At 46.6% G+C, this 81,581-nt stretch carries 80 protein-coding genes; 45 read left to right on the top strand and 35 right to left on the bottom strand.

The window, feature by feature from the left end:
• Positions 1–43 precede the first annotated feature (43 nt).
• From hemG to MTF70_RS22210, 3 genes are read right to left on the bottom strand one after another with little or no spacing between them, the layout of a single operon-like run.
• Positions 44–571: a menaquinone-dependent protoporphyrinogen IX dehydrogenase gene (gene hemG, locus MTF70_RS22220; RefSeq protein WP_054866462.1), complete on the bottom strand. Its 528-nt coding sequence runs from the start codon at positions 569–571 to the stop codon at positions 44–46.
• Positions 572–580: 9 nt separating this feature from the next.
• On the bottom strand, positions 581–2,038 hold the full coding sequence (locus tag MTF70_RS22215; protein ID WP_005378893.1) for a TrkH family potassium uptake protein: 1,458 nt from the start codon (positions 2,036–2,038) through the stop codon (positions 581–583).
• A 46-nt stretch (positions 2,039–2,084) separates the two neighbouring features.
• A complete protein-coding gene (locus tag MTF70_RS22210; RefSeq protein WP_005378891.1) occupies positions 2,085–2,708 on the bottom strand; it encodes a YigZ family protein in 624 nt (207 codons plus the stop codon).
• A gap of 261 nt (positions 2,709–2,969) precedes the next feature.
• On the opposite strand from MTF70_RS22210, the gene fadB reads away from it, so the two are divergent.
• The 3 genes from fadB to MTF70_RS22195 all read left to right on the top strand — a co-directional run bounded on the left by fadB (position 2,970) and on the right by MTF70_RS22195 (position 7,564).
• Positions 2,970–5,141, top strand: coding sequence for a fatty acid oxidation complex subunit alpha FadB (gene fadB, locus MTF70_RS22205; RefSeq protein WP_054579435.1), 2,172 nt, complete (start codon positions 2,970–2,972; stop codon positions 5,139–5,141).
• A 14-nt stretch (positions 5,142–5,155) separates the two neighbouring features.
• Complete coding sequence (gene fadA, locus MTF70_RS22200) at positions 5,156–6,331, top strand: acetyl-CoA C-acyltransferase FadA (protein ID WP_186584583.1); 1,176 nt, start codon at positions 5,156–5,158, stop codon at positions 6,329–6,331.
• 252 nt (positions 6,332–6,583) lie between these two features.
• Positions 6,584–7,564, top strand: coding sequence for an MDR family oxidoreductase (locus MTF70_RS22195; RefSeq protein WP_042523906.1), 981 nt, complete (start codon positions 6,584–6,586; stop codon positions 7,562–7,564).
• 52 nt (positions 7,565–7,616) lie between these two features.
• On the opposite strand, the gene MTF70_RS22190 is transcribed toward MTF70_RS22195, so the two are convergent.
• Both MTF70_RS22190 and MTF70_RS22185 read right to left on the bottom strand, forming a co-directional pair.
• Entirely contained in the window at positions 7,617–8,561 is a 945-nt protein-coding gene (locus MTF70_RS22190) for a LysR substrate-binding domain-containing protein (protein WP_005378881.1), read from the bottom strand.
• A gap of 168 nt (positions 8,562–8,729) precedes the next feature.
• A complete protein-coding gene (locus MTF70_RS22185) occupies positions 8,730–8,912 on the bottom strand; it encodes a hypothetical protein (protein WP_005378880.1) in 183 nt (60 codons plus the stop codon).
• 133 nt (positions 8,913–9,045) lie between these two features.
• Between MTF70_RS22185 and tusA the strand changes: the two genes are divergently transcribed.
• Entirely contained in the window at positions 9,046–9,294 is a 249-nt protein-coding gene (gene tusA, locus MTF70_RS22180; protein ID WP_005378879.1) for a sulfurtransferase TusA, read from the top strand.
• Positions 9,295–9,338: 44 nt separating this feature from the next.
• Here the strand turns inward: tusA and MTF70_RS22175 are convergent, their stop codons facing one another.
• Complete coding sequence (locus MTF70_RS22175; protein ID WP_005378878.1) at positions 9,339–9,599, bottom strand: hypothetical protein; 261 nt, start codon at positions 9,597–9,599, stop codon at positions 9,339–9,341.
• Between the two features lie 160 nt (positions 9,600–9,759).
• Complete coding sequence (locus MTF70_RS22170) at positions 9,760–10,314, bottom strand: TMEM165/GDT1 family protein (RefSeq protein ID WP_005378877.1); 555 nt, start codon at positions 10,312–10,314, stop codon at positions 9,760–9,762.
• 484 nt (positions 10,315–10,798) lie between these two features.
• Between MTF70_RS22170 and glyQ the strand changes: the two genes are divergently transcribed.
• The 4 genes from glyQ to MTF70_RS22150 all read left to right on the top strand — a co-directional run bounded on the left by glyQ (position 10,799) and on the right by MTF70_RS22150 (position 17,581).
• Positions 10,799–11,716, top strand: a complete 918-nt coding sequence (gene glyQ / locus MTF70_RS22165) for a glycine--tRNA ligase subunit alpha (RefSeq protein ID WP_005451074.1) — start codon at positions 10,799–10,801, stop codon at positions 11,714–11,716.
• 13 nt (positions 11,717–11,729) lie between these two features.
• Positions 11,730–13,796 carry a glycine--tRNA ligase subunit beta gene (glyS, locus tag MTF70_RS22160; RefSeq protein ID WP_005378875.1) on the top strand — a complete coding sequence of 689 codons (2,067 nt, stop codon included), beginning with the start codon at positions 11,730–11,732 and terminating at the stop codon, positions 13,794–13,796.
• A 217-nt stretch (positions 13,797–14,013) separates the two neighbouring features.
• Complete coding sequence (locus MTF70_RS22155) at positions 14,014–16,098, top strand: alpha-amylase (RefSeq protein ID WP_205461591.1); 2,085 nt, start codon at positions 14,014–14,016, stop codon at positions 16,096–16,098.
• Positions 16,099–16,327: 229 nt separating this feature from the next.
• Positions 16,328–17,581 carry a valine--pyruvate transaminase gene (locus tag MTF70_RS22150; RefSeq protein WP_042523899.1) on the top strand — a complete coding sequence of 418 codons (1,254 nt, stop codon included), beginning with the start codon at positions 16,328–16,330 and terminating at the stop codon, positions 17,579–17,581.
• Between the two features lie 126 nt (positions 17,582–17,707).
• Here the strand turns inward: MTF70_RS22150 and MTF70_RS22145 are convergent, their stop codons facing one another.
• The 6 genes from MTF70_RS22145 to dnaA all read right to left on the bottom strand — a co-directional run bounded on the left by MTF70_RS22145 (position 17,708) and on the right by dnaA (position 25,529).
• Complete coding sequence (locus tag MTF70_RS22145; RefSeq protein ID WP_005378857.1) at positions 17,708–18,145, bottom strand: Hsp20 family protein; 438 nt, start codon at positions 18,143–18,145, stop codon at positions 17,708–17,710.
• 533 nt (positions 18,146–18,678) lie between these two features.
• A complete protein-coding gene (locus MTF70_RS22140) occupies positions 18,679–19,095 on the bottom strand; it encodes a GreA/GreB family elongation factor (protein ID WP_017821918.1) in 417 nt (138 codons plus the stop codon).
• 343 nt (positions 19,096–19,438) lie between these two features.
• Positions 19,439–21,856 (bottom strand): DNA topoisomerase (ATP-hydrolyzing) subunit B, encoded by a 2,418-nt coding sequence (gyrB, locus tag MTF70_RS22135; protein WP_042523897.1) that lies wholly within the window; start codon positions 21,854–21,856, stop codon positions 19,439–19,441.
• 13 nt (positions 21,857–21,869) lie between these two features.
• Positions 21,870–22,949 (bottom strand): DNA replication/repair protein RecF, encoded by a 1,080-nt coding sequence (gene recF / locus MTF70_RS22130; protein WP_005378839.1) that lies wholly within the window; start codon positions 22,947–22,949, stop codon positions 21,870–21,872.
• Between the two features lie 9 nt (positions 22,950–22,958).
• Positions 22,959–24,059, bottom strand: coding sequence for a DNA polymerase III subunit beta (dnaN, locus tag MTF70_RS22125; RefSeq protein ID WP_005394106.1), 1,101 nt, complete (start codon positions 24,057–24,059; stop codon positions 22,959–22,961).
• Between the two features lie 63 nt (positions 24,060–24,122).
• Positions 24,123–25,529, bottom strand: a complete 1,407-nt coding sequence (dnaA, locus tag MTF70_RS22120) for a chromosomal replication initiator protein DnaA (protein ID WP_005378835.1) — start codon at positions 25,527–25,529, stop codon at positions 24,123–24,125.
• 412 nt (positions 25,530–25,941) lie between these two features.
• Here dnaA and MTF70_RS22115 point away from each other — a divergent pair, with 412 nt between their 5' ends.
• From MTF70_RS22115 to glmU, 23 genes are all read left to right on the top strand, one after another.
• Positions 25,942–26,688, top strand: coding sequence for an amino acid ABC transporter substrate-binding protein (locus tag MTF70_RS22115; RefSeq protein WP_005378831.1), 747 nt, complete (start codon positions 25,942–25,944; stop codon positions 26,686–26,688).
• Between the two features lie 114 nt (positions 26,689–26,802).
• Entirely contained in the window at positions 26,803–27,474 is a 672-nt protein-coding gene (locus tag MTF70_RS22110; protein ID WP_005378829.1) for an amino acid ABC transporter permease, read from the top strand.
• Positions 27,471–28,208 (top strand): amino acid ABC transporter ATP-binding protein, encoded by a 738-nt coding sequence (locus MTF70_RS22105; RefSeq protein WP_005378827.1) that lies wholly within the window; start codon positions 27,471–27,473, stop codon positions 28,206–28,208. Before MTF70_RS22110 ends, MTF70_RS22105 begins: the two co-directional genes overlap by 4 nt.
• A gap of 242 nt (positions 28,209–28,450) precedes the next feature.
• Entirely contained in the window at positions 28,451–28,585 is a 135-nt protein-coding gene (gene rpmH / locus MTF70_RS22100; protein WP_005378825.1) for a 50S ribosomal protein L34, read from the top strand.
• Positions 28,586–28,631: 46 nt separating this feature from the next.
• On the top strand, positions 28,632–28,955 hold the full coding sequence (gene rnpA / locus MTF70_RS22095; protein ID WP_005394102.1) for a ribonuclease P protein component: 324 nt from the start codon (positions 28,632–28,634) through the stop codon (positions 28,953–28,955).
• Entirely contained in the window at positions 28,922–29,179 is a 258-nt protein-coding gene (gene yidD / locus MTF70_RS22090) for a membrane protein insertion efficiency factor YidD (RefSeq protein ID WP_005378822.1), read from the top strand. The genes rnpA and yidD overlap by 34 nt, the downstream gene beginning before the upstream one ends.
• A 2-nt stretch (positions 29,180–29,181) precedes the next feature.
• Positions 29,182–30,804, top strand: coding sequence for a membrane protein insertase YidC (yidC, locus tag MTF70_RS22085; RefSeq protein ID WP_005383834.1), 1,623 nt, complete (start codon positions 29,182–29,184; stop codon positions 30,802–30,804).
• Between the two features lie 130 nt (positions 30,805–30,934).
• Positions 30,935–32,296, top strand: a complete 1,362-nt coding sequence (mnmE, locus tag MTF70_RS22080) for a tRNA uridine-5-carboxymethylaminomethyl(34) synthesis GTPase MnmE (protein WP_005383836.1) — start codon at positions 30,935–30,937, stop codon at positions 32,294–32,296.
• Between the two features lie 100 nt (positions 32,297–32,396).
• Positions 32,397–32,831: an FMN-binding protein MioC gene (gene mioC, locus MTF70_RS22075; RefSeq protein ID WP_005378900.1), complete on the top strand. Its 435-nt coding sequence runs from the start codon at positions 32,397–32,399 to the stop codon at positions 32,829–32,831.
• A gap of 477 nt (positions 32,832–33,308) precedes the next feature.
• Positions 33,309–35,204, top strand: coding sequence for a tRNA uridine-5-carboxymethylaminomethyl(34) synthesis enzyme MnmG (mnmG, locus tag MTF70_RS22070; protein WP_005378901.1), 1,896 nt, complete (start codon positions 33,309–33,311; stop codon positions 35,202–35,204).
• A complete protein-coding gene (gene rsmG, locus MTF70_RS22065; RefSeq protein ID WP_005378902.1) occupies positions 35,204–35,839 on the top strand; it encodes a 16S rRNA (guanine(527)-N(7))-methyltransferase RsmG in 636 nt (211 codons plus the stop codon). Before mnmG ends, rsmG begins: the two co-directional genes overlap by 1 nt.
• A 10-nt stretch (positions 35,840–35,849) precedes the next feature.
• Positions 35,850–36,623, top strand: a complete 774-nt coding sequence (locus MTF70_RS22060; RefSeq protein ID WP_005383838.1) for a ParA family protein — start codon at positions 35,850–35,852, stop codon at positions 36,621–36,623.
• 24 nt (positions 36,624–36,647) lie between these two features.
• On the top strand, positions 36,648–37,529 hold the full coding sequence (locus MTF70_RS22055; protein ID WP_005383840.1) for a ParB/RepB/Spo0J family partition protein: 882 nt from the start codon (positions 36,648–36,650) through the stop codon (positions 37,527–37,529).
• Positions 37,530–37,718: 189 nt separating this feature from the next.
• Positions 37,719–38,108, top strand: a complete 390-nt coding sequence (locus MTF70_RS22050; RefSeq protein WP_005378921.1) for a F0F1 ATP synthase subunit I — start codon at positions 37,719–37,721, stop codon at positions 38,106–38,108.
• 8 nt (positions 38,109–38,116) lie between these two features.
• A complete protein-coding gene (gene atpB / locus MTF70_RS22045; RefSeq protein ID WP_005378922.1) occupies positions 38,117–38,929 on the top strand; it encodes a F0F1 ATP synthase subunit A in 813 nt (270 codons plus the stop codon).
• 57 nt (positions 38,930–38,986) lie between these two features.
• The gene (gene atpE / locus MTF70_RS22040) at positions 38,987–39,241 is read left to right on the top strand and encodes a F0F1 ATP synthase subunit C (protein ID WP_002540812.1); all 255 of its coding nucleotides are present in this window, start codon (positions 38,987–38,989) and stop codon (positions 39,239–39,241) included.
• A 74-nt stretch (positions 39,242–39,315) separates the two neighbouring features.
• Positions 39,316–39,786, top strand: coding sequence for a F0F1 ATP synthase subunit B (atpF, locus tag MTF70_RS22035; RefSeq protein WP_005378929.1), 471 nt, complete (start codon positions 39,316–39,318; stop codon positions 39,784–39,786).
• Between the two features lie 14 nt (positions 39,787–39,800).
• Positions 39,801–40,334, top strand: a complete 534-nt coding sequence (atpH, locus tag MTF70_RS22030) for a F0F1 ATP synthase subunit delta (RefSeq protein WP_017635596.1) — start codon at positions 39,801–39,803, stop codon at positions 40,332–40,334.
• 13 nt (positions 40,335–40,347) lie between these two features.
• Positions 40,348–41,889, top strand: coding sequence for a F0F1 ATP synthase subunit alpha (atpA, locus tag MTF70_RS22025; RefSeq protein ID WP_005378931.1), 1,542 nt, complete (start codon positions 40,348–40,350; stop codon positions 41,887–41,889).
• Between the two features lie 44 nt (positions 41,890–41,933).
• Positions 41,934–42,800, top strand: coding sequence for a F0F1 ATP synthase subunit gamma (gene atpG, locus MTF70_RS22020; RefSeq protein ID WP_005378932.1), 867 nt, complete (start codon positions 41,934–41,936; stop codon positions 42,798–42,800).
• A gap of 35 nt (positions 42,801–42,835) precedes the next feature.
• Entirely contained in the window at positions 42,836–44,239 is a 1,404-nt protein-coding gene (atpD, locus tag MTF70_RS22015) for a F0F1 ATP synthase subunit beta (RefSeq protein WP_005383849.1), read from the top strand.
• Positions 44,240–44,257: 18 nt separating this feature from the next.
• Positions 44,258–44,680: a F0F1 ATP synthase subunit epsilon gene (locus tag MTF70_RS22010; RefSeq protein ID WP_005378937.1), complete on the top strand. Its 423-nt coding sequence runs from the start codon at positions 44,258–44,260 to the stop codon at positions 44,678–44,680.
• Between the two features lie 149 nt (positions 44,681–44,829).
• Positions 44,830–46,191: a bifunctional UDP-N-acetylglucosamine diphosphorylase/glucosamine-1-phosphate N-acetyltransferase GlmU gene (gene glmU / locus MTF70_RS22005; protein ID WP_025768924.1), complete on the top strand. Its 1,362-nt coding sequence runs from the start codon at positions 44,830–44,832 to the stop codon at positions 46,189–46,191.
• A gap of 84 nt (positions 46,192–46,275) precedes the next feature.
• On the opposite strand, the gene MTF70_RS22000 is transcribed toward glmU, so the two are convergent.
• Positions 46,276–47,016, bottom strand: a complete 741-nt coding sequence (locus tag MTF70_RS22000; protein ID WP_005383852.1) for an amino acid ABC transporter permease — start codon at positions 47,014–47,016, stop codon at positions 46,276–46,278.
• A 115-nt stretch (positions 47,017–47,131) separates the two neighbouring features.
• Here MTF70_RS22000 and MTF70_RS21995 point away from each other — a divergent pair, with 115 nt between their 5' ends.
• On the top strand, positions 47,132–47,908 hold the full coding sequence (locus tag MTF70_RS21995) for a transporter substrate-binding domain-containing protein (protein ID WP_017821564.1): 777 nt from the start codon (positions 47,132–47,134) through the stop codon (positions 47,906–47,908).
• A gap of 44 nt (positions 47,909–47,952) precedes the next feature.
• Here the strand turns inward: MTF70_RS21995 and punC are convergent, their stop codons facing one another.
• Positions 47,953–49,158 (bottom strand): purine nucleoside transporter PunC, encoded by a 1,206-nt coding sequence (punC, locus tag MTF70_RS21990; RefSeq protein ID WP_005378946.1) that lies wholly within the window; start codon positions 49,156–49,158, stop codon positions 47,953–47,955.
• 152 nt (positions 49,159–49,310) lie between these two features.
• Between punC and punR the strand changes: the two genes are divergently transcribed.
• Positions 49,311–50,213: a DNA-binding transcriptional activator PunR gene (gene punR, locus MTF70_RS21985; protein WP_017821565.1), complete on the top strand. Its 903-nt coding sequence runs from the start codon at positions 49,311–49,313 to the stop codon at positions 50,211–50,213.
• A gap of 54 nt (positions 50,214–50,267) precedes the next feature.
• Here the strand turns inward: punR and ilvA are convergent, their stop codons facing one another.
• Genes ilvA through ilvG form a run of 5 tightly spaced genes read right to left on the bottom strand, consistent with a single transcriptional unit; the run spans position 50,268 to position 56,566 of the window.
• Positions 50,268–51,815, bottom strand: coding sequence for a threonine ammonia-lyase, biosynthetic (gene ilvA / locus MTF70_RS21980; protein ID WP_042523890.1), 1,548 nt, complete (start codon positions 51,813–51,815; stop codon positions 50,268–50,270).
• Between the two features lie 2 nt (positions 51,816–51,817).
• The gene (gene ilvD, locus MTF70_RS21975) at positions 51,818–53,659 is read right to left on the bottom strand and encodes a dihydroxy-acid dehydratase (protein WP_005383859.1); all 1,842 of its coding nucleotides are present in this window, start codon (positions 53,657–53,659) and stop codon (positions 51,818–51,820) included.
• Between the two features lie 13 nt (positions 53,660–53,672).
• Positions 53,673–54,611, bottom strand: coding sequence for a branched-chain-amino-acid transaminase (gene ilvE / locus MTF70_RS21970; RefSeq protein ID WP_005378953.1), 939 nt, complete (start codon positions 54,609–54,611; stop codon positions 53,673–53,675).
• A gap of 12 nt (positions 54,612–54,623) precedes the next feature.
• Complete coding sequence (gene ilvM, locus MTF70_RS21965) at positions 54,624–54,908, bottom strand: acetolactate synthase 2 small subunit (protein WP_005378958.1); 285 nt, start codon at positions 54,906–54,908, stop codon at positions 54,624–54,626.
• A gap of 11 nt (positions 54,909–54,919) precedes the next feature.
• A complete protein-coding gene (gene ilvG, locus MTF70_RS21960) occupies positions 54,920–56,566 on the bottom strand; it encodes an acetolactate synthase 2 catalytic subunit (RefSeq protein ID WP_005378960.1) in 1,647 nt (548 codons plus the stop codon).
• Between the two features lie 465 nt (positions 56,567–57,031).
• On the opposite strand from ilvG, the gene MTF70_RS21955 reads away from it, so the two are divergent.
• Complete coding sequence (locus tag MTF70_RS21955; RefSeq protein ID WP_005383862.1) at positions 57,032–58,555, top strand: YifB family Mg chelatase-like AAA ATPase; 1,524 nt, start codon at positions 57,032–57,034, stop codon at positions 58,553–58,555.
• 55 nt (positions 58,556–58,610) lie between these two features.
• On the opposite strand, the gene MTF70_RS21950 is transcribed toward MTF70_RS21955, so the two are convergent.
• Positions 58,611–59,567: a DUF2860 domain-containing protein gene (locus MTF70_RS21950; protein ID WP_005379034.1), complete on the bottom strand. Its 957-nt coding sequence runs from the start codon at positions 59,565–59,567 to the stop codon at positions 58,611–58,613.
• Positions 59,568–59,716: 149 nt separating this feature from the next.
• Between MTF70_RS21950 and MTF70_RS21945 the strand changes: the two genes are divergently transcribed.
• Positions 59,717–60,595: an acyltransferase gene (locus tag MTF70_RS21945; RefSeq protein ID WP_064376860.1), complete on the top strand. Its 879-nt coding sequence runs from the start codon at positions 59,717–59,719 to the stop codon at positions 60,593–60,595.
• Between the two features lie 46 nt (positions 60,596–60,641).
• Here MTF70_RS21945 and MTF70_RS21940 read toward each other — a convergent pair whose 3' ends face one another.
• The 5 genes from MTF70_RS21940 to MTF70_RS21920 all read right to left on the bottom strand — a co-directional run bounded on the left by MTF70_RS21940 (position 60,642) and on the right by MTF70_RS21920 (position 64,644).
• On the bottom strand, positions 60,642–61,244 hold the full coding sequence (locus MTF70_RS21940; RefSeq protein ID WP_005379036.1) for a thiol:disulfide interchange protein DsbA/DsbL: 603 nt from the start codon (positions 61,242–61,244) through the stop codon (positions 60,642–60,644).
• 34 nt (positions 61,245–61,278) lie between these two features.
• Positions 61,279–62,265 carry a serine/threonine protein kinase gene (locus tag MTF70_RS21935; protein ID WP_005379037.1) on the bottom strand — a complete coding sequence of 329 codons (987 nt, stop codon included), beginning with the start codon at positions 62,263–62,265 and terminating at the stop codon, positions 61,279–61,281.
• Between the two features lie 48 nt (positions 62,266–62,313).
• Positions 62,314–63,735: a cytochrome c oxidase accessory protein CcoG gene (ccoG, locus tag MTF70_RS21930; protein ID WP_064376861.1), complete on the bottom strand. Its 1,422-nt coding sequence runs from the start codon at positions 63,733–63,735 to the stop codon at positions 62,314–62,316.
• Between the two features lie 308 nt (positions 63,736–64,043).
• Positions 64,044–64,310, bottom strand: a complete 267-nt coding sequence (locus MTF70_RS21925; RefSeq protein WP_005379040.1) for a DUF1040 family protein — start codon at positions 64,308–64,310, stop codon at positions 64,044–64,046.
• A 166-nt stretch (positions 64,311–64,476) separates the two neighbouring features.
• Positions 64,477–64,644, bottom strand: coding sequence for a hypothetical protein (locus MTF70_RS21920; protein ID WP_005379043.1), 168 nt, complete (start codon positions 64,642–64,644; stop codon positions 64,477–64,479).
• 296 nt (positions 64,645–64,940) lie between these two features.
• On the opposite strand from MTF70_RS21920, the gene MTF70_RS21915 reads away from it, so the two are divergent.
• Both MTF70_RS21915 and MTF70_RS21910 read left to right on the top strand, forming a co-directional pair.
• Positions 64,941–65,747: a sporulation protein gene (locus MTF70_RS21915; RefSeq protein WP_064376862.1), complete on the top strand. Its 807-nt coding sequence runs from the start codon at positions 64,941–64,943 to the stop codon at positions 65,745–65,747.
• A 70-nt stretch (positions 65,748–65,817) separates the two neighbouring features.
• Positions 65,818–66,471, top strand: coding sequence for a hemolysin III family protein (locus tag MTF70_RS21910; RefSeq protein ID WP_005386658.1), 654 nt, complete (start codon positions 65,818–65,820; stop codon positions 66,469–66,471).
• A gap of 33 nt (positions 66,472–66,504) precedes the next feature.
• Here MTF70_RS21910 and MTF70_RS21905 read toward each other — a convergent pair whose 3' ends face one another.
• From MTF70_RS21905 to def, 6 genes are all read right to left on the bottom strand, one after another.
• The gene (locus MTF70_RS21905; protein WP_054575337.1) at positions 66,505–67,089 is read right to left on the bottom strand and encodes a DUF3157 family protein; all 585 of its coding nucleotides are present in this window, start codon (positions 67,087–67,089) and stop codon (positions 66,505–66,507) included.
• A 26-nt stretch (positions 67,090–67,115) separates the two neighbouring features.
• The gene (locus MTF70_RS21900; RefSeq protein WP_005386656.1) at positions 67,116–68,561 is read right to left on the bottom strand and encodes a TrkH family potassium uptake protein; all 1,446 of its coding nucleotides are present in this window, start codon (positions 68,559–68,561) and stop codon (positions 67,116–67,118) included.
• A gap of 9 nt (positions 68,562–68,570) precedes the next feature.
• Entirely contained in the window at positions 68,571–69,947 is a 1,377-nt protein-coding gene (gene trkA / locus MTF70_RS21895) for a Trk system potassium transporter TrkA (protein ID WP_005379062.1), read from the bottom strand.
• Between the two features lie 63 nt (positions 69,948–70,010).
• Positions 70,011–71,294 (bottom strand): 16S rRNA (cytosine(967)-C(5))-methyltransferase RsmB, encoded by a 1,284-nt coding sequence (rsmB, locus tag MTF70_RS21890; protein ID WP_064376863.1) that lies wholly within the window; start codon positions 71,292–71,294, stop codon positions 70,011–70,013.
• A gap of 80 nt (positions 71,295–71,374) precedes the next feature.
• The gene (gene fmt / locus MTF70_RS21885; protein WP_005379066.1) at positions 71,375–72,322 is read right to left on the bottom strand and encodes a methionyl-tRNA formyltransferase; all 948 of its coding nucleotides are present in this window, start codon (positions 72,320–72,322) and stop codon (positions 71,375–71,377) included.
• A gap of 33 nt (positions 72,323–72,355) precedes the next feature.
• Complete coding sequence (def, locus tag MTF70_RS21880) at positions 72,356–72,874, bottom strand: peptide deformylase (protein WP_005379068.1); 519 nt, start codon at positions 72,872–72,874, stop codon at positions 72,356–72,358.
• 138 nt (positions 72,875–73,012) lie between these two features.
• Here def and MTF70_RS21875 point away from each other — a divergent pair, with 138 nt between their 5' ends.
• From MTF70_RS21875 to MTF70_RS21860, 4 genes are all read left to right on the top strand, one after another.
• Entirely contained in the window at positions 73,013–74,107 is a 1,095-nt protein-coding gene (locus MTF70_RS21875) for a LysM peptidoglycan-binding domain-containing protein (RefSeq protein ID WP_033906576.1), read from the top strand.
• Entirely contained in the window at positions 74,091–75,200 is a 1,110-nt protein-coding gene (dprA, locus tag MTF70_RS21870) for a DNA-processing protein DprA (RefSeq protein WP_064376864.1), read from the top strand. The genes MTF70_RS21875 and dprA overlap by 17 nt, the downstream gene beginning before the upstream one ends.
• A 2-nt stretch (positions 75,201–75,202) precedes the next feature.
• Positions 75,203–75,682 (top strand): DUF494 family protein, encoded by a 480-nt coding sequence (locus MTF70_RS21865; protein WP_033906575.1) that lies wholly within the window; start codon positions 75,203–75,205, stop codon positions 75,680–75,682.
• Between the two features lie 76 nt (positions 75,683–75,758).
• A complete protein-coding gene (locus MTF70_RS21860; RefSeq protein ID WP_064376865.1) occupies positions 75,759–76,328 on the top strand; it encodes a topoisomerase DNA-binding C4 zinc finger domain-containing protein in 570 nt (189 codons plus the stop codon).
• A gap of 65 nt (positions 76,329–76,393) precedes the next feature.
• On the opposite strand, the gene MTF70_RS21855 is transcribed toward MTF70_RS21860, so the two are convergent.
• Positions 76,394–77,527, bottom strand: coding sequence for a 5-(carboxyamino)imidazole ribonucleotide synthase (locus tag MTF70_RS21855; protein ID WP_064376866.1), 1,134 nt, complete (start codon positions 77,525–77,527; stop codon positions 76,394–76,396).
• A gap of 4 nt (positions 77,528–77,531) precedes the next feature.
• Positions 77,532–78,017 (bottom strand): 5-(carboxyamino)imidazole ribonucleotide mutase, encoded by a 486-nt coding sequence (gene purE / locus MTF70_RS21850; protein ID WP_017635614.1) that lies wholly within the window; start codon positions 78,015–78,017, stop codon positions 77,532–77,534.
• A gap of 199 nt (positions 78,018–78,216) precedes the next feature.
• On the opposite strand from purE, the gene MTF70_RS21845 reads away from it, so the two are divergent.
• The 4 genes from MTF70_RS21845 (at position 78,217) to MTF70_RS21830 (ending at position 80,941) form a co-directional block, all read left to right on the top strand.
• Positions 78,217–78,774 (top strand): L-threonylcarbamoyladenylate synthase, encoded by a 558-nt coding sequence (locus MTF70_RS21845; RefSeq protein ID WP_005379084.1) that lies wholly within the window; start codon positions 78,217–78,219, stop codon positions 78,772–78,774.
• Positions 78,775–78,821: 47 nt separating this feature from the next.
• Positions 78,822–79,739 (top strand): oxygen-dependent coproporphyrinogen oxidase, encoded by a 918-nt coding sequence (gene hemF / locus MTF70_RS21840; RefSeq protein ID WP_005379086.1) that lies wholly within the window; start codon positions 78,822–78,824, stop codon positions 79,737–79,739.
• Positions 79,740–79,840: 101 nt separating this feature from the next.
• The gene (gene aroE, locus MTF70_RS21835) at positions 79,841–80,674 is read left to right on the top strand and encodes a shikimate dehydrogenase (protein ID WP_017821584.1); all 834 of its coding nucleotides are present in this window, start codon (positions 79,841–79,843) and stop codon (positions 80,672–80,674) included.
• Positions 80,675–80,677: 3 nt separating this feature from the next.
• Positions 80,678–80,941 (top strand): DUF1488 domain-containing protein, encoded by a 264-nt coding sequence (locus MTF70_RS21830; RefSeq protein WP_064376867.1) that lies wholly within the window; start codon positions 80,678–80,680, stop codon positions 80,939–80,941.
• A 7-nt stretch (positions 80,942–80,948) separates the two neighbouring features.
• Here the strand turns inward: MTF70_RS21830 and MTF70_RS21825 are convergent, their stop codons facing one another.
• Positions 80,949–81,497: a gamma carbonic anhydrase family protein gene (locus tag MTF70_RS21825; protein ID WP_005379096.1), complete on the bottom strand. Its 549-nt coding sequence runs from the start codon at positions 81,495–81,497 to the stop codon at positions 80,949–80,951.
• Positions 81,498–81,581 lie beyond the last annotated feature (84 nt).

Genomic DNA, 81,581 nt, shown 5'->3' with positions numbered 1-81,581 from the left:
CGGATAAATTTGCATCAAAAGCGGTCAAAAGAGCACGTTATTTCTACAGTTTTCTAAATTTATCTGCGAAAAGAGCCACTTTTTCCCAATTGGTGTACTCCACCTCTTTGGTCGTATCGGTTTCGCCACCCGTCATCGACATAATGAACCTAATCATAGTTCTGTCGAACCAGCTATAACGTGGGTAATAAAGTGCACCAGCAAAAACACCGATTAGCGTTGGTTTCCAAGGCGACTTAATTAGGAACTTGCGAATGTAGGCACTACCTTCAGGTGTATCCTTTCCTTGGTCCTCTTTACGAGCGGTTAGGTTTACGCAGAAAAATGCCACTTTATTTTGCTCCAATTGATTGAGGTTTCGCTCAATAAACTGGTATAGCTTTTTATTAAGATGGCCATAGCGAATAGAGGCGCCTATCAATACTCTGTCGTATTGGCTGAAGTCAATCGTCTCGACATTATGTAAATCCACCAGCTCACAATCGAAATCTGGAAGTTGTTCATCTATATAGTGGAGAATTTTTTTAGTCTGCCCTTCGCGGGAAGAGTATAGAAATAATGCTTTTGCCACGATTTCCCCTTAGCTACGCCAAAACGTCGGCGTAAGTAGAATAAGTAAGGTAAAGATTTCCAAACGACCAAACAGCATAGAAACTATTAATACCCATTTTGCTTTGTCGTTAACATCACCAAAGTGAAGCGCCACTTCTCCCAAGCCAGGACCGAGGTTGTTCAGAGTCGCAGCCACCGCCGAGAACGCACTGAGCTCATCCATTCCTGTTGCAATCAACCCCAACATACAAACCACAAATACCAATGCGTATGCGGAGAAGAAACCCCAAACCGCATCGACAACACGTTGCGGTAGGGCACTGCCACCTACTTTGATGGTGTAAACCGCGCGTGGATGGACTAAACGTTTTAGTTCACGCGCACCTTGTAAGGTAAGAAGCAGGATACGGATCACTTTCATGCCGCCGCCTGTTGAACCAGCACAACCACCTATAAAGGAAGAGAACAATAACAGCACAGGTAAGAAGAGCGGCCAATCCGCAAAACCTGTTGTCGTAAAGCCCGCTGTTGTGGATATTGATACGGTTTGGAACAGAGCCTGATCGAAAGCATCGTATGTCGATGTGTAAGAGTGATGTTTCAGTAATAATAGAAAGCAAATGATAAATAGCAGCACTTGAATAAACAAGAAGGCGCGAAACTCAGGATCTTTCCAGTAATACTTGGGATGTACGCCACCTGATGCAAATGCAGCAAAGTGCAGTGTGTAATTACATGCAGATATAAGCAGAAAAACTACCGTAATCAGGTTAATCGCGTAACTATCAAAGTATCCGATGCTGGCATCGTGGGTAGAGAAGCCACCAATGGCAATGGTGGAAAAGCTGTGACTGATGGCATCAAATGGCGTCATACCAGCTAACCAAAAAGCCGAAGCACAGGCGATAGTCAGGCTCAAATAGATGTACCAAAGCGCCTTAGCAGTTTCTGCTATGCGCGGCGTCACTTTAGTATCCTTGACTGGACCTGGGATCTCGGCGCGGTAAAGCTGCATACCACCGATGCCAAGTACTGGCAAAATCGCCACCGCTAATACGATGATTCCCATACCGCCGAACCACTGCAGTAACTGTCGATAGAATAGAATCGCTTTAGGTAACTCATCCAAACCAACAATAACGGTCGCCCCGGTCGTCGTGAGAGCAGAAAACGATTCAAAAAACGCATCTGTCACTGAGACGTTCGGATTGTCAGCAATGAGAAAGGGGATCGAGCCTGCACTGCCAAGTACTGTCCAGAATAAGACGACAATAAGAAAGCCATCTCGAGCTTTAAGCTCGTGCTTATACCTGCGGTTTGGGTACCAACAAACGGCCCCACAAAACAGCAGAACAAAAAATGTCGTGACAAAAGGCACACCAGCACCATCTCGATAGATCAGCGCAACGAGTGCTGGCGCAAGCATAGTGACACTAAAGAGTGCGAGCAGTAGCCCGACGATTCGAATAATTGAACGAAATTGCATGGATAAATTGACTAGCGAAGCTGTCCCTGTTGCTTCCTGTTTTTCATTATTGTCCGTCTAGCGGAGTGACAATTGCCTTTGCCCCGCTTTTATTGATGATTGCTTGGGTAAACGCGCTCACTTCTCGAAGCTCAATTTCCACCACTAATACGACCTGATCGCTGTATTCAGCCTCGACTTCTATCGCACCAAATTGCGGCATGATTGATTGTGCGATAGGCATAAACCCATAGTCTAACGTTAGTCTGAGCTTTGTGGTTATTTTTTTCTCAATAGTTTGAAGCAGCTTGAGCGCTTGTTGAACCCCACCCCCATACGCTTTAACCAAGCCGCCTGTACCTAACTTGATTCCACCAGAGTATCGCGTGACCACAGCCGTGATCTCCCCCACCCCAGATCCAGACAGCTGCGCCAGGATTGGTTTGCCTGCCGTCCCTGAAGGTTCTCCATCATCACTAAAGCCCCACTTCATCGAATCTTCTGGTCGACCAGCAACAAAGCCCCAACAGTTATGTCTAGCATCAGCGTGTTTAGCTTTGATTTGATCAACAAATGCTTTTGCAGCTTCGATACTTGGCGTGTGTGCCAAATAAGTAATGAAGACGCTCTTTTTAATTTCTTCTTCAAATTGAGCGGGCTCTGCTGGAATCAGATAAGGCTTGTCATTCATAGGATTATGGATTCATGTCTATTTGCCTGAAGTCTATCACGAGTGTGATTTACCCGTCGCATAAGATCTGCCACAGCGCACAATGTTAAACACTTGTTTAAAAAATGTATTGAAATTAAACAATCCACGATCCAAACTAACCTTACTGGTCAAACCAGAACAAAAATAAAACGACTTCCTCGATACCTATTTGCCGAGGTACACGGCGTCGTTGAAATAGGTATACAGACAATCCACGATTGTATGTCATGGAGATAGACAATGATTTACCAAGCCGAAACCCTACAGGTAAAGGAAATACAAGATGGTATTGCAGAGCTAAGCTTCTGCTCTCCAAAATCCGTCAACAAACTCGACCTAGCGACATTAGAATCGCTAGATAAAGCTCTTGATGCGCTCATTGCCCATCAAGGCCTCAAGGGGTTGTTGCTCACTTCAGATAAAGACGCATTCATTGTAGGCGCAGACATTACCGAGTTTTTAGGTCTGTTTGCTAAAACGGATGCCGAGCTCGACCAATGGCTGCAATTTGCTAATAGCATCTTTAACAAATTAGAAGACTTACCCGTTCCGACCATCTCAGTGATCAAAGGCCACGCTCTTGGTGGCGGTTGTGAATGTGTGCTAGCAACAGACATGCGTATTGGTGACAAAACCACCAGCATCGGCCTACCAGAAACGAAACTGGGAATCATGCCGGGCTTTGGTGGTTGTGTACGCTTACCTCGCGTTATTGGCGCAGACAGCGCAATGGAAATCATCACCCAAGGTAAAGCATGCCGAGCTGATGAAGCATTGAAAATTGGCTTACTCGATGCTGTTGTAGAGACTGATGCTTTATACGAATCAGCACTACAAACTCTTAACTCTGCAATTAATGAGAAACTTGACTGGCAAGCACGCCGAGCACAGAAAACATCGCCTCTAACGCTGAGTAAGCTTGAATCAATGATGAGCTTCACCATGGCGAAGGGTCTGGTGGCACAAAAAGCAGGTCCTCACTACCCTGCCCCAATGACAGCCGTTATCACGATTGAAGAAGGTGCTCGCTTTGCACGTAATGAAGCGTTAGACATTGAACGTAAGCACTTCGTGAAATTGGCTAAATCGGAAGAAGCAAAATCACTCGTTGGCCTATTCCTTAATGATCAATACATCAAAGGCATTGCGAAAAAAGCAGCGAAGTCAGCAAGTAAAGACACGCAACGTGCAGCCGTATTAGGTGCAGGTATCATGGGTGGCGGCATTGCTTACCAATCAGCGCTAAAAGGTGTGCCAGTCTTAATGAAAGACATCGCGCAAGCATCGCTCGACCTAGGCATGACTGAAGCATCTAAGCTGCTGAATAAACGCTTATCTCGCGGTCGCATTGATGGCTTTAAGATGGCGGGTATTTTAGCGTCAATCACACCGAGCTTACATTACGCAGGTATTGAAAACTCTGATGTGATTGTTGAAGCTGTCGTTGAAAACCCGAAAGTAAAAGCAGCAGTTTTGAGTGAAGTTGAGTCCCATGTCGGTGACGACACCGTTATCACCTCAAACACCTCGACGATTCCTATCAACCTATTGGCAAAATCACTAAAACGCCCAGAAAACTTCTGTGGTATGCACTTCTTCAACCCAGTGCATCGTATGCCTCTTGTTGAGATCATCCGTGGTGAGCACACCTCTGATGAAACCATCAATCGTGTTGTGGCGTATGCTGCGAAAATGGGCAAATCACCAATTGTCGTTAATGACTGCCCAGGGTTCTTCGTTAACCGCGTATTGTTCCCATACTTTGGCGGCTTCAGCATGCTACTTCGTGATGGTGCTGACTTTACGAAAATCGACAAAGTCATGGAGCGTAAGTTTGGCTGGCCGATGGGACCGGCGTACTTGCTTGACGTAGTCGGCATTGATACCGCGCACCACGCACAAGCTGTGATGGCTGACGGTTTCCCTGAGCGTATGGGTAAACAAGGTCGTGATGCGATTGATGCACTGTTCGAAGCAGACAAATATGGTCAGAAAAATGGTAATGGCTTCTACAGCTACACCATAGATAAAAAAGGTAAGCCGAAGAAAACCTTCTCCGAAGCGATCTTACCGGTACTTGCTGACGTTTGTGCCGATAAGCAGGACTTTGACGATCAGACCATCATTCAACGTATGATGATTCCAATGATCAACGAAGTGGTGCTGTGCCTACAAGAAGGCATCATCGCGACTCCGCAGGAAGCAGATATGGCGTTGGTTTATGGTCTTGGTTTCCCTCCATTCCGCGGTGGCGTATTCCGCTATCTAGACAGCGTGGGTATTGCTGAATACGTTGAAATGGCAAAACAACACGCCGAGCTAGGTGCGATGTACCAAGTACCGCAAATGCTGATTGATATGGCGGCGAAAGGTGAAAGCTTTTACGGTGCACAACAGCAAGGTTCTATCTAAGGAGGGATTCTAAAATGACTAATCAAACAAGAAATGTTGTCGTAGTCGATTGTCTACGTACTCCAATGGGTCGCTCTAAAGGTGGTGCTTTCCGTCATACACGAGCAGAAGATCTATCTGCGCGCCTAATGAAAGGCATTCTTGCGCGTAACCCACAAGTGAACCCAAGCGAGATTGAAGACATCTACTGGGGCTGTGTACAGCAAACACTAGAGCAAGGCTTTAACGTTGCACGTAATGCCGCGCTACTCGCGGGCCTGCCGATTGAAATTGGCGCCGTGACGGTGAACCGCTTGTGTGGTTCATCCATGCAAGCGCTTCACGATGGTACACGTGCCATCATGACTGGCGATGCTGAAATCTGCCTAATTGGTGGTGTTGAGCACATGGGGCATGTGCCAATGAACCACGGTGTAGACTTTCACCCAGGTATGTCAAAGAACGTAGCAAAAGCTGCGGGCATGATGGGCTTAACGGCTGAAATGCTTGGTAAATTACATGGTATTAGCCGTGAGCAACAAGACGATTTTGCCGCTCGCTCTCACGCTCGTGCGCACGCAGCAACCGTAGAGGGTCGTTTTAAAAATGAAATTCTACCAATTGAAGGCCACGCAGCAGACGGCACACTGTTCACTCTGGATTACGACGAAGTGATTCGCCCTGAAACATCCGTTGAAGGTCTATCTCAACTTCGCCCAGTGTTCGACCCAGCAAACGGTACAGTAACAGCCGGTACATCATCGGCTCTGTCCGATGGTGCATCAGCGATGTTGATCATGAGTGAAGAGAAAGCCAATGAGCTTGGTTTGAAGATTCGTGCACGTATTAAAGGCATGGCCATTGCGGGCTGCGATCCTTCTATTATGGGTTACGGTCCTGTACCTGCGACGAAAAAAGCGCTCAAGCGTGCTGGTCTTTCAATTGAAGACATGGATGTGGTTGAGCTAAACGAAGCATTTGCCGCGCAGTCTCTGCCGTGTGCTAAAGACTTAGGCCTGCTTGATGTTATGGATGAGAAAGTCAACCTTAACGGTGGTGCGATAGCATTGGGTCATCCACTAGGCTGTTCTGGTTCACGTATCTCAACAACGTTGATCAACCTAATGGAAGCGAAAGACGCGAAATATGGTCTGGCCACCATGTGTATCGGTTTGGGTCAGGGCATTGCGACAGTATTTGAACGACCATAACAGTTCAAGACGTTGTTGTAGTGATCGAGCCAACAATCATAAGCAAATGAACTAATAATAAAATTTTTAGTATTACACTTAAGGGCGACAATTGATGTCGCCCTTTTTGTTTTACATCAAACATGCATGAAGAGCATACATTAAATGCTCAAGTTTCATTTTATTCATAGACAAAGAAGACATACACTTAGACCAGTTGATATCTTGCTGCATGTGACCCAGAGTCATGCTACCGCACAATCGGAGAACCTTATGTTTAATGCTCTAGTTCTAAATCAAGAAGACAAACGTACTATCGCTAACATCGAGCAAATCGATGAAACACAACTGCCTGAAGGCGACGTTCTGATTGACGTTGATTACTCATCGTTAAACTACAAAGACGGTCTTGCGATCACAGGTAAAGGTAAAATCATCCGTAACTTCCCGATGGTGCCAGGTATTGACCTAGCAGGTACGGTAGTAAGCTCAGAAGACGACCGCTACCAAGCTGGTGACAAAGTTGTCCTTACTGGCTGGGGCGTGGGTGAAAACCACTGGGGTGGTATGTCTCAGCGTGCTCGTCTAAAAGCGGATTGGCTAGTACCACTACCAAAAGGTCTAGACAGCAAGAAAGCAATGATGGTTGGTACTGCTGGCTTCACTGGTATGCTGTGTGTTCAAGCACTGCTTGATGCAGGCATCAAACCTGAAAATGGCGAAATCCTAGTAACTGGCGCAAGTGGCGGTGTAGGCTCAGTCGCAGTAACGCTTCTAGCACAGCTTGGCTACAAAGTTGCTGCAGTGACAGGTCGTGTAGAAAAAAATGGCCCGCTACTTGAAAAACTAGGTGCTAGCCGCATCATCGACCGTACTGAATTTGAAGAACTAGCACGTCCACTTGAAAAGCAAGTATGGGCAGGTGCGGTTGATACTGTAGGCAGCAAAGTACTGGCTAAAGTATTGGCGCAAATGGATTACAACAGTGCAGTTGCAGCTTGTGGTCTTGCTGGTGGTTTTGATCTACCAACCACAGTGATGCCGTTCATCCTACGTAATGTTCGCCTACAAGGTGTGGACTCAGTAATGTGCCCAACAGAGAAACGTATCGCTGCATGGGAAAAGCTGGTCGAGCTACTACCAGACAGCTACTTCGAGCAAGCGTGTACTGAAGTTGCTCTTGCTGAAGCACCGAAATATGCAGAAGACATCACCAACGGTCAAGTAACGGGTCGTGTGGTTATCAAGCTATAAACACTGACTCAGTGTAAACAGACGAAGAGCCGGCTTTGCTGGCTCTTTTTTGTTAGCAGTTCAGTCCCATATCTTCGATACGTTTAGCTATCAGACGGCTACACTCTTCACGCACAATCGTTCTTAACCATTCTTGAGCGGGAGAATGCTCGCAACGCGCATGCCAAATCATCGAGTATTCAAACGGCGTGAATTGGAATGGTAACGGTTTCACCACTAAGTCATAACGCTCGGCAACCAGATACGCCAAGTCCGCTGGCACTGTGATGATAATTGGCAAGGTATCCATGATCGCCAATGCGGCTTCTAAATGATAAGCCCGCAGAACCATTTTACGCTTAGGTTTCTCCATCAAAGCTTGTTCGATCAGTGCCTTAACACCATCACTGATGGCGATCATGGCATGTGGATGACTCAGATAATCATCCAAGCTCATTTCTTTATCCGCTAATGGATGCTGTTTTGAAAGCATACACAGCACCCCCACTCGCCCCAACACTTCACTGCGTAGAGGCTCCACCGGGCCTGTCGGGCGACAAATCGCTAAGTCTGCACCTTCATAAGTGAGCTGATCTGATAAACGGTCGTGTTGCAGTGGTAAGAAGTTGAAAGACACGTTTGGCGCTTCTTGGTAAATTCTCGGCAAAGCGAACGGTAAGATTGTTTGCATGGCATAGTCGGTGGTCACGATGTTGAAAGTCTGCACGCATTGCAATGGGTCAAACTCAACCGGAGATAACAACTGACGTAAAGACTCTAATGGTTCGCCCAATGAGCGATCGATCTCTAACGCTTTCTGAGTTGGGATCAAATGCTGTCCCTGACGAGTAAACAGCGGGTCTCCCAACAAGTCACGTAGACGACCAAGCACACGACTCATTGCCGATTGACTCAAGTTCAGACGTGTTGCCGCCTTACTGACACTGTTTTCTTCTATCAGTACTCGCAACGCAACCAGTAAATTTAAATCTCGGCGATAGATGTCTTCCAGTTCCACGAATTAGCCACTTATTTTGTATGTGTTTGGGTAAATTGTACTCTTTAGGCAAAAAAAATCCCGCCTTTCAGCGGGGAAGCCCAAGAAAAATGGGGATAGTGTCGGAATGAAGTGTCGGTAAAAAATAGGTGAGCGTTATTAAAAGCATTCTGATCCAAGCAAGAAGCGCTAATTTTCTTGCTCAGATGCGCCAGACCATCTGCGCATCTCGATCCAAATCCCAATAATAGTGGCAACCATGCCTACTAGAGGCGTCAAAGAGGTGTCAGCTGGCGTCCTGAGTACCAATGCACAAAACGAGATAAAACACAGCACTGAGTAAATCGTAAGTCTGTCTAACGCTGTTAACATTGCCTCTCCCTTGCCAGTTGTTACCAAATTGTTAATTTAAGGTAAAACAAAAAATTCGGTTTGCCAAGTGGTTATTGAATATTTTTTCAACGAAAGTAAAATTCAACGCTCAGTTAGTTACGAGAATCACACTATGAGCTTTAATCCTGAACTGGCAAACAAGACATTAGAGGCGGAAGGACTGCGCTGCCCAGAGCCAGTGATGATGGTCAGGAAGACAATTCGCAACATGCAAGATGGTGAGATTTTGCTGGTCAAAGCAGACGATCCATCCACAACTCGAGACATTCCGAGTTTCTGCCGCTTTATGGACCACCAATTAGTTGCGGCACAAACGGAGCAAGTTCCGTATCAGTACCTGATCAAGAAAGGATTGGAATAATCTGGTCGAACTAAAAACGGCAGCCAATATTGGCTGCCGTTTGTTTATTCATCGTATTCGAGTGTGCGAACTTCTGATTGGAGCTTGTTAAGTTGTTTCTTCATTGCCCGCATCTCTTCATGCATAGGAATGATGTGAGCGACACGAATCCACGCTTCTACTGTCAATCCAGTAAGAACGAACGATCCTGCTACAATCGGTAACCACATATCAGTTAGCACCATCGCTAGTAAACACAGCGCTAAACCAAAAGTGAATAAATAACTCTGACTCTTCGGGGACATCCCCATGTAACGTGTAAGCATAAACTTGCCCTCTCGCTATCATTCACACCATTAAACTACCATGACAAGTATGACACTTATATGTCATCCGTCACGCAACGGAACGATTTAGAGTCAGAGTTTGAACTCGCGCAGCACGCCACTAATGATTGATAACTCACATCATTTCACGTGCAAAAAATCAGAACAGTGCAGCCCCTATTGCCAGAGCAATAAACAAAAATGCGGTGATTTTACGGATCAGCCCTAAAGGCATCTTGTCGGCCGACAATTTACCAATCAGGACCACAGGAACATTCGCCAGCAGCATACCGATTGTGGTACCGATAATCACCAAACTTAACGCATCCGCGTATTGCGCCCCTAAGATGGAAGTGGCGATCTGAGTTTTATCGCCTATCTCCGCAACGAAGAACGCGATAAAGCTGGCAATAAATGGGCCTCGATTAGAAATCTGTTCGTCATCATCCAGTTTGTCCGGGATCAGAACCCAAGCCGCCATCGCGACAAAACTGACCACCAGCACCCACTTTAAAATCTCAGGTGATAGATAGTCTGCGACAACCACACCTAACCATGCAGCCAAAGCGTGGTTGGCAATAGTTGCCAAAAAGATTGCTGCAATAATTGGGATTGGTTTTCGGTAACGACTTGCGAGTAATAGAGATAGCAATTGGGTCTTATCGCCAATTTCTGCTAACGCTACAGTAGTAATTGAAATAGCTAAAACGCTCACGACATGCTCATTGGGGCAGGGATTATTATTTTTAACCGAAGACAAACCTCACGCCCCTACCCCGGTTCGTGATGATTTGTCTAAGGTCTTGCTAAACTTGAAAGGCTTCAAGTCTCGAACGCCATGGTGATTTTGCACCAATTATGTTGACGGACGAACCAGATGAAACAGAAACTTCATCAGGTAAGCTACTCCCCAAAGACAGGCGCAATTCTAGCCACCTTTGTTGCGCTTCTCAAGAGCCAAAGCAGGCAAAAACTCCCTTTTAGGAAAAATACAGCAGATAACGCGGTAAAAATTCATTAAAGGAGAAAATCGCCCACGAATTAATCAAGATTAGCTCTACTCCCATGCTCAATATCTGGTTATACTAGATTGTTAATTTATTCAACCGTAATTACTCTTTATCGCCGTTGTTAGAGTTGAAAAACTCGGCATAGATGACGAATTAACGAGTAACAAGAGAATCGCGCGAACCTGACTTATGCAAAAATACGATATCAAAACCTTCCAGGGAATGATCCTCGCGCTGCAGGATTATTGGGCTCAAAATGGTTGTACCATTGTTCAACCGCTAGATATGGAAGTGGGTGCGGGTACCTCTCACCCAATGACCTGTCTACGAGCGCTTGGCCCAGAGCCAATGTCGACAGCTTACGTACAACCTTCACGTCGTCCTACTGATGGCCGTTACGGTGAAAACCCTAACCGTCTTCAGCACTACTACCAATTCCAAGTAGCGCTAAAACCATCGCCTGACAATATTCAAGAGTTGTACCTTGGCTCCCTTGAAGTTCTTGGTATTGACCCTCTTGTACACGACATCCGTTTCGTAGAAGACAACTGGGAAAACCCAACACTAGGCGCATGGGGTCTGGGCTGGGAAGTTTGGCTAAACGGCATGGAAGTGACTCAGTTTACTTACTTCCAGCAAGTTGGTGGTCTTGAGTGTAAGCCAGTAACTGGTGAGATCACTTACGGTATCGAACGTCTAGCAATGTACATCCAAGAAGTAGACTCTGTTTACGACCTAGTTTGGAACATCGCGCCAGACGGCAGCAAAGTGACTTACGGTGACATCTTCCACCAAAACGAAGTAGAGCAATCAACTTACAACTTCGAGCACGCAGACGTTGATTTCCTATTTGGTTTCTTCGAACAGTGTGAGAAAGAGTGTAAAGAGCTGCTTGAGCTTGAAAAGCCACTGCCACTACCTGCTTACGAGCGCATCCTAAAAGCTGGTCACGCATTCAACCTACTAGACGCGCGTAAAGCGATCTCAGTAACTGAACGCCAACGTTACATCCTACGCATCCGCAACCTGACGAAAGCAGTTGCAGAAGCATACTACGCATCGCGTGAAGCTCTTGGCTTCCCAATGTGTAAGAAAGAACAAGCGTAAGGGGTAGAGTAACATGGCAAAAGAATTTCTAATCGAGCTAGGTACAGAAGAGCTACCACCAACGCAACTTCGCACTCTAGCTGAAGCATTCGCAGCAAACTTCGAAGCAGAACTAAAAGGCGCTGAGCTTGCTCACGAAGGCGTGAAATGGTTCGCGGCGCCTCGTCGTCTTGCACTTAAAGTCGCTGCACTAGCAGACAGCCAGTCTGACAAAGTTGTTGAAAAACGTGGTCCTGCGGTTTCTGCAGCATTTGACGCAGAAGGCAACCCAACAAAAGCGGCTCAAGGCTGGGCACGCGGTTGTGGCATCACGGTTGACCAAGCAGAGCGCATGGTTACAGACAAAGGTGAATGGCTACTGTTCAAACAAGAAGTGAAAGGTCAGCCAACGTCTGAGATCGTCGTTGAACTTGCAGCGAAAGCACTAGCAAACCTACCTATCGCAAAACCAATGCGCTGGGGTAACAAAACGACTCAATTTATCCGTCCAGTTAAGACGCTAACCATGCTAATGGGCAGCGACCTAATCGAAGGCGAGATCCTTGGTGTTGCTTCAGACCGCACTATCCGTGGTCACCGCTTCATGGGTGAGCAAGAGTTTACTATCGATTCTGCTGAGCAATACCCTGCGATCCTAGAAGAGCGCGGTAAAGTAATGGCAGATTACGAAGCGCGTAAAGCAATCATCCTAGCTGACGCACAAAAAGCGGCAGCAGCAGTTGGCGGTATCGCTGACCTAGAAGATGACTTAGTAGAAGAAGTAACGTCTCTGGTTGAATGGCCAGTGGTACTAACAGCGAAGTTTGAAGAAGAGTTCCTAAAAGTACCTTCTGAAGCATTGGTTTACACCATGAAAGGTGACCAAAAATACTTCCCTGTTTACGACGAAAACAAGAAGCTACTACCTAACTTCATCTTCGTATCGAACATCGAATCAAAAGAGCCTCGTTACGTAATCGAAGGTAACGAGAAAGTGGTTCGTCCTCGTCTTGCTGACGCAGAGTTCTTCTTCAACACAGACCGTAAGCGTCCGCTTATCGACCGTCTGCCTGAACTAGAGCAAGCGATCTTCCAAAAGCAACTGGGGACGATCAAAGACAAAACAGACCGCATCACAGAACTTGCTGGCTACATTGCTGAGCAAATCGGTGCTGACGTTGAGAAATCAAAGCGTGCTGGTCTACTAGCAAAATGTGACCTAATGACCTCAATGGTATTCGAATTCACGGATACTCAAGGTGTTATGGGTATGCACTATGCTCGCCACGACGGTGAAGCAGAAGAAGTTGCAGTCGCACTGAACGAGCAATACATGCCTCGTTTCGCAGGTGATGAACTGCCATCAAACGGCGTTTCAACTGCAGTTGCAATGGCAGACAAGCTAGACACTATCGTAGGTATCTTCGGTATTGGTCAAGCGCCTAAAGGCAGCGACCCATTCGCACTACGCCGCGCATCTCTAGGTGTACTACGTATCATCGTTGAATACGGCTACAACCTAGATCTTGTTGACCTAGTAGCGAAAGCGAAGTCACTATTTGGCGATCGCCTAACCAACGACAACGTTGAGCAAGACGTTATCGAGTTCATGCTTGGTCGTTTCCGTGCTTGGTACCAAGACGAAGGCTTCAGCGTAGACATCATTCAAGCGGTTCTAGCGCGTCGTCCTACAAAACCAGCAGACTTCGACCAACGAGTTAAAGCGGTTTCTCACTTCCGTGAGCTAGAAGCGGCAGAGTCTCTAGCAGCAGCGAACAAACGTGTAGGTAACATCCTAGCGAAATTCGACGGCGAACTAGCAGCAGACATCGACCTAGCACTTCTACAAGAAGACGCAGAGAAAGCACTAGCAGAAAGCGTTGAAGTAATGACAGAAGCGCTAGAGCCAGCATTTGCTACTGGTAACTACCAAGAAGCCCTAAGCAAGCTAGCTGACCTACGTGAACCAGTTGATGCGTTTTTCGATAACGTAATGGTAATGGCAGACGACGAAGCACTTAAGAAGAACCGTCTGACACTTCTGAACAACCTGCGTAACCTGTTCCTACAGATCGCAGATATTTCTTTGCTTCAAAAGTAATTCATTGCTCTTCGAAGTGATTAAGAAATAAGTAAAAGGGAAGCAGATGCTTCCCTTTTTTGTTGCCTTCAAACCGATGAAGGTGATGCTTATTATTCATTTTGTGAACAAGACTAAAATTTGTAGGGTGAGACGCGTTTAACTTGTTGGTGTAGAGCTCGGATTGTAGAGGCACAGTTTTGCTATAACTGGACTGTTTATTCGGGGGAAGGACACAATGAAAAAAACAATTCTCGCACTCTCTATCGGTCTACTGAGCGCCTGCAGCCAGATTCCAGAAAATGCCATCGTATTAAGCGTTGGTGATGACACCGCTGTTTTTGAGGAAAACTCACAGGGCTTACTTGTCGCCGAGCAAAAACTCGAAAAAGGCAGTTATAGCTTTACCATTGCTGACAGCAATCAAAGCTGTGGCAGTAGCTTTGCCCTAGCAGAAGAAGATCGCATCAAATTCAATCGTCCATTAAAAATGGATAACTGCGCCACTGATGCACAAATGCCGCTGCGCATCTTCAAAGCCAATACCTATCAATTTACGCTCAACCCAACCACCAACGAGCTAACGGTAAAAATCAAACCAAAACAGAGTCAGGACATCACCTACTCTTGCCCTGTCGCAACTGACACGCCAAAAACCATCAACGTTGCCCAAACCTTTAATGATGGCACTGTCGTTCGTGATGCCTTAACCGGACAAGAAACCACTGTCGCCAATGGCAGCGTCACCATGCAACCGGGTCCTATGAGCCAAGGTCTATTGCTGCTAGAAGAAGTTGAACAGCAAGCCGACAAACCGTTCAGTTGGGACAATGCGACGGTGTACTTCGTCATGACCGACCGCTTCTACAATGGCAACCCAGACAACGACAACAGCTACGGTCGCAGCAAAGACGGAAAATATGAGATTGGTACCTTCCACGGTGGTGACTTAGCGGGTCTAACGAAAAAACTCGATTACATCGAATCACTTGGTGTCAATGCTATCTGGATAACCTCACCACTGGAACAAATCCACGGCTGGGTTGGCGGCGGCGATAAAGGCGACTTTAAGCACTACGGCTACCACGGCTACTATCACCAAGATTGGACCAAGCTTGATGCCAACATGGGTACCGAAGATGAACTCAGAACCTTCGTCGATACTGCCCATAAGAAAGGTATCCGCGTGATTTGGGATGTGGTCATGAACCACACAGGTTATGCGACATTAGCAGACATGCAGGAATTCGGATTTGGTCAGCTTTACCTTGATGACCAAGAAGCCAAAGAAGTCCTTGGTGAAAAATGGACCGACTGGCAGCCAAAATCAGGACAAAGCTGGCACAGCTTCAACGACTACATCAAATACGGTGATAGCGAAGCGTGGGATAAATGGTGGGGCAAAGATTGGATCCGCACCGATATTGGCGACTACGATGCTCCGGGCTACAACGACATCACCATGTCTTTGAACTACCTACCGGATCTCAAAACCGAATCAACTCAGAAAACCGGATTACCAAACTTCTTCCGCAATAAAGACACCAATGCGCAAGATGAGCTGCAAACCCCACGTGAACACATGATTACCTGGTTATCCGATTGGGTGCGCGACTATGGCATTGACGGCTTCCGTGTCGACACCGCTAAACACGTTGAAATGGAAGCGTGGGCAGAGTTGAAAGCCAGCACCACCCAAGCGCTTGCTCAATGGAAACAAAACAACCCGGACAAAGCCTTGGATGACCTACCTTTCTGGATGACAGGTGAAGTGTGGGCACACAGCGTAGTGAAGAGCCCGTATTTCGATAACGGCTTCGATTCCATCATCAACTTCGAGTTCCAATCTGATGTGGCACCAAAAGCGCTGAAGTGTTTCGCTCAACTTGATAATGATTACCGCCGCTATGCAGAGCGCATCAATACCGATCCTGAGTTCAATGTGTTGAGCTACCTGTCTTCACACGATACACAACTGTTTTGGTCAGCTCGCAGCCGCAGCTTTGATGACCAAGCACGTGCGGCAAATGCTCTGATGCTGGCTCCGGGTGCAGTACAGATCTATTACGGTGATGAGATAGCTCGTGATTTTGGCATTACTGGTTCAGACGCCCACCAAGGCACACGCTCAGATATGCCATGGGATAAGATTCATGGCGAGCGAGAAGATCTACTGAAACATTGGCAAAAGTTGGGTGAATTCCGTAAACGCCACCCAGCAGTTGCTCAAGGTAAGCACATCACTCGCAACCAAGAAGGTTATTACGCGTTTGAACGCCAATACCAAGACGACAAGGTGTTGATTGTTTACACCGGTGAGTAAATCACACTCTCTCCACCAGCAAGGGAAGCATAAGCTTCCCTTTTTTATTGTTCTTTTTGCCCTTTTGTCTCGTTCCTCTGGTCTGATGACGCACTTTTTTCTTTTTCGGCTTAATTCACACTTTGCGTTAATTACACATTGAGGTAAGGTCAAGGATTACTCGATAAGCCGATAAAACATCGGCATAAACATACACAAAGCAATCACAATGAATTAGGTATAAGTCAGCATGCAGTTCTCAAAGTTTGGTGAAAAATTTAATCAGTATTCAGGTATTACGCAGTTAATGGACGATTTGAATGATGGTCTGCGCACACCAGGTGCCATCATGCTCGGTGGAGGTAATCCTGCCGCCATTCCTGCCATGCTCGATTACTTTCACCAAGCCAGTGAGGAAATGCTCGCCAGTGGGGAGCTCGTCGCCGCCCTCGCCAACTACGATGGCCCGCAGGGTAAAGACGCGTTCGTCAAAGCGCTAGCTCAGTTATTCCGTGAAACTTACGGCTGGGATATTTCCGAAAAGAACATCAGCCTAACTAACGGTAGCCAGAGTGGCTTCTTCTACTTGTTCAACTTGTTGGCAGGTAAACAGCCAGACGGTTCGCACAAGAAAGTGCTACTGCCTATCGCACCTGAATACATCGGTTATGGTGATGCTGGCATTGATGAAGATATCTTTATCTCTTACCACCCAGAAATCGAGCTGTTAGATAACGGTCTGTTTAAATACCACGTCGATTTTGAGCAGCTAACCGTCGACGACTCTGTTGCGGCAATCTGTGCATCTCGTCCAACCAACCCAACGGGTAATGTACTGACAGACGAAGAAGTACGTAAGCTGGACAAGCTAGCACGTGAGAACAACATCCCGCTGATCATCGATAACGCCTACGGTCTACCTTTCCCGAACATCATCTTTGAAGATGTCGAACCGTTCTGGAATGAAAACACCATCCTATGCATGAGCCTATCTAAGCTTGGTTTACCGGGCGTGCGTTGTGGCATTGTGATTGCGAGTGAAGAAATCACGCAAGCATTAACCAATATGAACGGCATCATCAGCCTAGCGCCGGGCAGTGTTGGTCCAGCGCTGGCAAACCATATAATTGGCAAAGGTGATCTGCTTAAACTGAGTTCAGAGGTGATTAAGCCGTTCTACAAGCAAAAATCACAACGAGCGGTTGAACTGCTCCAACAAGCAGTTACCGATGAGCGATTCCGCATCCACAAGCCGGAAGGCGCTATCTTCTTGTGGTTATGGTTTGATGAACTGCCAATCACAACAATGGAACTGTACCAACGCTTGAAAGCGCGTGGCGTATTGATTGTCCCTGGTGAATATTTCTTTATTGGTCAGCAAGACGAGTGGGATCACGCGCACCAATGCCTGCGTATGAACTACGTTCAAGATGATGAGATGATGCAAAAAGGCATTGCGATTATCGCTGAAGAAGTGGAAAAGGCTTACCGCGAAGGTAAATAGACGGATTGAACTCAGCCGTTCTTCTCTTTGAAATTACAGCTTTAAAATAGCGGATTTGAAAACCCCAAACTAAAAAGAGCGCCCATATGGCGCTCTTTCTCATTCTATAACCGGGTGGTTAACTGATTAGTTGTTCTCAATCAGGTTGTTGCCACCGATAGCAATCTTACGTGGTTGCATGGCTTCAGGGATTTCACGAACTAAATCGATATGAAGCAGACCGTTTTCCATTGATGCACCCACGACTTTTACGTAATCCGCTAGCTGGAATTTACGTTCAAAATCACGTTCTGCAATACCTTGGTAAACGTAGTTTTTGCCTTCTTCTGCTTTACGTTCGCCCTTCACAATCAACATGTTTTCGTTTTGAGTCAGATCGAGCTGTTCTTCAGCAAAGCCAGCAACGGCCATAGTAATACGGTAGTTGTGCTCGTCTTTTTGCTCAATGTTGTATGGAGGGTAACCGCCAGAAGTATTTTTCGCTGTATTCGCTTCCATCAGGTTTAGCAGACGATCAAAGCCAATTGCATTACGGTATAGTGGTGAGAAATCTACATTACGCATAAATCTATCCTCTTAATTAAGCAATAGTCTTAGTTCAGATGAGTTCAATCCTACTGGCGTGTTTATGCAAAAACCAACGCCGAACTAAGAGATTCTTATCATTCCACTGGCCTTGGTTTGGCTCGGAGACATGATATTGAATCTAAAGGTTTAAGTTGTGTGCTAAAACGCCATATCCTCTTCTGAGCGATCTCGTTTTAGCGATTTCAGAGGGCTGGTCTTCTAGTCTCTAGCAAGCCAGTCACCCTCTTCATAACTAGATATAAGGTCGTCAAAAATGACTTTCAAGGGAAAAAACAAAAAATTTTTAAAGCATCCACTATCCCCTTGAACAGCTTAGTTCCTCATCACTTCGCGATCAGTGATAAAAAGCCCGCCGTTCTGGAGGGCTCAATCTACACTTTACTTGCGGGAGGATTTACGCGCTTTTACAACGCCCTTTTCTGCCGCCTTTTCCTGCTTTAGTTTGCGCTTTTCTTTTAGACTCAACTGCGGTTGTTTCTTTTCTTTCTTACTCATGACTTCACCTCTATTTATTGGCACAACAGACAACCACACAGCATTTTCTGAGCTGGTGGTTGCGATTGATGAACAATTTCAGTAATCACAAAGCAGCGTCGCTGATTAAAAATTTCCACTTCGAGCGCATCATTTTTAGCTCGACCTAATAGTCGAGACCCCAAATAAGAATCGACCGCGAGCATACCTGTCATGGGTTGCCCCTTGCGCGAGCTGACCAATGTCATGCGATATTGATAGGCGCGTTCAACATCCACTAAGCGAACCGTGTCCCCAACCGCAATACGAGTTCGGTTACGGCAATGGGCTTGTTGCTCGCAGGTTTCAAATAGCGATAACAACCTTAGTGGTGATTGATAGGTTAAAAAGCGACTGGTTAACCACCAAGTTCGCAGCGCCAAGCAGTACGCTGAGAACCAGCGTTCAAACATGATTATTTCCTTCTTAATGCCTTGTCTTACAAATAAATTCAGTGCATTGAACCGGAAGTGCATCACTTCCGGCTTAGTTCAGGAAAGTCATCACCATTTTCTTAGTCTCCTTATTCATCAGCTCTTCAGCACTATAGCGAGCAGAAAAAAGAAAGCAAAAACGCTCAAGCGAACAAAATGGCGAGAAAAAAAGAAAACAGAAATAAAATGGCAGGCTTGATCGGGTTGTTGGCAGTTAGTACCAGAAAAACATCCGCTTTAGCAGAAAGTGGCGATTTTAGCTGGTGGTACAACAAAAAAAGCAGCGATTTCTCGCTGCTTTTTACTATCACGAACAGTGTCGTTATACGTCTAGGTTCGCTACTTTCAGTGCGTTCTCTTCGATGAAGTTACGACGAGGTTCTACTTGGTCACCCATTAGCGTAGTGAACAGTTGATCTGCGCCTACCGCATCTTCAATCGTTACCTGCATCATACGACGAGTTTCTGGGTCCATGGTGGTTTCCCAAAGTTGGTCTGGGTTCATCTCACCTAGACCTTTGTAGCGCTGACGGCTTAAGCCACGCATTGACTCTTTCACTAACCAGTCAAGCGCTTCTGCAAAGTTTGCCACTGGCATAGTACGCTCACCACGTTTGATGTACGCGCCTTCTTCCAGAAGTCCATCAAGTGCTTCTGATAGATCGGCCAACTTGCGGTACTCTTTCGAGTTTAGGAAGTCGATGCTAATTGCATGTTCGTGCGTCACGCCGTGAGTACGAACCACAATCTTAGGCAAGTTTAAGCCTAGCTCTTCGTGCTGCTCAACTTCGTAGCTGTACTGGCTTGCACCCACTTCTTTCGCATTCAGCTGTTCAATAAGCTGCTTCGTCCAAGCTTCCACAACTGATGCGTCATGGCATTGCTCTGGCGTTAGGCGAGGAGTGTAAATCAACTCGTTTACCAAAGCACTTGGGTAACGACGGCTCATACGTTCCGCCAGTTTAATACCCGCATTGTACTGTTGAACAAGCTTCTCTAGTGCTTCACCTGCCAATGCTGGTGCTTCTGCGTTTACGTGTAGCGATGCGTTGTCCAGAGCCAATGATACTTGGTATTGGTTCATCGCTTCTTCATCTTTGATGTACTGCTCTTGTTTGCCTTTTTTCACTTTGTATAGTGGTGGCTGAGCGATGTACACATAGCCACGCTCGATAAGCTCTGGCATTTGACGGTAGAAGAAGGTCAACAGTAGCGTACGGATGTGCGAACCATCGACATCGGCATCGGTCATGATGATGATGTTGTGGTAACGAAGCTTGTCCGGGTTGTACTCGTCACGACCGATACCACAACCAAGTGCAGTGATCAGCGTTGCTACTTCTTGCGAAGACAGCATCTTGTCGAAACGCGCTTTTTCTACGTTAAGAATCTTACCTTTTAGCGGTAGGATTGCTTGGTTCTTACGGTTACGGCCTTGTTTTGCGGAGCCGCCTGCCGAATCACCCTCCACTATGTATAGTTCAGAGAGTGCCGGATCTTTTTCCTGACAGTCTGCAAGTTTACCTGGAAGGCCAGCTAGGTCTAGTGCACCTTTACGGCGCGTCATTTCACGAGCTTTACGCGCTGCTTCACGAGCACGTGCTGCATCGATGATTTTCGAACAAACCATCTTCGCTTCTGTCGGGTTCTCAATCAGAAACTCAGACAGTTTTTCACCCATTGCAGACTCAACAGCTGATTTCACTTCAGAAGAAACCAGTTTGTCTTTTGTTTGGCTTGAGAACTTAGGATCAGGCACTTTCACCGAAACAACCGCAGTTAGACCTTCACGCGCATCGTCGCCTGAAGTCGCTGTTTTCGCTTTCTTCGAGAAACCTTCTTTATCCATAAAGCTGTTCAATGTACGTGTTAGCGCAGCACGGAAACCAGCAAGGTGAGTACCACCATCACGCTGTGGGATATTGTTGGTAAAGCAGAAGATGTTCTCTTGGAAACCATCGTTCCATTGCATCGCCACTTCAACTGAAATGCCGTCTTCACGCTCAGAGTTAAAGTGGAAGATTTTTTCGATGATTGGCGTTTTGTTGGTGTTTAGGTGATCAACGAACGCTTGAATACCACCTTCATACATGAAGTGATCATGTTTGTCCGCTTCACGTTCATCAACCAATTTGATCGACACACCAGAGTTCAGGAATGACAGTTCACGCAGGCGTTTCGCCAGAATGTCATAGTGGAACTCAGTGTTAGAGAACGTTTCGGCACTTGGCCAGAAACGAATTTGTGTACCGGTTTTATCCGTATCACCCACAACAGCTAGTGGCGCTTGAGGCTCACCATGGCGGTAGGTTTGCGTATGGATATGGCCACCACGATGAATCGTTAGCTCAACTTTCTCTGATAGTGCGTTTACTACTGAAACACCTACCCCGTGAAGACCACCCGATACTTTGTATGAGTTATCGTCGAACTTACCACCCGCGTGAAGAACCGTCATGATTACTTCTGCTGCAGAGACATTTTCCTCTGAGTGGATTTCTGTTGGAATGCCACGACCATCATCGCTAACGGAAACCGAGTTATCCTCATGAATTGTCACAACGATGTCTTTACAGTGACCTGCCAACGCTTCATCAATTGAGTTATCCACCACCTCGAAAACCATGTGGTGAAGGCCGGTGCCGTCGTCCGTATCGCCGATGTACATTCCTGGACGCTTACGTACCGCATCCAGACCCTTCAGTACCTTAATACTCGATGAATCGTAATTTTCAGACATGAGTTTCTCTCTTCTAGTTTGACTCTATCCTGCCATGTTCCACATGAAACAATTTACCGTTATCGTCCAACATATCGGCGATTTGGCTTTCAGTGATAGAGCTTACAAATACTTGTGCGCCCGTCTCTTTTAAGCAGTCAGCAAGACGCTTGCGACGTTGGCTATCTAATTCCGACGCGAAGTCATCAATTAGGTAAATGCATTGTTTACCGGCCATCTCTGTCAGGTGTTGCCCTTGCGCTACACGCAATGCACACACCATGAGTTTTAATTGACCGCGTGACAGAACATCTTCAACGGGCGTTCCGTTCACTTTAATGCGCAAATCAGCTTTGTTTGGGCCACTAAAGGTGTATCCCAATGCCTGATCACGCTCAAAATTCTTTTCTAGTATCTCGTGGTATGGAGTGTCTTTATCCCAGCCACGATAATACTTCAATTGGATCTCAAATTCTGGCAAAAATGTCTGACAGATAGTTTCTGCGACAGTTTTCATCTGCTCGATGTAACTTGCTCGCCATTGGCTGATGTTTTCAGCCAATCCTGCCATTTCCTGATCCCAATAACTGAGCTCACGATAACTATTGGCGGTTTTCAACAACGCGTTGCGCTGCTTGTTCAGGCGCTTGAACCTTCCCCATGCTTGATAAAAAGCGGGCTCGGTATGAAACACGCCCCAATCAATAAACGCACGACGATGTTTAGGGCCATCTGTCAGTAAATCAAACCCTTCTGGGTGTATCAACTGCAGAGGCAGAACTTGTGCCAACTGCGCTAATTTTTGTCCAGATTGACCGCCTATTTTAACCTCTGTTGAGCCATCACGCTGCTTATTAATGCCGATAGGTAGCTCAAATTGATCCGAGTTCAAAAAACGACCATGAACAAACAGTTCGTCACACTCATTTTGTATCACTCGTCCGGTGAGAGAGCTCTTGAATGAGCGGCCATGCCCGAGCAGATAAACCGCTTCTAAGACACTGGTTTTACCGCTGCCGTTCGGCCCGATAAGAAAGTTAAAGCCTGCTGATAACTCAATATCACAGGCTTTAATGTTTCGAAACTGCTGAATGATGAGACGAGAAAGAGGCATTCAGTTGGCTTATAGACGAATTGGCATCACCACGTACATGGCACTGTCATCGTCGGCATTTTCAATCAACGCGCTAGCGTTAGCATCCGACATCGACACACGTACATTTTCACAACGCAACGTGTTCAGAACATCAAGCACATAGCTTACGTTAAAGCCGATTTCGATGGCGTCACCTTCAAAGGTTACATCAAGCATCTCTTCCGCTTCTTCTTGTTCTGGGTTATTCGCGGTTATGCGCATTTCAGTATCAGCCAGATTCACACGCACGCCACGGAATTTTTCGTTGGAAAGAATAGCAGCACGAGAGAAGGCTTGGCGCAACTCGTCACAACTTGCTATTAGTGTCTTATTGGTGCTCTGAGGCAATACACGGCGGTAGTCAGGGAAACGACCATCAACCAACTTAGAGGTAAAAGTAAAGTTATTCACCTCAGCACGAACATTGGAGCTACCGATCTGAAGTACTACGGGCTGCTCTGGCGCATCCATCAACTTTACTAATTCTTGCACACCTTTGCGTGGCACGATGATTTGCTTCTGCGCAAAGTCCGCACCTAGCTGAGTTTGCGATACCGCCATACGGTGGCCGTCCGTCGCTACGCTGCGTAGCGTGGTGCCGTCAATTTCAAACAACATGCCGTTGAGGTAGTAACGAACGTCTTGATTCGCCATCGAGAACTGAGTTTTGTCGATCAGCGTACGTAAATCAGCTTGGCTCAGTGATACTTCCACTTCACTTTGCCAGTCTTCAATATTAGGGAAATCGTTTGCAGGAAGCGTTGCCAACGAGAAACGGCTGCGACCAGAGCGAACTTGTACGCGATCACCTTCTAATACAAATGTGATGATCGCATCGTCCGGTAAACCACGACAGATATCGAGAAACTTACGCGAAGGAACGGTAATGCTGCCCGCTTCAAAATCACCTTCTAGCGTCACTTTGCTTACTAACTCTACTTCAAGATCGGTTGCCGTCATCGACAATACGTTCTCTTCTACTTTAAGAAGTAGGTTACCCAGGATTGGCAGAGTTGGTCGGCCACCTAAAGCGCCCGAAACCTGCTGTAGCGGTTTGATTAAATGACTACGTTCAATGGTAAATTTCATGCTTGGCTCTTTACGCTGTCAGCTCAATAAATGATTTGCTTAGAATACCGTTATTCTAACCGATTACGAAGACAGGGTGCGAATCAAGTTAGAGTAATCTTCTTTAATGTCGTGGCTCTCTTCACGCAGCTGCTCAATCTTGCGACACGCATGAAGTACGGTCGTATGATCGCGGCCCCCAAACGCATCGCCAATTTCAGGCAAGCTATGGTTGGTTAGTTCTTTTGCTAACGCCATGGCCAGCTGACGAGGACGCGCTACAGAACGAGAACGACGCTTAGACAGCAAGTCCGCCACTTTAATCTTGTAGTATTCCGCCACGGTCTTTTGAATGTTATCGATCGTCACCAGCTTCTCTTGTAGAGCAAGCAGATCGCGCAGCGCTTCACGAACAAAATCAATCGTAATTGGACGACCAGTAAAGTTCGCGTTCGCGATAACACGGTTCAGTGCACCTTCGAGCTCACGAACGTTCGAACGCAGACGCTTGGCAATGAAGAATGCCACTTCATCAGCAAGGTGGATTTGGTGATCTTCGGCTTTTTTCATCAAGATCGCCACACGCGTTTCAAGCTCAGGTGGCTCGATCGCAACAGTAAGACCCCAACCAAAGCGAGATTTAAGACGATCTTCAACGCCATTAATTTCTTTAGGATAACGGTCAGACGTTAGAATGATCTGCTGATTACCTTCCAATAGTGCGTTGAAGGTATGGAAGAATTCTTCTTGTGAACGTTCTTTATTAGCAAAGAATTGGATGTCATCGATAAGGAGCGCATCCACGCTGCGGTAGTAGCGTTTGAATTCTTCAATCGCATTGTTTTGCAGCGCTTTCACCATGTCTTGCACAAAACGTTCTGAGTGCATGTAGACCACTTTTGCGTTCGGGTTGTTATCCACAATCGCGTTACCCACCGCATGCAATAAGTGGGTTTTACCCAAACCCGTGCCGCCGTATAGGAATAGTGGGTTGTAAGCTGCACCTGGGTTATCCGATACCTGACGCGCCGCAGCCAAACCCAGTTGGTTCGACTTACCTTCAACAAAGTTGTCGAATTTGTGTTTTGGGTTCATGTTTGAGCGGTGATTGATAGCCGCAATCGCTTGAGCGTCGTCATCCCAGGTTTTGTGTACTGGCTTACGCGCCTGTAATTGCGCAGGTGCAGATGACTCCGCAGCCACATCTGCAGGCGTACGTGTCGGCGCTGGTTTTGGTGCAGAGACAGGTCGGCTCCCCACTTCAAAACGTAAGTTAGGAATATCGCCACCGCAGTATTCCTGCAGTAAGCGAGTAATATTGTTCAGATACTTATCACGCACCCAGTCCAACACAAAGCGGTTTGGCGCGAATAGAGTGAGAGTATTGTCATTGAGCTCCGCTTGTAGCGGACGAACCCACATGCTGAATTCTGTAGCTGGTAGCTCTTCTTGAAGCTGCTGCAAACATTGCAGCCAAAGCGAAGATGACACGGTGCCCCCACTGAGTAATTGAATTATCGGAAAAGACTGGCAATTTTACCTGTTGATAACCAAGATCGCCAGCGATTGATCGACGATCCAGTGAATAAGATCCAAGTTATTCACAATTATTTCTGCAAACTTGATGAGATCAACACACCTTGCCCCAAATTTGCCCACACAACGATCCACAATTGGGCAAAATTCACAAGATCGAGCGATTGGTGATAAGTCTGTGTATTATTTTATTCCCAATGCTGATTTTGTCGATCATTTCGCTAGGTTCAGTTCGCATTTTCGTCACATTTAACATTCTTCTTCTATTATCTAATAACTCACAGGTCTAGGTTATTGCTCTTGGTTATTTATTTAATTGAGCTAACTAACAGTAGTATTTCCAACCATAAAATTATGGAGATGTATTATGAAAAACTGGATTAAGGTTGCCGTTGCAGCCATTGCACTGTCGGCAGCAACCGTACAAGCCGCTACTGAAGTCAAAGTTGGTATGTCAGGTCGCTACTTCCCGTTTACTTTTGTAAAGCAAGACAAGCTACAAGGCTTTGAAGTCGACATGTGGGATGAAATCGGTAAACGTAACGATTACAAAATCGAATACGTAACAGCCAACTTCTCTGGTTTATTTGGTCTTTTAGAAACTGGTCGTATCGATACGATCTCCAACCAAATCACCATGACTGATGAGCGTAAAGCTAAATACCTATTTGCTGACCCTTACGTTGTAGATGGCGCACAAATTACCGTGCGTAAAGGCAACGACAGCATCAAAGGTGTTGACGATCTTGCGGGCAAAACCGTTGCGGTGAACCTAGGCTCTAACTTTGAGCAACTGCTGCGTCAATACGACAAAGACGGCAAGATCAATATTAAAACGTACGACACAGGTATCGAACATGACGTGGCGCTCGGTCGTGCAGATGCATTTGTAATGGATCGTCTTTCTGCTTTAGAACTGATTAAGAAAACTGGTCTTCCTTTGGAATTGGCAGGCGAACCGTTTGAGACCATTCAAAACGCATGGCCTTTCGTGGACAACGAGAAAGGTCGTAAGCTGCAAGAAGAAGTAAACAAAGCACTGGCTGAGATGCGCGCAGATGGTACAGTAGAGAAAATTTCCGTGAAGTGGTTTGGCGCTGACATCACGAAATAAGAACTCTTTGTACTTTAGGCCGCAAAGTGGTATCACTCTCGGACTAAAATAAACTTACGTAAAGGTGGAACTTGTTTTCCACCTTTTCTTTTCTCTAGCCTTTAGGTAAGCCGTATGGGATTTGACTTTAATTACATGTTGGAACTGCTGCCGATATTGCTGAAATATCTTGGCACAACCATGGAAATGGCGACATGGGGATTGGTGTTTTCGCTGATTTTATCCGTCATTTTAGCCAATATTCGCGTATTTAAACTGCCAGTTCTGGATCAATTAAGCCAACTGTACATCAGCTTCTTCCGTGGCACCCCACTGTTGGTTCAGCTTTTCCTGCTTTATTACGGCTTACCGCAAATTTTTCCATTGATGGTCGGTATCGACGCCTTTTCAGCAGCGGTTATCGGTTTAACGCTGCACTTTGCCGCTTATATGGCGGAAAGTATTCGTGCCGCCATTATTGGCATTGATCGCAGCCAAATGGAAGCGAGCTTATCGGTCGGTATGACGACATCCCAAGCAATGCGCCGAGTGATTTTACCTCAAGCAACGCGTGTCGCACTGCCTTCATTGATGAACTATTTCATCGATATGATCAAGTCAACGTCTCTCGCTTTCACGCTTGGTGTGGCCGAAATCATGGCGAAAGCACAGATGGAAGCCTCATCAAGTTTCCGTTTCTTTGAAGCTTTCCTTGCGGTTGCTCTTATTTACTGGGGCGTGGTGGTGATTCTGACTCGCGTACAAATCTGGGCAGAAGCAAAACTGAATAAGGCGTACGTACGATGATTAAGTTAGAAAATATTCACAAACGTTTTGGTGAGACTGAAGTGCTGAAAGGCATCGACCTCGATATTAAGCAAGGTGAGATCATCGTGATTATCGGCTCAAGTGGTACGGGTAAATCAACCTTGCTGCGTACGGTGAACTTTCTAGAACAAGCAGATGAAGGTCGTATCACGATAGATGACATCTCCGTTGATACTCAAAAACACACTAAAGCCGAAGTATTAGCGCTGCGTCGTCGAACTGGCTTTGTGTTCCAAAACTATGCCCTGTTTGCCCACATGAATGCGCGCCAGAACATTGCCGAAGGTCTAGTGACCGTTCGAGGTTGGAAAAAAGCCGATGCTCTCAAACGAGCGCAACAAATTCTGGATGACATCGGCCTTGGGGATAAAGGCGATAGTTATCCAGCGGCATTATCTGGCGGCCAACAACAACGCGTGGGTATCGGCCGAGCGATGGCGCTGCAACCAGAACTGCTGTTGTTTGACGAACCAACTTCTGCGCTGGATCCTGAATGGGTCGGTGAAGTTCTCTCATTAATGAAGAAGTTAGCTAATCAGCATCAAACCATGCTGGTGGTGACGCACGAGATGCAATTCGCGAAAGAAGTCGCTGATAGAGTGATCTTCATGGCGGAAGGCAATATCGTTGAGCAAGGTTCTCCACAGGATATCTTCGATAATCCACAAGATCCTCGTTTGAAAAAATTCCTTAACCAAGTAGGAATAGAGTAACGATCAAGCATCAGGATCGATTGATCCTTGAGATTTTACTCACACTACGTATAATCGCCCGGCCGGAATTTCGTACTCATTGAGTCATTGACACATTATGTGAGTGTGATTACAATTCCGCCTCTTTGTTGAGAGGCGTCGGTTGTCCTTCTCTATATAAAGAGCTTCTTTATATAAGAAAGCAAATACCCACGCCGGGTTTAACAAGAACCTAAAACTACTGATCAGTAAAGGTAATTATCATGAAACGCACTTTTCAACCTACAGTTCTAAAGCGCAAGCGTACTCACGGCTTCCGTGCTCGCATGGCAACTAAGAACGGTCGTAAAGTTATCAACGCACGTCGTGCAAAAGGCCGTGCGCGCCTATCAAAATAATCGCTAGTTTATTTTGAACACGTACGCGTTTAATCGGGAGTTACGTTTGTTAACTCCCGAGCATTATCAAAACGTCTTCCAGCAAGCTCATCGAGCTGGCTCGCCTCATTTCACCATCATTGCTCGCAATAACAAACTTTCTCACCCACGATTAGGTTTAGCGGTTCCCAAAAAGCAAATCAAAACGGCTGTCGGTCGTAACCGATTTAAGCGTTTGGCTCGTGAAAGCTTTCGTAACAATCAACATCAGCTTCCAAACAAAGATTTTGTTGTGATTGCAAAGAAAAGCGCGCAAGATTTAAGCAATGAGGAAATTTTTAAGTTGTTTGATAAGCTATGGCAACGCCTGTCTCGCCCTTCACGTGGATAGCCATTGGGCTCGTTTATCTGTATCGCTGGTTTATCAGCCCTTTGATTGGTCCTCGTTGCCGGTTCACACCAACCTGTTCCACTTACGCGCTAGAAGCTTTGAGAGCTCACGGTTTTGTAAAAGGATGTTGGTTATCAGGCAAACGTCTATTAAAATGCCACCCTTTGAATGAAGGGGGGTATGACCCCGTTCCACCAGTCCAAAAACAAGACAGAGATAACTAACGATGGATTCTCAACGTAATATCCTGCTCATCGGTTTGGCCCTGGTTTCTTTTTTGCTGTTTCAACAATGGCAAGTTGCAAAGAATCCAGAACCTCAAGCAGTTGAACAGGCTCAATCAAGCAGCACTCTACCTGCACCATCTTTTGCTGATGAACTTGACCCAGTTCCTGGTCAACAGCAAGCTTCTGCAAAAACTATCACAGTAACGACTGATGTTTTAACTCTGTCGATCGACACCGTTGGTGGCGATGTGGTACATGCCAACCTTAACGAATACTCTGCTGAGTTAGATTCATCAGATTCCTTTGTTCTGCTTAAAGACGCTCAAGGTCACCAATTTATCGCTCAAAGCGGTCTAGTGGGTCCTCAAGGTATCGACTTGAGCAGCACAAATCGCCCTCACTACAACGTAAGTGCAGACAGCTTCACAATGGCTGACGGTCAAGATGAACTTCGCGTTCCGATGACATTCACTGCAAACGGTATCGAATACACCAAAACTTACATCTTTAAACGCGGCAGCTACGCGCTTAATGTTGAATACGATGTAGTGAACAACTCAGGCAACAACGCAACATTTGGTATGTACGCTCACCTACGTCAAAACCTAATGGACGATGGTGGTAGCATCACAATGCCTACTTACCGTGGTGGCGCATACTCAACAGAAGATACGCGTTACAAGAAGTACAGCTTTGATGATATGCAGGATCGCAACCTGTCTCTTAACCTAGCCGATGGCCAAGGTTGGGCAGCAATGATTCAGCACTACTTTGCCGCAGCTTGGATCCCACGTAACGAACCAGGTACTAACCTATACACTCGTGTAATTGGCAACCTAGGCGACATCGGCGTTCGTATGCCGAACAAAACTATCGCAACAGGCGATCAGGCTAAGTTTGAAGCAACACTTTGGGTTGGTCCAAAACTGCAAGATGAAATGGCAGAAGTGGCACCTAACCTAGACCTAGTAGTGGACTACGGCTGGTTATGGTTCATTGCGAAGCCTCTTCATATGTTGCTTTCATTCATCCAGAGCTTTGTTGGTAACTGGGGTGTGGCAATCATCTGCCTGACCTTCATCGTTCGTGGTGCAATGTACCCACTAACAAAAGCGCAATACACGTCTATGGCGAAAATGCGTATGCTTCAGCCTAAGCTGCAAGCAATGCGTGAGCGTATCGGTGATGACCGTCAGCGCATGAGCCAAGAAATGATGGAACTGTACAAGAAAGAGAAAGTGAACCCACTAGGTGGTTGTTTACCTCTTATCCTACAGATGCCTATCTTCATCGCGCTTTACTGGGCACTAATGGAATCGGTTGAGCTACGTCACTCTCCATTCTTCGGTTGGATTCATGACCTTTCAGCGCAGGACCCTTACTACATCCTGCCTCTACTGATGGGTGCGTCAATGTTCCTAATCCAGAAGATGAGCCCGACAACGGTAACGGATCCAATGCAGCAGAAGATCATGACCTTTATGCCGGTTATGTTTACCTTCTTCTTCTTGTTCTTCCCATCAGGTCTCGTTCTGTACTGGTTGGTGTCAAACATCGTAACGCTTATCCAGCAAACTCTGATCTACAAAGGATTAGAGAAAAAAGGCTTACACAGCAAGTAACCTTTTAGGAAATGATTGAGAAAGGCGGCCAAAAGGTCGCCTTTTTGTTTTTGGCTGATTACAATTCAGCTAATTAATTGTAATGGCTCCCTAGGTATCTTCCCTATAGCCCAGCTCAAAAGGCAAAATTATGACTACAGATACGATTGTCGCTCAAGCGACCGCGCCTGGTCGTGGCGGTGTCGGTATTATTCGTGTTTCTGGCCCTAAAGCCAACCAAGTGGCGTTAGAAGTCACTGGCAAAACACTAAAGCCCCGCTACGCAGAGTACCTGCCGTTTAAGTCAGAAGATGGCACTGTGCTTGATCAGGGCATCGCACTGTACTTCCCTAACCCACACTCATTTACAGGTGAAGACGTACTTGAGCTGCAAGGCCATGGCGGCCCTGTCGTGATGGATATGCTGATAAAACGCATTCTAGGTATAGATGGTATTCGAGCTGCTCGCCCTGGTGAGTTCTCTGAACGCGCATTTCTGAACGATAAACTCGACCTCGCTCAAGCCGAGGCGATCGCAGACCTCATTGATGCCAGTTCTGAAGAAGCAGCAAAATCGGCACTGCAATCCTTACAGGGCGCATTTTCAGGCCGCATTAATACCTTAGTTGAGTCGCTGATTCATTTGCGTATCTATGTTGAAGCAGCCATCGACTTCCCTGAAGAAGAGATCGACTTTTTGGCCGACGGTAAAGTGGCTGGTGACCTACAAGCCATCATCGACAACCTAGATGCGGTGCGCAAAGAAGCTAACCAAGGCGCTATTATGCGTGAGGGGATGAAAGTCGTGATTGCGGGTCGTCCAAATGCGGGCAAATCAAGCCTACTGAACGCGCTATCGGGTAAAGAATCTGCAATCGTAACCGACATCGCAGGAACCACGCGTGATGTACTGCGTGAGCATATCCATATTGATGGCATGCCACTACACATCATTGATACAGCAGGTTTGCGTGATGCTTCCGATGAAGTAGAGAAAATCGGTATCGAACGCGCGTGGGATGAAATAGCCCAAGCAGACCGCGTGTTGTTCATGGTGGATGGCACGACAACCGATGCCACCGATCCGAAAGATATCTGGCCAGATTTTGTGGATCGCCTACCAGACAACATTGGCATAACTGTGATCCGTAATAAAGCGGATCAAACGGGTGAAGATATGGGGATCTGCCACGTCAATAACCCTACTCTTATCCGTTTGTCAGCGAAGACTGGTGCAGGGGTTGAAGCTCTGCGCGATCATCTCAAGGAGTGTATGGGCTTCTCTGGCAACAGTGAAGGTGGGTTTATGGCTCGTCGTCGTCATCTCGATGCATTAGAACGTGCCGCACAGCACCTTCAAATAGGCCAGGAGCAGCTTGAAGGCTATATGGCAGGTGAAATATTGGCTGAAGAGCTACGCATCACCCAACAACATCTCAATGAGATTACCGGTGAGTTCAGTTCTGACGACTTACTGGGACGAATCTTCTCTTCATTCTGTATCGGGAAGTAAATAATCGAACGCGCGGTGCTGAGCTTAACTCACACCGCGTTTCTTTTTGTACGGCAAGCCATCCATGAGCTTTAGCCGTCGCATTCAATAAGGAAGAAGTATGATCCACATTATTACAGGCAGCACGTTAGGTGGCGCAGAATACGTAGGGGATCACCTGAGTGATCTACTCAACGAGAATGGATTTGAAACAACGATCCACAACCAGCCTTCCCTCAGTGATATCGAAAATCAAGGTACGTGGTTGGTGATCACCTCTACACATGGAGCTGGTGAGTATCCTGATAATATCCAACCTTTTATCGCAGCATTACAAAATACACCGCCAAAAATGACTGATGTAAAATTTGCGGTGATTGCGATTGGTGACTCTAGCTACGATACGTTCTGTGCCGCTGGTCAACACGCTTATGATTTATTAGAGGATATTGGTGCAACCCCTCTCGCAGATTGCTTTAAAATCGATGTACTGAGCCATGATGTGCCAGAAGACGCCGCAGAAATGTGGTTAAAAGAGAATATCGAACGTTTTTAAACTCACGACTTTCCCTTCAACAGAGTCGAAATTCGGCTCTGTTTTCTCCCATGTGAATAACTCCCACCAAATTATTTTGTTTAACCGCTCAAAAACCAACCAAACAGACTGTGGATAACTACAATAAGATCCAGTGATTTTCCTTTAGTTATCCCAATAACAACTTTGATCAATTTTACCCCCTGTGTATAACCACCACTTTTGATCCCAGGTAATCCTCGATCTGATCCAATCATGATCACAAGATATGATCCAAAGAAGATCCATGATCTTGTTGATCATTTTTAGGTTATCCACAGAAACGGTCGATCCTAATAGTAGATCTAATAAAAGATCATATATATAGATCTTATATATATTTATCTTGAAGCTTAAAACGGATAAAACGAGAAAACGTTTTTCTCTCTGGCATAAAGCAGGTAAAATACGACTCCTTTATCTGTCCATTAAATCCCTTTGAATACCTGAGGTCAGTTCATGCTTTATCACGAAAACTTTGACGTCATTGTTGTCGGTGGCGGACACGCAGGAACGGAAGCCGCGCTCGCATCTGCACGCACAGGACAAAAAACGCTTCTCCTTACCCATAACATCGATACATTAGGCCAGATGTCTTGTAATCCGGCGATCGGTGGTATTGGTAAAGGTCACTTAGTAAAAGAAGTAGATGCTATGGGCGGTTTGATGGCTGAAGCCATCGACCATGCAGGTATTCAGTTTCGTACACTAAATGCCTCCAAAGGTCCTGCAGTACGAGCAACTCGAGCTCAAGCCGATCGCGCTCTGTACAAAGCGTACGTTCGTAATGCATTAGAAAATGCGCCTAACTTAACGTTGTTCCAGCAATCAGTTGATGATCTGATTGTTGAACAAGATCGCGCAGTTGGTGTGGTAACTCAAATGGGACTTCGCTTCCATGCGAAAGCCGTTGTGCTAACCGTGGGTACCTTCCTTGGTGGTAAGATCCACATAGGTATGGAAAGCTCGTCTGGTGGTCGTGCCGGGGATCCACCATCGATCGCATTAGCGGATCGACTGCGTGAACTGCCGTTCCGTGTGGATCGTTTAAAAACAGGTACTCCACCGCGCATTGATGCTCGTACTGTTGATTTTTCAGTGCTAGAAGCTCAGCACGGTGATAACCCAACGCCTGTATTCTCGTTCATGGGCAAACGTGAACAGCATCCGCGTCAGATTCCATGTTTCATCACCCACACCAATGAACAAACTCACGATGTGATCCGTAGTAACTTGGATCGCAGTCCAATGTACGCAGGTGTGATTGAAGGTATTGGTCCGCGTTACTGTCCGTCTATTGAAGACAAAGTGATGCGTTTCGCTGACAAAAACAGCCACCAAATCTTCATTGAGCCAGAAGGCCTAACCACGCACGAGTTATACCCTAATGGTATCTCGACCAGCTTGCCATTTGATGTGCAAGTACAAATCGTGCGCTCAATGAAAGGGTTTGAAAATGCACACATCGTTCGCCCAGGTTATGCGATTGAATACGATTTCTTCGATCCACGTGATTTGAAGCAAACGTACGAGACGAAGTTCATCCATGGTTTGTTCTTTGCTGGCCAGATTAATGGTACGACTGGCTACGAAGAAGCCGCAGCGCAAGGCTTGATGGCCGGTCTAAACGCAAGCTTGTTTAGCCAAGACAAAGAAGGCTGGAGCCCACGTCGTGACCAAGCTTACATGGGCGTGTTGATTGATGACTTATCGACCATGGGTACCAAAGAGCCGTACCGAATGTTCACTTCTCGTGCGGAATACCGCCTGCTACTTCGTGAAGATAACGCCGATTTACGTTTAACGGAAAAAGCGCGCGAGCTAGGCTTGATTGATGATGTTCGTTGGGCTCGCTTTAACGAGAAAATCAACAATATGGAAACGGAGCGTCAGCGTTTGAAAGCAACGTGGATGAATCCGAAGTCAGAGGGTGTTGATGAGCTGAACAAGCTGCTGAAAACCCCAATGGCCCGTGAAGCGAGTGGTGAGGATCTTCTGCGTCGTCCAGAGATCACTTATTCGCAACTGACGCAACTTGAAGCGTTTGCTCCTGCACTTGAAGATCAGCAAGCGGCTGAGCAAGTTGAAATTCAAGTGAAATACGATGGTTACATCAAGCGTCAGCAGGAAGAGATCGAAAAATCACTGCGTCACGAAAATACCAAGTTACCTGCTGATTTGGATTACCGCGATGTAAAAGGTTTATCAAACGAAGTCGTTGCTAAACTGAGCGAGGCCAAACCAGAGAGCATCGGTATTGCATCACGCATTTCTGGTATTACGCCTGCTGCAATTTCTATTCTACTTGTTCACTTGAAAAAGCATGGTTTGCTGAAGAAAGGTGAGGAAGAATAATGAGCGCATTGCGAACAAAGCTGGATTCACTGATCGCGAAAACCGATTTGGAAGTGTCAGAACAGCAACGAGAGCAGTTAGTTGGTTATGTCGAACTGCTCGACAAATGGAACAAAGCGTACAATTTAACATCGGTACGTGATCCGCTTGATATGTTAGTGAAACATATTCTTGATAGTATCGTTGTAAGCGCACACCTGCCCGGTGAGCGCTTCATTGATGTTGGTACTGGTCCGGGGTTACCGGGCATCCCTTTGGCAATAATGAACCCTGAGAAAACCTTCTTTTTGCTCGACAGTCTTGGCAAACGCATTCGTTTTATCAAGCAAGTCGTGCACACATTAGGGCTGAAAAACGTGACACCAATTCAAAGTCGCGTCGAAGAATTCCAACCTGAAGAAAAATTTGATGGCGTTTTGAGTCGAGCTTTTGCTTCAATGACAGACATGGTGGAATGGTGCCACCATTTGCCGAAACAAGAGCACGGGGTGTTTCTAGCGCTGAAAGGACAGCACCCTAAAGATGAAATGGATCAGCTTCCTGAATGGTGCAGTGTGACAGAGATCATATCTTTGGCTGTTCCTGAGTTGGAAGGTGATCGTCATCTAGTAATCTTATCGCGCAAGGAAAATTAGCGAGGTAATCGTGGGTAAAATTGTAGCAATCGCCAACCAGAAAGGTGGGGTCGGCAAAACAACAACGTGCATTAACTTAGCGGCTTCGATGGCGGCAACAAAGCGCAAGGTTTTGGTGATCGATCTCGACCCGCAAGGCAATGCTACGATGGCCAGTGGCGTGGATAAGTATATGGTCGACGCCACCGCATACGATCTTTTGGTCGAAGATACACCGTTCGATCAAGTCGTTTGTACCCAAACAACAGGGAAGTATGATTTGATCGCGGCGAACGGAGACGTAACCGCGGCAGAAATCAAATTGATGGAAGTTTTCGCTCGTGAAGTGCGTCTAAAAAATGCATTGTCGTCAGTTCGCGATAACTATGATTTCATCTTTATTGATTGTCCTCCTTCTCTAAACCTTCTTACAATCAATGCGATGGCGGCAGCTGACTCTGTGTTGGTGCCGATGCAATGTGAATACTTTGCGTTAGAAGGTTTAACTGCTCTTATGGATACAATCAGCAAGTTAGCGGCTGTTGTGAATGAAAACCTCAAAATCGAAGGTTTATTGCGTACCATGTACGACCCACGCAACCGCTTATCGAATGAAGTATCCGATCAACTTAAGAAACACTTTGGGAATAAAGTTTACCGTACTGTCATTCCGCGTAATGTTCGTTTGGCTGAAGCACCAAGTCACGGTAAGCCTGCAATGTACTACGATAAGTACTCCGCAGGTGCCAAAGCGTATCTTGCTCTAGCGGGCGAAATGCTCCGCCGCGAAGAAATCCCAGTTTAACTCTAACCTAAGGAATTCAATCCCATGTCTAAGCGTGGTCTCGGAAAAGGACTGGATGCGTTATTGTCGACCAGTTCGTTTGCTCGTGAAAAACAGCATATTGCATCGCATAGCCAAGAATTATCGGCAGACGGTGAGTTAACCGATTTAGCGATTGGTCAATTGCAGCCGGGCGTATACCAACCGCGTAAAGATATGGCGCCTGAAGCGCTAGAAGAACTAGCGGCTTCGATTCAATCACAAGGCATTATTCAACCAATCGTGGTTCGCCAGGTCGAAAATGGTCAGTTTGAGATCATCGCAGGTGAACGCCGCTGGCGTGCTGCAAGGCAGGCGGGTTTAAAACGCGTGCCGTGTTTGGTGAAAAAAGTTGAAGATCGTGCCGCCATCGCCATGGCGTTGATTGAAAACATTCAACGTGAAGACTTGAATGTGATTGAGGAAGCCCAAGCGCTTGAGCGTCTACAAGATGAATTCACGCTGACACATCAGCAAGTGGCCGATGTGATTGGTAAATCAAGAACGACGGTGAGCAACCTATTACGTCTGAATCAGTTGGAAGTTGATGTAAAAGGTCTGGTTGCAGATAAAAAATTGGAAATGGGTCATGCTCGAGCTCTGTTAGCGTTAGAAGGCGAACAGCAAGTCGAAGTAGCTCAACAAGTGGCTAAGAAGCAAATGACTGTTCGCCAAACCGAACAGTTAGTAAAAAAGTGCTTAGCCCCACAAAATGAGCAAAAAGGGCAACAAGAGGATACCGAAGCCGAGCAAATGTCGCATAAATTGAGTCAGCTGCTTGATGCAAAAGTTTCTCTTACCCGTTCTGCAAACGGAAAAGCGAAATTGACGATAAGTCTTGATGAGCCTCACAAATTGGACCAACTAATTGCCAAGCTTGAGGCCTAGATGAGATAATTGATTTAGGTCAATTAATCTAATTAATCGAATTTTGTGCGAAAGTTGTCGTTTTGTAAACAAAACTGTAAGTTTTTGATGCAATCGAATTGCTTTACGTTGAACTGAACGTATAATTTTCGCCAATTTCCCAGCACAGAGAGTTAAGTGCGAAGTGGATATTACTAGAGGTACGAATACATGGTAGCTGCGTTAGCTAGACCAGGACGAGAGCTCGCAAGGCAATTGTTAATGATCCAGTCTGGCGCGGTTATTTTTGTGGCAGCAGGAATGGCGGTAGCCATAAATCCTGACTGGGGATTTTCAGCGCTGATTGGCGGAGGCATTTTTGTTGTTGCCAATGCAGTATTCGCGCTGTGTGCTTTCATGTTTAGTGGAGCTCGCGCTGCCAAGCGCATCGCTGCTTCCTTCTATACGGGTGAAGTACTGAAAATTCTCATCACGGTTGCACTGTTCTATGTTGCCTACATGTATATGCAGGTGGAACTTGTTCCCCTCAAACTAACCTATTTGCTGGTACTAGGTATTAATATCTGTGCACCAGTGCTATTCATTAACAACAAAAAATAGGATGAGTTATGGCTGCGCCAGGTGAAGCGCTAACATCGTCCGGTTACATTGCCCACCACCTTTCTAACCTATCGCTATACAAGTTGGGTTTAGTAGGGTCGGAGACAAGTTTCTGGAACGTACATATCGATAGCCTGTTTTTTTCTTGGTTTACTGGTTTAATCTTCCTCGGAATTTTTTACAAAGTAGCAAAGAGAACAACAGCGGGTGTACCGGGTAAGCTTCAGTGTGCTGTAGAAATGATCGTTGAATTTGTCGCCGATAACGTCAAAGACACGTTCCATGGACGCAACCCACTGATCGCGCCTTTAGCACTGACTATCTTTTGTTGGGTATTTTTGATGAACGTGATGGACTTAGTTCCTATCGACTTCTTACCATACCCAGCAGAGCATTGGCTAGGTATTCCTTACCTTAAGGTTGTACCGTCTGCTGATGTGAATATCACCATGGCTATGGCTCTAGGCGTTTTTGCATTGATGATTTACTACAGCATCAAAGTAAAAGGTCTAGGTGGATTCGCAAAAGAACTTGCACTACATCCATTCAATCACCCACTGATGATTCCGTTTAACCTACTAATTGAAGTGGTATCGCTATTAGCGAAACCTCTATCACTTGGTATGCGTCTATTCGGTAACATGTTCGCGGGTGAGGTTGTATTCATTCTTTGTGCGGCAATGCTACCATGGTACTTACAATGGATGGGTTCACTACCGTGGGCAATCTTCCATATCTTGGTTATTACGATTCAAGCCTTCGTATTCATGATGTTGACAATTGTTTACCTGTCAATGGCACACGAAGATCCTGATCATTAATTTTTTTAAAGCTTTTTATTTGGGCACTAAGCCAACAACTATAAATTGGAGATAGTAATGGAAACTTTACTGAGCTTTTCTGCAATCGCCGTAGGTATTATCGTCGGTCTTGCTTCTCTTGGTACAGCGATTGGTTTCGCACTGCTAGGTGGTAAATTCCTAGAAGGTGCTGCACGTCAACCAGAAATGGCTCCTATGCTACAAGTTAAGATGTTCATCATCGCGGGTCTACTTGATGCGGTTCCAATGATCGGTATCGTAATCGCGCTACTATTCACTTTCGCAAACCCATTCGTTGGTCAACTAGGTTAATCACCTTTAACTCGGGACGGGCGATTATCGCTTGTCACTGATTAACACTAAGTCCAAATAGAGGGGTAGCTGTTGTGAACATAAACGCAACTCTGCTAGGTCAAGCAATCTCGTTCGCACTATTTGTGTGGTTCTGCATGAAGTATGTATGGCCACCATTGATGCAAGCGATCGAAGAGCGTCAGAAGAAAATTGCTGATGGTCTTCAAGCAGCAGAACGTGCTGCGAAAGACTTGGATCTAGCACAAGCCAACGCTTCTGATCAATTGAAAGAAGCGAAGCGCACAGCAACTGAGATCATCGAACAAGCGAACAAGCGTAAGTCTCAAATTCTTGATGAAGCTCGCGAGGAAGCTCAGGCAGAACGCCAGAAAATCCTAGCGCAAGCAGAAGCAGAACTTGAAGCTGAACGCAATCGTGCACGCGATGAGCTGCGCAAACAAGTTGCTACTCTGGCTGTAGCTGGTGCTGAGAAAATCCTTGAGCGTTCTATCGATAAAGATGCGCAAAAAGATATTCTCGACAACATTACTGCAAAACTTTAAGTCTGGGGGCGCATATGTCTGATTTGACTACTATCGCACGCCCCTATGCTAAAGCAGCCTTCGACTTTGCTTTAGAGAAAGACCAGTTGGACCAATGGGGCCAAATGTTATCTTTTGCTGCTGAAGTGGCCAAAAACGAACAAATGAACGAACTACTAACGGGTTCGGTTTCTGCTGACAAAATGGCAGAAATTTTTGTTGCAGTTTGCGGCGAACAAGTTGATGCGCACGGTCAAAACCTTTTGAAGGTAATGGCTGAGAATGGTCGTTTAGCGGCCCTTCCTGATGTTTGCACGGAGTTTTTTACTCTGAAAAAAGAACATGAGAAAGAAATTGATGTTGAAGTAATTTCAGCAACAGAGCTTTCTGATGAACAACTTGCAAACATTGGCAGCAAACTTGAAAAGCGTCTTGAACGCAAAGTGAAGCTGAATTGCAGTGTAGATGAGACCCTACTTGGTGGGGTTATTATTCGAGCCGGAGACCTAGTCATCGATGACTCAGCGCGTGGTCGTTTGAACCGCCTGAGCGATGCATTGCAGTCTTAATGGGGATTGGAGCATGCAACTTAATTCCACGGAAATTAGCGATCTGATCAAACAACGTATCGAATCTTTCGAAGTTGTTAGTGAAGCTCGCAACGAGGGTACTATCGTATCGGTAAGCGATGGTATCATCCGCATCCACGGCCTAGCGGACGTGATGCAAGGTGAAATGATTGAATTACCGGGTGGCCGTTATGCACTGGCACTTAACCTTGAGCGTGACTCGGTTGGTGCGGTTGTAATGGGCCCATATGCTGACCTTAAGGAAGGCATGAAAGTTACAGGTACTGGCCGCATTCTTGAAGTGCCAGTTGGTCCAGAACTACTAGGCCGCGTAGTAAACACGCTGGGTGAGCCTATCGATGGTAAAGGTCCAATCGAAGCGAAAATGACTTCGCCTGTAGAAGTGATCGCACCAGGTGTAATCGACCGTAAATCGGTAGACCAACCTGTGCAAACTGGTTATAAGTCAGTTGACTCAATGATCCCAATCGGTCGTGGTCAGCGTGAGCTTATCATCGGTGACCGTCAGATTGGTAAAACAGCACTGGCGATCGACGCGATCATCAACCAGAAAGACTCTGGTATTTTCTCTATCTACGTAGCAATCGGTCAGAAAGCATCGACTATCGCTAACGTTGTTCGCAAACTAGAAGAGCACGGCGCACTACAAAATACTATCGTTGTAGTTGCATCAGCTTCTGAATCTGCAGCGCTTCAATACCTAGCGCCTTACGCAGGTTGTGCGATGGGTGAATACTTCCGCGATCGCGGTGAAGACGCACTGATTGTTTACGATGATCTATCTAAGCAAGCGGTAGCTTACCGTCAGATCTCTCTACTACTTAAACGTCCACCAGGCCGTGAGGCATTCCCAGGTGACGTATTCTACTTACACTCGCGTCTACTAGAGCGTGCAGCTCGTGTAAACGAAGAGTACGTAGAGCGTTTCACTAACGGTGAAGTGAAAGGTAAGACTGGTTCTTTGACTGCTCTTCCTATCATCGAAACTCAAGCAGGTGACGTTTCAGCATTCGTACCGACTAACGTAATCTCGATTACCGATGGTCAGATCTTCCTACAAACTGAGCTATTCAACGCTGGTGTTCGTCCTGCTGTTGACCCTGGTATCTCAGTATCTCGTGTAGGTGGTTCAGCTCAGACGAAAATCATCAAGAAACTATCAGGTGGTATCCGTACAGCACTAGCTGCATACCGTGAACTGGCGGCATTTGCTCAGTTCTCTTCTGACCTTGATGACGCAACGAAGAAACAGCTAGACCATGGTCAAAAAGTTACAGAACTAATGAAGCAGAAGCAGTACGCTCCAATGTCTGTATTTGACCAAGCTCTAACTATCTTCGCGGCAGAGCGCGGTTACCTTGATGATGTAGAACTTAACAAAGTTCTAGATTTCGAGGCGGCTCTACTATCGTACGCTCGCGGTCAATACGCTGAACTAGCAGCTGAGATCGACAAGTCTGGCGCTTACAACGATGAAATCGAAGCTCAGTTGAAGAAACTGACTGACGACTTCAAAGCAACCCAAACTTGGTAATTAGGTCGGTGGCAGTTTCTGCCACCAACTAACGGAGAGTAACGATGGCCGGCGCAAAAGAGATACGTAATAAAATCGGTAGTGTTAAAAGCACTCAGAAAATTACGAAAGCGATGGAAATGGTAGCAGCTTCAAAAATGCGTCGTTCTCAAGATGCAATGGAAGCTTCTCGTCCATACGCTGAAACAATGCGTAAAGTGATCGGTCATGTGGCTAACGCAAACCTAGAGTACCGTCATCCGTACCTAGAAGAGCGTGAAGCTAAACGTGTTGGTTACATCATCGTTTCGACAGACCGTGGTCTGTGTGGTGGTTTGAACATTAACGTGTTCAAAAAAGCCGTTACAGACATGCAAGCATGGAGAGAGAAAGGTGCTGAGATTGAGCTAGCCGTTGTTGGCTCAAAAGCAACAGCTTTCTTTAAACATGGTGGCGCAAAAGTTGCGGCACAGGTTTCTGGTCTTGGAGATAATCCAAGCCTACAAGACCTAATCGGCTCTGTTGGCGTAATGCTGAAGAAATACGATGAAGGTGAACTGGACCGTCTATATGTAGTATTCAACAAGTTTGTAAATACTATGGTTCAGCAACCAACGATCGATCAATTGCTACCTTTGCCTAAATCGGACAGCGAAGAGATGCAGCGTGAGCATTCATGGGACTACATCTATGAGCCTGAACCAAAACCTCTACTGGATACGCTATTAGTGCGTTACGTAGAGTCTCAGGTATACCAAGGTGTGGTTGAGAACCTTGCTTGTGAGCAAGCGGCTCGAATGATTGCGATGAAGGCTGCAACGGATAACGCAACCAGTTTGATTGACGATTTGGAACTTGTGTACAACAAAGCCCGTCAGGCTGCGATTACACAAGAACTATCAGAAATCGTTGGTGGTGCAGCTGCGGTTTAAGCTTAGGTAAAACGAAATAGTTTAGAGGATTAACGATGGCTACAGGTAAGATCGTACAGATCATCGGTGCGGTAGTCGACGTAGAGTTCCCACAGAGCAATGTACCTAGTGTATATGACGCTCTAAACGTAACGGACTCAAAAGAGCGTCTAGTTCTTGAAGTTCAACAACAGCTAGGCGGTGGCGTAGTTCGTTGTATCGTAATGGGTAGCTCTGATGGTTTACGTCGTGGAGTAGAAGTGGTTAACACTGGCGCTCCAATTTCAGTACCAGTAGGTACTAAAACTCTAGGTCGTATCATGAACGTCCTAGGTGACGCGATTGACGAGCGTGGTGAAGTGGGTGCGGAAGAGGTTTACTCTATCCACCGTAGTGCACCAAGCTACGAAGAGCAATCAAACGAAATTGCACTTCTAGAAACGGGCGTTAAAGTAATCGACCTAATTTGTCCATTCGCTAAGGGTGGTAAAATCGGTCTATTCGGTGGTGCAGGTGTAGGTAAGACCGTTAACATGATGGAACTTATCAACAACATCGCACTACAGCACTCAGGTCTATCAGTATTTGCTGGTGTTGGTGAGCGTACTCGTGAAGGTAACGATTTCTACTACGAGATGCAGGAAGCGGGCGTTGTAAACGTTGAGAAGCCTGAAGAATCAAAAGTAGCGATGGTTTACGGTCAGATGAACGAGCCACCAGGTAACCGTCTACGTGTTGCACTGACTGGTCTAACAATGGCAGAGCGTTTCCGTGACGAAGGTCGTGACGTACTACTGTTCATTGATAACATCTACCGTTACACACTTGCAGGTACAGAGGTATCAGCACTACTAGGTCGTATGCCTTCTGCGGTAGGTTACCAGCCAACTCTTGCAGAAGAGATGGGTGTACTCCAGGAGCGTATCACGTCAACGAAATCAGGTTCTATCACGTCTGTACAGGCGGTATACGTACCAGCGGATGACTTGACTGACCCGTCTCCAGCAACAACGTTCGCGCACTTGGATGCAACGGTTGTACTTAACCGTAACATCGCTGCAATGGGTCTATACCCTGCGATCGACCCGCTAGATTCAACATCTCGTATGCTTGATCCACTAGTCGTTGGTCAAGATCACTACGAAGTTGCTCGTGGTGTTCAGCAGACTCTTCAGCGCTACAAAGAGCTGAAAGATATCATTGCTATCCTAGGTATGGACGAGCTATCTGAAGAAGATAAGCAAGTTGTATCTCGTGCACGTAAGATTGAGCGTTTCCTAACTCAGCCTTACCACGTAGCAGAAGTATTTACAGGTGACCCTGGTATTTACGTACCTCTAAAAGAGACTCTACGTGGCTTTAAAGGCCTACTAGCTGGTGAATACGACGACATTCCTGAGCAGGCATTTATGTACTGCGGTAGCATCGACGATGCTATTGAGAATGCGAAGAAGCTATAAGGCTAACTAGGAGGCGATATGGCAGCAATAACCTTTCACCTAGACGTAGTAAGCGCTGAGAAGAAAATCTTCTCTGGTCGTGTTGAAACGTTTCAGGTGACCGGTAGCGAAGGTGAACTTGGTATTTTCCATGGTCACACACCGCTGCTGACCGCTATCAAGCCTGGTATGGTGCGTATTGTGAAACAGCACGGCCACGAAGAAATTATTTATGTTTCTGGTGGTATGGTAGAGATTCAGCCTGGTACAGCGACTGTACTAGCTGATACAGCTATCCGTGGTGAAGAGCTAGACGCAGCGAAGGCAGAAGAAGCCAAACGCCGCGCTGAGGAGCAAATCCAGAATCAGCATGGTGACATGGACTTCGCACAAGCGGCCAGTGAACTGGCTAAAGCCATTGCTCAGCTACGAGTTATCGAGCTGACAAAAAAGCGTCGCTAAGCTCAATTAGCAACGTTGCATGAAAAAAGGCGGCCAATTGGTCGCCTTTTTGATTAATTTTAGTTGGAAATTTACATCCCACCATTAACTAATCCTTCCAAGGTGTTTAAAATAACGCCCAATTAAAATAGAACGTCAATAGGTTATTAATGAAATTCAGTGCTGTGATCCTTGCTGCGGGTAAAGGTACCCGTATGTATTCAAACATGCCTAAAGTGCTACACACTTTGGCAGGGAAGCCAATGGCAAAACATGTGATTGATACATGTACAGGTCTTGGCGCACAAAACATCCACTTAGTATATGGTCACGGTGGTGATCAAATGCAGCAAACGCTAGCAGAAGAGCCTGTAAACTGGGTACTGCAAGCGGAGCAACTAGGTACAGGTCATGCGGTTGATCAAGCGTCTCCGAAGTTTGAAGACGATGAAAAAGTACTGGTGCTTTACGGTGATGTTCCACTGATTTCAGCTGAAACGATTGAAAACCTATTAGATGCACAGCCAACAGGCGGTATTGCGCTACTAACAGTGATTCTAGATAACCCGACAGGCTACGGTCGTATTATCCGTAAGAATGGTCCTGTTGTTGCGATCGTTGAACAAAAAGATGCAACAGAAGAACAAAAACAAATTAAAGAGATCAACACTGGCGTGATGGTTGCGACTGGTGGGGATCTTAAGCGTTGGTTGTCTGGCTTAAACAACAACAACGCACAAGGCGAATACTACCTAACTGACGTTATTGCAGCTGCACACGATGAAGGTCGTGCCGTTGAGGCAGTACACCCAGTCAATGCCATTGAGGTGGAAGGGGTCAATGACCGCGCACAGCTTGCTCGTCTAGAGCGTGCTTTCCAGTCAATGCAAGCTCAGAAACTACTAGAGCAAGGTGTCATGCTACGCGATCCAGCACGCTTTGATTTGCGTGGTGAGTTACAGTGCGGTATGGACTGTGAAATCGACGTGAATGTTATCATCGAAGGTAAAGTTTCACTGGGTGATAACGTGGTTATCGGTGCGGGTTGTGTACTGAAAGATTGTGAAATCGACGACAACACCATCATTCGCCCTTACAGTGTGATTGAAGGTGCAACGGTTGGTGAAGAATGTACGGTTGGTCCATTTACTCGCCTTCGTCCTGGTGCTGAAATGCGTAACGATTCCCATGTGGGTAACTTCGTTGAAGTGAAAAATGCGCGCATCGGAGAAGGTTCAAAAGCGAACCACCTAACTTACTTAGGTGATGCAGAGATCGGCCAACGTACTAACATCGGTGCAGGTACTATCACTTGTAACTACGATGGTGCGAACAAGTTTAAAACCATCATCGGTAATGATGTTTTTGTTGGTTCTGATAGCCAGCTGGTGGCGCCTGTCACTATCGCTGATGGCGCAACCATCGGTGCAGGCACGACACTAACAAAAGATGTTGAAGAAGGTGAGTTAGTAATTACTCGCGTCAAAGAGCGCAAAATTACTGGCTGGCAGCGTCCTGTAAAACAGAAATAAACATTACCTGCACTCACTCTATCGCTATACTGTCAAAGCCGCTCAACAAGAGCGGCTTTGTTGTTTCTAGCTCTGGCTTCATCGTTAGTAGCTAGGAATAGCAATACGTTTTTCGAGCCAACGAACGGCTTGAGATACAAATAGGATGAGCAACAAGTACTCCAAAACGAGGAAGGTATAAATTTCTAGGGGTAAGTACTCATTCACCACCAGCTCATTAGCACGGCGAGTGAGATCGCTTAAACCAATCACGCTGACTAAAGAACTCATCTTGAGAATGTAGACAAATTGATTGCCCAGTGGTGGGAGAATTTGCCGAAACGCTTGGGGAAGAATTACCAAGCGCATCTTTTGCCAATAGCTTAAGCCCAAAGACTCAGCTGCTTCATGCTGGCCACGGCTGATAGCTTGTATCCCACCGCGAAACACTTCCGCCATAAACGCACTCTCAGCGATAGTCAGTGCAATAACACCCGCCCAAAAGTGATTGAGTGAGACATCCAATAGCGTAGGCATGCCGTAATACACCCAAAGTAGTAAGACTAAAACTGGCACTGAACGGATCACCTCGACATAAATACGGTTTATCCACTTCAGAGAGGCAGAGTCCGACAGAGCGGGTAACGCAACGATCAGGCCCAAGCTCATCGCAAATAACATACTGAGGAGTGATACCTGAATGGTGTCATTAAACCCAGCGATTAAAAACTTTAGATTGGTGAGCCCTTGATCCGTCGAAGGGTCAAGTACATACCAGCCCCATTGATAATCTGAACAACCAGTGAGTAATAGCAATGAAAATAGCCATAGAGTTCGAAACGTCACATTTACTCCCTGAATTAACTAAAAAACTTCCTTTGTTGCTGCTATGTTATCAGTAGAGCTCTAATAAAGGTTAATTATTAAACCGTATAAGGTCATTATTTTTAAGGGAATAAAAATGAGAAAGATTTTACTAGTGCTAGGAATGTGTTTGCTTGCTGTGACTCAAGTCGCTCACGCTGAAAGCCGTCTTCAATCCATTTTAGACAATGGCGTACTCCGAGTTGGAACGACGGGAGATTGGAATCCGATGACGATGAAAGACCCCGCGACAAACAGTTATCGTGGCTTCGATATCGATGTAACAACAGAACTTGCTAAAGATCTCGGTGTAAAAGTGGAGTATGTGCCCACGGATTGGAAGACGCTAGTTAATGGCATTACCGCCAACAAATACGATATTACTGGCAGCGCATCTCTGAACATGTCGCGCGCGAAAGTAGCTGGATACAGCCAGCCGTATTTCTACCTTGCCTTTGTACCTGTGGTGCAAAAGAAAGATCTCGCCAAATTTTCTGATTGGGCGGATTTTAATAAACCAGAAGTAAAAGTCGCAGCGACGTTAGGTACGGTACAAGAAAAAATGGTGAAAGAGTTCTTCCCGTCTGCTCAGCATATTGTTATTGAAGCGCCAGCGCGCGACTTCCAAGAACTACTAGCTCGCAGGGCCGATGTATCCGTGACGTCCAATGTGGAAGCAGCGACGTTGGTGGATAAGTTTAAACAGTTGGCGATAGTGCCAGTGACCGCACCGCGTAAACCAACCCCAATTGCTATGTTGTTGCCGCAAGACGATCAAGTATGGATTAATTACATCAATCACTGGGTAGAGTTGAAAAAGACTCAAGGCTTTTTTAAGCAGACTGCCAAGAAATGGGGGTTGAAAAGCTTATAAACAGAAAGAGCCGCATTGCGCGGCTCTTTTTATTATCTGAACGATTAAAGTTCGTCTTCACTCACGACTCGGGCGTTGTCAGGAGTCGTAAAGTGCTTGGATAATTCGCGATTCGACAGAATGTATCCCATCCACAGCCCACCCATACAGATGATGATTGCGATGCCAGTAACCATCTGAGCTTGGCTTGCCATTGCGGCTACCAATGCACTTGAGAAGCTACTTACACAGATTTGCAGGCTGTTTTGCAAACCTGCTGCTGTTGCAGGGCTCTGTTGTGCGCTGGCCAGTGCACGGTTTACCACGATTGGGTACAGTGCGCCGTTAGCAACGGCAATCAAACAGAATGGCGCAAGAATAGGCCAAATCGATGACAGCTCCCACTGTGAAGCAATGAAAATCATTAATGCCGCGACACTAAATAGGCCAATCAGTTGGCGCAGAACCTTTTCATCACCAAATTTTCGAACGCCTACTTTACCTAAGTAGCCACCAGCCATAAACGCGATGGTTTGTGGGATAAAGCTCAAACCAATATCTTTTGCTTCGTAGCCCAGTTGCGCCATGATTTCTGGCATCCCAGTTAGGTAAGCAAAGAATGCAGCTGAAGCCGTCGCAAACATAAACACGTTGCCAAGGTATTTTTTAGAACTCAGCAGCGCTTTGATGTCGGCAGACATACTGGTTTGTTTGATTTCTGCTTTCTCGTCTTTTTGTGCCATGGTCGCAAAGACCAAAAAGACGCCAACTAGTGTTAGCGTAATAAAGATACTGTGCCAGCCGAAGTTATCTGCCAACACAACCCCTAATTGAGGTGCTAGTGCTGGTGATAGCGCGACGAGTGGCATGATTGTCGCAAAAATTTGTTGGCTACTGCTTGAGTAGCGTTTAATGACCATAGCCTGCCAGATCACGGCTGGTGCACACACACCGATAGCTTGGATAAAGCGCAGTGTGAGTAGTTGCCATACTTGATCACAGAAAGCCAAACCGAATGACGCGATAGTAAATAGCACCAACCCGGCTGCGAGTGTATTACGATGGCCAAATTTATCGGATGCCAATCCCCACATTAGTTGGCCAATCGCCATACCAACGAGGAATACCGTTAAAGAGAGCGCAATTTGCTCAGGGCCTGTTGCAAAGTCGATTTCCATCGCTTTGAATGCTGGCAGATACATATCGGTAGCAACGAAGCCAAGCATCGATAATGCTGCCAGATAAATGAGCTGTAGTTTTGAGATTTTCATGATTCAACCAGTCAAATTATTTAATCATTTTTTAATCAACATCAGTTGGCGCCAACCCTGATTTATTTACCTTATTATTCTATTTTTCGATTTTGAGAAAATAAAACGCTAAAATTGTTAGTTATCAATCAAATTTTTTGAAAGGTTAAATCATGTTCTCTAAAGCGTCTTTGGAAATGCTGGATACGGTTGCCCGTTTAGGCAGTTTCACCGCTGCGGCTGAGGTATTGCATAAAGTCCCCTCAGCCATCAGCTATGGAGTAAGGCAGGTCGAGCAAGATTTAGATGTGGTGCTGTTTCGACGTTTACCAAGGAAAGTCGAGCTAACTCCAGCGGGTGAACTTTTTATGGCCGAGGCGCGCTCTTTGCTGCGTCAAATGGAAGAGGTGAAAGCACAAACGCGGCGAGCGGCTCAAGGATGGAAAAGCACGTTAAAGCTGACCTTGGATAACGTGGTGAAGTTAGAAAAACTCAAACCTTTGGTGGAAGATTTTTATCGCGAGTTTGAATTTGCTGAATTGCAGATCAATATGGAGGTCTTCAATGGTTCTTGGGAGGCTATAGCACAAGGACGAGCCGATATAGTCGTTGGAGCCACGTCTGCGGTTCCCGTTGGTGGGGATTTTGAAGTCAAAGATATGGGCGTATTAGATTGGGCATTTGTAATGTCACCCGCTCATCCTTGCGTTCGACAACAAGTGCTTACTGAAGAGTTTGTGAGTCAATTTCCGGCGATCTGTCTTGATGATACTTCGAACGTGCTGCCAAAACGCCATACTGGCCATTATCCGCAACAGCGCCGATTATTATTGCCCAATTGGTATAGTGCGATTGAATGTTTAAAAAATGGGGTGGGCGTGGGTTACATGCCACGTCATATTGCAACACCCTTAATCAATGATGGTGTACTGGTGGAGAAGGTCATGCCGGATGATAAACCGCTCAGTCACTGCTGCTTAGTATGGCGCAAAGATGATAATCATAAATTGATCCAGTGGATGGTGGACTATCTTGGGTCGCCTAATCAGCTACATAAAGATTGGTTACAGTCATAAAAAACACCTCGCTAATGCGAGGTGTTGTCTTTGATATATTTGAAATGTGGCGTTTTATGACAAGAAAAACTTATACGATGGGTTGTCTGTCTCGTCTTTGCATTGATAGCCAAGTTCACGTAAATGTGCAGAAAACTGAGCTAAATCGCTTTCATCTAACTCGAAACCACATAAAACACGTCCGTAGTCAGCGCCGTGGTTACGGTAGTTGAACAAGCTGATATTCCAATGAGTACCGAGTGTGCTTAAGAACTTGAGTAGCGCTCCCGGATATTCTGGGAATTCAAAGCTGTAGAGGCGCTCTTTAAGCGGCTTAGACGGCTTACCACCAACCATGTAGCGCACGTGCAGCTTCGCCATTTCATCATCAGACAAATCAACCACTGGGTAGCCACCATCACGTAAGTCGTGAATGATATGTTCTAGCTCTTCCTGACCGCCTTGCAAACGCACACCGACAAAGATATTTGCCAATGCGTCATCGTTGTAGCGGTAGTTAAACTCCGTTACGGCGCGGCCGCCAATGAGGTTACAGAACTCAAAGAAGGCACCTTGACGCTCAGGAATGGTGACGGCAAGCAAACCTTCACGTTTCTCACCAAGCTCGCAACGCTCAGAAACATAACGTAAGCCATGGAAGTTAGTGTTGGCACCAGACAGCACAGTACCTAAATTCTTACCTTGCAGTTTGTTTTGCTCAGCAAACTTCTTCAAACCCGCCAGAGCAAGCGCGCCAGAAGGCTCTGCAATCGCACGGGTGTCTTCAAAGATGTCTTTTACTGCTGCGCAGATTTCATCGCTAGAGACTGCAATATGGCCATCAATGTACTTTTGGCATAGACGAAACGTCTCTTCACCAATGCGTTTTACTGCAACGCCATCGGCAAACATGCTGACCTGGTCTAATACTACTGGTTCACCTGCATCCAATGCCGCTTTGAGGCATGAAGAATCTTCTGGCTCGACCGCAATCACTTTGATTTCTGGCATTAGCTGCTTCACGAGTACCGCAACACCGGCAGCCAAACCGCCACCACCGACAGGGACGAAGATGTAATCAAGGTGACCATTTTGCTGCAGCATTTCCATGCCTATGGTGCCTTGACCTGCAATCACCAGTGGGTGATCGAAAGGAGGGACAAATGTGTACCCATGCAGATCAGAAAGGCGTTCCGCTTCCGCTTTTGCCTCATCAAAGTTGCTGCCGTGCAGCACTACATTGCCACCGAAGCCACGTACCGCATCGACTTTGATGTCTGGTGTGGTTTTGGGCATCACGATGGTGGTCTTGATGCCTAGCTTAGTACCAGAGAGCGCCATGCCTTGAGCGTGGTTACCTGCCGATGCTGCAATGACACCAGCGGCTTTTTGTGCTTCAGATAAACTCGCCACCATGTTGTATGCACCGCGCAATTTGAACGAGTGTACGGGTTGGCGATCTTCACGCTTGATCTGCACGTTATTCCCGATACGTGCAGATAAACGAGGCATTTCTTGCAGTGGCGTCACTGTTGCTACTTCATAAACAGGTGCGCGAAGGATTTGGCGCAGATAATCTGCGCCAGTTTGGTTCACTTGTTTTTCGGGTTGAGCTTCCATCATTGCTAGCCCTCTAGCTTCGACTTGTCTCGTACTGCACCCTTGTCAGCACTGGTTGCCATACTCGCGTACGCTTTGAGTGCAAAGGAAACTTCACGTTGGCGGTCAACTGGTTTCCAGCCTAGTTCGTCTTGTTTTGCACGGCGCTCAGCAAGTTCTTGTTCAGACACTTGGAGTGAAATTGAACGGTTTGGAATATCAATTGCGATCATATCGCCTTCTTTTACCAGGCCAATTGCACCGCCGTTTGCTGCTTCAGGAGAGGCGTGACCGATTGACAGACCTGATGTGCCGCCAGAGAAACGGCCGTCAGTCAGAAGTGCACACTCTTTGCCAAGGCCCATCGATTTTAGATAAGTGGTTGGGTAAAGCATTTCTTGCATGCCCGGACCACCTTTAGGGCCTTCGTAACGGATAACAACCACGTCGCCTGCTTTTACTTTGCCACCCAAGATGCCTTCTACGGCGTCTTCTTGGCTTTCGAAAACTACGGCTGGGCCAGTGAATTTATGAATGCTCTCATCCACACCAGCAGTCTTAACGATACAACCATCTAATGCGATGTTGCCTGATAGAACGGCTAGGCCACCTTCTTGGCTAAAGGCATGATCGATAGTACGAATACAACCTTCCGCACGGTCGTCATCAAGGCGATCCCAGCGGCAATCTTGTGAGAACGCTTGAGTAGTACGAATACCCGCAGGACCTGCGCGGTAGAACTTAAGTACTTCTTCGTCTTCAGTTTGGATGATGTCGTATTTCGCCAGCTGCTCTTTCATCGAAAGGCCAAGCACGGTGCGCGCATCATTGTGTAGAAGACCTGCACGATCTAACTCACCAAGAATCGCCATGACGCCACCTGCGCGGTGTACGTCTTCCATGTGATATTTCTGGGTAGATGGTGCCACTTTACATAGGTGTGGTACTTGACGTGATAGGCGATCGATATCTTCCATATCGAAATCCACTTCACCTTCTTGCGCCGCGGCAAGTAGGTGCAGAATGGTGTTGGTTGAACCGCCCATTGCGATGTCCAGTGCCATTGCGTTTTCGAACGCATCAAACGTAGCGATGTTGCGCGGCAGTGCTGATTCGTCATCTTGCTCGTAGTAACGACGAGTCAGTTCAACGATACGACGACCTGCATTAAGGAACAGTTGTTCACGGTCAGCGTGCGTTGCCAGCATAGAACCGTTACCTGGTTGAGAAAGACCCAGTGCTTCCGTTAGACAGTTCATTGAGTTTGCAGTGAACATGCCTGAACACGATCCACACGTTGGACATGCGCTGCGTTCGATCTGCTCGCTTTGCTCATCAGACACTTTTGGATCCGCGCCTTGGATCATCGCATCTACAAGGTCTAGTTTGATGATCTGATCAGAAAGCTTGGTTTTACCCGCTTCCATTGGACCACCAGAAACAAAGATAACAGGGATGTTAAGACGCATAGATGCCATCAACATTCCTGGAGTGATTTTGTCACAGTTAGAGATACATACCATGGCATCGGCACAGTGCGCGTTGACCATGTATTCTACTGAGTCTGCGATCAGTTCGCGTGAAGGCAGTGAGTACAGCATGCCGCCGTGACCCATTGCGATACCATCATCAACCGCGATGGTGTTGAATTCTTTCGCAATACCGCCAGCTTTTTCGATTTCGCGTGCTACAAGCTGGCCCATGTCTTTCAGGTGTACGTGACCCGGAACAAATTGAGTAAACGAGTTTACAACGGCGATGATTGGTTTACCGAAGTCTTCTTCTTTCACACCCGTTGCACGCCACAGTGCTCGTGCACCCGCCATGTTACGACCATGTGTGGTGGTAGCTGATCTATATTTTGGCATTTCCTAATCCTTCTTACTTCTGTTCTGGGTACACATAGTCTAACCAGCCCCACTTATCTTCCGTGGTGCCGTCAAATAGGCCAAAGTAGGCTGCTTGTAGTTCTTTAGTGATAGGGCCGCGCTTACCAGTGCCCACTTCAATCTTGTCGATGGTTGCCACTGGTACAATCTCAGCCGCAGTACCTGTCATGAAGACTTCATCGGCAAGGTAAAGGGCTTCACGAGCAATGTTCGCTTCACGTACTTCGTAGCCTTTATCGCGTGCAATTGTCATGATCGAGTCACGAGTGATGCCCGGTAGAATCGCGCTAGTTGCTGGTGGTGTGGTGATTACGCCATCTTTGATAACGAAGATGTTTTCACCAGCCCCTTCCGATAGGTAACCATCTACGCTTAGCGCAATACCTTCGTCGTAACCGTGACGACGCGCTTCACCACCAACCAGTAGTGAAGATAGGTAGTTACCGCCTGCTTTAGCTGCAGTTGGGATGGTGTTTGGCGCAGCGCGGTTCCAGCTTGAAATCATCGCATCGACACCTTTTTCTAGCGCTTCTTCGCCTAAGTAAGAGCCCCAAGGAAATGCTGCAATGATTAGATCCATCTCAGTGCCAACTGGTGGACATACGCCTAAGCCAACATTACCGACAAAACCCAATGGACGAATGTAAGCGCTGTCGAGTTTGTTTTGGCGCAGTGTTTCGCGGGTCGCTTCCATGATTTCTTCTACAGAGAAAGGGATCGGAAAGCGGTAAATCTTGGCAGAATCTTTTAGACGTTGTGCATGCTCACGGTGACGGAAGACAATTGGGCCTTTTGGTGTGTTGTAACAGCGCACGCCTTCAAACACGGATGTACCATAGTGCATTGCGTGAGTCAGAACGTGAACGTTCGCCTCTGCCCATGGAACCATCTCACCATTAAACCAAATGAAATCTGCAGTTTTCGTTGCCATTTGTTGCCTTCCTTATGCACTTACGTGTTGTTGTAAGTTGTGATTTGGCAGTTCATCGTTGCGGATTTTTAGCACCTCAACCTTACGAACGTCCCACAACTTCTCTATTTGATTGATCAAAAACGAGATTGGTCGATCGCTGTCGACGATGATCTCGACGCTGGCTACTTTGCTTTCGTGGTTTTGCGTAGCAGCGACTTGTTTGATCACGAAGCCTCGGTGACGAATCACACGTAGAACGCGCTCCAACAGTACCGGTTTGTCATCGGCTTTGATGTCGAGTAAATATCTGTCCATGCGATTGTCTCCTATGTATTTTCCAACATATCACTGTTTGATGCGCCAGGTGGCACCAATGGCCACACGTTTTCTTCTTCATCAATCAAAACGTGAAGCATGTAAGAAGTTTCACTCGCTAGCATCTCTTTGAGAGCAGGTTCGACTTCTTCTTTCTTGGTGATGGTTTTGCCCGGGATATCGAATGCTTTTGCTAACATCACGAAATCTGGGTTGTCATCAAGAATGGTTTCACTGTGGCGACCGTCAAAGAACAATGACTGCCATTGGCGAACCATGCCAAGACGTTGGTTATTAAGAAGGACAATCTTCACTGGAATCTGCCGACGCTTCAGCGTGCCCAATTCCTGAACGTTCATCATAAATGAACCGTCACCTGTAATAAGGATAGACTGATCATCAGGACGTGCGACTGCAGCGCCCATCGCTGCTGGCAAGCCAAAGCCCATGGTGCCAAGGCCAGCAGAAGTGATGAAATTTTGTGGTTCGCGTGGCTGGATATGTTGCGCTGCCCACATCTGGTGCTGACCGACGTCGGTCGAGACAATTGAGCTATCTGGCATCATGTCAGACAGTTGTTTAAGCAATAGCGGTGCGTAGATTAACTCGCCCGGGTGGTCGTAACGCCACTTAAAGCCGCTGCGCAGACTTTCACTGTGATGAACCCACGGTGAAATATCTTGAGTCAGCTCTAGCTGAGGAAGAATGGTGTTGATGTCGCCACGTAATGGTGCGTTGGCGTGGCGCAGTTTATGAATCTCCGCAGCATCAATGTCGATGTGAATCACTTTCGCATTTGGTGCAAACGTGTCGAGCTTACCCGTCACACGGTCATCAAAGCGCGCGCCAACCACGATCAATAGATCGGCTTCTTGAACCACTAGGTTAGCGGCTTTGGTGCCGTGCATACCCAACATACCAAGATAGTGAGGATCATGGCGTTCAATGGTACCGAGGCCTTTTAATGTGCTAACTGCAGGCATTGGGTTTAAGCGAAGAAATTCGCGTACTGCATCGGTTGCTTTCGCAAGTTGCACGCCACCACCAACATACAACACTGGGCGAGTAGATGCTGCCAGCACATCTTGCGCACGTTTGATATCTTCAGCGCTGACATCTTCGATTGCCGGTGCTATGTATGGAGGAAGAAGGTCTGTAGGTGCTTGAGCGAGTTGAACGTCTTTGGCGATATCGACAATGACAGGACCCGGACGACCAGTTTTTGCGACCTCAAAGGCTTCGGCAAGTGTCGGAGCTAGATCTTCAATTTCGGTCACGAGATAGCTGTGCTTAGTACAGGCTAGGGACATTCCGATCACATCCATTTCTTGGAATGCATCGGTACCGATATGAGAGCTAGCAACCTGGCCTGTGATGGCAACTAGAGGTACGGAGTCAAGGAAAGCGTCGGCAAGGCCGGTAACAAGGTTAGTGGCTCCTGGGCCAGAAGTTGCCATGCACACAGCAACGTCTTGAGTGGAACGAGCCATCCCGATAGCTGCCATAGCGGCCCCTTGCTCGTGACGGCATAGGATGTGTTCCACCCCACCGTCATACAAAGCATCATAGATTGGCATGATGGCCCCGCCGGGGTAGCCAAAAACGGTTTCGATGCCTTGCTGTCTTAAAGCGGCTACGACAAGTTGTGCACCAGTCATCGTAAACCTCCTTTGCTACGTTGTGGCTCGTAGCGATTGCCATATTTATTGCACTTCATGTGCACTCCCATTCTTCCCGTTAAACTGTCCGAGGGTTAGACAGATGACAACTTGTAGTTGTAAAAAAACCCCCGGACTTTTCAGTGCGGGGGTTTTTTGTAATTTGTGGTTACCTTTCGCCCACAATACCCCGCGCGGTGCCAATAATGACCACGATAATCAGGGCTAGCAGTGCGTTGATATGAGCGAAAAGGTTCATCTGTCTGTCGTTCTTTTTTCGTTAAAAAATGTTGTGTAATGTTCTACGAAATTGTTTGCGTCATTAGTGGTATCACACAATTCCGCTGCATGACAAGCAAAAAGTCATTCTTTTTTCACATTAACTCTCAATTGGGACGCGGTATATAACATAACCAACTAGATAAAACATTTGTTTACAGAGTGTTCAAAAAAATTGAGGAACGTATGGGGCTGGCAATCATTCATAGTCGAGCAAGCGTCGGGGTGCAAGCGCCATCGGTTAGTGTAGAAGTTCATATCAGCAACGGCATGCCAGGGTTTACCTTAGTAGGCTTGCCAGAGACAACGGTAAAAGAGTCCAAAGATCGCGTACGCAGTGCGATCATTAATTCTAACTTTCAATTTCCTGCTAAGCGGATCACCGTGAACTTGGCTCCGGCAGATCTACCCAAGGAGGGAGGGCGTTTTGATCTTCCTATTGCATTGGGAATTTTGGCCGCTTCGGAGCAAATCGCGACAGATAAGCTCAAAAACTACGAATTTGTTGGTGAGTTAGCGTTATCTGGTGGTCTGAGACCTGTAAAAGGTGTGCTGCCTGCTGCGCTGGAAGCCAGTAAGATTCAACGTCATTTGGTCGTCCCACATGTGAATGGCGATCAGGCGGCGCTGGTGGGGAAGGAACAACATAAATCGGCCCAATCATTACTGGAAGTATGTGCCGAGCTTTGTGGTCAACATCGACTGAATCTTTTTCAAACGCCTAAGCGAAAAACGATCGAAAAACATGGTCGAGACTTACAAGATATTATTGGCCAACAACAAGGTAAGCGAGCACTGGAGATTGCTGCCGCTGGAAACCACAACTTACTTTTCCTTGGCCCGCCAGGTACTGGAAAAACGATGTTGGCTTCGCGTTTGTGTGACTTATTACCGGAAATGAGTGACGAAGAAGCAATGGAAACCGCTTCGGTGGCATCGTTGACTCAGAGTGAAATTAATGAGCATAACTGGAAGTCGCGTCCGTTTCGTTCTCCGCATCATTCAAGTTCAATGGCGGCATTAGTCGGCGGTGGTTCGGTACCCAGACCAGGGGAGATCTCTTTAGCCCACAACGGGTTATTGTTTCTCGATGAAATGCCCGAATTTGATCGTAAAGTTCTGGACTCGTTACGCGAACCGCTCGAATCTGGCGAGATCATTATCTCTCGAGCGCAAGGTAAAACACGCTTTCCGGCTCGTTTCCAATTAGTCGGAGCCTTGAACCCAAGCCCGACAGGATATTACGAAGGCAATCAAGCGCGCACCAATCCACAAGCTATTTTGCGCTACCTTGGTCGATTATCTGGACCACTGTTAGATCGCTTTGATATGTCTTTAGAAATCCCAGCTTTGCCCAAAGGGACATTAGCAGAAGGTGGTGATCGCGGTGAGCCGACTGCTATCGTAAAAGCGCGTGTGAGCCATGCGCGTAACAATATGCTAAACCGCAGTGGTAAGGTCAATGCACTGCTAGGTAGTCGAGAAATTGAGGCGTTTTGTCCCTTGCATAAGAGTGATGCTGAGTTTCTTGAAACCGCTTTGCATCGTTTAGGGCTCTCGATTCGTGCATATCATCGTATTATCAAAGTGGCGCGAACAATCGCCGATCTGGATGGGGCGGAGCAAATTGAACGAACGCATTTGGCCGAGGCGCTTGGGTATCGAGCGATGGACCGTTTGCTGAAACAGCTTACGGCGCAAGCGGTATAGACAGCAAAGTGTCATCGCAACAAGTGTTGTAAGCACCTTGTTGCGATGAAGTACGTTAGAAGGTGTAGTTGAGACCAAGCGACAATAGGTACTCTTTCTCCTCATAAAACGTGATATTCGAGTCAGTTTGGCTATAGCCGGCTAAAGAAATGAACGACCAGTCTTGCCAGTCAAATACGTTTTGATATTCGTAGGCCGCAAATAGGCTGATGGTGTCGTCATTTCGTGTTTTAGCAAAAGTTTGGCTAGCTGCTTGATAGTCTTTCCATGCATAACCCGCGGTGAGGGCCAATCGATGACGGTTGATAAATTTAAACCAGCTAATGTCAAATCCGTACGAATCAAATGACTCCGCCTTACCGTCGGCATCTTGATTGATGTAGGTGAAAGCGGGTTGCAACATAGATGTTTGGTTGAGTGGAATGCGATAGTCGCCTTTGACATAGTAAAGGTTAGCATCGCGAGCAAGTGAGCGGTCTGTCACTTCCTCCTGCTCGATGTCTTTATCAGCATAAGCAAGATCAAGGTTGAAGTTCTTATCAATCAACCCTTTGATCTGAAAGCGATACGCATTGCCGTCAACATCCGTCTCTTTACGTGCGGTTCCTACTTGATAAGGGTTGCGCCAAGTTTCGCCTTTGAGTACCGTCGGCAGATAGGAAACATCGAGCACGGTGCCAGATTGTAGCTCGTGTTGATAGCCCAACTGAAAAGCGAGTGTACCTACCGCGACATCTGAGCGTGTGGTACCGGCGTAAACTTGGTGGTTGAGCCGGCTACCAAAGGTGTATGTCACACTCCCTAGCGGTGCAGCGATAACGGAACTGTCACTATCGGCACGCTTATCGAGAGAATCGATGGTGTTACTATTTTCTGTATTGAAATTGGATTCTGATGATATGAATCCGGCATTCAGCGAAATTTCACCGCCAAAACCTGCGGTTTCAGCGAGTTGAGCCTGAGCAGAACTGACGACAAAGGCCAAAGGCAAGAGAAGTAGCCTTGGTTTCATTCGTTATCTCCTTGTTGTCGAATGAGTGGTGCACATATTGGTTGCGGTAACAAATCTGACCATTCCCACGCATGTTCCAATGTGGCAAAGGCGCAGTATAATTACACGCTGTTTTATTCTTCACACATTATCACTGTTGTTTGACTATCATGTTGGCATATTTGTTATTTTTTTTTAACGCTTCTTTTGTGATTCTCAATTCTGCGGTTTGTTCACTCGCAATTTGTGTTATCGCTGTATTTAAAATATTGCTTCCTGGCGTAAAGCTAAAAGCACTAGCGACCGCTTGTGCCAATAAGGTGATGTGGTTATGGGCTACCGTTAATGCGTGCATTCTGGCGGTATCTAACCGTGTTGAGTGGGATGTTCAGGGCGGTGAAGCGCTTAAAAAAGACGGGTGGTATCTGCTGATCAGTAACCATCTCAGTTGGACAGATATTGTTGTGCTTTGCTGCGTGTTTAAAGACCGTATTCCCATGCCGAAGTTTTTCCTCAAGCAACAACTGCTGTATGTGCCTTTCATCGGGATGGCGTGTTGGGCGCTCGATATGCCATTTATGCGTCGCTATTCGCGAGAGTATCTGATCCGCAACCCTCATAAGCGAGGTCAAGATTTAGAAACGACACGTCGCTCGTGCGCTAAGTTCAAACACACTCCAACCACAGTGGTTAACTATGTCGAAGGAACCCGGTTTACCGAAGAAAAGCAGCGTAAGAGTAAAGCAAACTATCAATATTTGCTGCAACCAAAATCGGGCGGGATTGCGTACACGTTAGCGGCGATGGGGGAACAGTTCGAGAGCATTATCGACGTTACGTTGGCGTACCCAGAAAATACGCATAAACCGTTCAAGGATTTATTGATGGGTCGCATGAGCAAGGTGGTTGTGCGTGTAAATGTGTTACCCGTTGATGAAAGAGTGCTCGGTGATTACTTCAACGATAAGCCCTATAAGCGACAATTTCAGCAATGGTTGGGGGATGTGTGGCAAGAAAAAGATCGGTTGCTACAAGAGATTTACAAATAAACAAAAGGGGAGCGACGTGCTCCCCTTTTGATTGATATCGATGTGCTTATTTTAGTGTCAGCAAGTAGTTCACCAGAGAGAAGTACTCATCCATCGTTTTGATGCTTTGTGCTTGAACTAGGTATTTGTTGTTAACGATAACCGCAGGAACGCCGGTTAGACCGCTGTTTTCAAATTGCTTGTCCATACGGCGAACCATTGAATCAACCGCGAAGCCTTTGAATGCAGAATCGAATTTTTTCGCGTCTACACCTTCATCAAGGAAGATTTGACGAAGTTCTTCATCATTACGTGGTGCTTTCTTTAGATTGTGGATGCGGTTAAACATCACTGGCACCATTTTGTCTTCCACTTTTAGTGCAACCATCGTTGCGTAGGCTTTGCTCATTGATGGGCCCATGTTGCCACCCATGAAAGAAACGTGGTTTTTTAATAGCTTAGTACCTTCTGGCAACTGCTTTTTCAGTTGCTGGATAACTGGTTCAAAGCTATTACAGTGCGGGCAGTAGAAAGAGAAAAACTCCGTCACAAGAGGTTTTTTTGATGCCTCAAGATCCAATACTTTGTAATGTTCACCTTCTTTGAATTGCGCTGCATGTGCCGACAGGCTTAACATCAGCATAGAAAACAGTGCGAACAGTTTTTTCATCGAAATATCTCCATTTTTGAATTTTTGGCCTGACTTACCATTGAGGCATTAAAGACAGCGGTGCTTCTTCTAAAGCGGCGATCTGCTCTTTAAATGCAAGGACCTGACCTTCCCAGTATTTTGGCTCATTAAACCATGGAAAAGCGAGAGGAAATGCAGGGTCATGCCAACGTTTTGCTAGCCATGCCATATAGTGCACCATTCGTAGACCGCGAAGTGGCTCGATTAGTTTCAATTCTGCAGGATTAAAGTCGCAAAACTCTTGGTAAGCCTCTAAAACAATATCCAACTGCATCAGTTTGTCTTGGCGTTCACCGTTCAGTAGCATCCATAAGTCTTGTACTGCAGGGCCGTTACGAGCGTCATCCAAATCAACAAACATAGGGCCATCTCGCCACAAAATATTGCCTGGGTGGCAATCGCCATGCAAACGAATCATATTGAAGCCTTCTTGCCAGTGGCTTTCAATTGATTTGATCAGCATATCCAAGTCATTGAAGAAGCTGTTCTCCAAGTGCATTGGAATCATATTGGCGTTTTGCAGAATCTCTCTTGGTTGATACAGGTATTCTTGTAAGCCGATCGTAGGGCGATGTTGGAAGGCTTGGCGGCTGCCGACTTTATGGATTCGGCCAAGGAAACGCCCTACACCTTCGAGCTGATCTAAATTGTCAACCTCGTATTGGCGACCACCCACACTATCAAACAGCGCAAAAGCATAGCCTTGATAGTGATGCAGGGTTTCACCGTTGATGCGCACAGGTGGTGCGACGGGGATCTCATTGCCAATCAGCTCTAAAGTAAAGTCGTGCTCCTCTTGGATCTGTTCATTGCTCCAACGTTCAGGACGGTAAAACTTGACGACATAACGACGACGCTCTTCGTCAGTGAATTGATAAACACGGTTTTCGTAGCTATTGAGGGGAAGAAAGCCTGATTCTGCGCGAACGCCGATGCTTTCTAACGCGTACCACATAAAGTCTGGGGTAAGGGCGTCAAAGTTAAACATACTTTGGGACATATAAACAAAAAGGCTCATTACTGAGCCTTTTTCCATTAGTCATCGAAGTTATAGCTTCTTGATAAATCGGCTTTCCACTTCAATGGTGAATTCGTTGCTCTTATCGGTGAGTATAAACTGAATTGTCGTAATCGCAGAGTTTAGCTTGTCAGGATCGGCACCAAGACTCATTGGCAGGTTCAATACCTCACCTGGCTGGACCTGAATTGTCTGCTTACCATACCAGCTTACATCGGATAGCCCTTCAACATCCAACGAGTACTCTTGCACTTGCTGAGTTTTGTTGATCACCTTGAGGGTGTAGGTGTTTTCTACTTCGCCCGAGCTATTAACGCGGAACAGTTGGTTACGGTCGCGAATAACACTCATACCGGCTGGGTCTACCGCTGCAATTTGGGCAAAGAAAAGACCGACCATGACCAGTAGCACAGCTCCATAGCCCAGCAGCTTCGGACGCATGACTTTGGTACTCTTACCCGATAAGCGGTGCTCGGTGGTGTAACTAATTAGGCCCTTCTCGTAGCCCATGCGATTCATGGTGTTGTCACACGCATCAATACAGGCGCCACAGTTGATACATTCATACTGCAAGCCGTCACGAATATCGATACCTGTTGGGCACACCTGCACACACAAATCACAATCAATACAATCACCCAAACCAAGTTGCTTTGGATCGGCTTTACGCGGACGTGGGCCACGTTTTTCCCCACGTTTTGCATCGTAGCCAACGATGAAGGTGTCTTTATCAAACATGGCAGACTGGAAGCGCGCGTAAGGACACATGTGAATACACATGATGGAACGCATCCAACCAGCATTACCATAAGTACAAATGGCAAAGAACATTACCCAAAAGACGGGCCAGAAGTTGGCGTTAAAGGTGAAAAAGTCGATAACCAATTGCTTCATTGGTACGAAGTAGCCAACAAAAGTAAAACCAGTGGCGAGTGCAATGGCAAACCAAGCTATATGTTTGACGGTTTTACGCATCGCTAAATTCGCCGTCAGCTTATTGGAGTCTTGTTTACGGCGTTTATTGGCACTACCTTCGAGCTTCTCTTCAAACCAGATATACATGAAGGTCCAGACGGTTTGTGGGCAGAGATAGCCACACCAAACCCGACCTAAGAAGGTGGTAATAAAGAACAACCCAAACGCCGCGATCACAAACAGCAAGGCGAGTAGGGTAAGATCTTGTGGGTACAGGGTGGTACCGAAAAAGTTGAACTGCTGGTTGCCAATATCAAGTAAGATCGCTTGACGTTCACCGTAAGGAATCCACGGTATCAAAGCGAAGAGAAGTAGTAAGAACCAACCACCGTAACGACGTAGTTTCTGGTAAGTCCCTTTGCTTTCGCGTACATAGATGCGATTACTTGGGTTAAACCGATCCCCGTTTCCTTTATGGGTTTTGGGATTATAGGTTTTAGGAGTCACATCTTTGATATCGATCTTGTCCTGACTCATGCACTCATCCTTCTTAGGCTTTTATAATGTACGGCGTCATTTCTATTGATGTCGCTCGATGACATTGCTGCTCGTTCCGTCATAAAGATGACCGAACATAATTATTTTAGTAAATACTGATGAACGGCGATTATACAATCAATAACAATTCCGTTTCTTTAACGCAGTCAATGTTTAACAACAAAAATCAGTACAGTTAACCTGATAATTGGCTGAACAGTTATAACCAATTGTGGGACTAAAAACTTTGGTTATAAAAAAGCGACTCACAGAGAGAGTCGCTTAAAGAATACTGGCTGTTGAGCTGGTTATTTGATGATGCCACGAGCGCGTAGGATCGCCGTTTTAAAATCGTCCTCTTGGTCTTTTTTGAGTCCAGGGATCATTTCATCTTTGCTGCTATTACGCATTTTAAGGTGGTAGATCAGTACATCGTCGGTCAGATCTTCTAGCTTTCCTTTGTAGCCTGCTTCTTTTGCCAGCTTAACGATGAACTGCAAGAGGTTCAGCTCTTGATCTTTATGCCATTCAGGCTCTAGTAGCTCAAGCAGCTCTTCAATGCGATGACACTTCATGTCTTTCTCCACAGAATTTATAGGTGTAATTAGCAGTAAAGGTACCAAATTGCTTTGCGAAGACCAAATAGGAAAAACTATCTCTTTCACTGTAGTTTGTTCTAAGTCTTTGAAGCTTTATGAGTCGCGTGCAAAGAAAAAAGCGCAGCTGGCGCCGCGCTTTTGATTAAGCTGCTTTGATAACTTTGGCCGGAACACTCGACATCATTGCTGTCTTCTCAACCAATGTCATTGCTGGCGCAACTTGCTTTGCCTTTGGTGCAGTAGTAAAGCCACTGCGGCGGCGCATTGCACTAGTATTAGTGTGTGCGAACCTGACTGTTGTTGGGCGCATTAATTTACCTAACTGTCAGGCATATCCATTGCCGATGTAATGGCCTGAATCATTATGAGCTAGGCTCCAACAAGATTGAAGAATCACTCTTCTGGCTCTCGCCAATCCAGTTAATGAGTCAGGAATACCGATATGCATGCATATCAAGTGTAAGATTAGCATCCTTGTAATAATTGGTCGATAGTTGAGCAATTGAATTGTTTAGATTTTGTCATTTTGTCGCGATGTTCGAGGCAATTTTTGTTTGATCCCACGATCAGCAGTAGTAGTATGAGATCTCGATGAAGGAGGTGCCTATGTCATTTTTGAAGAAGACACTTGCCAGTTTTGGGATTGGGAGCGCGAAGGTAGACTCAATCTTAAACCAAGACGTGCTATACCCAGGTCAAAGTGTGGATGTGTCGATCCATGTATATGGTGGTGCGACTGAACAAGCGATCGACAACATTGATTTAAAACTCTGTTGCCGCTACATCGCAGAAGCCCCTGATGACCGTGGTGCGCGAGAAGGACACAGCATGCGCCGAGTACCTCAAACTCATGTGCTTGCTAAGTGGAGTCTCCCTTACGCATTTACCATCCATTCCGGCGAAGAGCGTACCTTCGATGTTAAGCTCGATGTGCCTTGGAACACGCCTGTCACCATTGGTGATGCCAAAGTATGGTTAGAAACCGGCTTAGACGTTGCTGCTGCTTTGGATCCGACTGATAAAGACATCCTCACCGTTCGACCTGATCCACTGATGGATGCGGTACTATCTGCATTTGAAGCGCAAGGTTTACGAATTCGCCAGGTGGAATGCGAGGAAGTGAAAGGATTCGATCTACCATTTGTGCAAGAGTTTGAGCTGGTGCCAACCGACGGACCTTACCACGGCGTGTGGCGCGAATTAGAATTTGTTGCCCACCGCAGTGAGCAAGAGCTCAAGTTATGGTTTGAAGTTGACCGCACACGCAAGGGGCAAGGTGGCATGCTCGCGAGCTTACTGGGTAGTGGCAAACTCAAGCGAGAGCTGACCATCCCTGCCACGACTAAGCCAGATCAAGTTGGCGAACTGGTACTCAATTATCTCGATCAAACTACTACCGTTCATGAGTCTTAATTTAAGCTTACACGTGTAAGCCTAATGTGCCATACTAGAGCAAATTTCAAACTCTAGTATAGGCGCATTGATGTCCGAACTGCAGAAACCTCAATACAGTCAACGTGAAGAACTGGCCAATACCATCACCCACGGTATAGGGATGATTTTTGGTATTGTTGGCTTGATACTGCTGTTAGTTAAAGCCATAGACCATCAAGCTGACACTTTAACGCTTACCAGTATGGCGATTTATGGTGCGAGTATTATCGTGCTATTTTTGGCCTCGACGCTCTATCATGCGATCCCTTATCCCAAAGCGAAACGTTGGCTAAAAACCTTCGACCACTGTGCTATTTATCTTTTGATAGCAGGCAGCTATACCCCTTTCTTGTTAGTCAGCTTAAGAACACCTCTAGCATTTGGGTTGATGATCGTTATTTGGAGCATTGCGTTGATCGGCATCATCATGAAAGTTGCGTTCGTCTATCGATTTAAAAAGCTTTCTTTGATGACGTACTTGGTGATGGGATGGTTATCGTTGATTGTGATTTATCAATTAGCTATTAACTTGGATGTCGGCGGACTTACACTGCTTGCCGCTGGTGGAATTGTGTATTCACTGGGGGTGATTTTCTACGTTGCGAAGCGCATTCCCTTTAACCATGCGATCTGGCACGGCTTTGTTTTGGCTGGCTGCGTGTGCCATTTCTTTGCGATTTATTACTTTGTTGAGCCTATCTAGCCGATAGGCTCAACAAAGAATATTAAACACGTATTAGCGAGTTTTTACCTCTAGCACTTTGGCAGAAAACTGGTATTGCTGTGATTGCGGTACAGCCAATTTAATGCTCTTACCTTGTTCTGCTTGCTGTGGTCGCAGGTAGGTATCCGCCATGCGCTTGATGGATTGCCAAACAGTCACGTTTTCTTTTGCCAGTTGCTGACCAGACATATCAAACACTTGCACCTCAACTTCCACTTGAATGACAGATTGAGAGCTTTGGTTGGTGATTGATGTAGGTAAAACAAGCTCACCGCTTTGATAGCTTGCTGAACCAATCAATACATCCACACCTGAATCTGATAGCTGCATGGTTGGCTTTTTGGCGTTTACCACCACGGTCGTGCCAACGGTTTTCGTTACCACTGGAATTGTCGCAATCGCAGGAGCTGCGATTGTTTCAACTACGCTTGCTGTTGTTTGTGTCTCCGTCGCTTGCTGCGCCGGTTTTTTCATGACGTATTCCCAGGTAAAGTCATCGTTCAACTTCACTTCTCGACCATCGGCTAAAGTGATGACCTCGGCGGCGTATGTGGATGAGGCGGCAAGTAGGGTCGCCAGAGTAATCCATGTTTTCATTGTTATACCTTTTAATTAGAGTCTGCTTAGCGGCGCCAAAACGCAGGAAAGAACAGTACAAGAATAGTCAGAATTTCCAAGCGGCCCATTAACATCCCAAAGCTTAAGAGCCATTTGGCAGTATCGGGCAGAGGCGCGAAGTTGCCTGTCGGGCCAATCACACTGCCCATACCAGGGCCAACATTGGCAACGGCGGTGATTGAGCCAGAAATACTGGTCACAGGGTCGAGGCCAAGTGCACTTAAACAACCCGCGATAAAGATAATGGTGATAAAAAACATCAAGCCAAATGCCACCACTGAGCGAACAATATCATCATTCACCGGTCGCTGGTTATAACGCTGTACAAACACCCCTGAAGGGTGAATCAACTTCATCATTTGTTTGTTTAGCAGCGTCATCGCAATTTGGAAGCGGAAGATTTTGATCCCGCCAGACGTTGATCCTGAGCATGCTCCCGCCATCATTAAGAATGCGAAAAGAGTAGTGGGTAATGCGCCCCATGCGGTGAAGTCTTCTAAGCCAAAGCCAGTTGTGGTGACGACAGAGACAATATTAAACATCGACACTCGCAGGGCATCCAAAATGGTGTACCCATCTCGAATCACTAACCAAGCTGAAATCACTAAGCTTGAGAATACGAACAGGTACGCAAATCCTCTAACTTGAGCGTCGTTAACCAACACATCAATACGGCGTTTACGTAACGCGGCGATAAAGAGCAAAAATGGCAAACCACCTAAGAACATAAAGGTAGTGGCCACCCAATGTGCGCCATTAGAGAAGTGGTTCATTGACCCATCAGATGTAGAGTATCCACCTGTCGATAGCGTAGTAAAGGCATGGTTGATTGCTTCGAACAGGTTCATGCCGGTGACCAAGTAGCCCAAAATACATAAGCCCGTTAGCATCAAATAAACCGCTACGATGTTTTTGGCGACCGTTTTCGCTCTTGGACTACTTTTATCCGACCAATCTGATGATTCGGTTTGGAATAGCTTCATACCACCGACATTCAGCATAGGTAACACTGCTACCGCCATCACGATAAAACCAATGCCACCAAGCCACTGTAAAATAGAGCGCCATAGCAAGATGCTCGGCGCCATGTTGTCTAGGCCACTGAGCACCGTTGAGCCCGTCGTGGTGATACCCGACATCGTTTCGAAGTAGGCGTCGGTGAAGCTGATGTGGTTGATAAACACAAATGGCAAGGCGGCAAACGCACTCGCGATGGTCCAAACCAAACTGGTGATGAGGAACATATCGCGTACGCTGAGTTTGAACTTGGCGGTTCGACCTATCGTTAGGCAGATGAAGGCGGCAAGGTGCGTGATCACAACGGCTTGGGCGAAATCGAGGAATCCCCCCGTACCGGTAAAGAAAGCGACCAAAGTCGGCACGTACATAAACAGGGCCAGTTTGGATAAAACCAGCCCGATAACAAACAGTACGGGACGTAAGTTGACCATAGGAAAATCCTAGAGGAAAAATGGACTCGGTTGGAATAGCGCTTCGACGTCTGATACGTATTTTTTGTTGACCAGGAACATCACCACATGATCATCCTGCTCGATGACCGTACGGTCGTGGGCAATAAGAACTTCTTCGCCACGAACGATAGCACCAATGGTGGTCCCAGGTGGAAGCTTTATATCTCCAATCGCACGTCCAACCACTTTAGATGTACTTTCATCACCGTGAGCGACGGCTTCAATCGCTTCCGCAGCGCCGCGGCGAAGTGAGGATACGTTTACGATATCAGCGCGACGAACGTGCGTTAGCAAGGCTGAAATAGTGGCTTGCTGAGGTGAGATTGCTACATCAATTACGCCGCCTTGTACCAGGTCTACATAAGCGCCACGTTGGATCAGCACCATCACTTTTTTAGCGCCCATGCGTTTTGCCAACATTGCAGACATGATGTTGGTTTCATCTTCGTTGGTCAGCGCGATGAAGACGTCGACTTGGTCGATGTTCTCTTCCGAGAGAAGCTCTTGGTCTGCCGCATCACCGCAGAACACGATGGTGTTTTCTAGTTGCTCAGAGAGCTTTTCTGCACGCTGGTAGTTACGCTCAATCAGCTTCACGCTGTAAGTTTGCTCTAGGCGTTTTGCCAAGCTTGCGCCGATGTTACCCCCGCCAACAATCATGATGCGGCGGTACGGTTTTTCTAGGCGCTGAAGCTCACTCATCACTGAGCGAATATGATTACTTGCTGCAACGAAGAACACTTCATCGTCGGCTTCAATAATCGTGGTGCCTTGTGGGCGAATCGGGCGACCCTGGCGGAAAATAGCTGCCACACGGGTATCAATGTGCGGCATGTGCTCACGCAAAGCAGATAGCGCATTACCCACCAACGGGCCACCATAGTAGGCTTTCACCGCCACTAGGCTGACTTTCTGTTCAGCAAAGCTCACCACTTGCAGCGCACCTGGGTATTGGATCAGACGTTCGATGTAGCTCGTAACGAGTTCTTCTGGTGCGATAAGGTGATCAACAGGAATAGCGCCAGATTTAAACAGGGCTTCTTTTTCTGCCAAGTATTCTGGAGAGCGAATACGCGCAACGCGGTTTGGGGTATTGAATAGAGTGAACGCGACCTGACAGGCGGCCATGTTGGTTTCATCAGTGTTGGTTACTGCGACGAGCATATCGGCGTCTTGCGCGCCAGCTTCGTGTAGCACGTCTGGATGGCTCGCATGGCCATTGACCACACGTAGGTCGTATTTGTCCTGCAATTCACGCAGTCGGTCGGCATTATTGTCGACGATGGTGATGTCGTTGTTTTCACCCACTAGGTTTTCTGCCAGTGTGCCGCCAACCTGACCTGCACCAAGAATAATGATCTTCATACTCTTTTCTCGTATCTGAAAAAGGCGATTGAAATCACTTCAATCGCCCTATTTAGCATGCTGTTACGCGTGTGTTTTAGTTAGTACTGCGTAGTAGAAACCATCCATATCTTCTTCGCCTGGTAGAATTTGACGACCAGGCTGGTCGGGATCAGAATCCAGCAGTTGCGCATCCGCGGTACGTGCTAAAAACGCTTTTACTTGCTCCACGTTTTCTTGCGGTGTGATTGAACAAGTCGCGTAAACCATGGTGCCGCCGGGCTTCAGTTGCGTCCACATGGCATCAAAAATTTCACTTTGCAGCTCTGCTAATGCGGCGATGTCGTCTGCACGACGTAGCCATTTGATGTCTGGATGACGACGAATCACGCCAGACGCAGAACATGGGGCATCCAGCAAAATGCGATCAAATTGCTCGCCTTGCCACCATTCTTGTGGATTACGCGCATCACCGCAAACCACTTTTGCCTGAAGGTTGAGACGCTTCAGGTTTTCATGCACACGTTTCAAGCGTGTGTCGTCGCAGTCAATCGCGACCACTTCACTGCCTGACGTGCGCTCTAGAATGTGCGCCGTCTTGCCACCTGGCGCTGCACAGCAATCTAAAATCAGTTCGCCGTCTTGTGGTTTTAGATAGTTGATCGAGAGCTGCGCCGCCGCATCTTGGACCGAAACCCAACCTTTTTCAAAACCAGGTAGCTTCATCACGTCACATGGTGCGGCCAATTTTATGGCGTCCATTGCTTCTGTGTGTGGCGTGCTATCAATGTTTTCATTTTTGAGCAGCGCAAGGTATTCATCACGAGTGTGGTGTTGATGGTTCACACGCAGCCACATTGGTGCTTTTTGGTTGTTCGCTTCAACAATGCTTTCCCATTGCTGTGGGTAGGCCTCTTGCAGCAGTTTTAGTAACCAGCTTGGGTGACCGTACTTGCCAGCGTTGTTGCTGACGGCCATTTGGTCGAGTTCTTCTTGGTTGCGCTGGTAGTTACGCAATACAGCGTTAATCAAACCACGCAGACGAGGACCTTTCAGCTCTTTAGTGCCTTCAACCGTTTCACCAACTGCTGCGTGCGCAGGAATACGCATGAAGCTCAGTTGGTAAATACCAACCAGAATTAGGTGATGGAATACACGTTGTTTGCCTTTGAGGGGCTTATCCATCAACTGGTTTGCGATCATTTCTAGGCGAGGGAGGTAACGTAGCGCACCGTAACAGATCTCTTGTAACAGAGCGTGGTCACGAGGTCGTACCGTTTGTTGAGCCGCTGGAAGAGCGCTTGAAAGTGAGTGGCCCTTGTCGACGACAAGATACAGGACGTTAGCAGCCGCAGCGCGAACATTCATGATGAGTACCTTAAAGTAAAGGAGGGCATCTCTGCCCTCTAAAAGTTCGTATTATTGGGGATGATAACCCCTAATATGGCTTAAACCAGCAGAGTGCCCACTTCAAACCAAGCCGCACGCGAATTCAGAATATCCTGAACTGACATGGCTTTTTTGCCAGGAACTTGCAGTTGCTCTAGCACCAGTACGCCGTTGCCTGTCGCAACATAAATACCGGTTTTATCTGCTTGCACGATGGTGCCGGCTGGCTTGTCACTGGTTTGCTCTGCGACACGGCTTTGCCATACTTTGATGCTGTTTTCTGCCGCCTCAAAGTGGCTCATTGGCCATGGGTTAAATGCACGAACGCAGCGCTCAATGTGCGCCGCATCGTCGTTCCAGTTGATGCGTGCTTCTTCTTTGCTGAGCTTTTTCGCATAGTTCGCGAGCTCATCGTCTTGCTTCACTGGCACTGCTTTACCCGCAGCAATGTCTACTAGGCAGTCAATCAGGGCTTCTGGACCAAGCTCAGCCAATTTTTCGTACATTGAAGCGCTGGTATCTGTCGCTTCGATTGGCAGAGTTGCAATCTTCAGCATATCACCAGTGTCGAGACCGATATCCATCTGCATGATGGTCACGCCAGTTTCTGCATCGCCCGCCCAAATAGAGCGTTGGATTGGAGCCGCACCACGCCAACGAGGTAGGATAGAACCATGTACGTTGATACAACCCAGTTTAGGGGTATCAAGAACCGCTTGTGGCAGCAGCATACCGTACGCCACGACAACCATGAGGTCGGCGTTCAGATCGGCAAGTTCTTGTTTCGCTTCGTCGGACTTAAAGCTTTCAGGTTGGTAAACCGGGATATTGTGTTCTAGCGCCAGTTGTTTTACCGGTGGCGCAGCCAATTTTTTGCCACGACCCGCTGGACGATCTGGGTTTGTGTAAACCGCGATGACTTCATGCTCCGAAGACAACAACGCCGCCAAGTGACGGGCGGCGAAATCCGGAGTACCTGCAAAGACAATTCGTAAAGACTGACTCAAGGTAGACTTCCTTCTAATTGGTATGGTTCGAGATTAAGCGTTTTGCTGCTTCTCGTTAAAGCGTTTGATTTTCGCTAGCTTGTCCTGAATGCGTTTGCGTTTCAGTGGCGATAGGTAATCCACGAACAGCTTACCTTGTAAGTGATCAAGCTCGTGTTGAACACAAATCGCTAGCAGGTCGTCGGCTTCAAAGGTGAACTCTTTGCCATCACGATCCAGTGCCTTAACGGTAACTTCTGCAGCGCGAGGCACAAGTGCGCGTGCACCTGGTACCGACAGACAGCCTTCTTCGATGCCATCTTCGCCACGCTTTTCCAGAATCTCAGGGTTGATTAGCACCATCGGCTCATCGCGAGTTTCTGAAATATCAATCACTACGATACGTTTGTGGATATCAACCTGCGTTGCAGCAAGGCCAATACCTTCTTCGTCGTACATGGTTTCAATCATGTCATCGACGATTTTTTGAATCTCAGGGGTCACCGCTTCAACAGGCTTTGCGACTGTGCGCAGGCGATCATCCGGGAATGTTAATACTTGTAATACAGACATATTCACTCGAAATATTGAACTGTGCCGAAACAGCACAAACCTTGTTGGCTCAATTCTAGACATTTTATAGCCTAAATGACAGCATCCTTGCACCAATTTCCATTCTGGTTCCTGCTTAATAGACCAAGGACGAGGGTCATGAATCGAATTTTCCGCAACGTTGCCAGTGTTACGTTGCCGTTACTTTTCTCTTTCAACGCTGTAGCAAATGTGGATGCGAACCCACTGACTGTTAAAGATGATGCGCCACAAACGTATGTAGTCGTGAAGGGCGATACGCTATGGGATATTTCGGCCATGTACTTAGATAGCCCGTGGTTGTGGCCTCGTTTATGGCAAGTAAACCCGGAAATCGATAACCCTCATTTAATTTATCCCGGAGACAAGCTGTCTTTGGTGTGGATTAACGGTCAGCCCGTGTTGAGCCTAAAACCGGTTAAGAAGCTGAGCCCGAAAGCTCGCATCACAGAAAAGAAAGCCGTACCAACCGTTGCGGAAGGTTTGGTGATGCCTTACCTTCAATCGGATCGGTTGCTAGATAAAGATTCGTTGAACAGAGCAGCAAAAGTGATGGGTAGCAGCAAAGGCAGTAAGTATCTGACTGCAGAAGATGTGCTGTATATCAATGGCAATCAGACCGCGACAGGTTGGGCTATTTACCGACCAGTAGCTACCTTTTCGCGTGACGATGTGTCCGAAGAGATTACCGCGCTGCGTTTGATTGCCAAAGGCGAGCTCGTTGAAGCTTCGAGTGATTATTCAGGTTTGAAGCTTACATCGCAAATGCAAGAAATCCTACGTAACGATATCGCGTTGCCAAATCAATCGGTTGAGAATACTGACTTCACGACTACGTTCTATCCGCTGCCGTCGCCACAAGGCAGTTCTGCAAAGTTGCTAGGTAATATCGAAGGCATTCGCTTTAGTTCAACTAACCAAGTCGTGGTGATTGATAAAGGCACGTCAGACAATCTGAAGCAAGGCAGTGTGTTTGATTTAAAAGAAGACGCGCACCCAGTTTACAAAGACGGCGATGAGTTCAAGAAAGAGTTTGGCGTGCTTGATAAGAAAATTACTTTGCCTCAAAGCAAAGTTGGTGAGTTGCTGGTCATTCGTCCTTATGAGTACTTTAGCTTGGCACTGATCACTAACAGTACTAAACCCATTAACCAAGATATTTCGGTGGTGTCACCGTTGGCGGACGAATTAACCATCGATGAATCGACGAAATAACGATGATCTCGCTGCCTGGTTAAAACTGAGTTGTTTACCAGGCATTGGCGGCGTCAAAATGAATAAGCTACTGGCTAGAGACACGCCACGTAACATCGTAAACTTCTCTCCTGAACAGCTACAACAACTTGGGTTAACAACTAAGCAAATTCAAGCTTGGGCTTCAACAGATAAAGAAGTCGATGCTTGTTTAAGCTGGCTTGAGGCTTCTACAAGTCATCATATCCTGACACTGACTGACCCGCGTTATCCACCTCAACTCAAACAAATCGTTGCACCGCCACCTCTACTTTTTGTTCAAGGAAACCCTACTTGTCTCTCTCAGCCACAAATCGCGATGGTTGGCAGTCGAAATGCGAGTATTGATGGATTACAGCATGCACGTCAGTTTGCTGCAGAGTTTGTTCAGCACGATTTTATTGTCACCAGTGGTCTCGCTTTAGGCATTGATGGTCATGCGCATGATGGTGCGTTGCAAGCCGGTGGTAAGACGATTGCGGTGCTAGGATCTGGTTTAGCAAATATTTATCCAGCACGTCATCGTAGTTTAGCGCAACGTGTTATTGAACACGGGGCTTTGGTGTCTGAGTTTCGGCCTAATGCCAAGCCGCGCCCAGAAAACTTCCCGCGTCGTAATCGTATTATTAGTGGATTATCGCTTGGTGTACTGGTCGTCGAGGCGGCGAAAAAGAGCGGCTCGTTAATTACAGCTCGTTACGCGCTTGAGCAAGGTCGAGAAGTATTTGCGCTGCCAGCGTCAATCAATGCCCCCAATGCCTGCGGTGGAAACCAGTTGATACGTCATGGCGCTTGCCTCGTAGAAAAGACGAAAGATGTCTTAGATGAAATACAGTCCTTGCTTGATTGGTCTATTAATCAGAGTACCGATTTATTTTCTACGTTAAATGATGAAGAAGAATTGCCATTTCCTCAGCTGTTAGCTAACGTAGGAAGTGAAGCTACACCGGTTGATATTCTTGCAAACAGGACCAATATACCTGTCCAAGAAGTCATGATGCAGCTCTTAGAGTTAGAACTCTCTGGGCATGTCGTTGCGGTTTCAGGTGGCTATATTCGAAAGGGGAGGGGCTAGCTATGATGATGGATATACTGATGTATCTATTCGAAACCTACATCCATAGCGATGCAGAGTTACAGGTCGAACAAGACGAGTTGGAAGAAGAGTTGCTTCGTGCAGGCTTCCAACAAAAAGATATCTACAAAGCCCTTGTCTGGTTAGAAGAGCTTGCCGCATTGCAGCAAAGTGACACCTCTTCTGCAATCTCGACTTGCATGGCTTCGTCATCAACTCGTATCTACACAGCGAAAGAGACGCAGCGTTTAGATTTGGAATGCCGAGGATTTCTATTGTTTCTCGAGCAAATCAATGTGTTAACCACAGAAACTCGCGAAATGGTGATTGACCGAGTGATGGGATTAGAAACGAGTGAGTTTGAGCTTGAAGACCTCAAATGGATCATTCTGATGGTGCTGTTTAATGTGCCTGGCAACGAAAACGCTTACACGCTAATGGAAGAGCTGTTGTACACCAAGGAACAAGGGATTCTTCACTAACCATCTGGGCAAGTTCGAGTTTAGCTAGAATAAACGCGAGTTTGTCTTTTTGTGTGTTTTTCACGAAACGGTAAGTATGAGTAGTAAAATCGACAACACCCTTTTCTCTGCCCATGAACACGCTTTGGAGCACGAGCCGTGTCCAAAATGTGGTGGTGAGCTGACTCTCAAGCACGGAAAACATGGCACATTTCTCGGCTGTAACCATTACCCAAGCTGTGATTACATTAAACCGCTACACAGCAATGATGGGCACATCGTGAAAGAGTTGGGTGTGCCTTGTCCTGAGTGTGGCAATGAGTTGGTACTCCGCCAAGGGCGCTACGGCATGTTTGTCGGTTGTAGTAACTACCCGGCTTGTCATCATATTGAGTCGATTAATCAACCAGAGCCAGAGGCGCAGTCACAAGAGCAACACGCTTGCCCTGAATGTGGCAAAGGACATTTGGTTGAGCGTAAAACCCGATTTGGCAAAACTTTCTACGCGTGTGATAACTACCCTAAATGCAAATTTGCTGTGAACCTTGCTCCGGTCAAGGGGCGATGCGAAGAGTGTGGTTTTACTCTGTTGGTGGAGAAGAAACTTGCCAGTGGTGTGAAATTGCAATGTGCTAATCGTAAGTGTCAGCACACCCAGCAAGGGTAAATACATCAAAGGAATTAAAAAGGGTCGCATCGTGCGACCCTTTTTTGTTTTTTTGCTGCCAAACGTTAGTGTTGAGGCTGTTTAGCGAATGCTTGCACAGCAGGGAAAGCTATTGGGTCTAAGATGTCTGCCAGAGCGCACAGCCTACGGTGCAATTCTCCTGGGTAGTCGCCACACACGTTGATGTGTCCCATCTTGCGACCTGCACGTTTCTCTTTGCCATACCAATGAAGGTGGCAACCATCCATTGATAACAATGCTTCTGGTAGTGTGTCTTCACCAAGAATATTGATCATTGAGGTTTCACGAACTAATTTCGTACTGCCTAATGGTAAGTCGCACACTGCGCGCAGATGGTTTTCAAACTGACACGTTTCTGCACCTTGCTGTGTCCAGTGACCAGAGTTGTGCACGCGTGGAGCAATCTCATTCACTAAAAGTGCCCCATCGACATCAAAGAACTCAAGCGCTAATACGCCAACGTAATCTAGGCTATCTGCGACTGCCGTGAACATTTGCTTTGCTTGTTCCTGTAACCCTGGCGCATCAATCGCAGTAGAAAGACTCAATACACCGTTGGTGTGGACGTTCTCTGCCAGAGGATACACTTCCACACTGCCATCTTTGCTTCGAGCACCAACCAGTGATACTTCGCGGTTAAAAGGAACAAACTCTTCAGCAACAATCGCTTGAGTTGGTGTTGCCGCGATGCACTCTGCCATCTCAGTCCAAATGTCGTCGACTTGAGAAGCTTCTTTTAAGCGCCATTGGCCTTTACCATCGTAACCACCTAATGCACTTTTCAGAACCATTGGCATACCAACGTGTTCAATTGCGCGGTCAAAGTCTTCACGAGTTTCAATGACGTAGTATTTCGCGTTGCGCACGCCAGCATCATCAAGCAGTGCTTTTTCAATACGGCGATCACCACCTGCTTTGATGGCTTGCGTACTTGGTAGAAACTTGCCGCTCGCTTCGCAAACCTTGAGCACGTCATGTGGAATATGCTCGAACTCGGCAGTAATCACATCAACTTGCATAATCGCATTTTCCAAGCCATGGCCAAGTACCTGTTGAGTTAAAGGGTGAACGACATCACCGCTGCTGATATCGTAAGCTGAAATTTGAATATTCAGTGGCGCACCAGCCAGAGACATCATACGAGCCAACTGACCCGCACCAAGAACCAGTACATGCATCTGATTAATCCTCTGCAGGGTTTGGATTTGCGAGAACTGTTTCCGTTTGCTCATTACGGAATGCTTCTACCTTCGCCATGATGTTTTCATCATGAGTGCCTAGGATTTGCGCTGCTAGGATACCGGCGTTTGTTGCGCCCGCTTCGCCAATCGCCAATGTACCAACCGCAATTCCCTTTGGCATCTGTACAATAGAAAGCAGTGAATCCATACCTTTCAGTGCACGAGACTGAACGGGAACCCCAAGCACTGGCAAACTAGTAAACGCCGCCGCCATACCTGGTAGGTGGGCTGCACCACCTGCGCCTGCGATGATAACTTTGATGCCGCGTTCTTTTGCGCCACTAGCGTAGTCAGCCAGTAATTGAGGAGTTCGGTGTGCTGACACGACTTTTGTTTCGTAAGGCACGCCAAATTGGTCTAGCATGTCCGCTGCTAGTTTCATGGTTGGCCAATCGGATTTAGAACCCATGATGATACCGACTTTCATCTCAAACTCCTTTAAGCTGCAAAAATTAGGTGAGCTATAAATTTGTACGCATTATACGGGGATTTTTATCTCAAGCAAACGTTTGCGTCTTGTTGTTGGCGCTATTGATACATTTTATAAAAAAATTGCTTTAGTGTCTGAGAATGAATATTTGTACACTTAGTGAAAACAACACAGTCAAACAAATAGGAAGTAATCGGTGGATAACTTTGAACAAGTGCTCAACGCACTCAAGCAAGGCGAAGTGATTGCCTATCCAACAGAAGGGGTTTTTGGTGTCGGATGTGATCCAGATAACCCAGAAGCAATTCAAAAGCTATTAGAGCTCAAGCAGCGTCCGGTAGAAAAAGGGCTGATTCTCATCGCGGCAAGTTATGATCAGCTCTTGCCTTATATTGATGAATCTCAGTTGACTGAAGAACAATTACAGACTGTTCATGCCACTTGGCCAGGCCCATACACTTGGATCATGCCAGCGAGCGATAAAGTATCCAACTGGGTTTCAGGGCAGTTTGATTCAATTGCGGTTCGTGTGACTGATCATCCTTTGGTGCAAAAAATGTGTAATGCATTCGGAAAGCCGTTAACCTCTACCAGCGCGAATCTTTCCGGCTTACCACCGTGTATGACCACGGAAGAAGTCGAAGAGCAGTTGGGTGATAAGCTGGTCGCCATTCTTCGTGGCGAGACCAGCGGTCGTGATAAACCCAGCGAGATTCGTGACGCCAAAACTTCACAAATATTAAGACAGGGTTAACCCTGCTAGCCAGCCATCATTAGGTTTCACGTAATAGGTAATAACGTATGTCAGCGATCGATAAGCACGCCGTAAAGCAGTTCTTGATGTCACTTCAGGACTCCATTTGTCAGCAGTTAGAACAAGAAGATGGAAAGGCCGTCTTTGTCGAGGATGCATGGCATCGTGAACCGGGCGAACGTCTTGGTGGCGGTGGGCGCTCACGTGTTATGCGTGATGGCCTTGTTTTCGAGCAGGGAGGCGTGAACTTCTCGCATGTGGAAGGGAAAGAAATGCCAGCATCTGCGACAGCGCATCGTCCAGAGCTAGCGGGTCGTCGTTTTGAAGCGATGGGTGTTTCTTTGGTTATTCACCCTAAAAACCCTTATGTACCGACTTCACACGCCAATGTTCGCTTCTTTATTGCAGAAAAAGATGGCGAAGACCCAATTTGGTGGTTTGGTGGTGGTTTTGACCTAACGCCGTTCTATCCATTTGAAGAAGATTGCCAATCATGGCACGACACTGCAAAACTGCTTTGTGCGCCATTTGGTGACGATGTTTACCAAGAGCATAAAGCATGGTGTGACAAATACTTCTTCCTACCACATCGTAATGAAACTCGCGGTGTTGGCGGTTTGTTCTTTGATGATCTAAACCAGTGGGAATTTGATAAGTGTTTTGCTTACATCAAAGCAGTCGGTGAAGGCTATTGCCAGGCTTACTTGCCGATCGTTTCTCGTCGTAAAGAGTTCAAGTATGGTGAGCGTGAGCGTGAATTCCAACTATATCGTCGCGGCCGTTACGTAGAGTTCAACTTAGTGTATGACCGTGGTACCTTATTTGGTTTACAAAGTGGTGGGCGTACTGAGTCGATTCTGATGTCAATGCCGCCGCTCGCTCGCTGGGAGTACTGCTACGAGCCAGAAGCGGGATCGCCAGAAGCTGAACTTTACGAGCGATACCTAACGCCACGAGAGTGGTAAGCACGGAATCTCCTTTTCTATATAGATAGATAGTGATAGGGTCATCTGTAATCAGGTGGCCCTGTTTTCTCTATATCTAAATAAGGAACAAAGGTAAGGAAATGACCCAGCAAATCGATCGCTATGCCGTGTTTGGTAATCCTATCGGACACAGTAAGTCGCCATTCATTCACACCTTGTTTGCTCGTCAAACTAATCAATCTTTGGTGTACACCGCAGAAAGTGCACCTGTTGATGGTTTTATTGACGCGGCGAAGGTGTTTTTTGCTGAAGGTGGCAAGGGGTGTAACATCACTATGCCATTTAAAGAAGATGCTTATCAATTTGCTAGTCGATTGACAGAACGGGCTCAGTTAGCAGGCGCGGTAAATACCCTCAAGAAGTTAGACGATGGTGAAATCATCGGTGACAACACTGATGGTGCAGGTTTAGTGCAAGATCTGCTTCAGCATCAGGTTGTATTGGAAGGTGCGCGAATCCTAATTATTGGCGCTGGTGGTGCAGCTCGTGGTGTTATTAAGCCACTACTCGATCAAAAGCCGACCTCTTTAACCATTACCAACCGTACCTTTAGTAAAGCACAGGAGCTCGCAGAGCTGTTTGTCTCTCACGGTCCTATCCTCGCCAAAGAGATGGCAAGTATTGATGAAGAGTATGATGTCATCATTAACTCCACATCCGCTTCTCTTAGTGGTGAACTGCCGACTATTTCATCTTCCATCTTTGCCGCTAACAGTACAAGCTATGACATGATTTATGGCAAAGGGGTGACGAGCTTTAACTTATGGGCAAAAGAGAATGGTGCCGCTCATGCGTATGACGGTCTTGGAATGTTAGTTGGGCAGGCTGCGGAAAGCTTTATGCTCTGGCGTGGCTTACGTCCTGGTGCCAAACAAATTCTCAGAGAACTAAGAAAGAACCTTGAAGGTCAATAAGCGATGAATCAATCCATCTTATTCCCAGATATTCAATCATGGGATGAAGTATCACAATCGGTAAACTTTTCGGCGCAACAATCAGGCGCACTAATAGAGTGCTTTGTGACGAAACAAAAGTTAGAAAAGCTCAGTGGTTCACTGATTGAAACTGAGCAAGCGGCAATTAAAGTGTTTACTGATTACCGATTCGACCTAGAAGAAATGGCTGAAGAGCTAATAGAAGATGAAGCCTTCAACGAAGAAGGCTATATCATCATCGGTTAACAGGGCTTTAGTTCAAGTCTTTTACTTCATTTAAGTAGTCGTTTTTGTTCTGCACATAGTTGTTGGCAGACTTTTGCAAGAAAGCTCGTTCTTTTTCTGATAGAGGGCGAGCTTGTTTTACTGGGCTTCCAACATATAAGTAGCCACTTTCTAATACTTTCCCAGGTGGCACTAAACTGCCTGCTCCGATCATCACCTCTGACTCAATTACAACAGCATCTAAAACAATAGCTCCCATACCAACCAAAACACGATCGTGGATCTCACAACCGTGCAGCATCACTTTGTGGCCAATCGTAACGTCATTACCAATAATCAATGGGTAGCCGTTTGGGTTTTCGGCGTTCTTATGGGTGACATGCAAAACACTGCCATCTTGAATATTCGTTCGATCACCAATGTGAATGTGGTTTACATCGCCTCGCGCTGCTACCAATGGCCAAATGCTAGAATCATCGCCAATTCGGATATCACCGACTAAAACAGAGGTTGGGTCAACGTAAACACGCTCACCAAGTTCAGGCTTTATACCTTTGTAGCTTCTCATTGAGCTCATCTTTTTTCCTTATTCAGGGCGATTACAGGGTGTATGGAGGTAGAATAGTAGTGAAAACTCGCCTTTTAGAATAAAAAACACCCA

This window comes from Vibrio sp. 2CM40D, from assembly GCF_023161825.1.
Classification (GTDB): domain Bacteria; phylum Pseudomonadota; class Gammaproteobacteria; order Enterobacterales; family Vibrionaceae; genus Vibrio; species Vibrio alginolyticus.
Note: the sequence above shows the minus strand (reverse complement) of the source record. Positions and strands in the feature narration are given on the sequence as shown.

Excerpts from the sequence above, each read along its gene's own strand:
- atpH (WP_017635596.1), top strand. The coding sequence starts at position 39,801 with ATGTCTGATTTGACTACTATCGCACGCCCCTATGCTAAAGCAGCCTTC.
- atpE (WP_002540812.1), top strand. The coding sequence starts at position 38,987 with ATGGAAACTTTACTGAGCTTTTCTGCAATCGCCGTAGGTATTATCGTC.
- MTF70_RS21900 (WP_005386656.1), bottom strand. The coding sequence starts at position 68,561 with ATGGTCAACTTACGTCCCGTACTGTTTGTTATCGGGCTGGTTTTATCC.
- MTF70_RS21855 (WP_064376866.1), bottom strand. The coding sequence starts at position 77,527 with ATGCATGTACTGGTTCTTGGTGCGGGTCAGTTGGCTCGTATGATGTCT.
- MTF70_RS21865 (WP_033906575.1), top strand. The coding sequence starts at position 75,203 with ATGATGATGGATATACTGATGTATCTATTCGAAACCTACATCCATAGC.
- MTF70_RS21875 (WP_033906576.1), top strand. The coding sequence starts at position 73,013 with ATGAATCGAATTTTCCGCAACGTTGCCAGTGTTACGTTGCCGTTACTT.
- dprA (WP_064376864.1), top strand. The coding sequence starts at position 74,091 with ATGAATCGACGAAATAACGATGATCTCGCTGCCTGGTTAAAACTGAGT.
- MTF70_RS22215 (WP_005378893.1), bottom strand. The coding sequence starts at position 2,038 with ATGCAATTTCGTTCAATTATTCGAATCGTCGGGCTACTGCTCGCACTC.
- atpA (WP_005378931.1), top strand. The coding sequence starts at position 40,348 with ATGCAACTTAATTCCACGGAAATTAGCGATCTGATCAAACAACGTATC.
- MTF70_RS22195 (WP_042523906.1), top strand. The coding sequence starts at position 6,584 with ATGTTTAATGCTCTAGTTCTAAATCAAGAAGACAAACGTACTATCGCT.
- MTF70_RS21950 (WP_005379034.1), bottom strand. The coding sequence starts at position 59,567 with ATGAAACCAAGGCTACTTCTCTTGCCTTTGGCCTTTGTCGTCAGTTCT.
- yidD (WP_005378822.1), top strand. The coding sequence starts at position 28,922 with ATGGCAACGCCTGTCTCGCCCTTCACGTGGATAGCCATTGGGCTCGTT.
- tusA (WP_005378879.1), top strand. The coding sequence starts at position 9,046 with ATGAGCTTTAATCCTGAACTGGCAAACAAGACATTAGAGGCGGAAGGA.
- MTF70_RS21925 (WP_005379040.1), bottom strand. The coding sequence starts at position 64,310 with ATGAAGTGTCATCGCATTGAAGAGCTGCTTGAGCTACTAGAGCCTGAA.
- atpG (WP_005378932.1), top strand. The coding sequence starts at position 41,934 with ATGGCCGGCGCAAAAGAGATACGTAATAAAATCGGTAGTGTTAAAAGC.
- MTF70_RS22150 (WP_042523899.1), top strand. The coding sequence starts at position 16,328 with ATGCAGTTCTCAAAGTTTGGTGAAAAATTTAATCAGTATTCAGGTATT.
- MTF70_RS22110 (WP_005378829.1), top strand. The coding sequence starts at position 26,803 with ATGGGATTTGACTTTAATTACATGTTGGAACTGCTGCCGATATTGCTG.
- rpmH (WP_005378825.1), top strand. The coding sequence starts at position 28,451 with ATGAAACGCACTTTTCAACCTACAGTTCTAAAGCGCAAGCGTACTCAC.
- glyS (WP_005378875.1), top strand. The coding sequence starts at position 11,730 with ATGGCAAAAGAATTTCTAATCGAGCTAGGTACAGAAGAGCTACCACCA.
- trkA (WP_005379062.1), bottom strand. The coding sequence starts at position 69,947 with ATGAAGATCATTATTCTTGGTGCAGGTCAGGTTGGCGGCACACTGGCA.
- mioC (WP_005378900.1), top strand. The coding sequence starts at position 32,397 with ATGATCCACATTATTACAGGCAGCACGTTAGGTGGCGCAGAATACGTA.
- mnmG (WP_005378901.1), top strand. The coding sequence starts at position 33,309 with ATGCTTTATCACGAAAACTTTGACGTCATTGTTGTCGGTGGCGGACAC.
- MTF70_RS21995 (WP_017821564.1), top strand. The coding sequence starts at position 47,132 with ATGAGAAAGATTTTACTAGTGCTAGGAATGTGTTTGCTTGCTGTGACT.
- atpD (WP_005383849.1), top strand. The coding sequence starts at position 42,836 with ATGGCTACAGGTAAGATCGTACAGATCATCGGTGCGGTAGTCGACGTA.
- MTF70_RS21910 (WP_005386658.1), top strand. The coding sequence starts at position 65,818 with ATGTCCGAACTGCAGAAACCTCAATACAGTCAACGTGAAGAACTGGCC.
- MTF70_RS22155 (WP_205461591.1), top strand. The coding sequence starts at position 14,014 with ATGAAAAAAACAATTCTCGCACTCTCTATCGGTCTACTGAGCGCCTGC.
- dnaN (WP_005394106.1), bottom strand. The coding sequence starts at position 24,059 with ATGAAATTTACCATTGAACGTAGTCATTTAATCAAACCGCTACAGCAG.
- MTF70_RS21940 (WP_005379036.1), bottom strand. The coding sequence starts at position 61,244 with ATGAAAAAACTGTTCGCACTGTTTTCTATGCTGATGTTAAGCCTGTCG.
- fadA (WP_186584583.1), top strand. The coding sequence starts at position 5,156 with ATGACTAATCAAACAAGAAATGTTGTCGTAGTCGATTGTCTACGTACT.
- MTF70_RS21825 (WP_005379096.1), bottom strand. The coding sequence starts at position 81,497 with ATGAGCTCAATGAGAAGCTACAAAGGTATAAAGCCTGAACTTGGTGAG.
- ilvM (WP_005378958.1), bottom strand. The coding sequence starts at position 54,908 with ATGGACAGATATTTACTCGACATCAAAGCCGATGACAAACCGGTACTG.
- ilvA (WP_042523890.1), bottom strand. The coding sequence starts at position 51,815 with ATGATGGAAGCTCAACCCGAAAAACAAGTGAACCAAACTGGCGCAGAT.
- MTF70_RS22210 (WP_005378891.1), bottom strand. The coding sequence starts at position 2,708 with ATGAATGACAAGCCTTATCTGATTCCAGCAGAGCCCGCTCAATTTGAA.
- MTF70_RS22185 (WP_005378880.1), bottom strand. The coding sequence starts at position 8,912 with ATGTTAACAGCGTTAGACAGACTTACGATTTACTCAGTGCTGTGTTTT.
- MTF70_RS22050 (WP_005378921.1), top strand. The coding sequence starts at position 37,719 with ATGGTAGCTGCGTTAGCTAGACCAGGACGAGAGCTCGCAAGGCAATTG.
- MTF70_RS21955 (WP_005383862.1), top strand. The coding sequence starts at position 57,032 with ATGGGGCTGGCAATCATTCATAGTCGAGCAAGCGTCGGGGTGCAAGCG.
- ilvD (WP_005383859.1), bottom strand. The coding sequence starts at position 53,659 with ATGCCAAAATATAGATCAGCTACCACCACACATGGTCGTAACATGGCG.
- MTF70_RS21915 (WP_064376862.1), top strand. The coding sequence starts at position 64,941 with ATGTCATTTTTGAAGAAGACACTTGCCAGTTTTGGGATTGGGAGCGCG.
- def (WP_005379068.1), bottom strand. The coding sequence starts at position 72,874 with ATGTCTGTATTACAAGTATTAACATTCCCGGATGATCGCCTGCGCACA.
- MTF70_RS22105 (WP_005378827.1), top strand. The coding sequence starts at position 27,471 with ATGATTAAGTTAGAAAATATTCACAAACGTTTTGGTGAGACTGAAGTG.
- MTF70_RS22010 (WP_005378937.1), top strand. The coding sequence starts at position 44,258 with ATGGCAGCAATAACCTTTCACCTAGACGTAGTAAGCGCTGAGAAGAAA.
- ccoG (WP_064376861.1), bottom strand. The coding sequence starts at position 63,735 with ATGAGTCAGGACAAGATCGATATCAAAGATGTGACTCCTAAAACCTAT.
- fadB (WP_054579435.1), top strand. The coding sequence starts at position 2,970 with ATGATTTACCAAGCCGAAACCCTACAGGTAAAGGAAATACAAGATGGT.
- glyQ (WP_005451074.1), top strand. The coding sequence starts at position 10,799 with ATGCAAAAATACGATATCAAAACCTTCCAGGGAATGATCCTCGCGCTG.
- MTF70_RS22175 (WP_005378878.1), bottom strand. The coding sequence starts at position 9,599 with ATGCTTACACGTTACATGGGGATGTCCCCGAAGAGTCAGAGTTATTTA.
- MTF70_RS22115 (WP_005378831.1), top strand. The coding sequence starts at position 25,942 with ATGAAAAACTGGATTAAGGTTGCCGTTGCAGCCATTGCACTGTCGGCA.
- atpB (WP_005378922.1), top strand. The coding sequence starts at position 38,117 with ATGGCTGCGCCAGGTGAAGCGCTAACATCGTCCGGTTACATTGCCCAC.
- punR (WP_017821565.1), top strand. The coding sequence starts at position 49,311 with ATGTTCTCTAAAGCGTCTTTGGAAATGCTGGATACGGTTGCCCGTTTA.
- recF (WP_005378839.1), bottom strand. The coding sequence starts at position 22,949 with ATGCCTCTTTCTCGTCTCATCATTCAGCAGTTTCGAAACATTAAAGCC.
- hemF (WP_005379086.1), top strand. The coding sequence starts at position 78,822 with ATGTCAGCGATCGATAAGCACGCCGTAAAGCAGTTCTTGATGTCACTT.
- MTF70_RS22055 (WP_005383840.1), top strand. The coding sequence starts at position 36,648 with ATGTCTAAGCGTGGTCTCGGAAAAGGACTGGATGCGTTATTGTCGACC.
- MTF70_RS21830 (WP_064376867.1), top strand. The coding sequence starts at position 80,678 with ATGAATCAATCCATCTTATTCCCAGATATTCAATCATGGGATGAAGTA.
- gyrB (WP_042523897.1), bottom strand. The coding sequence starts at position 21,856 with ATGTCTGAAAATTACGATTCATCGAGTATTAAGGTACTGAAGGGTCTG.
- punC (WP_005378946.1), bottom strand. The coding sequence starts at position 49,158 with ATGAAAATCTCAAAACTACAGCTCATTTATCTGGCAGCATTATCGATG.
- MTF70_RS21945 (WP_064376860.1), top strand. The coding sequence starts at position 59,717 with ATGTTGGCATATTTGTTATTTTTTTTTAACGCTTCTTTTGTGATTCTC.
- MTF70_RS22145 (WP_005378857.1), bottom strand. The coding sequence starts at position 18,145 with ATGCGTAATGTAGATTTCTCACCACTATACCGTAATGCAATTGGCTTT.
- MTF70_RS21860 (WP_064376865.1), top strand. The coding sequence starts at position 75,759 with ATGAGTAGTAAAATCGACAACACCCTTTTCTCTGCCCATGAACACGCT.
- MTF70_RS21935 (WP_005379037.1), bottom strand. The coding sequence starts at position 62,265 with ATGTCCCAAAGTATGTTTAACTTTGACGCCCTTACCCCAGACTTTATG.
- MTF70_RS22140 (WP_017821918.1), bottom strand. The coding sequence starts at position 19,095 with ATGTTTGAACGCTGGTTCTCAGCGTACTGCTTGGCGCTGCGAACTTGG.
- yidC (WP_005383834.1), top strand. The coding sequence starts at position 29,182 with ATGGATTCTCAACGTAATATCCTGCTCATCGGTTTGGCCCTGGTTTCT.
- MTF70_RS21905 (WP_054575337.1), bottom strand. The coding sequence starts at position 67,089 with ATGAAAACATGGATTACTCTGGCGACCCTACTTGCCGCCTCATCCACA.
- ilvG (WP_005378960.1), bottom strand. The coding sequence starts at position 56,566 with ATGACTGGTGCACAACTTGTCGTAGCCGCTTTAAGACAGCAAGGCATC.
- ilvE (WP_005378953.1), bottom strand. The coding sequence starts at position 54,611 with ATGGCAACGAAAACTGCAGATTTCATTTGGTTTAATGGTGAGATGGTT.
- glmU (WP_025768924.1), top strand. The coding sequence starts at position 44,830 with ATGAAATTCAGTGCTGTGATCCTTGCTGCGGGTAAAGGTACCCGTATG.
- mnmE (WP_005383836.1), top strand. The coding sequence starts at position 30,935 with ATGACTACAGATACGATTGTCGCTCAAGCGACCGCGCCTGGTCGTGGC.
- rsmB (WP_064376863.1), bottom strand. The coding sequence starts at position 71,294 with ATGAATGTTCGCGCTGCGGCTGCTAACGTCCTGTATCTTGTCGTCGAC.
- aroE (WP_017821584.1), top strand. The coding sequence starts at position 79,841 with ATGACCCAGCAAATCGATCGCTATGCCGTGTTTGGTAATCCTATCGGA.
- MTF70_RS21920 (WP_005379043.1), bottom strand. The coding sequence starts at position 64,644 with ATGCGCCCAACAACAGTCAGGTTCGCACACACTAATACTAGTGCAATG.
- purE (WP_017635614.1), bottom strand. The coding sequence starts at position 78,017 with ATGAAAGTCGGTATCATCATGGGTTCTAAATCCGATTGGCCAACCATG.
- rsmG (WP_005378902.1), top strand. The coding sequence starts at position 35,204 with ATGAGCGCATTGCGAACAAAGCTGGATTCACTGATCGCGAAAACCGAT.